Below are 114964 nucleotides of genomic sequence, written 5' to 3'. Positions count from 1 at the left end.
GTGCCCTGCGCCATCGCGGCGGCGGGGAAGGCCACGCTGGCGATCGTCGCGGCCGCGAGAGCGAGCCGTCGGGGGAGCGTCAATTTCATAGCGTTCGCGACGCTATGTCTTGCGACTGACCGGATTCGTGACGATCCGGTGTACTACTGGACGTAGTACTGGCGGTTGCCGACGAAGAGCTCGAGCCCTTTTCGGCGCTCGGCCCGCCGCAGGTACCAGAGGCCGTAGGCGATCGCGAGCGAGGCGCCGAGGCACAGGCCGTAGCCGAACGCGGCGAACACGGCGCTGGATTCCTCGAAGCCGGAGCGCAGGAACGGCGCGAAGCCGCCGACGACGCCGAACGCGACGAACGCCGCCCGCCAACTGGTCTTGCGCGCGACGACGTGGGCGTCGGCGGGCGCCGGCTTCGCGCGCCGCAGCGTCCAGCGGGTCCGCCACACCGACCACGCGGCCACGATCAGCAGCCCGGTCGCGGTGGCGAGCGCGAACACCTCCGCGGCCTCGCCGAGCTCGTCGTCGACGTGCGCGCGCCAGACCATCAGCGGCAGGCCGACCAGCGCCGCGGCCCCGAACATCAGCAGCGTCCAGGTGCGGGATTCACGCGCCGGTATGAGCTCCATACCGGCGCGTTTATACCCGTTACGGGAGGCTCACATAGCGGAGCGTGACCGGCGCGGCCGCCCGCCAGTCGAGGATGTCCGCCTGGGAACTCCCGGCCGGCACGAGGATGTCGACCACGTTCGGGTCACGCGTGTCCGTGTCCCGCGCGTCGTTGGCGTCCGTGTACTCACCCGCGCCGCCGCCGAGCCGGAAGTCGTGGATCCAGCTCATGCCGGTCCCGACCGTCGAGTCCCAGTACGCGCGGGAGTAGACCGGGCGGATGTGGCCGGTGCCCTCGCCGTCACCGCCGTGGCTGGCCATCACCACCGCGTAGCGAGCGGTCGCCGGCAGGTCGCTCTTCGGGACGCTCGCCACGATCTGCCGCGTGGATGGCAGCGCCAGCAGCGTCGCGCTCGCGATCGTGTTGCCGGCCGGGTCCCGGACGCCGAGGTCGTTGAAGCCGTCCGCGGTCAGCACCCAGTCGTAGGGCGCCTCGAGGTTGGCGTTCGTGCCGGGCAGCGCAGGCGTGACACCGGTCGTCACCCCCGTCTTGCCGTAGATGTTGATCCGCTGGATGGCGATCTGGTTGCCGCCCCACGGGTTGCGCAGCTCGCCCGCGATCGTCGTGACGAAGTTGTACGAGCGGCCGTCGTCGTAGACGCCGAAACCGGTGATGTCGTACGCGCCCGGGTTGAACGCGGCGTCCCCCGGATACACGTAGTCGCCCGGGCCGTTGTCGTCGCCCGTCGGGTCGGTGGCGGTGCCGACCGCCGTGCCGAAGTTGGTCGACGTGACGGTCCTCTGGACGGTCGCCGTACCGCCGCTGGACGCCACCGCGACGACCGTGATCTGGTTCACGCCGAGCCCGAGCGGCACGGTCGTGGAGAACGCGCCGCCGGCGATCCGGGTGGTCGTCCCGCCCGCGTTCACGTAGACGAACGGGGCGTTGGTCGTGCCGCTCACCGTCGCGGTCGCCGCGCCGGTGGTGGAGCCGTCGGCCGGCGAGGTGACGCTGAGCGTCGGCGCGGCCGGCAGCGTCCCCTTCGTGTAGCGGTCGGCGACCACGGACGGCGTCGAGACCGGCTTGCCCGCGTCGATCGAGTGCGCGAGCCGCACGTACGCCGCCATCGCCCACGCGAGTGGCGTCGCGCTGCCCGTGCCCTCGCCGAACGTCAGGTTGTAGGCGGGCACGGCGGGCTGGTCCCAGACCTGCTCGGGGATCATCCAGCCGTCGTTGGCGCTCTCGGCCAGCGCGCGCAGGTACTTCGTCGCCGAGCGCCCGGCCAGCAGCTCGTACTCGCCGCGCTCGCCGCTCAGCAGCGGCCACAGTCGCCCGATGCCCGTGCCGTCGTACGGCGCGCCGTCGGCCTTCTCGCCGTAGCCGTCGTGGTTGTAGCGGTAGAAGAGATCGCCGACGCGGATCACGGAGTCGACCTCGGGCAGCGAGCCGACGACGAACGGGTCGCTGAAGCGCTTAGCACCAAGCCGCACCAGGTCGAGGAACCCGGCGTCGACGATCAGCCGCTCGTCCCAAGCGCCCCCGCCGTTGTTGATGTCGAGGATGTGGCCGTCGTTCGGGTTGCCGTTGTCGTCGATGCGCTCGAAGTACCGGCCGTCGCCGTGCGGACCGGTCGTGGTGAACGTCCACGCCTCCACGCGCCGCTGCCATTCGTCGGCCACGCCCTGGTAGAGCGCCGCGCCGTTCGCGTCACCCGCGCTCTTCGCGAGCGAGGCCGCCGCCGTGAGCCCGGCGATCTCCGCCGCGATCGTGGACGGCGAGTACCCGCTCTCCTCCTCCCAGCGCTCCTGCGGCGTCGCGGGCCCGCGCGCGACGATGAAGTCCGCGGCGGGCTTGACGTGGTCGCGGTAGGTCGCCGCGTCCTTCCGTCCCAGCTGCCACGCGAGCACGATCGGGAACGCGACCTCGTCCAGCTGGAGCGAACCCCAGTAGGGCGTGCCGTCGAGCAGCGAGTTCTGCGGGAACGAGCCGTCGGGCTTCTGCTGGACGTCGAACAGGTAGTCGAGCGAGCGGCCCGCGGCGGCGGTGTCGCCGAGCGCGATCTGCGCCGTCGACACCTGGTAGAGGTCGCGCGCCCAGACGAGGTGGTAGCCGCCCACGCCCGCCTCGTCGGCGTTGATCGCCTCACCCCACGGCACGGTCAGCGACGCGATGTTCGCGCCCCGGTACGTCTTGTCCTCGTGGGCCTTGAGCTGCATCGCGGCCACGCGGTATTGCTGGAGCAGGTCACCGCGGCCGACGCTCTTCGGCGGCTTGCGCAACGACTCCAGGTACAGGTGCCAGCCGAGCGCGTAGCCCAGCTTGGTCAGGAAGAACGGCAGCACGAGGCTGCGCTTCGCGGTCCTGACGGCGGCGTCGCCCGTGCTCCCGAACCCGAGGGCCAGCGTGAGCCGCTGCGCCCGCTGGCCGTCGAGCGCCAGCCGCGCGGTCTGCACGACGTTGCCGTCGGGGGCGCTCGGATAGCGCCAGTCCATGACGTGGTCCGCGAGGTCGCTGTAGCCGTCGCTCGTCCCCAGATAGCCGTTGGAGACCGCGCTGAACGGCTCGTCGGCGACCAGCGCGCTCGCGATCTCCCCCTCGCTCGCCACCAGCGCGCCGCGCGACACGGAGCCCGCGTCGTGGCGCCCGGAGTTGTCGATCGACGGGTCGTAGACGGCGTAGACCGCGTACTTGCCGCGGTCGAGCGCCTCGAAGTCGATGTCCACGAGCACCGTCGCCCGCAGCGGATCGGTCACGTAGGTCTTGGTGATCCGGTACCGCCGCTGCTTGTCCGTGTTGACCTGCTTGTAGACGAGCGCCGTGTCGGTCACGAGCTCCACGGCGTGCGTGGTGTCGGTCGACTCGCGATCGGTGAACGTCTTCCCGTCCGACACCACGAGCTCCAGCGCCCGCGAGTCCGCGACGTCCACGCGCGGGTAGTAGACCTCGCTCAGCACGCCGTCCGCCAGCGAGAACCACACCTTCGAGCCGGTCGTGGTCGCCGTGCCGACGCCCTGTTTGGCGCCCGTCGTCCAGTGCGCGGTGGCTCCCGGCGCCCCCGGCGCCGCCTGCGCCCACGCGGGCGCCGTCACCCCCAGCACCAACGCCGAAGACAGCACGGCCACAGCACGTCCACGCATGGGGTCTCCTCCTGACGCCCGACGGCCGGACTCTATCCTCCGCCGCGCTCATGCAGCGTCGCGAAGACCTCAGGAACGTCGCGATCATCGCGCACGTCGACCACGGGAAGACGACGCTCGTCGACGCGATGCTCTGGCAGTCCGGCGCGTTCCGTGAGAACCAGGACGTCAACGACCGCGTCATGGACTCGATGGACCTCGAGCGCGAGAAGGGCATCACCATCCTCGCGAAGAACACGGCCGTCCGCCACAACGGCGTGAAGCTGAACATCATCGACACCCCAGGCCACGCGGACTTCGGCGGCGAAGTGGAACGTGGCTTGACGATGGTGGACGGCGTGCTCCTGCTCGTGGACGCCTCGGAGGGTCCGCTGCCGCAGACGCGGTTCGTGCTGCGCAAGGCACTCGAGAGCCAGCTCCCGGTGATCCTCGTGATCAACAAGATCGACCGGCCAGACGCGCGCACCGCCGAGGTCGTCGACGAGGTCTACGAGCTGTTCATCGACCTCGGCGCGACCGAGGAGCAGATCGACTTCCCGGTCGTCTACACGAACGCCAGGGTCGGCACGGCCACGCTGGACCTCGCGCAGCCCGGCGAGGACCTCCAGCCGCTGCTGAACCTGCTCGAGGCGACGATCCCAGCGCCGTCGTACGACCCGGACATGCCGCTGCAGGCGCACGTCACGAACCTCGACGCGTCGCTGTTCGTCGGCCGGCTCGCGATCTGCCGGGTGCACAACGGCACGATCAAGAAGGGCAAGACGATCGCGTGGTGCAAGGCCGACGGCACGATCACCAACGCGCGCGTCACCGAGCTCTACATCACCGAGAACCTGGACCGCGTGTCCGCCGACGAGGCCGGCCCGGGCGAGATCATCGCCGTCGCGGGCCTGCCCGAGGTGACGATCGGCGAGACGCTCGGCGACCCCGAGAACCCGCTGCCGCTGCCCGTGATCACCGTCGACGAGCCGTCGATCTCCGTCACGATCGGCATCAACCACTCGCCGCTGGCCGGCCAGGACGGCGACAAGCTCACCGCCCGCCAGATCAAGGACCGGCTCGACCAGGAGCTGATCGGCAACGTGTCGATCCGCGTGCTGGACACCGAGCGGCCGGACACCTGGGAGGTCCAGGGCCGCGGCGAGCTGCAGCTCGCGATCCTCGTCGAGATCATGCGCCGCGAGGGCTACGAGCTCACGGTCGGCAAGCCGCAGGTCCTCATCCGCGAGATCGACGGCACGCGCCACGAGCCGGTCGAGCGCCTGACGATCGACGTCCCCGAGGACTACGTCGGCGTGATCACGCAGATGCTCGCGCTGCGCAAGGGCCGCATGGAGCAGATGATCAACCACGGCACGGGCTGGGTCCGCATGGACTACCTGGTCCCCGCCCGCGGGCTGATCGGATTCCGCACCGAGTCCCTCACCGAGACGCGCGGTACCGGCCTCATGCACCACGTGTTCGACCGCTGGGAGCCGTGGGCGGGCGACATGCGCCTGCGCCAGCAGGGCTCGCTCGTCGCCGACCGCAAGGGCAAGACGGCGTCGTTCGCGCTGTTCAACCTGCAGGAGCGCGGGACGATGTTCGTCGAGCCGGGCGAAGAGGTCTACGAGGGCATGATCGTCGGCGAGAACGCGCGCCAGGAGGACCTCGACGTCAACGCCGTCAAGGAGAAGCACCTCACGAACATGCGCTCCTCGACGAGCGACGTGCTGGTGCGGCTGGTGCCCGCGCGCCAGCTCTCGCTCGACCAGGCGCTGGAGTGGGTGCGCGAGGACGAATGCGTCGAAGTGACGCCGCACTCGGTCCGGTTGCGCAAGGTCGCGCTGGGACAAGTGGACCGAGTTCGGGCCGCGCGGCGCCTCAAGAGCTGATCTTCGGCCTACACTCGCGCGGCACACATGCCTACCGGCCCCCCGAAGTTCGAGGAGTTGCTCGAGGCCGCACCCGATGCCTTGGTAGGGACGGATGCGGCCGGCGTCGTCGCGTTCGCGAACGGCCGAGCGAAGGACGTCCTCGGCCGTGATCCGGTCGGCTCGCCGCTCGGCGAGCTGCCGCCCGGGCTCGACGTGGCGCGCACGCCGATGGGCGAGTACGAGCTGGTGGTCATCCGCGGCGCGGACCCGCGAGCGCTGCGCGCGGTGCTCGACAACACCACCGCCGCGATCTTCCTCAAGGACACGGAGGGCCGCTACCTGCTGGTCAACCGCGCCTTCGAGCGGCTGCACGGCAAGCCCGCCGCGCAGCTGATCGGCAAGTACGACCGCGACGTGCTGCCCGGCGAGGTCGCCGACCGCATGCGCGTCGACGACCTGCGCGTGATGTCCTCGCGTGACCCGATCGAGCTGCAGGAAGAGGTCACGCACGGGGAGACGACGCGCACGTTCCTGTCGGTCAAGTTCCCGCTGATCGACGACATCTCGGGCGACCTGTACGGCGTCGGCGGCGTGGCCACGGACATCACGCACCACGTGCGGCTGGAGGCGCGCCTGCGCGAGGCGCAGCGCCTGGAGGCCGTCGGCCAGCTCGCGGGCGGCGTCGCGCACGACTTCAACAACCTGCTGGCGATCGTCGCCAACTACGCGGCGTTCGTGCGCAAGGAGCTGCCGGACGACTCGCGGACCGCGGGCGACGTCGACCAGATCATCGCCGCCTCGCGGCGCGCCTCCGAGCTCACCCGCCGGTTGCTGCTGTTCTCGCGCCGCCAGTCGGGCACGCCGGAGGTGCTGTCGGTGCGGCGGGTGATCGAGTCGCTGGAGCTGCTCCTGCGGCGCACGCTCGGCGAGGACATCGACCTGGTGGTCGACGTCGACGAGCGGCTGTGGGACGTCGAGGCCGACCGCAGCCAGCTCGAGCAGATGCTGATGAGCCTGGCGATGAACTCGCGCGAGGCGATGCCGGACGGCGGGTCGCTGCGGATCGACGCGGTCAACACCGTCATGCGCGACCTCGACGGGCCGTCGCCCCGGGCCGTCCGCGTGACCGTGACCGACACGGGCCGCGGGATGCCGAAGGAGGTCGCCGCGCACGCCTTCGAGCCGTTCTTCACCACCAAGGCCGTGTCCGGCCACGGCGTCGGCCTCGGGCTGGCGACCGTGTACGGGATCGTGACCAAGGCGCGCGGGCGGATCGAGCTGGACTCGACGCCCGGCGAGGGCACGACCGTGACCGTGACGCTCCCGGCGGTGCGCCGCGCGTCCGACGACGACCCGACGCCGAGCGCCCCGCGCGGGCGCGGCGAGACGGTCCTCGTCGTCGAGGACGCCGACGCGGTGCGGGCCTTGACGGGTCGCCTCCTGTACGCCGCGGGCTACCAGGTGGTCTCGGTCGAGAGCGGCGTCGTCGCGCTCGAGCGCCTCGAGGCCGCCGACGTGCTCGTCACCGACGTGGTGATGCCGGGCATGTCCGGCGTCGAGCTGGCGGTCAAGGCGCGCGAGCTGCGCCCCGGCCTGCCCGTGGTGTTCGTCAGCGGCTACACCGGGGACACCACGGTCGCCGCAAACGAGGACCCGGCGACGGCCTTCCTGGCCAAGCCCTTTGACGGCGACGACCTGCTGCGCGAGGTCCGCAGCACGCTCGACGCCGCCAAAAAAGCGCGTCACTCATAGGCGAGGGCCTTCAGCACGTCGATCTTCGAGGCGCGCCGCGCGGGGAGCGTCGCGGCGATCATGCCCGCCAGCGCGGCGATCACCGCGACGGCGATCAGGCTGCCGGCCGGGAACGTGAACGCGAGCCCGTACTCGCCCAGCAGCTGCACGACGACCAGCGCCAGCACGAGCCCGACGGCGATCCCGAGCGTCGCGCCGATCAGCGCCGTGATCACGCTCTCGTGCCGGACCATCCGCCGCACCTGACGGCGGCTGAAGCCGAGTGCCCGCAGCGTGCCGAGCTCGCGCATCCGCTCGAAGGTCGAGAGCACGAGCGTGTTGACGATGCCGAACAGGCTGACGATCACCGCGAGCGCGAGCAGCACCCACAGGATCGCGAGGATCATCCCGATCCAGGCGGTCTGGCCGTCGATGAACTCGGCCTTGGTCTGCGACTGCACGTTCGGGAAGGCGGCGAGCGCGTCCGTGGCGTCGTGGTCGGTGAACGTGAGCCGGTTGCGGACCTGCTCGAACGTCGCGTCGAACGCCTGGTGGGAGATCGTGATCGGGCCGAGGCCGAGCACGTCGAGCACGGGTGACCGCTCGATCCCGGAGACGGTCAGCTCGAGCGTGTTGCCGCTCATCGCGGTGAGGCTGAGCAGGCTGCCGACACGCAGCTGGTGCTCCTTCGCGAAGCCCTCGTCGACGATCGCCCCGTCGGCGGCGATCCCGCCGGCCGTGAAGTCGTAGCGGTAGAAGCGCCCGATCGTCGCGGGGTCGACGCCGTTGACGCCTTCTTGGGAGCCGAACACCAGCGCGCCGTCCTGGCGGATGCTGCTGCTCGTGCCGCCGATCGCGGTCGCCACCTTGGGGTCGATCGGCGACCAGCCGTCGGCGGCGGTGACGACGTTGGTGGCCTGCACGCGACGGTCGAGCGCGCCGCGGCTCTCGTTTTCAAGACCGGTGGCGACGACCGTGACCGCCGTGACGAGCGCCACGCCGATCGTCAGCGCGAGCGCGGTGACCGCGGTGCGGCCCGGGTTGCGCATCGCGTTGCGGCGGGCGAGCGCGCCGGCGGCCCCACCGACCGCCGCCGACGGCCGGCCGACGAGGCTCGCCAGGGCGCGGACGCCGCGGGCGAACAACCCCGGCGTGGCCGCGTGGGTCGCAGCTCTCAGCGCCGCGACGGGCGCGATCCTGGTCGCGCGCCGGGCGGGGATCATCGCGGCGAGCACCGTGGCGAGCGTGCCAACCGCGAGCGAGATGACGATCGTGCGCGTGGCGAGCGTCATCGAGTCCGTGGGGAGCTCCGCGCCGACGGCCGTGAACAGCGCATTGAGCCCTTCGGCGAGGCCGAGCCCCACACCGATCCCGAGGACCGACGCGAGCAGGCCGACCGTCAGCGCCTCGAGCAGCACCGCGGCGCGGACCTGGCGGCGCGTGGCGCCGACCATCCGCAGCAGCCCGAACTCCTTCGTGCGCTGGGCGACGGTGATGCTCAGCGAGTTGAAGATCGTGAACGAGCCGACGAGCACCGCGACCGCCGCGAACGCGAGCAGGATCGTCCGCAGGATGTTCACCAGCGTCTCGAGCGAGTCGAAGGAGAAGCGGTCATCCTCGGCGGCGGTGCGGACCTCCGTGCCCGCACCGGCCGCACCGGCGATGTCGGCGCGGCGGCCCGCCACGAGGATGCGGTCGTAGCCGTCCTTGGCGAACAGCGTCCGTGCTGCTTCCAGGTCGAAGACGGCCGCGCTCGCCTTGCCCAGCGACTTCACGCCGGCGAAGTTCGCGATGCCGGTGAGCGTGAACGTCTGCGCCTCGCCGCGCGCGGCGACCTTGATCCGATCACCGACCGCGTAGTCCTGGTCCTCGGCCGTGGCGCGGTCGATCACGACCTCACCCGGGCCGGTGGCCCAGCGGCCGGTGTCGAGGCGGAACGGCGTGAGCCGCTCGGCGCCCGGCGTCCTCGCGTCGAACCCGACGCCGAAGTACGGGCCCGTGCCGACCGGCTTGCCCTCGGCGCCGATGACCTGCGCGGTGTCGGTGATGTCGCCGACCGCGGTGGTCACGCCGCGCGCGCCGCGCACGCGCTCGAGCGTGCTCGCCGGGATGGTCGGCGCCTGCGCCCGGATGTCCGACGTCTGCGAGCCCTTGAACGTGGTCTTCGTGACCACGACGGCATCCGTGCCGTCGTACGCGGCGTGCGTGAGCGTGTCCGCCGCGCCGGACATCGTGTCCGTGAGGGTGTAGGCCGCGCACACGAAGGCGACGCCGACCACGATGGCGAGCGTGGTCAGGGCGGTGCGGATCGGCCGCGCCACCAGGCCCTTCCAAGTGACGCGGATCATGCCCTTGCCGCTTCGCGCATCGCGTCGAGGATCGCGTCCTCGGTCGGGCCCTGGAGGTCGGCGACGACGCGGCCGTCGGCGAGGAACAGCACGCGGTCGGCGCTCGCCGCCGCGCGGGCGTCGTGCGTGACCATCACCGTCGTCTGGCCGTCCTCGTCCACGGCGGTGCGCAGCAGGTCGAGCACGTCGGCGCCCGCGGCGGAGTCCAGGTTGCCGGTCGGCTCGTCGGCGAACAGCACGGTCGGCGAGCAGATCAGCGCGCGGGCGACGGCGACGCGCTGCTGCTGGCCGCCGGAGAGCTGCGCCGGCTTGTGGTCGCGGCGCTCGGCCAGCCCCATGCGGTCCAGCAGGCGGTCGACGGCGTCCTGCTCGGGCTTGCGGCCCGCGATCGCGAGGGGCAGCGTGATGTTCTCCTCCGCGGAGAGCGTCGGCAGCAGGTTGAAGGACTGGAAGACGAAGCCGATGTGCTTGCGGCGCAGGCGGGTGAGGTCGCGGTCGGACATGCGCGTGATGTCCTCGCCCGCGATGTGGACGGCGCCTGCGTCGGGCGTGTCGAGGCCGGCGAGCAGGTGCATGAGCGTGGACTTGCCGGAGCCCGACGGACCCATCACGGCCGTGAACTGGCCCTTGGGGACCTCGATCGAGACACCGCGCAGCGCGTGGACGGCCGACCCCCCGTCGCCGTAGGTGCGGGTGAGGGCCGTGGCGGAGACGGCGACGTGGTCGGTGTCGGGGAGGTCGAACGGGGCGTAGGCGAGAGCGGTCATGGGGAGGCCTTCCGTGGATTGACCGGAACTCTCTCGGGCCGCGGAGCTCCCGTCGTCGGTCCCCGTGAGGATTGGGACAGTGCGTCGGGATGATTCGATGTCATCCCTAAGGAGGACGCCCACATCGTCCCTGGTTACGAGGACAGGCTCCTGCCCGCACGGAATAATCCGGCCGACCGTGCCCGCTCGTTTCCGTCTCCCAGTGCTGATCGGGCTCGCCGTCGCCGTCGACTTCCAGCTCGAGCTCGCGCTCCTCGTGTCCGACGGCACACCGCATCACGCGCTCGCCGCCGTGCTCCTGCTGGCGATGTCGATCGCGGTCGTGGCCGGGCGCTGGTTCCCGCTCACCGCGCTGCTGACGGTGTTCGGCGGGGTCGCGCTGCTGCCGATGCTCTCGCGCCACTACTACGACGAGATGTTCCTGGCGTTCGCGTCGCCGTTCGTGGTCTCGTTCTGGCTCGGGCTGCGCGCGACCCGCTGGGAGCTGGCGGCCGGCATCCCGCTCGCGACGGTGCTGTCGCTGGTCGCGACGACGCCGTACGACGAGGACGCGGCCTGGTCGAGCGGGCTGTTCACGGCCGTGATCTCGGTCGGCGCGCCCGTGCTCGTGGGCCGGCTGCTGCGCGGCCGCGGGGCGCTCAACCGCGCGCTGCGCGAGAAGGCCTCGCAGCTCGAGCGCCACCGCGAGGACGCCGCCGGCCGTGCCGTCGTCGACGAGCGCGCGCGGATCGCGGGCGAGCTGCACGACGTCGTCGCCCACGCCCTGAGCGCGATGACCGTGCAGGCGACGGGCGCGCGCCGGCTCACGCTGAGCCGCCCGGAGCTCGCGCGCGACGCGTTCGCCGCGATCGAGACCACCGGCCGCGAGGCGCTGGACGAGCTGCGCCGGCTGCTCGGCGTCCTGCGCAGCGAGGACGCGGGCGTGAGCCTCGCACCGCAGCCGTCCCTGCGCCACCTGCGCTCGCTCACCCGCCGCACGACCGCCGCGGGGTTGCCGGTGGTGCTGCGCGTGGACGGCGACGCGGCCGAGCTTCCCGCGGGCCTGGACGTCACCGCGTACCGGGTCATCCAGGAAGCCCTCACGGCCGCCCGCGAGCTCGGCGGCGCCGGCCGCGCCGACGTCCGCGTCACCTACCGGGCCGAGACGCTGGACCTCGAGATCCGGGACGACGGCGCTTCGATCGACGCCCGCCCGCTCGTCGGCGTCCGCGAGCGCGTCCTCCTCCACGGTGGCCGCTTCACCGCTTCCCCCCGCCGCTCCGGCGGCCACACGGTCCGTGCGACCCTCGCCTACGACGGCCGCACGGTCACCACCCGCGACGAGACCGAACATAAAGCCCCAGGGCCTTTAGCTTGCCTTAATGCTCGGCGCCGGCCCGCGTGGCTGCGCCGGCCGCGCAATCTCGACGCGCTCGTGGCCGGGATCGTCGCCGTCGCGGCGGTCGTCGAGGTGCTCGTCTCGCCCGACCGGGAAGGGCCGCTCGTCGCCAACCTCGCCGTCGCGCTGCTGTACGCGTCGATGCTCGTCTGGCGGCGGCGCGCGCCGGTGGCCGCGCTGACCGGGGCGCTGAGCGCCGCGCTGCTGATGGACTTCACGCTGACGCCGATCCTCAACCTGTTCGTGCCGTTCGCGATCGTGCTGATGTGCGTGTACGCGACCGGCGCGCACCGCGACGGGTGGCAGACCTACACCGGGCTCGTGCTCGCGGTGACCGGGCTGCTGGCCGTGCAGGCCGCGATGGGCCCGCGCGTCGGCGCCGACTACTTCTTCGCCGGGCTGATCGGCGCGGTCGCGTGGGGCGCCGGGCGGATCGTCCGCTCGCGCACCCGGCTCACCGCCGAGCTGCACGAGGCCACCGCGCGCCTCGCCGAAGCCGGTGAGGACGCGCGCCAGCAGGCCGCGGTCGACGAGCGCCGGCGGATCGCGCGCGAGATGCACGACGTGGTCGCGCACTCGATCAGCGTCATGGTCGTCCAGGCCGGCGGCGCGCGTCGCATCCTCGCGCGCGACGCCGGCCGGGCCGTCGAGGCCGCGACCCGGATCGAGCGCACCGGCCGGGACGCGCTCGGCGAGATGCGCCACCTGCTCGGCATGCTCTCCGACGCCGGCGAGCGCGGCGCGCTCGCGCCCCAACCGACCCTCGCGGAGATCGGCGAGCTCGTCGCCCGCGCCCGCGCCTCCGGCCTCCCGGCCGTGCTCGACGTCCGCGGCGAACGCCGCGCGCTCCCGGCGGGGTTGGACCTCGCCGCCTACCGCATCGTCCAGGAAGGACTCACCAACGCCATGAAGCACGCACCCGGTGCCGCCACGACCGTCACGGTCTCGTGGGCGCCGCACGACCTCGCGCTGGAGATCCGCAACGCCGCGGCCCAGGACCCGGGCCCGACCGGCGGGCACGGCCTCCTCGGCATGGCCGAGCGCGTGCGCATCTACGGCGGTGAGCTGCAGGCCGGCCCGGGCGACGACGGCGGCTGGCGCGTCAGCGCGCACCTTCCCCTCGACACGGCGCGCGTCGCATGATCCGCCTCCTCATCGCCGACGACCAGGCGCTCGTGCGCGCCGGCTTCCGGATGATCCTCGACGCCGAGGACGACCTCGACGTGATCGGCGAGGCCACCGACGGCCTGGACGCCGTCGAGCAGGCCAAGCGCCTGAAGCCCGACGTCGTCCTGATGGACATCCGCATGCCCGAGCTGGACGGCATCGAGGCCACGCGCCGCCTGCTCTCCCAGGCCGGCGAGCACCCGACCCGCGTGCTCATGCTCACCACGTTCGACCTCAACGAGTACGTCTACGAAGCCCTGCGCGCGGGCGCGTCCGGCTTCCTGCTCAAGGACGTCCCGCCCGAGCAGCTCGCGGCCGGCATCCGCGTCGTCGCCCAGGGCGAGGCGCTGCTCGCGCCGTCCATCACCCGCCGCCTGATCGAGGAGTTCGCGGCCGCCACACCGACGCGGCACACCCCGCCGCCCGGCCTGGACGAGCTGACCGCGCGCGAGCTGGAGGTCTTCCGCTGCGTCGCGCGCGGCCTGTCCAACGCCGAGATCGCCGCCGAGCTCGTCGTCTCCGAGACCACGGTCAAGACGCACGTGGCCCGGCTGCTGATGAAGCTCGGTCTACGCGACCGCGTCCAGGCGGTCGTCCTCGCTTACGAGTCGGGCATCGCGGTCCCCGGTAAGGGCTAGCCACACGATGTCGCCCGCGCTGAGCTCCAGCTGAGCTGCCTCGGTACGCGTGAGCTGCGCGAAGACGGGCTGGCCGTCGCCCAGCTGCAGCTCGACGCGGACCTCGAAGCCGAGGTGGCTCACGCGCGTGACCTGCGCCTCGCGCGCGTCGCCCTCGGGCCGGCTGAGGAGCGAGATGTCGTGCGGGCGCACGAGCGTGTCGTCGACCTGCGCGACCGGGCCGAGGAAGCCCATCACGAACGAGTTCGCGGGCCGGTCGTAGAGCTCGCGCGGCCCGCCGACCTGCTCGATGTGCGCGTTGTCCATGACCGCGATGTTGTCCGCGATCGACAGCGCCTCCTCCTGGTCGTGGGTGACCAGGAGCGTCGTCACGTGGACCTCCTCGTGCAGGCGGCGCAGCCACTCGCGCAGCTCGGCGCGGACCTTCGCGTCCAGGGCGCCGAACGGCTCGTCGAGGAGCAGCACGCGCGGCTCCACGGCCAGCGCCCGCGCGAGCGCCATCCGCTGGCGCTGGCCACCGGACAGCTGCGACGGGTAGCGCTTCGCGAACCCGCCGAGGCCGACGATCTTCAGCAGCTCGTTCACGCGCTCGTCGATCCGCTCCTTCGGCGTCTTGCGGATCTTCAGGCCGAAGCCGACGTTGTCGTGCACGGTCATGTGCTTGAACGCGGCGTAGTGCTGGAAGACGAAGCCGATGCCGCGCTTCTGCGGCACCACGCCCGTGACGTCCTCGCCGTGGATGACCACCGAGCCGGAGTCCGCGAACTCGAGCCCGCCGATGATCCGCAGCAGCGTCGACTTGCCCGAGCCCGACGGCCCCAGGAGCGCGGTGAGCGACCCGTCCGGGACCTCCAGCGACACGTCGTCGAGGGCGGTGAAGTCGCCGAAGCGCTTGGACACGTTGGTGACGGTGATCATGCCTCCCGCCTCCTTTCGAGCAGGGTCATGAGGACGAGGGTCACGAGCGCGAGGCCCATCAGCACCGTGGCCGCCGAGTACGCGCCGAAGGTGTTGTGGTCGTCGATGTAGCGGGCGTGGACGAGCAGGGTCAGCGTCTGCGACTCGCCGGCGACGCCGCCCGCGACGACGGTCAGCGCGCCGAACTCGCCCAGGGAACGGGCGACGGTGAGGACGACGCCGTAGCCCACGCCGACCCGGATCGCCGGGAGCGTGATGCGCCAGAACGTCTGCCAGCGCGAGGCGCCGAGCGTGGACGCGGCCTCCTCCTGCTCGGTGCCGATCTCGCGCAGCACCGGCTCGACCTCGCGCACGACGAACGGCAGCGTGACGAACACGGTCGCGAGCACCATCCCGGGCAGCGAGAAGATGACCGGGAACGCGCCGCCGAGCCAGCCGTCGTTGCCCCAGAACAGGATCAGGGCGACGCCGACGATCACCGGCGAGACCGCGAACGGGAGGTCCACGACGGCCTGCAGCAGGCCCTTGCCGGGGAAGTTGCCGCGGGCCAGCGCGAGCGCCGTCACCAGCCCGAAGACCACGTTCAGCGGCACGACGATCGCGACGATCGTCAGCGACAGCGAGATCGCGGAGATCGCGGCGGGCGTCGTCACCGACTCGAAGAAGGCGACGAAGCCGTCCTCGAACGTGCGGTAGAAGATCATCGCCAGCGGCACGACGACGAGCACGCCGAGGTAGGTGAGCGCGACGGAGCGCAGCGCGATCCGGGTGCTCATCCCACGTCCTTGCGCTTGGTGAACCAGCGGATCGCGAACAGCACCGCGAACGAGATCAGCAGCAGCGCCACGGACACGGCCGCGGCGCTCGCCGGGCGGTCCGTCTCGATCTGCTTGGCGATGTACTGGGAAGCCACCTCGGTGTCGCGCGGGATGCCACCGCCGATCAGCACGACAGAGCCGAACTCGCCGATCGCCCGCGCGAACGCCAGCCCGGCGCCGCCGAGCAGCGCCGGGTACAGCGCGGGCAGGATGATCCGCCGGAACGTCGTCCAGCCGCTCGCGCCGAGCGAGGCCGCGGCCTGCTCGGCCTCGCGGTCGACCTCCATCAGCACGGGCTGCACGGAGCGCACGACGAACGGCAGCGTCACGAACGCCAGCGCCAGGATCACCGCCGGCTTGGTCGCGTACAGGTGGATGCCGACCGGGCTGCGCGGGCCGTAGAGCGAGAGCAGCACGATCGAGGCGACGATCGTCGGCAGCGCGAACGGCAGGTCGATGATCGCGTTGACCAGCGACTTGCCGCGGAAGTCGTCACGGACGAGCACCCACGCGATGAGCGTGCCCGTGACGACGTTGATCAGCGCCACGAGCGCCGAGATCGCCGTCGTGAGCAGCAGCGCGTAGCGGGCGGACGGGGCGCTGATCGCGTCCCAGAACCCACCCAACCCGCCCTCGAGCGACTTCGTCAGCACGGCCGCGAGCGGCAGCAGGACGATGAGGCTCAGCCACAGCGTGGCGACGCCGAGCCCGATCGGGCCGACCCCGCCACCGAGGCTGCGCCGCGTCCGCGCAGGCGGCTTCGGAACCGCGAGCGACGCCATGAGGCCCTAGCTCGTGGCCTCGTCGTAGATCTTCGCCACGGAGCCGGTCTCGGGCTCGAAGAGCTCGTCGTTGACCTTGCCCCAGCCGCCGAGGTCGTCGATCGTCCACAGCTTCTCGGGCTCCGGGAAGTCGGCGGCGTGCTTGGCGGCGACGTCCGGGTCGACCGGGCGGAAGCCGGCCTCGGCCCACTTCTCCTGGCCCTCGGGCGTGTAGAGGAAGTCGACGAAGGCCTGCGCCTTCTCCTTGTTCTTGGACGTGTTGAGGACCGCGACCGGGTTCTCGATCTTGAACGTCACCGGCGGGTTGGTGTGCTCGACCTCTTCGCCGTTGCGCTCGGCGAACAGCGCCTCGTTCTCGTAGGACAGGAGCACGTCGCCGGTGCCCTGCAGGAACGTCTCGGTCGCCTCACGGCCGGACTTGGGCTGCACCTTGATGTGGTCGCCGATGAGCTTGCTCAGGTAGTCCAGGCCGGCCTTCGGGTCCTGCCCGCCGTTCGACTTCTCGGCGTACGGCGCGAGCAGGTTCCACTTCGCGGAGCCGGACGAGAACGGGTTGGGTGTGACGACCTCGACGCCGTCCTTGAGCAGGTCGTCCCAGGTCTTGATGCCCTTGGGGTTGCCCTTGCGCGTCACGATCGTGACCACGGAGCCGAACGGGATGCCCTTGTGCTCGCCCTGGTTCCAGTCCTCGTCGACCTGGCCGGACTTCACGAGCCGGGTCACGTCGGGCTCGACGGAGAAGTTCACGATGTCCGTCGGCAGGCCGGACTCGACCTTGCGCGACTGGTCGCCGGAGGCGCCGTAGGACTGGCTGAACGTGACGCCCTTGCCTTCCGGCGTCTGGTTGAAGGCCGGGATGACGAGGTCGAAGCCCACCTTCGGCACCGCGTAGGCGACCAGCGAGAGCTTGACCTCGGCGCCGCCGCCGTCAGTCGCGGCGGCGTTCGTGGACTCCGAGCTGTTGCTGCTGCCTACCTCATCGCTCGCGCCGCCACAGGCCGACACGACCAAGGCGAGAAAGGTGGCTGCCAGGGCCATGAACTTGGGCGTGTGGGACTTCACGAAGTGCGCTCCTTCGAAATAGCTCGAAGCTGATCGGAGTTCGCACCTTACCGAAAGTCCATGATCCCGATGGGAATTCTTGCACTTTCGAGTTCGCCCCACCGCACGAGGCGCTGGCGGACCGCGTGTCGTCGCTCTCGGAGACCGCCGTCAACGTCACGCGACCCGGCCCGGGCTCGACGTCCACCGGCACGAGCACGGTCTCGCCGGCCCGCGGCGCCACGAGCACGGTGCGCAGCCGCGCCGATGTCGCCCACAGGCGCAGGACGTCCGCACTGTCGCCCGTGTTCGTGACCGGGAACGTGCACGTGGTCGCGTCGCCATCGCGGTGCACGGTCGGCGCGCCGACCCGCACGCCGCGCAGCCGCGCCCCCGTGTCGTCGAGGGAGCGGACCGCCACGGTGTGGTGCAGGACGCCGTCGGCGTCCGTGCGCCGGTCGATGACGTAGAAGTGCAGCCGGTTCGCCGCGTCGACGTACTCGGCCCGCGTGCCTGAGCCGACGCCGGCGTCGAACGCCGCGTCGTCGAGCTGGCGGTCGTCGCCCGCGTTGACCTTGATCGCCGTCCCGTCCGGCCGCACGTAGTCGACCTGGTCGATGTCCCGCGGGTTCGCGTCCACGTACCAGAGCGAGCACCGGAAGCTCCCACACGACGAGCTGCGGTCCTTGGCCTTGGCGATCAGCACGCCGTGCCCAGGAAGGAACGAGTCGGACCCGATCTGCTGGACGACCTCGAGCGTGTAGCGGTCGTAGCCGCCGCCGTCGCACAGCGGGTTCGCGGCGAACGTGCACGGCGCGGACTGGTCGCCACCGTCGCCGTCGAGCGCGACGTCGACGCCGACCGTCTCGCCGTGCGGCGCCACCTCGCGCGCCTTGACGTCCACCACCGCGGGCCCGGCCGTCGCGAGCAGCTCCCGGCTCAAGTGCAGGACATCGCCGGCGTCGAGGAAGCCGAGCGCGGCCTTGTTGTGGATCGCGTGCTGCGCGCCGAGCGACCCGCCCTGGGTCGACGGCACCAGCCAGCGCGTGTGCGGCCCGCCGGGACCGTTGGACGAGCCGCGGCTCATCATGTCCCAGTTGCCACTGGCCGACCGCTGCACGGTCCTGGCGAACGGGTTGTTGTAGTTGTCGTCGAGCCCCAGGTTGTGGGAGAGCTCGTGCGCGTAGCCACCCATCCCGGTCGTCTCGGCGGCGGTCGCCGTGTCGCCGGACGCCGTCGGCCAAATGCTCGCGGCGGACGCCCACGAGGTCCACGGCGCGAAGCGCGTCCGCGCCCAGTTGGCCGTGAGCGCGTCGCGCGGGTGCGGGCCGAACCGGTCGGGGATCGCCTCCGGACCCGTGAAGCGCATCTCGCCGAACTCCCGCCACGTGTCGCTCTCGGCCGCGCCCGCCGCGACGTAGAAGACGTTGTCGAACGCGGCCGCGGCCTGCGTGCCGACGTCCCGCTCCCACGCCGCCCGGGCGTCGGCGCGGAAGTTCGCGTTGCAGGGCGTGAGCGCCGGCGTCGGGCACGAATCGGCGACCGCGGCGTACTGGCGCAGGAAGTACTGGTAGGCGCGGTGCGGCATCCGGTAGGGCCCGAACGGGACCAGCTCGACGCCGTAGCGGCCGTAGGAGTTCTCCATCCAGTAGCGGTGCATCGTCTGGAAGTGGTTGAGCCGCTGCGGGCGGTTGAGGAAGTCCGCGTAGAAGCGCGGGACCTCCGCGCGCGGAACGCTGTGCACCTCGACGGTCGGCGTGCCCCAGAGCGTCGAGCTCTCGGACTGGGAGACGATGAAGTCGCGGTCCGGGAAGTCGGCGAGGACGATCGCGACCTTCCACTGCTTGACCGTCGGGCGGAGCGACGGGTCGGCGTAGTTGGCGCCGGGGATGGGCTTGTAGTCGTCCCAGGTCGCCGCGGAGGCTCCCGGTGCGACCACGAGCACCAGCAACGCGACCACGGCGAGGACCATCCGCACAGTTCGAGCTTAGGACAGTCCGTATAACGGTTTCCGACACCCGGTCCTAATAGATCTAAATACGATCTGAGTTCAGGTGTTTCTATGCTCCGCCGCTCGATGCTCGAGATCAGCGGCTTACGCAAGACCTTCCCCAACGGTGTCGTCGCCCTCGACGGCGTCGATCTCGTCGTGCCGAAGGGCGAGATCGTCGGCGTCGTCGGTCGCAGCGGCACCGGCAAGAGCACGCTGATCCGCTGCGTGAACCGGCTCGAGGAGCCGACCGCCGGCACGATCCACCTCGAGGGCGAGGACATCACCAAGATGCGCGGCGCGCAGCTGCGCGCGGCGCGCCGGCAGATCGGGATGATCTTCCAGCAGTTCAACCTGCTGTCCTCGCGCACCGCCGCCGAGAACGTCGCGCTGCCGTTGGAGATCGCGGGCGTCGGCCGGGCCGAGCGGCGCCGCCGCGCGCTCGAGCTGCTCGACCTCGTCGGGCTCGGCGACCGCGGCGCGTCCTACCCGTCGCAGCTCTCCGGCGGCCAGAAGCAGCGCGTCGGCATCGCCCGCGCCCTCGCCTCCGAGCCCGCACTCCTGCTGTCCGACGAGGCGACCTCTGCCCTCGACGCCGAGACCACGAACTCCGTGCTCGACCTGCTCCGCACGATCAACGCCGAGCTCGGGTTGACCGTCCTGTTGATCACGCACGAGATGGACGTCGTCCGGCGCGCCTGCGACAGCGTGGCGTTGCTCGACGCCGGTCGTGTCGTCGAGCACGGCCCGCTCGGCGAGGTCGTCGGGCGGCCCGACTCGCGGCTGGCCTCCGGGCTGCTGCCTCAGTTCGGGCGCGTCGAGGTCGGCGAACACGAGCACGCGCGCGAGCTCGTCCTGTTCGACGACGCCGACGAGCGGCTCGCGGCCGAGGTGGCCGAGGGCGCCCGGATCGAAGCACGGTCGACGGAGCGCATCGGGGACCGGCGCGTCACTCGCGCCCTGGTCGTCAACCCGAAGGAAGTGACGGTATGAACGACGGCTGGAGCGACTGGGCTCCCCTGCTCTGGACGGCCACGCGCGAGACGCTCGTGATGGTCGGCGTGGCGATGCTCGTGACGATCCCGCTCGGGCTCCTGCTCGGCGTCCTGCTGCTGATCACGAGTCGCGGCGGCATCCTCGAGCAGCCGATCGCGAACAAGGTCCTCGGCGCGATCGTCAACGTCGGGCGTTCGGTCCCGTTCATCATCCTGCTCGTCGCCGTGATCCCGCTCACGCGGGCACTCGTCGGCACCACGATCGGCACCACCGCGGCGATCGTGCCGCTGGCGCTCGCGACGATCCCGTTCTTCGCGCGGATCGTCGAGACGGCGCTCCGGGAAGTGCCGGGCGGCCTTGTCGAGGCCGCATTGGCGTCGGGCGCGCGGCGACGTGAAGTCGTCCAGAAAGTGCTGATCCCCGAGGCGCTCCCCAGCCTCGTGTCCGGGGTCACCATCACCACGATCGGCGTCATCGGCTACTCCGCGATGGCCGGCGCCGTCGGCGGCGGAGGCCTCGGCGACGTGGCCATCCGTTACGGCTACCAGCGCTACGAGACCGAGGTGACGATCGCGACGGTCGTCGTCCTCGTCGTGCTGGTGCAGCTCCTGCAGTGGGCGGGCGACTGGTTCGCCCGCCGCCTCTCTCACGCCTAGCAGCACTCCTCCCCTGAAAGGAAGTCCCGATGCGCCGCATCGCACTTGCCCTGACCGCCGCCGCCCTCGCTGTCGGTGTGGTCGCCTGCGGCGACGACGAGCCCGCCGCGAGCGGAGCCTCGACCGACACGTCCAAGCCCCTCGTCGTCGGCGCCTCCCCCGTCCCGCACGCCGAGATCCTCAACTTCGTCAAGGACAATCTCGCCGAGAAGGCCGGCCTCAAGCTCGAGATCAAGGAGTTCACGGACTACGTCCTGCCGAACACCGCGCTCATCGACGGCCAGCTCGACGCGAACTACTTCCAGACGCCGGCGTACCTCGCCGACCAGGAGAAGGCGCGCAACTTCAAGGCCGTCTCGATCGTCGGCGTGCACATCGAGCCGCTCGGCCTCTACTCGCGTGACATCAAGGACCTGGCGTCGATCCCGAACGGCGCGCAGGTCGCGATCCCGAACGACCCGACGAACGAGGCCCGCGCCCTGCGCCTGCTCGCGGCGAACAAGCTGATCACGCTCAACGACAACGAGAGCACGACGGCGACCATCCGGGACATCATCGACAACCAGAAGGACCTGAAGTTCGCCGAGGTCGAGGCCGCCCAGACGCCGCGCTCGCTCGACGACGCCGACCTCGCGGTCATCAACGGCAACTACGCCATCGAGGCCGACCTCACCCCGAGCGAGGACGCGCTCGTGCTCGAGCAGGCCGAGGGCAACCCGAACGCCAACCTCCTGGTCACGCTGCCGGAGGAGCAGAATGACCCGCGCGTGAAGAAGCTGGCCGAGCTGCTGACCTCGCCCGAGGTGAAGCAGTTCATCGACGAGAACTACAAGGGCGCGGTGCTAGCGGCGTTCTAAGCGAGACACCGCCCGCTCGACGTCGAGCGCCTGCAGGCCCAGCGAGAGCTGGGCCTGCCCGGCCGGCGTCTGCGGGTCGTGCCCGGTGAGGACGCGCACGCGCTCCAGCCGGTTGCCGATCGTGTGGCGGTGCGCGTAGATCGCGTTCGCCGTCGCGTTCATGTTCGCGCCGTGCTCGAAGTAGGCCCGCAGCGTGTCGTGCTGCTCGGGCGCCGGGCCGACCGTGGAGCCGACGAGGCTCCGCAGCTCGCCCGGGTTGGTGGCGCCCGTCGCGATCAGCAGGCGCCAGCTGCCACCGAGCAGCTCCTCACCGCCGCCCAGCTGCAACGCGATCGCGGCGGCCTTGAGCGCCGAGCCGAACGCCGCCGGGTCGGGTTCCTGCGGTGAGACGCCGACCGGCATGGTCGCCCGCAGGCGCTGCGTGAGGCGGTCCGGCGAGCCGGGCGTGAGCGCCTCCACGAAGTCGCCGCGTGCGGCCGCGAGCGCGCCGGGGAGCTCCTGCGCGATCGCGGCCAGCACGCGGTCGGTGTGCCCCGCCGGCGGGCGCGCGACCAACGCGCTCGCGCCGTGGGACAGGTCGGCGCCCAGGCGCTGCGCGCGGGCGAGCACCTCCGGGCCGGAGAGCTGCTCCAGCTCGTCGAAGAGCGCGGCGGCGGCGCGACGCTGCGACACGCGCTGGTCGCGCAACGTGACCGCGGTGAGCGCCGCGAGCGCGGCCAGCTCGAGGATCTCCCGTGCGTCACCGGCGGGCTCAGCGCCCGTGAGGAGCACGGCGCCGAGCGGCTCGTCGCCCGAGCGGACCTCGACCTCGGCGACGATTCCCGGCGGCACCTTCACCGGGCCGCCCCGAAGGCGCTCGGCGACGTAGTGCTCCAGCGCGGGTAACCGCTCGTCGTCGGGCGCGGCGGCCGCGATGTCGGCGGCGGGCAGGACGATCGCGACCGTGCCGTGCAGGTGCTCCGCCGCGAGCGCCGCGACGGGCGCGATGCCGCCGCCCGCGAGCACCGCGTCGATCATGCCGAGGTGGATCCGGCGCAGGGTGGCTACGTCGGCAGTGGGCGTGCGCGCGCGGGTCTCAGCGAGCACGGACAAAGGGACCTCCATTGCATAGGAGGACGGTACCACAAATGCCTTAATCCCGATCGGCTTTGGCATCTCTACCCTGGAAGCGTGAGACGAGCCGCATTCGACCCCACCGCCTTCCGCTGGGACGGCGTCACCGCCCGCGCCTACAAAGACGACCCAGGCAGCGCGCGCGGCATGGCCTGGCAGGGCCTGTCGCGCCACACGCTCGTCCGCTCCGAAGAGGCGGGCGTGAGCTTCGAGGTCCGCTACTTCGAGATCGCCCCGGGCGGCTACTCGAGCCTCGAGAAGCACGAGCACGTCCACGTCGTCTTCTCCGCGCGCGGCGCCGGCCAGGCGCTGATCGGCAACCAGGTGGTGGACCTCAACCACCTCGACCTCGTCGAGACGCCGCCCTGGGCTCCGCACCGCTGGATCAACCCGACCGACGAGCCGTTCGGCTTCATCTGCACCGTCGAGGGTGCCCGCGACCGGCCCCAGCCGCTCTCGGACGAGGAGTGGAACGCGCTCCTCGCCGACCCCCGCACCGCCCCCTTCGCTCACTAACCCGAACCTAAACGAACCTAAAGGGGTCTGACCCCTTTAGCTTTCTTTAGATTGGCGCGGAGGCGTTCCGCCGTGTAGTTTTCGGGACCGAGTCCCATTCTACGTTTAGGAACGCCATGCTCTCTGTTGTCTTGCAGCGGGGACGATGGGTGCTGCTCGCACTCGTCGTCGCCGTGTTGTCGATCCCGTCCGCGGCCCGGGCCCAGGCCGCGCCGCCGCCCAGCAAGGTCCGCCAGGTGCTGACCAAGATCCACACCGACGCCGTGTCGGTCGGGCCCGAGCTCGCGCTCGGGACCAAGGCTGACATCGGGGACGAGCGCGAGAAGGACCTCGACCCTGCGCTGACCGTCTTCAACGTCGAGCAGGCCGCCAAGCGCGCCGTGCCGGAGGACGCCAGGTACGCGTTCCTCGGCGCGCCCGGCGCGGACGTGTGGATCGCGCCGCAGAGCAACCCCGAGGGCGCGCTGCTGTGGCCCGGGTTCAGCACCGAGGACGTGCCGGCGGGCACCTTTGAGCGCGACGAGATCACGCTGTCGGTCGAGAAGCGCTCCGGCCCGGGCACGTTCGACCTGTACTCGGTCGACGGGTTCGGCGCGATCACGCGCCTGCTCACCGACCGCGGCGACGCCCACCGCGCCTGGACGATCAAGGCCCAGCAGCACATCCACGCCAACTGGGCGTTCAGCGCCGCCGGCACGTACATCCTGCGCTTCACCGCGACGGCGAAGCGCGGCGGCGCGCCGATCACCGCCAGCATGGACTACCGGTTCCAGGTCGGCTTCCTGCCGGACCCGGTGCGGACGACCACCACGCACAGCGTCGACAAGACCGAGTCCTCCGTGGGTGACCCCGTCACGTTCTCCGCCCGCGTCGAGCCCGTGGGCGCCACGGGCTGGGTCGAGTTCCGCACGCCGTACGCGCTGCTCGGCTTCGCGCCGGTCGGCCCGACCGGCACCGCGACGTTCACGACGACCGGCCTGGAGCTCGGCACCAGCCGCGTCCGCGCGCGCTTCGTCCCCGAGTGGGGCGACGACTTCACCGCCACCGTCTCCGAGTACGAGGTGTCGACGGTGCGCGAGGCGCCCGCCGGCCCACGGCTGCGGATCGACGGCGGCAAGGCGAGCTACGCGTCCGGCGAGACGCTGGCGCTGACGGCGTCCGGGCTCGAGCCCGCGGACGGCCAGCGCATCCGCTGGCGCTACGCGACCGGCGCAGGCGAGGACGCGGCCATCTACCAGCACCCGAACTTCACCGAGCAGCCCGGGGCGCAGTACACGCAGCTCGTCTCGCGCAAGCTCGACGGCCTCCAGCTCGTCGCCGAGCTCGTCGAGGGCGCCCGCGTGCTCAAGCGCTCCGAGCGCCTCACGGTCCACGTGTCCGGGGAGCCCGTCGGCTCGGGCGTGCCCGTGCGGATCGAGGGCGCCCGCGCGTCGTACGCCGCCGGTGAGTACGCCGATCTGCGTCCCGCCGGCGACCCGCTGCCCGAGGGCCATGCGTACCGGCTCGTCCTGCTGAGCCAGTTCGGCGCGCCGAACGTGATCCCGCGCTCGCGCTTCCTCGCCCAGAGCTACGACGGCCAGGAGGTCGCGTTCCAGCAGCTCGACGCCGAAGGTCGCGTCGTCGGCCAGTCGCCGCCCGTGCTGATCACCGCGATCAGCTACGCGGTCGCGGTGGTGACGAGCAAGCCGGTCTACAAGCCCGGCGACGTCGCGGAGTTCCGGGCCGAGGTCACGCCCAACGACGGCCGCTTCACGCGCTTCACGTGGTTCTACTCCAGCGACACCGAGTTCACCCAGCTCGAAGAGACGTCCGGCGTGCTGCGTCGCACGGTCACCGCGAGCGACGACGGCGCGGCGATCATCGCGCTGCTGCTGAACGACGAGGGCAACGGCTTCGCGATCTCCCAGAACGCGTACATCAACGTCGAGGCGCCGCTCGGCGACCGCGCGTTCATCCTCAAGGAGCTCGCCGGCCACTACCACTCGGGCGAGACGGTCACGCTGGAGACGATCGCCGAGACGCTGCCGGAGAACCCGGCCTACCGGTGGTTCCTCAAGCGCGCCGACCAGACCGAGTTCGCGCAGCTCCCGATCACGGCCGCCAGGCACACGCTGCGCGCGAGCCAGGCGCTCGACGGCGCGCTCGTCCACGCCCAGCTGCTCGACGCCGGCGGCACGGTGCTCGCCACCACGCCCGACCGCACGATCCACGTCTCCGACCACGGCGACCCGCCGAACGAGGTGCTGACGGTCCGCGGCCTGGCGGAGCGCTACGCGCCCGGCGAGACGATCGCGCTCACGGCCGAGCAGGCACCGGAGACACCGCTCGACCACTACGAGTGGTGGGTCCAGCGCAAGGACGCGACCACGCCCACCCAGGTCGCCGGAGCGACCGGCCCGGTGCTGACGCTGTCCGCCGAAGCCAGGCTGGACGGCGCCACGGTCTTCGCGCGCCTGACCCGCGACACCGGCGTGCCCTACATCACCTCCGCGCCGGTGACGCTGCACGTGAGCGGGCAGCGCGTGACGCTCGGTGGCCGCGTGGAGCAGGTGCTCGCGCTGGAGCTGGGCGCCGCGCCCGACCTCGGCGCCTTCGTCCCGGGCACCGCCCGCGACTACGCCGGCACGCTCGACGCCACCGTCACCACCACCGTGCCGGGCACGCAGCTCCTCGTCTCCGACCCGGGCGCGAACCCCGGCCACCTCGTCAACGGCAGCGCTGTGCTGAGCACGCCGCTGCACCTCGGGTCCGCCCCGCTCACGGCCCCGGTGACCGTCCGCACGTTCGCCCGCGGCGTCTCCCTGGAGCCGGTGGCGATCACCTTCAAGCAGGCGATCGCCGCGCGTGAGCCGCTGGAGGTCGGCAGCTACGCGAAGACGCTGACGTTCAGCCTGGTGACGACGACGCCGTAATGACGCTGTACTTGGCCGGCTGCGGATCGTGCAGCCGGCCGAGCAGCGCGTCCGGGAGCTGGTCGAGCGTGATCTGCGGGCCGAGCAGCTCGGCCCACGGGTACTCGTTCCCGGCGAGGACGTCCAGGGCGCGCGCCAGATAGCGCGGCGCGTGGTGGTAGGTCCCCGTGAGGGTGACCTCCTCGTAGTGCACGCGCGCGGTGCCGACCGTGAAGGTCGTGTCCCGCGCGCAGCCGCCGAACAGGTTCACGGTGCCGCCCGGCGCGGCCATCGCGACCGCAAGCTCCCACGCCTCGGGGCGACCCACGGCTTCGATCACGAGGTCGGCGTCGCCGCCGTGCGCGATGTCGTCCGGCCCGCGCGTGGCGACAACGGTCTTGGCCGCGCCGAAGCGCTTCGCCAGCTCCAGCCGCTCCGGGTGAGGATCGAGCACGGTCGGCTTCCCACCGGCACTCGCCACCAGCGCGGAGAGCATCAACCCCAGTGACCCGCCGCCGAGGATCGTCACCCGCTCGGGCACCTCGACGACGTCCAGCGCGTGCACGGCGCATGCGAGCGGCTCGGCGATCGGCGCCAACGCAAGCGGCACGCCGTCGGGGATCCGGTGCAGGTTCTTGCGCACGACCCGCTCGGGCAGCAGCACCTTTTCCGCGAACCCGCCGAGCACGTAGAGCAGGTCCTGGCAGAGCGACTCGCGACCGCGCAGGCACTGGCGGCACTCGCCGCACGGGGCGGAGTTGCCGCTGAAGACGACGTCGCCGACCGCGACGTTCGTCACGCCCTCCCCCACGCTCTCGATCGTGCCCGCGAACTCGTGGCCCAACCGTGCCGGGAACGGCCCCAACGAGGGATGGCCGCGCAGGAGCGACTTGACGTCGGTGTGGCAGGAAGCGGCCGCGCCGATCCGCAACACGGCCTCGCCCGGCCCCGCGACCGGGTCGGGAACCTCCTCGATCCGCAGGTCGCCGGGCGCGTAGACCAGCGCGGCCTTCACGAGGCGGTCACGACCACTTTGATGCCCTCCTTGCTGCGCGCGGCAGCGAGCGCGGCCTCGGTCTCCTCGAGCGGGAACCGGTGCGTGATGAGCTTGTCGGCCGAGATGTGGCCGTCGGCGATCAGCGCGAGCGCGGCGCGCGTGTCCTGCGGCCCGGCGGAGTAGGACGCCTGGATCTCCAGCTCGCGGAAGAACAGGTCGTCGACGCCGAAGTCGCGCCGCTCGCCGGGCCCGCTCGGCGCGAACAGCTGGATGATCCCGCCACGGTCGGCCGACGCGACCGCCAGCTCCCACGCCGCGGCCACGCCGGTCGCGAGCATGATCACCGTGGGCGAGCCGACGGCCTCCACGCTCGGCTCAACACCCTGCGCGCCGAGCGACGTCGCCAGCGCCCGCCGGTCCTCACGCGGCTCGGCCACGGTCACGTCCGCGCCCCGCGCCAGCGCCGCTTCGGCGATCAGCAACCCCATCTGGCCGCCGCCGATCACGAGCAGCCGGGTGTCCGCATCCACCCGCGCGCGGTCGAGCCCACGCACGCAGCACGCGAGCGGCTCGATCAGCGTCGCCGCCTCGTCGCTCACATGATCCGGCAGCACCAGCAGGTCCAACGACGCGTTCAACGCCGGCACGAGGATCAGCTCCGAGAACCCGCCCGGCTCGATCCGCGTCGCCTTGAAGGTGTCGCACAGCGTCTCGTGCCCGCGGCGACAGTACTCGCACTCACCGCACGGCACGTGATGGTGGATGAACACGCGCGTGCCCGGCTGGGGCAGCTCGTCGCCACGTGCGTCGACGACCACGCCCACCGGCTCGTGCCCAAGTACCACGGGCGCCCGCGGGTCCTGGTACCACTGCATCAAGTCGCTGCCGCAGATCCCGCACGCGCGCATGGCGACGAGCACCTCGCCCGGCCCGGGACGCGGCACCTCGCGCTCCTCGATCCGCACGGCGCCCTCGCCGAGGTACACGGCCGCTCTCAAGACAGCGCCCCGGAGATCGCCGGTCCGAACGGCGCGCGCAGCACGCCCGCGTCCGTGATGAGCCCGGTGATGAGCGAAGCGGGCGTGACGTCGAACGCCGGGTTCCACACGCGCGTGGACTCCTCGAGCCCCGCGACGCGGCGCACCTCGCTGCCGTCGCGCTCCTCGATCTCGATCACGGCGCCGTGCGGCGTGGCCGGATCGAGCGTCGAGCGCGGCGCGGCCACGTAGAACGGCACGCCGTGATGGCGCGCGGCGATCGCCAGCGCGTAGGTGCCGATCTTGTTCGCCGTGTCCCCGTTCGCCGCGATCCGGTCCGCGCCGACGATGACGGCGTCGATCTGACCGCCCGCGAGCAGTGCCGGAGCGGCGCCGTCGGGCAGCACCGTGACGGGGATGCCGGCGTCGTCGAGCTCCCAGGCGGTCAGCCGCGCGCCCTGCAGCAGCGGTCGGGTCTCGCACGCGAACACCTCGATCGGCTCGCCCGCCGCGTGCTTGGCGTAGACGACGCCGAGCGCCGTCCCCCAGCCCGCGGTCGCGAGCCGGCCGGTGTTGCACACCGTCAGGATCTTCGCAGCGCCGCCGAGCTCCGCGCGCCCGAACTCGCCGATCGCGTGGCAGGCGGCCACGTCCTCCTCGAGGATCGCGAGCGCCTCGGCCTTCCGGTCCTCCGCGGCGAGCACCCGCTCGACCGCCCAGCGCAGGTTCACGGCCGTCGGCCGCGCCGAGGCGATCCGCTCCGCCGCGGCTGCGTCGTCACCCGCGAGCAGCACGCCCAGCGCGCCCGTGACGCCGATCGCCGGCGCGCCGCGTACGGCGAGCCTCTGGATCGCGTCCACCACCTCATCGACCGAGGTGAGGCGGATGACCCGCTCCTCGGCCGGCAGCAGCGTCTGGTCGATGATCTCGATCGCGTCCCCGGTCCAGCCCACCGCGGTCCGCACAGCCATCATCCTCGGGCCACCTCCTCGCGCGCGATCGCGCGCACTTCTCCGGCCGTGTCCGGCCGATCCAGCAGGAGCCGCTTGACCGTCTCGATCACGGCGCGCCCGGCGACCGCGCGCGGCTCCACGTCCAAGGTCTCGAGGTCCGGCACGTGCGCGAGCCCGACGATCCGGCGCGCGGCCTCCGTGGCCGCGAACGCCGCCGCGTCGCGCTGCGTCTGCGCGAGCCAGCGCTCCAGGTACAGCTCGTTGAACACGCGCGGGTCCACGACCCCCGGCCACAGCGAGCGGAACTCCGCCTCGAACGCGTCCCACAGCTCCTCGAACAGCGTCTCCACCCACGCGCCGTGCTCGGCGCGCCCCAGCACGGCGTCGCGCGCCAGGGTCACGATGAAGTTCGACCACGGCAGCGCGAGGTCGAACGCGACCGGCCCGTAGAACGTGAACTCGGAGTCGAACGCGCGGGTCGAGCCGTCGCGCACCATCACGGACCCGGTGTGCAGGTCGCCGTGGATGAGCGCCTCGGCACGGGTCATGAACGCCCACTTGAGCTCACCGGCGCGCGCCTTGAGCTCGTCCGTCTGCAGCGAAGCGGCCGCGGCGGCCAGCTCGTCCTGGAACCAGTTGCGCTCGGCGCCGCTGAACGGCTCCGTGAGCACGAGGTCCTCGGTGATCTCGCACAGCTCGGGGGAGATCGCGGCGGCGGCGAGCTCCTTCACGGCCTTCGCCTCGATCCCGAACAGCGACGTGTGGAACGCGACCCGCGCGACGTAGCGGCCGATGTCCGCCGCGGCGCCGTCGTGGCGCTCGCCGTCCGTCAGCGCGCCACGCCACACGCGGTGGTCGGTGAGGTCCTCCATCGCGAGGATGTAGCGGGGCTCGTCGAAGCCGTAGAACTCGGGCAGGTACTCGGCCGCGAAGCGCCCGTGGACCTCGTAGGCGCGCGCCTCGGCGACCGCACGCTTGGGCGTGAACGGCCACGACGGGCCGACGAGCCGCACGTACGGCAGCGCCTGCTTGAGCACCAGCCCGCGCCCGCTCGCGTCCTTGCAGACGAAGACCAGGTTCAGGTTGCCGTCGCCGACCTCGGTCACGTCCAGCGTCGACGTGTCCACGCGCGCCGCCAGATCGGCCCGCGAGTCGATGTACGCCGCGACCTTCTCGGGCTCGAGCAGCTCGTACGACTCGGTCAACGGAGCCTCCGGACGCCGAACGTCAGCAGCAGCGCGACCATGAGGACGACCCCCTTGACGAAGTCCTGCGTGTAGTACGGGAAGTTCTTGATCGTCAGCCCGTTGAGCATGATCCCGAGGAACACGGCGCCGATCGTGGTGCCGAGGATGTTCGGGCGGTTGACGGCGAGCACGGCGTAGCCGACGAGCGCCGCCGCGACCGCGTCGAGCAGGAACGGCGAGCCGGCGCCGACGTCGCCCTCGCCGATCCGCGCGGCGAGGATGATCCCGCCGAGCGAGGCCAGCACGCCGGACACGATGTAGGCGATCATCCGCACGCGATCGACGCGGATGCCGGCGAGTCGCGCCGCCTCGAGGTTCCCGCCGACCGCGTACAGCTGGCGGCCCCAGCGCGTCTTCTCGAGCACGACGTACAGCGCGATCGCGCAGACGGCGAACAGGATGATCGGGAACGGGATCTCGCCGAACACGCGCCCACGCCCGATGTAGAGGAAGGCCTCGGTGAAGATGCCGTCGTACTCCTTGCCGTCGAGCACGAGGCCGGACGAGATCGACTGGCCCTGCGACGGCAGCAGCTGCACGCCCTGGAGGACGAACAGCATGCCGAGCGTGGCCAGCAGGTCGGGCACCTTCAGCCGCACGATCAGGGCGCCGTTCAAGGCCCCGATCAGCAGCCCGCCGAGCAGCGCGACCGGCACCACGGCAACGGTCGGCCACGCGAACATCACGAGGCAGATCGCGCACAGCATCACGGTGAAGCCCGCGTTGGCGCCGATCGAGAGGTCGAACCCGCCGACCACCATCGACACCGTCACGCCGAGCCCGATGATCCCGACGATCGAGACGGACTGCAGGATCGACACGATGTTGTTGAACGACCGGAACGACGGCTCGGAGAGCACGAAGAAGAGCGTCACGCCCGCGAACAGCGCGAGCAGGCCGTAGCGCAGGATGTGGCGCTCGATCCCCTGAGAGGCGCCGACCTGGATGGGAGCGGGTTGGTCTGTCGTGCTCATGCGTTCATCGCCAGGGTCAGGCTCTCGCGCGTCGCGTCCTTGGCGAGCACGTCCTGCACGACCGAGCCGTGGGAGAGCACCACGATACGATCGGCCACCTCGAGCACCTCGTCGACGTCGGCGCTCGCGACCACGATGGCGGCGCCGGATGAGAGCTCACGCGCCTTGGCCGCGATGTCCCGCCGGGCGCCGAGGTCGACGCCGCGGAACGGCTCGTCCAGCGCCAGCACGCGCGCCGGCTTGAGCAGCCAGCGCCCCACCACGACTTTCTGCTGGTTGCCGCCCGACAGCGACTCGATCGGCGCCTCGGGGCCGTCGGTCCTGACCCGCAGGTCCTTGATCAGGTCGATCACGCGCGTCCTTTCGCGTCCGATCTGGGTGAAGAAGCGCCGGGCGAGCGCGAGCGTCGCGTTGCCGCGCACGGACCAGCCCGGGATGAGCGCCTGCGCGGCGCGGTCCTCCGGCACGAGGTGCACGCCGTGGCCGATCGCCTCGGCGGGATGCGTCGGGCGGATCGCGGCGCCGTCGAGTGCGATCGTCCCTTCCGGCAGGGGGCGCAGGCCGAACAGCGCGCCGAGCAGCTCGGACTTGCCCGCGCCGATGAGCCCGGTGAGGCCGAGCACCTCGCCCTCACGCAGCTGGAGGTCGAAGGGCGTGCTGTGCTCGAAGAGCCGCGCGCCCTCGATCTCCACGATCGCTTTGCCCGCCACGTGGCCGGACGGACGCGCGATGTCCTCCGCCAGCTCGCCCAGCATCGCGTTGACGACATCCTCGCGCGTGAACGGCTTCGCGAACGTGGCGACGAGCAGGCCGTCGCGCATCACGGCGACCCTGTCCGCCAGCGCGTCGACCTCGCCGAGCCGGTGCGAGACGTAGAGGATCGCGACGCCCTGCTCACGCAGGGAGCGGACGATCGTGAACAGCCGCTCGGCCTCGGTGGCGCTCAGGGCGGACGTCGGCTCGTCGAGGATGAGCAGCCGCGGCTGCTGGGAGAGCGAGCGCGCGACCGCGATCAGCTGGCGCTCGGAGACGCCGAGCCGCGCGACATCGTCGAGCAGCGCGGCGTTCGAGAGATGGAGGCCGAGGCCCTCGGCCACCTCGCGCGCCTTTGGGAGCAGCCGGCGCGGGGACGCCCACGGCCCGTCCTCCCCGGTCGCGAGCCGGTCGAGCACGAGGTTCTCGGCGGTGCTCAGCCCGGGGATCGTCCAATCGGACGCGTGCTGGTGGACCGTCTCGACGCCGGCCTGGCGCGCGTCGAGCGGCGAGTTGAACCGCACGGGCTCGCCGTCGACGAGCACGTCGCCCGAGTCGGGCGCGAGCGCGCCCGACAGGATCTTGTTCAGCGTCGACTTGCCGGCGCCGTTGGCGCCGACCACGGCCAGCACCTCGCCGGCGGCCGGCTCCAGGCTGACGCCTCTCAGCGCCTGCGTGGAGCCGAACGACTTGGCGACGTCTGCGAGCGCGACTCCCACTAGGACTTGGGAATCCAATCGGCCGTGGCCGTGTCCTGCGTGTTGAGGTCCGGCAGCTTCGCGCGCAGGTCCTCGAGCGTCTTGATCGAGTTCTCCTTGAGGAAGTCCTGGGTGATGATCGTCTGCGGGATCAGCACCTCGCGGTCGATCGCGTCGCCGTTGAGCTTGAGGGCCGCGGCGCGCACGGCGACCCGGCCGACGTTCGCCGGGTCGGTGGCGATCGTCGCCACCCACGGGCTGCCCTCCTTGGTCATCACGCCGATGTCCGGCGTAGAGATGTCCCCGCCGTAGACCTTCACGTCGGTCTTGTTGGCCTGCTCGAGCGCGTTCACGACGCCCTTGGCGAACTCGTCGTACGGCGCGAGCACGGCCTTCAGGTCCGGGTTGGCGGTGATGACCGCGTTGGCCTGCTCCTGCGTGTCGTTGGCGGTGGAGTCGGAGACCTTGCCGAACTTGGCGACCTGCTTGATCCCGGAGTTGGCCTTCTTGACCTCCTCCCACCCACGGTTGCGGCGATCGAGCGGCGCGAAGCCGGCGACGTAGGTGTAGGCGACGTCGCCGGACCCGCCGATGCCCTTGACGAGCTCCTCGCCGAGGCGCTTGCCGGCGTCCTCGTCGCTCTGCTGGATCGAGACGACCTCGGGGTTCTCGGTCTCCACGTCGAAGGCGACGACGGGGATGCCGGCTTCGACGGCCTTGTCGATCAGCGGGTTGACCGTGGCGGCGAGGCCGTGGTCGACGATGATCGCGTCCGGCTTCTGATCGATCGCGCGCTGCAGGTCGGTGGCCTGCTGGTCGTTGTTGTTGCGCGCGTCGGAGATCCGCAGGTCCACGTTGAGCGCCTTGGCCTGCTCCTGCGCGCCGAGCAGCCACTGCTGGAAGTAGTCGCCGGACGCGAGCTGGCGCACCAGCGCGATCTTCACGCCCGCCGAGAACTTCTCGGGCAGCTGCGCGGCCTCCTGGGTCGCGGCGGGCGTCGATGTGGCCTCGCCCTCGGAGTCCGACGAAGAGCCGCTCGTGTTGTCGCCACAGCCGGCGAATACGAGCAGCGCGGCGGCAAGCACGGCGAACGATCTGCGCATTACGTCGGGACCTCCGAAACGGGAAAAGAAAAGCGCGAAACCCGATCGGGTTTCGCGCCGGTCAGTCTACCTCAGGGTGTAGTGGTCGACAGCGTCAAGGTCAGCGTCTTGCTGTACCTACCCGTGCGGAGCGCGTCCGTCGCGCCGATTGGCTGCCGGAAGTCGACCTGCACGACCGCACTCGCGACGGGTCCGGTCCAGGCGGCGAGCCGCGTGGGACTCGCGGCCACGTCCGCGAACGCCGCGGCGCCGGCGCGGGCCTTCAAGGCCTGCGGCAGCGCGAGCGTCCCGTTGACCAGGTGCCCCGGAGCGGTCGGCGAGGGGTCGGCGACCGTCAGCGCCGCGTCGGCGGCGCTCGAGGTCACGGTGACGTCCAGCGACGTGTCGTAGTCGCGCGCCACGCCGGGCACGAACGGCGCGAAGCTCGCGGGAGCGCCGGTGGTGATCCCGAGCGTCGCCGGCACCTCGCCGCCCACGTCGCTCGCGGCCGACACCTCGGTCTCGTCGTCGCCCCCGGGATGCGCGGGCACGTAGTCGATCAGCGCGTTGAGGACCGAGGCGAACCGCGGGTAGGACGGGATCTGGAGGTAGCGGTCGTCGGGGCGCTCGGGGTTGTCGACCCAGCTGATCGCCCCCCAGCTGTCAACCCGCGCCGCGCCACCGGCGCCGGTCAGCCGCAGCAGGTCGTCACCGAGCCCGTAGATCGCGTAGTAGATCGCGATCGCGTCCCAGTTCGCGTCGCCGACCGTGCCGTCCGGGAACAGGATCTCGAACGCGGCGCGGACCGGGCTGCTCGCGGGATGCGCCTGGCTGACCGTCTGGCCGACGAACAGCGGGAAGCCGATCTTGGCGTCCGCCCACGTGATCGGCACGGACTTCGGCCAGGCCGTGTTGAACACGTACTTGGTGGCCGGCACGTCGATCAGCTCGTTGGTCCACGCGCGCGACGGCGTCGGGAACTCGCCGGCCATGACGACGAGGTTCTTGACCTTGCGCTCAACCAGCGCGCGGTCCGACGAGAGCAGCGCGGCGAGGTTGGTCAAGCCGCCGAGTGAGACGATCGTGACGCTGTGGTCGGGCTCGCCGGAGAGCAGCCGCCGGTACAGCGCGACCGCGTCCTCCGCGCTGGTGCCGTCCCCCAGCGAGTGCTTGAACCGACGCGCCAAATCGCTCGTGTAAACGTTCGCGAAGATGTTCTGCTCGACGCCGAGGGTCGCGCCGACCGGCACCTTCCCGTTGCCGTACCAGGTGTTGATCGCGTCGATCGCCGGAGCGGCCGAGAGGCTCTTGACGTCGGCGACCGCGCCCAGGTAGCGGACATCCCCCTTGTCCTCCGCGGCGTTCGCGATGGCGAAGGCCGAGACGTCGTCCCACCAGAGGGCGATGTCGGTGTCGATGATGATGCTCGGGACGTCAGCCGAGGCGGTGGAAGGCGCCACGAGCGCGAACGCGGCGACCAGAGCGCAGACCCATGTGCTTCGCATGGAGCGAAACTAACAAATCCCGATCTGTTTTGCGGGTTTAGCGGGTGACCCAGGCTTCGGGGTCGTCCGCGAGCGTCTGGACCGGCGCGGGCAGCGCACCGGCCGCCAGGTCCGCGAGGCTGACGGTCTCGACCACGTCACGCAGGTTCTTGCGCACCGCGATCCACACGCGCTGGAGCGGCTCGGCGGGCCCCTCGTAGCTGACGGACTCCGGCCGCTCCCCGCGCACGGCGGCGAGCGGGCCGTCGACGGCGCGGATGATGTCCGCGACGCTGATCTCCGCGGCCGGCCGGTTCAGGCGGTGCCCACCCTCCGCCCCGCGCTGGCTCTGCACGAGCCCGGCGTGGCGCAGGTCGGAGAGGATGTTCTCGAGGAACCGCTGCGGGATGCCCTGCGCGGTCGCGATCGCCTCGGCGCGCACGAGGGCGCCGTTCGGCTGGGCAGCGGCGAGCTCGGCGGCGGCACGCACCGCGTAGTCAGCTTTGGCGGAGACCTTCACGCCGCCATTGTGACCACAAGCGCGGCGCAAGCGCGAACGGTGAAACGTGTCAGCACGGGGACGTTGACCTCAGACGCTTCTCACTATTTGATCCCCCACGTCGTTCCGGATCGTCTTCTCGCTGTCCAAACCCCCATTAAAGGCAGGTGCGGGATGCGTACGAGCATTGCTCGTCGGTTGGTGCTGGGCTTGATCGTGAGTGGCGCCTTGGCGGCGGCGCCGTCAGCCGCGTCGGCGGCCACGACCTACGCGACGATCCACAGCGAGTGCTGGATTCGCGAGTATCCGCCGGACGCCACGTGCGACCAGGGGTGGATCGGCGCCATCGCCATCGGCCAGACGAACTTCGGCGAGTCGATCGCGCTGTTCGGCGCGAGCTGGAGCCTGCCCACCGGTGCGGAGGTCACCGACGCCACGCTGCGCCTGGACATCGGCGGCAGCCAGACCGTCTACCTCGGCCAGGCGAACAACCTGGACTGGTACACCGACACGTGGTGGACGTGGGACACGAGCAACGTCGACGTGTTCACCGACTTCTCCACGGGTGTCTGGGGGACGGAGGAGGTCGACATCACCGACTACGTCGCCAACCACGCGGGCGGCGGGTTCTTCGGCCTGTTCGCGGACCCGGGCGGCGACTTCTCGTACGTCGAGGACATCGAGATCGAGATCGAATATGACCTCTAGGACGATCCGCTTCCTCTTCGCCACCTTCGCGGTCGCGGCCGCGGTGGGCGTGCTGCCGGCGGCCGCGTCGGCGACAACGACCTACGCGTCCTTCAGCGACGTGTGCCGGGTCCGCGAGTACCCGCCGGAGAGCTGCCTCAACAGCGGTGCGAACCTGTTCGAGGTGGGCTGGACGAACGGCGGCGATTCCCTCAACGTCTTCAACGTCAACTGGTACGTGCCCACGGGCAACGAGGTGTGCGAGGCCACGTTCCGCGTCACCAACCCCTGGGCGATGACCGGAACCGTCGAGGTCGGGGACGCCGGCCCGAACTGGGACGCCTCGCACACGTGGTACACGTACGACGTGTGGTCGGAGGTGACCACCTGGGAGTCCTACAGCCCCGGCTCGGCCGGTGAGGACGAGGTGGACGTCACGGACGAGATCGCCGACCTGGTGGCGAACAACCGGTCCTGGGTCGATCTGACGGTCTTCGGCCCCGGGGCCAGCAACGGCTACCTGTCCGATCCCGAGCTCGAGATCGAGTACGCCCCCAGCTGCTAGCCGTTCCAGCGCGCGATGACGCGGGTCTCGCGCTCGAAGCCCAGCTCGGAGACGGCTGCGGTGTCGAGCGCGAGGCTCGCTCCTCGCTCGGGCGGCAGCTCGATCCAGCGGGCGGCGAGCACGCGCAGGATGTGGCCGTGCGCGAACACGATCACGTCGCCGTCGGCCTCCAGGGCGCGCGCGATCACTCGGTCGACCCGCGCGCCGGCCTCGGCGAGCGTCTCGCCGCCGGGTGAGCCGTCGGCCCACAGCGTCCAGCCCGGGCGGGTCTCGCGGATGGTGTCGGTGGTGAGGCCCTCGTAGTCGCCATAGTCGACCTCGGCCAGGTCGGGCGTGATCTCCGGGGCCTCGAACCCGGCGAGGCGGGCGGTCTCCCGGGCACGCACACGCGGGGAGGCGAGGACGAGCGCGAAGTCGCCGAGCTGCCCGCGCAGACGCGCCGCCGCCTCGCGGCCGCGCTCGGTGAGCGGGATGTCGCTGACGGACGTGTGCTTGCCCGACGCGCTCCACTCGGTCTCGCCGTGACGGACCAGGACGATCTTCATCGCGTGTAGCTCCTTGCCGCGGCGAGGACCGCGTCGACGTGGCGCTTGACCGGGGCCGGCCCGGCTTTGAGCTCGACCACGAACGCCGTCCCATCCTTGATCAGGTGGTTCTGCCAGCCGATCGCGGTGCCGTGGTAGTTGGGCAGTGAGCGCAGCGGCAGGCCGGTGCGGCGCGCGTAGTCGCGCTGGACCTTCGCGTCGACGCCGCGGGCGCGGACGGTGATGCCCATGTGCTGGTGGTAGTAGATGCCGAGCTGCGGGCGGATGCGGCGGACGAGCCGCATCAGCGCCTTCGTCTCCGGCTCCGAGCCCGCCTTGGGCCCGGGGTAGTACGTGCCCTTCGCGCCGGGCGCCCAGCGGTACGGGAAGTTGCGGTTGAGGTCCACGCCGCGGGCGTTCTGACGGGTGCGGTCGGCGCGGCCGTCGGGGTTCGCGGTGCGGACGAGCCAGAACTGGACGCCGTCGACGTTGGTCTTGCGGAGCGCCTGCACGATCGCCTCCCCCGCCGGCTCGTTCCCGTGCACGTCGCCGACCACCAGCACCGTGACCGGCGCCTGCTCGTCGCCGACGCGGGTGGCGCGGATCTCACGACCCTCGGCCGAGTGGCCGATCACGAGCGTGGCGAGCGCAGCGGCGAGCACACCGTTGTTTGTACCGTCTCGGCGTGGAGCGAGTCGTGATCGTGGGCGCCGGCACGTTCGGCGCATCCTTGGCGTGGTGGCTGGCCGAGCGCGGCGACGAGGTCGTGCTCGTCGACCAGTTCGAGCCGGGCGACGTGCGCGCGACGTCCGGCGGCGAGACGCGGCTGATCCGCTGCGCGCACGGCCCGGACGCGGACTACTCGGCGATGGCGCGCCGCGCGCGGACGCTGTGGCTCGAGCTCGAGGCCGAGACCGGCGCGTCGCTGCTGACCGAGTGTGGGATCTCGTGGTTCGCGCATGGCGACGACGGCTGGGAAACGACCTCGGAGGCCACGCTGCGCGGCCTCGGCATCCCGGTCGTGCGCCAGGAGGTGAGCGAGGCCGCCGCGCAGTTCCCGTCCTTCGACGGCGGCGACCTCGCGTGGGTGCTGCACGAGCCCGAGGCCGGTGTTTTGCGGGCGCAGCTCGGCGTGCAGACGCTCGCCGCCGCGGCGGCTGCCCGGGGCGCGCGGGTGGTCCGGGGTGTGGCGCGGCCGGACGGCGATCGAGTGGTCGTCGGGGACGAGGTGCTGGAGGCGGACCGCGTCGTCTGGAGCTGCGGCGGCTGGCTCGCGAAGCTCTTCGCGGGGCTGGTCGAGCTCCGGGTGACGCGCCAGGAGCTGTTCTTCTTCGAAGGTGATCCCGGCTGGAAGCACGCGCCCGGCTGGGTCGACTACGACCGCGCCGTCTACGGCACCGGCGATCTCCACGACCTGGGCGTGAAGGTCGCCTGGGACATGGAGGGCCCGCTCCTGGAACCCGACGCCGACCTGCCGCCGGCCACCGCCGAGACCGAGAGGCTCACGCGCGGGTACGTCGCCGACCGCTTCCCGGCGCTGGCGACGGCCCGGCTCGTCGGCTCGAAGACGTGCCGCTACGAGATCTCGCCGGACTCGCAGTTCATCGCCGCGCCGCACCCGGAGCACCCGTCCGTCTGGATCGTCGGCGGCGGCTCGGGCCACGGCTTCAAGCACGGCCCCGCGATGGCCGAGCGGATCGCGACCGCCTGGGACGGCGGCGAGCCGCTCCCGGCCCGCTTCGGCCTGCACAAGCGCAAACGCGGCACGTCGCTCAGGAGTGCTGGCAGCAACTAGGCGCACATGAGCGCGATGCGCATCGCGCCGGAGCCGCCCGAGCCCTTGGTCGGGCCGAGGCCGGCGTTCGCGCCGTCGCCGCGGGAGACGAGCGTCGTCGTGCCGCTCGCGAGGTCGCGGACGAAGATCCCGCGCGCCGGGTTGCACTTGCTCGGCACGAGGTTCCAGGCGTCCGAGGTGAAGGCGACGCGCGTGCCGTCGGCGGAGATCGACGGGCGGGCGCTCGCGCCCATCGCGGGCACGCCGGCCGAGCTGCGCGAGACGAGCTCGGTCGCGCCCGTCGCCAGGTCGCGCACGTAGACGGCGGTCGACTCCGAACCCGCGCCGCGCGCGGTGAACGCGACGCGACGACCGTTCGCGGACAGGGACGGCTCGGACAGGGCCGCGCCGGGCAGCGCGATGACGGTCTCACCCGCGCCGGTCACCACGATCTTGCCGCCCTGCGTGAACGCGACGACGCGGCCGCCGCGGCTCACGACCGGCTCCCACGCCTCTTGGCCGCTCGAGACCGGGCGGGTCGTCCCGCGCTGCAGGTCGCGCAGGAACACCTGCGACCCGGCGCCGGTGAACACGAGGTAACGGCCGTCCGCCGACAGCGCCGGCTCGTAGATGTCGTTGCCGACGAGTCGCGAGCGGCGTGTGCGCAGGTCCGTCACCCACACCGCGAGGGCGCCGCGCTCGGACTCGGAGGTCTCGTACGCGACCACGCGGCCGTCGCCGGAGATGGTCGGGTTGTAGGCGGAGAACGGGACGCGCAACGTGCTGCGCGAGGCCGGGATGGCGACGTCGCGCCGCGTGTCGTGCACCCACACGGCCATCTGCCCGTAGCGCTTGGCGAAGTTGTAGTTGCCCTCGGCGGACTCGAAGGCGACGAAGCGGCCGTCGGCGCTGACGGCCGGGTTGTAGGCCGAGGCCGGCCCGCGCCCGGGGCGCCGCAGCCGCTCGCCGGTACCGTCCAGCGCGCCCGCGACGACGCCGATCTCGCCCTTGGCCTTGGCGACCGCGAGCTTGGCCTCGTAGGACTCGAACGCGACCCGCTCGCCATTGCCCGCCAGCACCGCGTTGTTGGAGTAGTTGGAGGCGGTGGCGATCGACCCGCGCGGCTGCTTGAGCGGCGGCGGGCCGTTGTAGCGCGTCTGCTGCAGCCAGCGCGGGACCTGCCGGAGCTGGCGGGCGAGCAGCCGGTCCGCCTGCGACGCCGGGATCGCCTGGCCCTTCACGCCGCGCGCGGCCATGGCCCGCAGGGTCTTCTCGGCCGCCGCCTGCGCGTGCGAGCGCGAGAGCCCGTTCAGGCGGCAGATCATCAGCGGCGACAGCTCGCTGCGGCGCAGGTCGCGGAAGCGGGTGGTGCTCGTTCCGAAGATCTCCGGCGCGTTGTCCGGGATCGCGTTCTGGTGCAGCGAGTGGAAGAAGATGTGCTGCGCGAGGTGACCCTGCGTCAGCGTGCTGAGCGCGCGCTTCTCGAGCAGCGCCATCCGCTCCGGCTCACGCAGCTTGCCCTGCCACGGCGCGACCAGCTCCCGCGCCAGCACGTGCGGGTCCGGGTAGCCGTGCAGCGCCGCGAGGCCGGCCACGTTGCGCGTGTCGTCGCGCAGCCAGCGCCAGATCTCCCCGCGCGTGACGCCCATCAACGCGTACAGCCGCGTCTCGTCGTAGGGCAGCCAGTGCTGCATCACCCACGTCTCGTTCGGGAGCCAGTGCGGTGGCGAGCCGGGCGGCGCCTCCGAGTCCAACGACTTCGTCTGCGGCTTCGCGAGCTGCGCCTGGGCGGGCGCGGCGAACGCCAGCAGCACGAGCGCGATCAGACCCGAGCGCAACACGGGTCGGACACTACTCCCCGTGGCCGACGAGGTCACGCGGCCGGATGAGCACCGCCGCGCAGGCCGCGGCGACGAAGGCCACGACCGCGACGATCAGCAGCAGCTCGTCCAGGCCGGACACGAACGAGCCGCCGGCGCGTTGGTGCGCGGCGAGGATCGAGCCGAGCGCGGCGACGCTAGCGGCGATCCCGACCTGCCGCGCCGTGGTGTTGATGCCCGACGCCATGCCCGCGAACCGCGGCTGGACCACGCCGACCGCCGTGGAGGCGAGCGTCGGGTTCACGAGCCCGCTGCCGAGGCCGGCGACGATGAAGCCGGGGAGCAGATGCGTCCAGCCCGACTCGGCGTCCAGCCCGCGCATCAGCAGCAGCCCCGAGCCGACGAGCACCAGCCCGGGCGCGATAAGCAGCCGCGGGTAGCGGTCGGCCAACCGCCCGGCGGGGATCGCGGTGAGCAGCGTCGCGCCGGTGATCAGCATGATCCGCACGCCGGTCTCGAGCGGCGTGTAGCCGAGCTGGTCCTGCAGGTACAGGACCAGGTAGAGCATGATCGCGAACAGCGAGCCGTTCATGCCGAACGCGGCGATCAGCCCGCCGACGAAGGTCGGCTTGCGGAACAGCGTGAGGTCGAGCATCGGGTGCGGCACCGCGCGCTCCACCAGCGGGAACGCCGCGAGCAGCACGGCGCCGACGACCAGGCAGCCGACGACGACCCCGTCCGTCCAGCCGTGGTCGCTCGCGCGGATCAACCCGTAGACGAGGCTCAGCAGACCGGCGGTGAAGACGGCGACGCCCGGGACGTCGACGCGACGCGCGTGTCCCGAGCGCGACTCCTCGACCACGCGCAGCGTGATGACGATCGCGGCGATCCCGACCGGCAGGTTGACCAGAAAGATCCAGTGCCAGCTCAGGCCGGTCGTCAGCACGCCGCCGAGCACCGGCCCGAGCGCGGTGCTGATGCCGGTGACCGCGCCCCAGATGCCGAACGCGGTGCCGCGCTCACGGCCGTGGAACGTCTGGGCGATCAGCGCGAGCGCGGTGGAGAACATGACCGCGCCGCCGATGCCCTGCACGGCGCGGCACAGGATCAGCATCAGCGGCGACTGCGCCAGCCCGCACAGCACCGAGGCGGCGGTGAAGATCGCCAGGCCCGCGACGTAGACGCGGCGCCGGCCGAGCAGGTCCGCCAATGACCCGGCCGTCAGCAGCAGCGCCGCGAGCGACAGCGCGTAGGCGTCGACCACCCACTGCACGTCGGACACCCGAGCGCCGAGGTCGGTGCGGATGTCGGGCAGCGCGACGATCACGATCGTCACGTCCAGCAGCAGCATGAACGTGCCCAGGCAGACGGCCACGAGCGTCCACCACTTGCGTTGAGATCCCAACATGTTGTGTTCCATGGAGCGGAAGATAACAACATGTTGTGAGAACGCAAGGTTGTTACGATCCGGCGCGATGCCGAAGGTGGAGCGGACGTTCGAGGACGCGGGACGGGTCGGCCATCTGCTGTGGGAGACGTCGGCGCGCTCGCAGATGCTGGGCGAGGCCGCGCTCGCCGACACGCCCCTGACCCCGACGACCGCGGGCGTGCTGGACGTGATCGCCGCGAACCCCGGCACGTCGATCGCCGACATCGCCCGGGTCCTCCCCACCAGCCAGCAGGGCATCAGCCGGACCGTCGCGCGACTGCAGGAGCTCGGGTTCCTCGAGCGCGGGCTCGGCGCACGCGGCTACGGCGTCGCCCTGCGCGTCACCGAGGCGGGCGAGGCGGCGCGGCGGGACGCGAACGAGCGTCAGCTCGCGCTCGAGCGGCGCCTGCGCGAGGCGCTCGGCCGCGAGGAGCACGCCCAGCTGGCCGAAGCGCTCGACCGGCTGCGGGTCGTGCTCGAGGACCTCAGCGACTGAGCAGCGCGCCGAGGGCGCGAGCGTCCTCGAACAGCGTGCTCTTGAGCGTCTGGTTGTACATCGCCGCGGCCGGGTGGTAGAGGGGGAACACGCGCGCTTCGATGAGCGTCCCGTGGACCTCGCCGATCTTCGCGGTCGGCGCGAAGTGCTTGAGCGCGTGCCGGCCCAGCGGCACGATCAGCTGCGGCTGGATGAGCTCCAGCTCGCGCTCCAGGAACGGCATCCAGTGCGCGATCTCCGGCGCCTTCGGGTCACGGTTCTTCGGCGGCCGCGCCTTCACCACGTTGGTGATCCAGACGTCGGCGCGCACGAGGCCGGCCTCGGCCAGCAGCTCGTCCAGCAGCTTCCCGGCGCGGCCGATGAACGGCCTTCCCTGCTCGTCCTCGTTCTTTCCCGGCGCCTCACCGACGAACACGACCGACGCCTCCGGGTTCCCGTCACCGGGAACGGTCTGGGTGGCCGTCTCGCACGGCTCGTAGCCGCAACCGGAGTGCGCGACGATCTCGTCGCGCAGCTCGCTGAGTGCCGGCTCAGGCGAACCCGCACGATTCTGGCGTCCGCCGATCACCGCCTGGAACCACCCGGCGACCGGCCATGGACCACCAGTACACCACCGGTCACCGTGCGGCCCCAGCCGGCGCCGGCGACCGCCAGCGATCGCACGTGTTCGCCATCGCCGGCACTAGTCCACCAGACGCCGCTGGACTGCCCATCGGGACAACTCGTGTCGGGAGGACAGCTGCAACTTCCGGAGCACCGCGCTCACGTGCGCCTCGACCGTCTTGGTGGAGATGTTCAGCCGCGCCGCGATCTCCTTGTACAGGTAGCCGCGGGCGATGTGGCGCAGGACCTCGCGCTCGCGCGTCGTGAGCTGCTCGAGCTCTTCGTCGACCTCGACCGGCGCGGCTCCCGCGGCGAACGCGTCGAGCACGAACCCGGCCAGTCGCGGGGAGAACACGGCGTCGCCGTCGGAGATCCGCCGCACGGCGTCCGCCAGCTCCTCACCGCTGATCGTCTTGGTCACGTAGCCGCGCGCGCCGGCGCGGATGATCGCGATCACGTCCTCGGGCGCGTCGGACACGGACAGCGCGAGGAACCGCTGCGCGGGGCGCTTCTCGGCCACCTGGCGCAGCACCTCCAGGCCGCCGCCGCCCGGCATGTGCACGTCGAGCAGGACGACGTCGGGCTCCAGTTCGACGACGCACTTCACCGCGTCCTCGACGGTCGCCGCGTCCCCGATCACGTCCACCAGGCCGTCCAGCTCGGCGCGCACGCCGGCGCGGAACAGCGAGTGGTCGTCGACGATCACGACCGTGGTCATTCGATCACCAGCTCGACCTCGGTGCCGTAGCCGGGCGTCGAGTGCACGGTCGCGTGGCCTCCATGGCGCTCCATGCGACCGACAATAGAGTCACGGACGCCGCGCCGGTCGGTCGGGACCTCCTCGACGTCGAACCCGGGCCCGCGGTCGCGCACGAACACCTCGACGCGCTCCTCGGTCGCCTCGACGTAGAGGGAGATCGGCTCCGGGCCCGCGAACTTCGACGCGTTCACGAGCGCCTCGCGCGCGGCCGCCACGAGCGCCGCGCTGCGATCGTCGAGCGGCCGGTCGCCGACCGTGACGACCTCGATCGGCACATGGTGGTCGCCTTCCACCTCCGCGGCCGCGGCCTCCAGCGCACTCGCGAGCGTCTCTTCGCCCGACGGCCGCGAGTTGTTCAGCCACGCGCGCAGCTCGCGCTCCTGACGGCGGGCGAGCGCGGCGACCTCGCGCGGGTCGTCGGCGCGCTTCTGGACCAGCGCGAGCGTCTGCAGGACGGAGTCGTGCAGGTGCGCGGCGACCTCGGCCCGCTCCTGCGACCGGATGCGTGCCGCGCGTTCGTCGGCCAGGCCACGCACCAGCCGGATCCACCACGGCGCGAGGATGATCGCCACCGCGACGAGGATCACCAGGACCGGGACGACGACGTCGCGCGCCGGCGCCAGCGCGTCATTGGCGTACAGGAAGATCAGCGCACCGCCGACCACGAGCGCCGCGCCCGCGGTCGCCCGGTTGACGGTCTGGCGCGGAAGCCGAGCGCGCTGCGCCACCCGTTCCGGCGCGGTCTGCGACTGGCGCCAGATGAGCGCGCCGCCCGTCGCCGCGATCACGAGCGGCCACAGGAACCGGTCGTTGACGAACCACACGTCCCAGGTGCGCAGCAGGAGCAGCCCGGCGGCGGTCAGGCAGCCCATGCCCGCGGCGACGAGCCACGTGTCCTGCCGCGTGAGCAGCCGTTGGAAGGCGGGCCGCTCGGGGCTGTCGGACGGGATCAGCACCCAGGCGATGGCGTACAGCGGGATCGCCACGCCGCCGAGCGCGACCGCGGCGATGAACCCGATCCGGATCAGGAGCGGATCGATCCCGACGCGGGCGGCGAACCCGGCGCACACGCCGCCGAGGTAGCCGTGCTGCGGGTCCCGCCGCACCGCCAGAGGCGCCGCGCTGCTCACGACAGCCCCGCGGAGATGAGCACGATGCCGATCGCCGCCAGCACCGCGGGCGCCAGGTAGTCGAACCGCAGGTCGATCGACCCGAGCCGGTCCAGGAGGAGCAGGGCGCCCAGCGCGATGGTCGCGAGCCCCGCGACGACGAGCGTGCGATCGACACGGCCACGCCTCATGCGCAGGCGGCGCGGTTCCGGTCGACTTGCAGGTGGCCCACCCCGAGGTCGGCGTTGATGACGAGCTGGCGCGGCTGCTCGCGGATCGAGATGTCCGGGCCTTCGTCCACGCGGTTGGGGATGTCCGCGGCGCCGACGCCGATGTCGCCGTCGATCGACGCGCACGCATCGCTAGGGACGAGCACACGCGCCTCGCCGATCCCGACCTTCACGTTCACCCGCGTCTCGCCGGGCGGCAGCTTCAGGTCGCGCAGGTCGAGCACCATCTCGCCGACGCCGACGCGGTACTCCGGCCGGATCGCGTCGACCGTCTGCGGTGTGAACCGCTTCGTGCCCACGCCGCCCTCGAGGTCGAGGTCGGCGGCGGAGACGACGGCGAGCGGCACGACGAGCACGAGAACAGGAAGGATGAGCCATCGCGGCCCGCCGAGCAGCCCGGCGGTGATCAGACCGAGGCCGGCGACCATCGAGACGACCGCGACCGCGACGCCACCACCGAGCGCGACGACGAACCCGACGGCGACCGCCGCGGCGAACGCGGCCGCCAACGCGATGAGCATCAGCACGACCTTGGCGGCGAGCCGCGCCGGGTCCTTGCGGACCTCCTCGCCGATCGCGCGGTAGCCCGCTACCGCCAGCAAGGTGAAGACGGCGATGGCGAACAGGCCGGGGCCGAGGATGAAGCCGGGCGGCGAGAGCGTCGTGATGCCGGCGACGGCGAGGCCGATGATGACGACCAGCGACGCCGCCCGGGGCTTGTCCTCGATCCAGGCCGACCGGCCGTCGTCATAAGCGAGGAAGGCGGCGAACGCGAGGTAGGCGACGATGCCGATCCCGCCGAACACGACGGACACGCCGAACGCGACCCGGAACAGCATCGGATCCACGCCGAAATAGCGGCCGAGGCCGCCGCCGACGCCCCACACGTGCTTGTCGGTGGTCGAGAGGGTGAGCTTGCGAGCTGGGGCGTCGGGTTCCATGCCGCAGAGACTGTCGGCGCGGCGGTGATCCCGCCATTGGGGATCACCCTAGGGAACCCCGACTCGTTCCCTAGGCCCGAGCCCAACCTAAAGCAACCTAAAGGGGTCAGACCCCTCTACGCGACAACTGTCGCGTTTCAGGCGAGGTGGACGACTTTGGTGCGGGTGACGGCGTCCAGGAGCTCGGGCTCGCCGCCGCCGCGCGGGGTCTGGAACACGGCGTTGACGCTCACCGTGCGGGCCGGAAGGGCGCGCCAGGCGCGCTGGGCGTGGGCGTGCAGCGCGGTCAGGACGGACGCGATGCCCATCCGCTCGCCGCCGATCAGGGCCTCGTCGAAGGAGTCGACGACCCGGACGGAGACGACCGGGCCGCGCGTCTCGCCGCAGATCACCAGCGCGTCGTCGGGGGCGCCCACGAGCACGGTCGGCGGGTAGAAGTAGCCGGGGCCGTAGAGCGGCTCGCCGCCCGCGAGCAGCGTGGCGCCCTCGTAGACGGCGTCCTGGACCTGGCGGTGGACCCACAGCCGCTGGTCGGCGTCGATCAGCGGCCCGAGCTGCGTGCCCGGCGAGAGGCCAGGGCCGATCCGCAGCGTCCGCGCGCGCTCCACCAGGGCTTCGAGGAACGACTCGGCCAGCGCCCGGTGCACGTGCACGCGCTCCACCGACCCGCACGACTGGCCCGCGCCCGCGAACGCGCTCGCCGCGACCTGCTCGGCCGCCCAGTCGGCGTCCACGCCCGCGTCGACGACCACGAGGTGGCTGCCTGCAGCCTCCTCCCCGGGGCGGATCACGAGGTCCACGCCCGGGTGGGTGGCGAGCGGCCGCGCGGCGCGCTCGTCGCCGTGCAGGAGCATCAGCACGTCCCCGAGGTCGAGCAGCTCGACGACGCGCTCGGCGGCCAGCGGCGCCTTCTCGGACGGCTTGAGCACGACCGTGTTCCCCGCCACGAGCGCCGCGGCGAGCGCGCTGCACGACGCGGCGACCGGGTCGCACCACGGCATCAGGATCGCGACGACGCCACGGGGCTCGCGCAGCACCAGGTCGCCGCGCGGGGCGGGCCGGCGGTCGAGTGGGCCGAGCTCGGCGTAGGCCTCGATCGCGGCGATCCCCGCGTGCACCCCGCCGAGCGAGCCGCCGAGCGGCGTGCCGGTCTCGCGCGTCTGCAGCTCCGCGAGCTCCCGCGCGTGCTCGCGCAGCCGGCGCGCGGCGGCCTTGAGCAACGAGCCACGGGCCTCGGCGGCGGTGCGGGCCCACGCGGTGTGCGCGGTGCGTGCGGCCGTGACCGCGTCGTGCGCCTCGGGCGCCCCGCCGGCCGGGACGTGACCGATCTCCTCACCGGTCGCCGGATCGATCACCGCCAGCCCTGGGACGCGGTGGAAGACACCAAGATCGAGCATGCTCATTCCCCTGGGGCCCCGCGTACCCGCGACCCGGCACTCGAACACTTGTCGGGTTCGAGCATTGACGGCCAGTTCCGCCCTTCAAGTTCGTTGTTGAAGTGACGAAGACTCCGAACAGGAGACCACGTGTCATGACCAACGAACGCACACAGGCCTACGGGCGCGTTGTACAGACACTCGCCGAGCTGGGGCCGACAAAGCTCCTGCCGGGCGAGCAGGCTCGCATCCGCGACGCCGCAGACACTCTCATCTTTTCCACGACCCTCGAGGAGGCCCGTGACTCGCTGCGCGACATGGGCGCCCTCGCGGAGCACCTGCTCAAGAGCGGGCGCTGGCTCGAGGAGCGCGTAGACACGCTCATCGCCGACCTCCTCGCCTGCGGGCCGACGGCGGTCCCGGCCGGGGCGCTCGCCGTCTAGGCGCCTGAACTTCGACGTCGCGGCGCGGGCCTTCGGGCCCGCCGCGGCTCATACCATCGCTGCGGTGATCGACGAGCTCATCCGCACGCGCCGTACGCACAAGGCGTACGGTCCCGAACCCGTCCCGCGCGAGACGCTGCTCGAGCTGTTCGAGCTCGCCCGCTGGGCCCCGAACCACCGCGTGACGAACCCGTGGCGGTTCCGCGTGATCGGGCCGAACGCCCTCGACGCGCTCAAGGCGGCGGCGGAGGTACACAAGCCCGGGTCGGCGAGCAAGCTCGACCGCGCGCCCACGCTCGTCGCCGTCAGCGCCAAGCAGACCGGCGACGCCGAGCAGGATCACGAGGACGTGCTCGCGACCGCGGTCGCCGCCTACATCGTGCTGCTCGGCGCGCACGCTCGCGGGCTCGCCGCCTACTGGCGCACGGTGCCCGTCTTGCCGGCGCTCGGGTTGCCGGACGACGAGCTCCCGATCGGCCTGCTCTACCTGGGCACGCCGCGCCAGGAGCAGCGCGTGCCCGAACGCACGCCGGTCGAGGAGATCGCGTTCTTCCTCGACTGATCGCGGGGTAGTACGCGAGCGATGGCCCCGCGCTCGCTCTGGAACGGCACGCTCACGTTCGGGCTCGTCAACGTGCCCGTGAAGGTGTTCACGGCGCAGGAGTCCAAGAGCATCCACTTCCACCAGGTCCATCTGAAGGACGGCGCGCGGATCGAGCACCGCAAGGTGTGCCCGAAGGAGGACAAGGAAGTGCCCAACGACGAGATCGTCAAGGGCTACGAGCTGTCCGACGGCGGCATCGTCGAGCTGAGCAAGGACGAGATCGCGGCCGCCGGCGGGGCGAACGCGAAGCTGATCGACGTCGAGCACTTCGTCCCTGCCGAGGCGATCGATCCGATCTTCTACGACAAGACGTACTACCTCGGCGCGGGTGACGAGGGCGAGGACGCCTACCGCTTGCTGCGGGCGGCGCTGGAGAAGACCGGCAAGGCCGCGATCGGCCGCTGGGTGTTCCACGACCGCGAGCGGCTCGTGGCCGTCAGGCCGCTCGACAAGCTGCTCGCGCTGCACGTGATGAACTTCCACGACGAGGTCGTCGAGCCCGACGACCTGGACCTGCCGAGCCCGCAGAAGAACCCGACCGACCGTGAGCTGCAGATGGCGGGCAAGCTCGTCAAGAGCCTGCAGGCCAAGTTCGTGCCCGGGCAGTACAAGGACTCCTACCGGGAGTCCGTGCTCGCGGTGATCGAGCGCAAGCGCAAGGGCGAGGACATCGAGGTCGAGGCGCCCGAGCCCAAGGAAGAGACGGACGACCTGATGCAGGCGCTGGAGGCGAGCCTCGGCTGATGCCCCGCTCGCTCTGGACCGGATCGCTGTCGTTCGGGCTCGTCAACGTGCCCGTCCAGCTCGTCAGCGCCGTGCGCGACCTCGACCTGCACTTCCGGCAGGTCCACGAGAAGGACGACACGCCGATCGAGACCCGCCGCATGTGCTCGAAGGACGGCAAGGAGGTCGACTACGAGGACATCGGCAACGAGTACGAGGACGTGATCCTCACCGACGACGAGCTGAGCGCCGCCGACCCCGCGCGCACGCGCACGATCGACATCGCGTCCTTCGTGCAGCTCAGCGAGATCGACCCGATCTTCTACGACCATCCGTACTACCTGGTGCCGGCGGGCGAGACCGACGGCACCGTCCGCGCGTACCGGCTGCTCGCCGGCGTCATGGACCAGACCGACCGCGTCGCGCTGGGCCGGTTCGTGCTGCGGACGAAGGAGTACCTGGTCGCCATCCGCGTCCGCGAGCAGGCGCTCACGCTCTCCACGATGCGCTTCGCCGACGAGGTGCGCGACCCGAAGGGCATCCCCGGCGCGGGCGGGCGCACGAAGCCGAAGGAGGTCAAGGAGGCCGTGAAGCTGATCGAGGCGCTGTCGGCCGACTGGGACCCGACCGCCTACGAGGACGAGTACCGCAAGCGGCTGCAGGCGATCGTCCGCAAGAAGCGCAAGGGCGGCGAGATCAAGCTGCCCGAGGCCGACCCCGAGCGCACCCAGCCCGTGCCGGACCTGATGGCCGCGCTGGAGAAGTCGCTCGCCCTACACGGGTAGCGGGTCCGCCACGGGCCGCTCGCCCGAGAGGACCCAGTGGCGGCCGGAGCGCATCAGGCGCCCGTCCTGCGCGAGCCGCGTCAGCGCGCCCGAGACCGACGGCCGGCGCGCGCCCGCGAGGTGGCTGAGCACCTCGTGCGTGAGCGGCAGCTCGAGATGGATGCCGTCCGGGTGGACCTTGCCGTAGCGGTCCGCGAGCTCCCAGAAGAGCATCCACAGGCGGATGTCCAGCTTGGGCTGCTGGGAGATCGCCATCGACGTGACCAGGCGCACGGCGCGCGACATCGCGCGGCCCGCGAGCTCGGCTCCGAGCTGCGGCCAGAGGGCGGCGCGCGTCGTCCAGCGCTGGTCGAGCACGGCGATCCGCGTCGGCGCGACCACCCGCCAGGTCCACTCGGCGTCGACGGTCGTCTCCGCGTCGTACTGCCACGGCCGCAGCAGGTCCCCCGGACCGAGCAGCTCGGCGGCGTGCCGGCCGCCGACGCCCACACGGCGCAGCAGCAGCCCGTCCACGACGAGCATCCCGTAGCCGCCCCTGGCGCGTTCGGTGTTCTCCGCCTCCGGCTCGCGCCACGGGCCCGTGCCGAACCGCAGCATCGTGGCCCCGGTGGCCTGGCGCGCCTGCTGGCGCTGGTCCGCCGGCACGAGCTCCGCCAGCCCGGGATCGACGTCGAGCACGCTCACCTGGTCGCTCACTCTGTCCGGTGATAGCAGGACACCTCGCCACAATGCCGCGGTGCCCAACGCCCGCCTCGGCTACCTGCTGACCGTCCTGTCGGCCACGTGCTCGGCGCTCAATGGCGTCCTGTCGCGGTATCTGCTCGATGACGGGATGTCCGCGACACGGCTCTCGGAGTTCCGCTCGGCGGTCTCTGCCCTACTGCTGATCGGAGCGCTCGCGGCGTTTTCACCCCGTCGTCTGAAGATCGAGCGCAGGGACATCCTGCCGCTGGCCTGGCTCGGGATCGCGGGCATCGCGCTGGTGCACGCGAGCTACTACCTCGCGATCTCGCGGATGGACATCGGGGTGGCGCTCGTGATCCAGTACCTCGCGCCCGCGCTGCTGCTGATCTGGGCGAGCGCCGTGCACCGGATCCACCCGCCGAAGGCGCTCTGGGGCGCGGTCGCGCTGTCGATCGCCGGCTGCGCGCTGGTCGTGGACGCGCCCGCGGGCACCGACAACCTGGACGGGATCGGGGTGCTCGCCGCGCTCGCCGGCGCGGTCACGCTCGCGATCTACCTCACGTCCTCCCAGCAGGCCGGCCGTCGCTACGACGCGTTCACCACGCTCAGCTACGGGTTCGGCTTCGCGACGCTGTTCTGGCTGATCGTGCAGCCGGCCTGGTCGTTCCCGTGGGAGCTGCTGGACTCGAGCCGGAACGTGGCGCTGGCGCTCGGCGTCGCGGTGATCGGCACGCTCGTCCCGTTCCTGCTGCTCGTGTCCGCGCTGCGCCATCTGCCCGCGGCCAACGTCGCCGTCGTGGCCACGCTCGAGCCCGTGCTGGCGTCGATCATGGCCTGGATCTGGCTGGATCAGTCGCTCTCGGTGACGCAGATCCTCGGCGGCGTCGTGGTGCTTGCGGCCGTCACCTGGGTACGGCGAACCCCATGGACGTCCTCGTCGCCGGAGGCCACGGACAAATTGCCCGACGGCTCCTCAGAATCCTCGCCGCCCACGGCCACAACGCCCGTGGCCTGATCCGCAACCCCGACCACGTCGCCGACCTGGAGGCCGACGGCGCGCATCCCGTGCTGTGCGACCTCGAGCACGACGACCTGGTCCCGCACATCGGCGGCGCCAACGCGATCGTGTTCGCCGCCGGCGCCGGGCCCGGGAGCGGGCCGGAGCGCAAGCAGACCGTCGACTACGGCGCGGCCGTCAAGTGCATCGAGGCGGCGCAGGCGACCGGCGTCGACCGCTTCGTCATCGTGTCCTCGATCGGCATCCAGGACGCCGTGCACGCCGGACCGATGCGGGAGTACCTGGAGGCGAAGGGCGCGGCGGACGACGCGCTGCGCACGAGCGGGCTCAGCTGGACGATCGTCAAGCCCGGCGTGCTCACGGACGAGCCCGGCAGCGGCACGGTCGACCTGTCGACCGGCTCGGGGCGGCGCGACCCCGTCAGCCGCGACAACGTCGCGCTCGTCCTCTACCACGTGCTGCTCGCCGACAACGCGATCCGGGCCGAGTTCGAGCTGTTCGACGGACCAACACCCGCGGCGGACGCCGTGCAAGCGCTACTCCCGGGCTCCGGCCCGGTTAACGTGCTGTGACCATGCGTAACACGCTCTTCGCCGGGCTCGTTGCGGCACTGCTCCTCGCCGCTCCCGCTCAGGCCGCCGACGTCAAGAAGGGTCCCGCCGGGGACGCCTTCTACACCCCGCCGGAGGCGATGCCCAAGGGCACGCACGGCACGCCGATCTGGGTTCGCTCCCTCACCGGCAAGGCCAAGCTCACGAGCGCGAAGAGCAACCGCCTGCTGCTCTATCTGGGCCACGACACGACGAACCACGACACGGCCATCTCCGGCACGGTCCACGTCCCGAAGGGCAAGGCGCCGAAGGGCGGCTGGCCGATCGTGACCTGGGCGCACGGGACGATCGGCATCGCCGACGCGTGCGCGCCGTCGAAGATCGGCATGCCCGCGCAGTACGACCAGAAGCTGCTCAACGGCTGGCTGAAGGCGGGCTACGCGGTCGTGCGCACCGACTACGAGGGCCTCGGCACGCCGACGACCCACCCGTACCTGATCGGCGTCTCCGAGGGTCGCGCGGTGCTCGACATGGTCCGCGGCGCGCGCAAGCTGGACCGCACGCTCGGCAAGAAGGTGCTGATCGCCGGCCACTCGCAGGGCGGGCACGCCGCGCTGTGGGCCGGCTCGCTCGCGGGCAAGTGGACGCCGGAGCTGCAGGTGCGCGGCACGCTCGCACTCGCGCCGGCCAGCCACCTCGGCGAGCAGGCCGGACTGCTCAGCGCGCTGTCCAACCCCGGCCCGCTCAGCGGTCTCGCGGCGATGATCGTGCGCGGCATCGACGTCGAGAAGCCGGCGCTGGGCGCTCCGACCCTGCTCTCCGACCGCGCCCGGGCGCTGTTCCCGCAGGTCGACCAGGTCTGCCTCGGCGACCTGACCGAGGCGGCCTCCTTCGGCGGCCTCGCCCCGTCCGAGCTGTTCAAGCCCGGCGCGGACCTCACCGCGGTGGTCGCCGCGCTCAACGCGAACGACCCGGAGACGCTCAAGCTCCGCGCGCCCGTGCAGATCGAGCAGGGCAACGCGGACGGCACCGTCATCCCGCTGTTCACCAACCAGCTCGTGCCCAAGCTCAAGGCCAACGGCGCGGATGTGACCTACAAGACCTACAACGGGCTCGACCACGCGGGCGTGGTCCTCGACAGCAAGTCCGCCAAGGACGCGACGGCGTTCGTGAAGAAGCGGCTGGGCTAGCTAAATGCCGGCGGCCTTGGCGACCGCCTTGATGTAGCCCGCAGCGCTGGCGGGGCGATCTTCCGGCTCCTTCTCGAGGGCCCGGTTGATCGCCTTCGCCGTGGTGGCGTCGATGCCGACCTCGGCGAGATCCGGCGGCGCCTCCTGCAGGTGGGCGAAGAGCACGCGCATCGACGGGCGACCGCCGAACGGCGGCGTGCCGCTCAGGCACTCGTGGATGACGCAGCCGAGCGCGTAGATGTCCGTCGCGGCGCTGACGTCCTCGCCGCGGATCTGCTCCGGCGCCATATAGTCGAGCGAGCCGAGCGCCTGGCCCGGGCGCGTGAGGTTCGACGCCTGCGAGTCCTTGGCCAGGCCGAAATCCGTCACGTACGCGCGGTCGCCGTCGAGCAGGATGTTCGCGGGCTTGATGTCCCGGTGCACGAGGCCGGAGCCGTGCAGCGCGTCGATGCCCTCGGCGGGGCCGGTCAGCAGGCGCACCGTCGTCGCGAGGTCCAGCGGGCCCGAGGACTCGATCCGCTCGTGCAGCGACCCGCCGGGGATCAGCTCCTGGACGAGGTAGGGCAGGCCGCCCGCCTCGCCGGCGTCCAGCACCGGGACCACGTGCGGGTGCGTGATCTTCTGCGCCGCGGCGACCTCACGCTGGAAGCGCCGGACGAAGACCTCGTCCTGGGAGAGCTCGGTGGTCACGACTTTGACCGCGACGGGGGTGCCGCCTTCGGCGACCCCTTCAAAGACGATGCCCATACGGCCGCGCCCGATGGTCCGTGTGATCCGGTAGGGACCGACGGAATCGCCCGGCCTGGGCTCGAGTGCGATCTCAGGCATACGCGCGGCAGACTATCGGCTCGACCAGCAGTCCAGCGTTGTTACCCGCACTTCCGGACAGCCGCCCCTTGCGCCTCACTGGTCAAGCCGGGACACTAGACCTCGATCTCGCTATGGACAAGCCAGAGCTCGGTGACTACAGGATCGAGGGGATCGTCGGGGTGGGGCGCATGGGCGTCGTTTATCTTGCGATCGACCGCATCACGGGACGCGCAGTCGCGTTGAAGGTGCTGCGTGATGACGTCGGCGTCGACCCCGTGTACCGTGCGCGCTTCCGGCGCGAGGCCGAGCTGTTGGCCCAGCTCAACCATCCGCACGTCCTCCCCATCCACGGGATGGGCGAAGTCGACGGCGAGCTCTACATGGCCAGCCGGCTCGTCTCGAGCACGCTGCGCAACCTCATCCTCGCCGGCCCGATCTCCGTGGACGACGCCATGAAGATCCTCACTTCGCTCGCCACCGCCCTGGACGCCGCGCACGCGATCGGGGTCGTCCACCGCGACGTCAAGCCCGCCAATGTGCTGATCGACCCGGGTCCCGAGGTCTACCTGGGCGACTTCGGCCTCGCGCGCGACCATGAGGGCAGCCAGTTGACGCTCCCGGGGCAGGTTCTGGGCACCATCGACTACATGGCTCCGGAGCTCCTGGACGGCGAGCGCGTAGGCGCCGCGACGGACATATACGGACTGGCCTGTCTCGCCTGCGAGACGCTGACCGGTACCGTCCCCTACGTGCGCGACACTGACGCCGCCACCATGTACGCCCATATCGTGGAGCCGCCCCCGAGCGTGTCCGAACGTCGCCCCGAGCTTCCGCGGGCGCTCGACGACGTGCTCGCCGCCGGGATGGCCAAGGACCCCGAAGGGCGGCCGGCGTCCGCGGGCGCGCTGGTCATAGACATGCTGAGCGCGCTGGGCCGACCGGCTCCCGCCTGCCTGGCCGAGGCGGCGTGAGCGGTGAGGGACGTGATCGACTGACCCGACCGGACCAGCAGGCAACAGCCGTCGGGGGCGAGGCGCTCAACGGGCGCTATGAGATCGTGGCACCCATCTCCAGTGGGGCGATGGGCGCGGTTTACCGTGCCATCGACCGGGAGACCGGCACCGACGTCGCGGTCAAGCGCCTGTTGGACGTGCGGCACGCGGCCCGCTTCGAGATCGAGGCGCGGCTGCTCGCGAGCCTGAGCCACCCGCGCGTGGTCAAGGTGCTCGACCACTCCAGCGACGAGCAGGGCCTGTACATCGTCATGGACCTCGTCCACGGCGTGGATCTCGGCGCCGTGCTCAAGCGCAGCGGCAACCCGGGCCTGACGATCGGCGACGCCGTCGAGTACGTCCGCCACGGCTGCGAGGCGCTCTCGTACGTGCACTCCCAGCAGATCGTGCACCGGGACGTGAAGCCGCAGAACATGATCCACGGCGAGGACGGCGTGATCCTCGTGGACTTCGGCGTCGCCCGCGCGCTCGGCAGTGAAGAGGACCAGGGCACGATCGCCGTCGGCACCCCGCGCTACATGGCGCCGGAGGTCTTCGCGGGCGGCACGGTCAGCGCCGCGAGCGACATCTTCAGCCTCGCCGCGACCCTCTGGACCTTGCTGATCGGCGCCCCGCCGCGCTACGGCGACGTCCTCAAGCTCGACAAGCTCGCCCCGGACCTGCCGCCGGAGCTCCAGACCGCCCTCGCCGGCGGCCTCGAGATGCTCCCGGAGCAGCGGATCGCGACCGCCGTGGCGTTCGCCGACGCGATCGGTGTGCCGCTGACCGGCGAGCGTGGCCACTCGCTCGCGCAGTCGCTCGGCCGGCCGACCACGCGCCGCCGCGTCATGGAGGCGATCGTCCGCACCGCGGCCGGCATGTTCGAGGCCGCCGCCTGCTCGATCGCCCTCACCGACCCGTCGAACGGCGAGCTCGTCTACGAGGCGGCGTGGGGCGCGGGCGCGTCCGAGGTCGTCGGCATGCGGCTCCCGCCGGGCGTGGGCATCGCGGGCGCGGTCGTCGCGAGCGGGGACGGCGTGTTCGTGCCCGAGTGCCGCAAGGACCCGCGCTTCGCCCGCCAGGTCGCCGCCGGGACGGGCTACGTGCCGTACACGATGGTCGTCGCGCCGCTCGTGCGCGAGGGCAAGACGATCGGCGTGCTCTCCGTGCTGGACCGCCGCGACGGCGGCCCGTACCTGCGTGAGGACCTCGGCAAGGTGGCGCTGTTCGCCGACCTGGCCGTCGTCGCGCTCGACCTGGACACGTTCCCGCTCTCATCAAGCGGCGGCCGCACGCTGCTCGCCTAACTTAAAGGCCCAGGGCCTTTAGCCGGTCTTTAGCGCTGCTTTATCGACTCGGCGATCGCCTTCGCCGCGTCGAGCCGCTCGCCCTTGGTCGCGTTGACCGTGATCGCGAGGCCGCCCCAGGCGGGGTCGTTGAGCAGCAGGTCGCCGCAGCGGCGCGTCTCGCACTCCGGGATGCCGTAGTTCTCGACGATCGCGAGGTTGGACTCCTTGGCGCTGGACTCCAGCGGCTTCAGGTCGCCGACCTGGAACGTGCCCGGATTCGCGTCCTCCTCGGGCGTGTGGAAGATCCGGATCACGAGGCCGTCGTCGCCGCGGAGCGTGCGCACGAGCAGCTTCCCGCCGCTCTGGCGCTCGACCTTGCTGATCTCGAAGGCGCGCGGCGCGCGGCCCTCCCAGCCCGGCCCGGAGATGCGGCGGAACGGGTCCTGCGTCGGCTCGGCACTGGCCTCCGCGGTGGCGGTCGGCGTCGGCTTGGGCTTCGCCGGATCCTCGTCGTCGCCGCGCAACAGCAGGAACGCGCCGATCAGGAGCAGCAGGAGCAGCAGCGCGAGCAGCAGGAGGATCAGCCACTTCTTCGAGCGCTTGTGCTCGCCGAGGTACTTGCCGCAGTGCGGGCAGATCTCGGTGCCCTTCGTGATCTCGCCGAAGCAGTGCGGGCACTGCTCCAGCTCCGGCGGCAGCTCGGCCGTCGCGACCATGTCGAGCTTCTCGGGCCGGAGCGTGTCGGCGTAGGTCGCCGGCACGTCCATCGTGCCGGCGTAGCGGCGGACGCGCACGTTCAGGGGGTTGTCGCAGTCGATCCAGAGCGTCACCGCATCGACCTGCACGTCGACCTCGGCCACGCCGCCCGGGCGCTTGCGCGGGATGATCTGGTGCTGGACCTCGGTCCGCCCCCAGACCAGGACGACGCGATCCTGCAGGACCAGCGAGGCGCCCGGCTCCCACTTGCCGAGCCACACCTGCAGCGGCACGAACAGCTCGCCCGTGTCGTAGCGGCCGACGTGCGACGCGATGTCGGGCCCGAAGTACTCGATCGCCTCGTCGACGTCCGCCGCGAAGCGCTGATCGGTCACCGCGGCCCGGGTGCGAGCGGCGGCGTCATAGAGGGTCTGGGTCTGGTCCTGGCCGGTCGTCATGGTGCCCGGCCGGGAGCCTATCCGGCCACGCCTGGACGAGCGGTACTTGCTTCCCAATCCCAGCGACGGTTAGCGTTGGACCACATTGAGTCTTGATACGCATTTCGACGCGATCGTCGTCGGCTCCGGATTCGGCGGGTCGGTGACCGCCTACCGGCTGGCCGAGGCGGGCAAGCGCGTCCTGATTCTCGAGCGCGGACGGCCGTACCCGCCGGGCTCGTTCACCCGCAGCCCCTACCGCGCCCGCGAGAGCTTCTGGGACCCGCCGCGCGGCCTGACGGGCATGTACCACTACTGGTCGTTCAAGGGCATCGACGCGCTCGTGTCGTCCGGGCTCGGCGGCGGCTCGCTGATCTACGCGAACGTCTTCATCCGCAAGGACGAGCGCTGGTTCGTGCACGAGGACCTCAACGACGGCGGCTACGAGTACTGGCCCGTCGACCGCGCGTCGCTCGACCCGCACTACGACCGCGTCGAGGAGATGATCGGGCTCCAGCGCTTCCCGGTCGAGCATGAGCCGTACGCGTCCACGCCGAAGACGATCGCCTTCAAGGAGGCGGCGACCGAGCTCGGGCTCGAGCACTTCCACCCGAAGCTCGCCGTCACCTTCGCCAACGAGGGCCGCCCGCCCGTGCCGGGCGAGGCGATCGTGGAGAAGATCCCGAATCTTCACGGCCGTACGCGCACCACCTGTCAGATGACGGGCGAGTGCGACGTCGGGTGCAACTTCGGGTCCAAGAACACCCTGGATTACAACTACCTCACGCACGCCAAGCACCAGGGCGCGGAGATCCGCACGCTCGCGGACGTGCGCCGCTTCGAGCCGCGCGAGGGCGGCGGCTACACGGTCCACTACGCGGACCTGGACGCGGGCGCCCCCGAGGCGCCGCCGACGGTCACGCTCACCTGCGACCACCTGATCCTGTCCGCGGGCACGCTCGGCACGACCAACCTGCTGCTGCGCAACCGGTCCGCCCTCCCCGGCCTGAGCAAGAAGATCGGCTCCCGCTTCTGCGGCAACGGCGATCTGCTGACGCTCATCCTCAACACGAGCAAGGTCACCGACGGCAAGCGCGAGCCGCGGATCGTGGACCCCAGCTACGGCCCGGTCATCACGACGACCGCGCGGATCCCGGGCGCGGAGGACGGCGGCGAGGGCCGCGGCTTCTACCTGCAGGACGCGGGCTACCCACAGCACCTGGCGTGGATCCTGCACATCCTCTCGGCTCCGATCCAGCTGTGGCGCTGGCGCGAGGGCGCGACGCACCTGGTCAAGAACTGGATCAAGGGCTCGCCGGACACCGACGTCACCGCCCACATCGCCGACCTGATGCTGCCGAGCGAGCTGTCGTCCGGCGGCCTGCCGCTGCTCTCGATGGGCCGCGACATCCCGGACGGGCGCATGTACCTCAAGAACGGCCGCCTGGACCTGGACTGGAACCGGAAGGCGTCCGAGGACTACTTCTCGCGAGTTCGCACGGTCTCGCGGGACATGGCGGGCGTGCTCGGCGGACGCTTCGCCGACAACCCGATCTGGTTCCTCAAACGCGTGATCACCGTCCACCCGCTCGGCGGCGCGCCGATGGGGCGCACGCGCGAGGAGGGCGTGGTCGACGCGTATGGCAATGTGTTCGGGCAGCCCGGGCTGCACATCGCCGACGGCTCGGTCATGCCGGGCCCGACGGGACCCAACCCGAGCTTCACGATCGCGGCGTTGGCGGATCGCTTCGCCGACCAGATCATCGATCCCGACCGAAAAGCCGCGGAGGCGGCGGCCAGATGAGCGCAACCGTTCGCTTCACCGAGGAGATGCTCGGCCACGTCACGTTCGGCGAGACCGACTACGCGCGCGGCGCGCAGCCGGATCGCGAGGGGTCGGCCGGCTTCATGTTCCACCTCACGATCGAGGTGGCTGACATCGAGGCCTTCAGCAAGGACCCGCTGCGCCCCGCCGCCGCCCGCGGCTACGTGCACTGCGACGCGCTCGGCGGCCAGCTGCCGGTCGTCGCCGGGTTCTTCAACCTGTTCGTGGACCAGGAGCCGGGCGTCAAGCAGATGCTCTACCGGCTGCACTTCTACGACGGCGTCGGGCACCCGCTGACGATGATCGGCCACAAGGTGGTCGAGAATGACGCGGGCTTCGACCTGTGGAAGGACACGACCACGCTCTTCACCCGCGTGTTGCGCGGGCACGTCGCGGAGGGCGAGGACCAGGGCGCGGAGGTCGTCGGCTCCGGGATCATCATCATTCGCATCCGCGACTTCGCCAAGCAGCTCACGACGTTCCGGTCCTCAGGGCAGGGCGTCGGCGCGCAGCTCGGCGCGCTCGTCAAGTTCGGGGTGATCTTCGTCCAGCAGCTCGCCCAGGTGTACCTACGCAGGGGGTCTAAGAAGCGTGTCGCCGCGCAAGGCTAAGCGGCTCCAGGCCGCGGAAGCGGCCAGGACCAAATCGAGCGGGCGTACGCACGTGCTCGGCGTGCTCGCGGGCGGCGCGGTGATCACCGTGTTCGGCGCGGAGATCGCGCGCGTGTGGAAGCTCGGCACGCTGCCGCGCTCGCGCCAGATCCACTCCGAGGACGAGCGGCGCGCGAAGCCGATCGAGGCCGTGATGATCCTGCGCGAGGGCTACGCGGTCTCCCGGACGCGCGAGAACGCGCTGTTCAACATGCTCGCCTCGTTCACGGTCGCGTTCGGCATCACGCGTGGCATCACGTGGACGATCCGCGAGAAGGGCGGCTTCGGGCCGATCAAGGACGTCGTGGTCGGCGACCGCCACATCCACCACTTCCTGCCGGGCGGCATCCTCGCGCTCGCCGCCGGCGGCGTCGCCATCGGCACCAAGGGCGAGCAGCTGGACAAGTACCTCGCGTTCCCGTTCGGCGTGGGCGTCGCGCTCGTGCTCGACGAGTCCGCGCTGCTGCTCGAGCTCGACGACGTGTACTGGACCGAGGAGGGCGTGCTCAGCGTGCAGATCGCCTTCGCCGCGATCGCGCTGCTGTCCGCCACGGCGTACCTGATCCGGATGCTGCGCAACCCGGAGACGCAGGACTCCGAGTCCGACTGGGAGCTCGCCGCGAAGGCCTGGGACGACCTGCAGATGAGCTCCGGCGGCGTGCCGGGCATCGGCATCTAGCGACGCGAGGGAACGCACATTGACGACCACCGCCACGCGCCCCCGCGGTGCCGCTTCCGCGGGCCCGCTGAAGCCGATGATCCTCACCAAGCTGATGCTCGCCGGGCGGCGTGCGCCGCTGCACACGACGCCCGCCGCGGTCGGCCTGGAGTACGAGGACGTGCGCTTCACCTCCGTCGACGGGCTCGATCTACGGGGCTGGTTCATCCCGAGCGGTTTGTCAGCGCCCGGACCCGTGGTCGTGTTCATCCACGGCTGGTTGTGGAACCGGCTGGGCAACGTCGGCGGGCAGGTGCCGCTCGCCGACAAGGACGTCGAGTTCCTGCCGGCCACCCGGGCGCTGCACGCCGCGGGCTACCACGTGCTGCTGTTCGACCTGCGCAACCACGGTGAGAGCGCGCGCAAGGTACCCGTGACCTACGGGCCCAACGAGGCGCTCGACTACCGCGGCGCGCTCGCCTACCTGCGCTCGCGGGGGGACGTCGACCCCGCCCGGATCGGTGCGCTCGGCTGCTCGATGGGCGCCAACACGGCGCTCTACGGCACGCCGGAGGACCAGCCCGTGAAGGCGATCCTCGCGATCCAGCCCGCGATCGTCCCGCACTTCAACCGCAACTTCGCGCTCGACACGTTCGGGCGGATGGGCCCGGCGATGCTCAAGCCCGTCGACCCGATCTACCGGCTGCTGCGCGCGCCGCTCCTCAAGGACCACGACCCGAGCGTCCCGGCGCGCCGGCTCGGCGCCACGGTCGTCCAGTACGTGCAGGGCACGGGTGACCAGTGGGGCGAGATGGCCGACGTGGAGGCGATGTCCGCGGTCACGCCGAGCTCGCTCGGCGTGATCCACTACGCGTCCGGCGGGCGCTACGAGGGGTACCGCTACGTCAACGAGGAAGTCGCTGACGTAGCGGGGTTCTTCGTGTCGAACCTCTAGCCGTCGGAGGCGTCGACGAGGCGCGGGCCGTAGGACGGCGGCGCGATCAGGAAGGCGACGCCGAAGCCCGCCAGCACGCCCACCATCAGCGCACCCACCCACAGCGTCGGCTCCCAGCCGATGCCCTTGTGGACCGCCAGCGTGGCGTAGTAGGAGATCCACAGCACGGCCGCCGCGATCGGGCCGGCCGTGCGGATCCCGCCCAGCGTCAGGCGTTCCTCGCCCGAGCGGCGCTGGACGAGGTCGATCGCCAGGCCCGTGAGGAAGAGCGGCAGGATCAGCGGCCAGTCGCGGTACTCGGTCATGATGCTCGCGAGCAGCCCGTAGCCCGTGAAGATCAGCGTGAAGGCGCCGAACGGCACGCGCCAGCGGCGCAGGAGCAGCAGCGCCGGGCCGAGCAGGATCAGCGTCGTGATGATCATCGACGCGATGCCGTGGCTGGCGGAGTAGTAGTAGTACGGCCACTGCCCGTCGCCGTAGCCCGTCAGGCCCGCGTTCAGCGACTGCGACTGGTCGTTGAAGTCGTCCAGGAAGCGCGACTTGTCCTGGTAGTCGGCCACGAAGTCGCTCGTCGGCGTGACGTTGGTCATGAACGCCGACAGGTACATCGTGATGAAGCCGGAGACGCCGATGAACAGCGTCGTGCTCAGCAGCACGGGCGCGAAGCCCTTGAAGTCCAGGACGACGTCCTGCTTGGCCCACATCGAGCGGATGCCGGTCGAGGAGACCAGCAGGCCGCCGAAGAACAGCAGCAGGTGGGGCGGTGAGTAGATCGCGTCCACGCCGACCTCGAACCCGTACGCCGAGTGCCAGATGAAGTCGGTCGGGCCGCCCAGGGCGAGCGTGAGCAGGCCGAGGATGGCCACGCCGTAGCCGACCGGGATCGCCTTCAGGTCGGGGATCAGCGACTTGCGGGGGTCCGCGCCGGCCGCGAGCTGGTAGCGCGTGACGAGCAGGCCGACCCAGAGGCCCACCGCCGTCATCCCCGCGTACAGGAACAGGTGGGCGAGCGAGAAGAACGACTCCTGGCCCGTCTCGTTGTTGTGGCCGCGGCCGTCGAAGAACATGGCCGTGATCGGCCAGATCGTCAGCGCGGCCGTGATCAGGTCTTCCTTGTACGTCGTGACGGGTCGCTCACCGCGCGCCGCCGCCGGGGCACTGCGCGCCATCTGGGTCAGGCCTGCTGCCATCAGAGCATCCTCTTGTTCTTTCCGCGCTTGATGCGGGCGACTCGGCGCAACGTCCGGGCCAGGGCCAGCGGGTGCGTTCCCGCCCCCAACGCCATGTTCGTCTTCGCGCCGCCCGCGAGAAGCGCCTTGCCACCCATGTTGAAGATGTCGTTGATCATCTTCTGGTCGCGCTCCAAAAGCCAGTACTCCGTCATCTGACCGTCCTGGAGGTGGAAGACACCCACCGCGTCGCCTTCGATCTCCATGCCCGGTCCCACGACGATCTTGTACTTGACCAGGGCACAGCAATGCGAGTCCGAATGGACAGTGTCGTGCAGCTCACCGATGAACGCGCCCGTGGCCGGGCCGAGCTTGGTGAGGTTCTGATACAGACGTACGACCGCCTCGCGCCCGACGTGATCGCCGGACAGGAAGTGGTTGCCGGGGTAGTGCACGACGCAGTCCGGATGCACGATCGACGCGAACGTCTCCCAGTCGTGCTCCACCATCAGGCAGCGCCAGTAGGTCTCCAGGAACGCGCGCTGCTCGACCTCACGCGTGGGCATGGGCGAGCTCCTCGTCGATGGTGTCGGACTCGAAGTCGGCGTTGGGCAGGCGCCGGTCCAGCCACTTGGGCACCCACCAGTTCCAGTCGCCCATCAGCTCCATCGTCGCCGGCACCAGCACGAGCCGGACGAGCGTGGCGTCGAGGGCGATGGCCACGGCGAGGCCCAGGCCGATCTCCTTGATCTGCGGCACGCCGGTCGTCGCGAAGATCGCGAAGACGACGACCATGATCACCGCGGCGCTCGTGATCACCTTCGCGCTGCCCTGCAGGCCCTCGGCGACCGAGCGGCGGTTGTCGCCCGTCGCGAGGTAGCGCTCACGGATCCGGGACAGCAGGAAGACCTCGTAGTCCATGCTGAGCCCGAAGACGATCGCCAGCAGCAGCGGTGGCGAGACGACGTTGATGTAGCCCCGGGCCTCGTAGCCGGTCCAGTCGAACCAGCCGTACTGGAAGAACATGACGAGCACGCCGTACGCGGCGCCGATCGTCAGCAGGTTCATCAGCACCGCCTTCAGCGGCAGGATCACGCTGCGCAGGACGACCAGCAGCACGAGGTAGCTGCAGATCATCACGAACAGGAAGATCTTCCAGAGGTTCTCGGAGACCAGCGCCGTGAAGTCCACCTGCTGGCCGCTGTAGCCGCCGACGTTGAGCGTGCCGATCGTGCTCGCCCCGGACGCGCGCCCGCCCTCCTCGCGCAGCGTCTTGATCAGCGCGTTGGTCGAGTCGGCCTCCGGGTCCTCGGTCGGCACGACCTTGATCAGCGCGGCCTCGCCGTCCGTGGAGAGGATCGGGCCCTCGACGCGGGTGACGCCGTCCGTGTCCTTGAGCTGCGCGGCGTAGGCGTCGAGCTTGGCCTGCTCGGGGCCGATCGGGCCGCCGGCGTCGACGACGATCTGCAGCGGCGCGCTCTCACCGGCCGGGATCTGGGTCGCGGCGAGCTCGAAGCCGACGCGGGTCTCGTGGCCCTCGGGGAACTGGCGCAGCGCGCCGTTGCCGAAGTCGAGCGAGAGCGCGGGGATCGCGAGCGCGAGCAGGACGGCGGCGGCGAGGATCGCGCTCAGCGCCGAGCGCTTCATCACGGCGGTCGTCCAGCGCTCCCAGAACGTCGGCGTGCCGGGCGGCTTGGCCTTCAGCGGGCGCACGCGGCGGTACAGGCCGCCGGTGAAGCTGACGATCTTGCCGCGGCCCTCGACGCGCGGGCCGGCCCAGCTGATCAGCGCGGGCAGCAGCGTGACGGCGCCGGCGATCGAGATCGCGACCACGGTGATCGCGCCGATCGCGAGCGAGCGCATCGCGGTCGAGTTCAGGAGGAACAGGCCGGCGAGGCTGACGATGACGGTCACGCCGGAGAAGACGACGGTCGCGCCGGAGGTCCGCATCGCGGTGTCCAGCGCGGCGGCGCGGTCCTTGCCGGCGTGCAGCTCCTCGCGATAGCGGCTGAGGACGAACAGGCTGTAGTCGACGGCCACGCCGATGCCGAGCATCGAGGTGATGTTCGTGACGAACACCGACATCGTGATCGCGAGGCTGAGCAGGTAGATGATCGCGCCGGTGACGAGCACGGCGGCGACGGCGAGCCCGGCGGGCAGCAGCGCCGCCAGCACGGTGCCGAAGACGGCGAGCAGCACGATCAGGATCGCGGGGAAGCCGGAGGTCTCAGCCTTCTCGAGGTCCTCCTTCTGGAGCTCCTGCATGCCGGCCCACAGCGCCTGCTGGCCGACGACGTAGCGCTGAACGCCGTCCACGGGCGCGCCGACCTCGAGCTCCTCGCGGTACTCCTTGGCGGCGGCGAGGATGTCGTCGTTGACGCCTTCGGCGATGAGCGGGATGACGACCACCGGCTGCGTCGCCGCGGCCTTGTCAGCCGCCTGGACGGCCTCGGGGGTGATGCCAGAGTGCTCGATGCCCGTCGCGATCTGCGTCACCCAGGAGACCGCGGCCCCCATCTGCTCGGCGGTGCCGCCCTTGCTCTCGAGGACGATGGCCAGCCCGTTCCCCTGCTGCCCTTCGAAGCGGGCGATGTCTTCGTCGACGATCTGCGAGCCGCTGCCCGGGACCTCGAAGCCGCCGCTGGTCAGGTGCTTGGTCTGCTGGCTCGCGAACGGGACGGACGCGACGATCAGCGCGAGCCATCCGAACAGGACGAGTTTTCGGCGCACGCGCACGAACGCCGAGAGTCGATTCATTGCCGTTTGCATCCGTGCCCCTTGTGAGCGATCGAGCGAGAGAGAGGCGCGAGCCTAAAGCGGACCCCTTCGTCCGTAAACTACTGACTGCTCAATGTTTCGATATCGCCCGAGCGATGAGCGTGGCGGCGGCCGGAGCGCCCCTCACAAAGCCGAAAAACGGTCCAAAGTCGGCAGTCGCCGTGAAACCGGGCAGATACAGGCCCGGCCGGGCGACGGACTGCATGTGCTCGTCGAGCGCGGGTGTGGCGAGCGGCGGCAGGTACGGGACGCGGCTCAGGTCGGCCTTGTAGCCCGTCGCGAGCACGATCCGGTCCGGGCGCAGCCGCGTTCCGTCGCTGAGTGCCACGTGTCCGTCCGCGGACATGTGCGCCTCGCCGATGTGGACGTGCGCGTCCACGACCCGCGGGGCGAGCCACGGCTCGAGCGTGAGCCGCCCGACCTCCCAGAAGCGGCGGGCGATCGCCTCACGGCCGGCCTCCGGCAGCCGGCGCCAGTAGCCGGGCGTGTCGAGCGTGGCCTGCACGTGCTGGTCGACGAAGTCCCAGCTCGCCTCGGCGAACCGCGGCGGCGCGTGCCGGTGCACGAGGTCCACGCGTGCGGCGCCGTGCTCGAGGAGGAGCGCGGCGGTCTCGTACGCCGACTGGCGTCCGCCGACGATCAGGTACTCCGCGCCGGACGCGTCGGCGAAGTCCACGTAGTCGACGGTGTGGACCTCGTCCGTCGCCCACTCCGGCCGGTGCTGGAAGTACCCGACGCCGGGCGCGGCGACCACGAAGCGCGCATCGGGGAGCGCGTGCAGCTCCTCCTCGATCACCTCGATCCCGGCCTGCGCCTGGAACCACCGCGCGTAGTCGAGGAACAGCGGGAGCGGGATCGGGTCCGGCGGGTCAGCGCAGAACGCGCGGAACGTCAGCTCGCCCGCGGGGTCCATGTGCCAGTCGGGGCCGCTGCGCAGCAGCATCCCGTCGGGCATGTGGTCGCGCCAGAAGCCCATCGGCTTGCCGTACACGCGCACGGAGAGCCCGCGGTCGCGCAGCGCCTTCGCGGTCGCGAGCCCGTACGGCCCCGCCCCGATGACGGCGACGTCGCTCACGCGCGCAGCAGGATCGCTTCGCCCTGGCCACCGCCGCCGCACAGCGTGGCGACGCCGACGCCTCCCCCGCGCCGGCGCAGCTCGTAGGCGAGCGTGAGCACGAGGCGCAGGCCGGAGCCCGCGAGCGGGTGGCCGATCGCGACCGCGCCGCCGTTGACGTTCACGCGCTCGAGGTCGAGCTCCAGCGCGTCCGCGGAGGCGATGACGACGCCGGCGAAGGCCTCGTTGATCTCCCACAGGTCGACGTCGGCGGGCGTGAGGCCGTGGCGGTCGAGGAGCAGGCGCGAGGCCTCGGCGGGGCGCAGGTGCAGCGTCGAGTCCGGGCCGGCGACGACCGCGCGACCGACGATCTCGGCCAGCGGGTCGCTCGCCCGGTCCGCCGTGGTGATGACCGCGGCCGCCGCCCCGTCGGAGACCTGCGAGGCGTTGCCGGCGGTGATCGTGCCGTCGGCGGTGAACGCGGGCCTGAGCGCCGCGAGCGTCTCGTAGCTGGTCTCGCGCACGCCCTCGTCGTGCGTCAGGCCCGCGATCGGCACGATCTCCTCGGCCAGCCGGTCGCGGCCGGCGAGCGCCCGCGCGTGCGAAGCGGCCGCGAGCCGGTCCTGCGCCTGACGGGTGACCCCGAGCCGCGCGTTCTCCGCGTCGGACATGCCGCCCATGCCTTCGTCGGCGATCGAGCAGTACAGCCCGTCGTGGACCATCACGTCGGTCATCGGTGTGTCGCCCATCTTCGTCCCGGGACGCAGATGGAGGGCGTGCGGCGCGCGCGTCATCGAGTCGAACCCGCCGGCGAGCACCGTGGTCGCCTCCCCCGCGCGGATCATCGCCGCGGCCATCGCCACCGCGCTCATGCTCGCCAGGCACACGTCATTGAGCGTGATCCCGGGCACGGTCCGCCCGACGCCGCCGGCCAGCGCGGCCCGCCGCCCCGGGTTCTGCCCGTTCGCGGCCTGCAGGACGTTGCCGACCGCGATGTAGTCGGGCTCCAGGTCGGTCCGCTCCAGCGCCGCCCGGACGGCGTGCGCACCGAGCTCCACGGCGTCCACCCTCGCCAGCGCGCCATTGAACTTGCCGATCGGCGAGCGTGCTCCGGCAGCGATCACGACTGGCTCCACGCCACGGACAGTAACGTCCAGATCCGTGAGTGACGACCTGTCGACGGAGCTCGTCGCGACGCCGGAGCGGGCGAGCTCGGCCCAGCTCGTCCACGCGCGCCGGCACGGCACGCTGCTCCCGCCCGGCGCCGCCGAAGGCCTGCGCGAGCTGGCGAAGCTGTCCGCCCCCAAGGACGCCGTGCGGTGGCTGCGCGGCAAGAACCCGGAATGGGTCGTCCAGCTGAATCCGTCGGACGAGGTCCGCCGCGGGCTCGCCTCCGGCAAGTACAAGCTCTTCGAGACCAAGGACGGTCGCACGCTGGCCACCGTGCGCGACGCCACGAGCGGTCGCAAGGTCACGGACATCGGCATCAGCGACCTGCCCGACCCGCGCAAGGGCGCGCAGGTGGCGAAGGCGGGCGCCGCCGGCGCCGCCGTCGCCTGGCAGGCGATGGCGATCGCCACCCAGCAGCACTACCTCGTGGAGATCAGCGGCAAGCTCGGCCAGCTCGAAGCCGGGGTCGACGACCTCAGGGAGCGCGAGCTCGCGGACCGGCGGGCCGAGCTCGCGACGATCGTCGATGACCTCGCGCTGGTCGAGCGGCACGTCGCAGCCGGCGAGGAGATGAGCGCCAACGACCGCCAGAGCGCCATGGCCGCGCACGCTCGGGCCAAGAAGATCGCCCTCGAGTCGCTGGACAACGCCACCCGGCTGCTCGATGCCGACGCCGATCCGGCTACCACACAGCCGGACCTTGCCCTGGCTGACCGCGCGGCGGCCGTCGCCGCCCGCTGCGCCGCGACCGTGCTCCGGCTGCCGTACGAGAGCGAGGCCAAACGGCTCACCGCGTTCGTGCACTACGCCGAAGACACCGAAGCGCTGACCGAGGCCGTCACCGACGGCATCCGCCGCCAGCTCTACGACCAAGGCGCCCGGGCACGGGCGGGTCGAAGTGGAGCAGCTCGCACAGCTCGAGAAGCGTGCCGCGCTGTCCTCGCCGGCCGAGCTCGAGTCCGCGACCGTGGTGATCGACGGCGAGCAGGCCTATCTGCTCACCGGCGGACCGAACGGATGACGCGATCCACCCTCGCGAGGGTTGGCAAGCGGCGCTGAACGTGGTTGGGTCGCACGTATGAAGCGCCTGTTGAAACTGACGCAGCTGATGCTCTTCTCCCGCCGCGAGCCGGTTTCGCGTACGCCCGCCGAGGTGGGGCTGGCCTACGAGCCGATCGCGTTCCCGGCCTCCGACGGCGTCGGCATCAAGGGCTGGTTCGTCCCCGCCGAGGGGGAAGGGCCCAAGCCCGCGATCGTGTTCGTGCACGGCTGGATGTGGAACCGGCTCGGCAACGTCGCCGGCAAGGCGCCGCTCGACGACCGCGACGTGGACTTCCTGCCCGCCACGAAGGCGCTGCACGACGCGGGCTACAGCGTCCTGCTCTATGACGTCCGCCGCCACGGCGAGAGCCAGAAGGGCAAGGGCCTCGTGTCGTTCGGGCCGCTGGAGAAGAACGACTTCGTGGGCGCGGTCAACTACCTGCGCACGCGGGCCGACGTCGACGGTGAGCGGATCGGCTCGATCGGCATCTCGATGGGCGGCACGATCGCGCTCTACGGCGCGCCCGAGTGCCAGCCGATCAAGGCCATCCTGGCCGTGCAGCCGGCCAAGGTGACGACGTTCAACAACAACTTCGCGCTGGACCAGTTCGGCGTCTTCGGGCCGTTGATCGTCGCCCCGATCGAGCTGATCTACCGGGCGACCAGGACGCCGCCGCCGAGCGTGCAGGACCCGGGCGAGCCGGCCAAACGGCTGGGCTCCACGATCGTCAAGTACGTCCAGGGCACCGGCGACCGCTGGGGCACGATGGTCGACGTCCTGGGCTTCGCGGAGGGCACGCCGACCCTCGACGGGCCGGTCGTGCACTACCCCTCCAGCGGCCGCTACGACGGCTACCGCTACGTGTCCGCCGAGACGGAGGAGATCGTCGACTTCTTCAAGCGCAACCTCTGATTAGGGCTTGGGCTTGGGCATCTGTGAGCGCAGGAGGGCGTCGAAGCCCGCGTCCGGCAGGACCTTGCGCAGCGTCATGAAGAGCCCGGCCGACGGCGCGACCCGGTAGCGGGCCCGCGGCCGGTCCGACGTGAGCGCCTTCAGGATCGTCTCCCCGACGGCCTCGGCGCTGCACGCCAGCATCCCCAGCGCGCCCGTGGTGTAGCTCGACGTGACCTCGGCCACCTCGTCGTTGAACGTGGTGTAGGGCCCGGCCTCCTGGATCCGGCGCCCGACCGCGGTCTTGCCCAGCGGCGTCTTCACGAAGCCCGGCTCGACGAGCACGGTCCGGACGCCGAACGGGCGCGTCTCATAGCGCAGCGCGTCGCTGATCGCCTCCAGCGCGTGCTTGGTCCCGCAGTAGTAGCCGGTGCCCGGCCAGGTGAACTTGCCGTTCATCGAGCCGACCGTGAGGATCGTCCCCGCGCCGCGCTCGCGCATCTGCGGCAGCACGAGCTGCGTCAGGCGGATCGGGCCGAAGACGTTGGTCTCGAACAGCCCGCGCACGCGGTCCATCGGCACGCTCTCGATCGCGCCGACCTCCTGGATGCCCGCGTTGTTGACGAGCGCGTCGATGCCCTGCGGGATCGCCTCGACCGCCGCGACCATCGACTCCTCGCTCGTGACGTCCAGCGCCAGCGTCTTGCAGCCCTTCGCCTCGAGGTCGGCGATCGACTCGGTCCGGCGCGCGGTGGCGTAGACCTCGAAGTCGTTCGCGGCCAGCACCTCGGCCGTCGCTCGCCCGATGCCCGATGAGCAGCCAGTGATCAGCACGGTCTTGGTCATGCGGTCGAAACCACCTCTTCCGTCGTCTGCTTGGGGGAAGGCTCGGAGGACTCGAAGTCCATGTCCGGCAGGATCCGGTCCAGCCACTGCGGGATCCACCAGTTCTTGTCGCCCATCAACTGCATCGTCGTAGGCACGAGGACCAGCCGCACGATCGTCGCGTCCAGCGCGATCGCCACCGCCAACCCGACCCCGATCTCCTTGACCTGCGGCACGCCCGTGCCGGCGAAGATCGCGAACACGGCGACCATGATCAGCGCCGCCGACGAGATCGTCTTCGCGCTCGCCGCCAGCCCCTGGGACACCGCCTGCTGCGTGTCCCCGGTCGCGTGGTAGCGCTCCTTGATCCGCGAGAGCATGAAGACCTCATAATCCATGCTCAGGCCGAAGACCACCGCCAGTAGGAGCGCCGGCGTGATCGCCTGCACGTAGCCGAGCGACTCGAAGCCGGTCACGGAGTCGAACCAGCCCCACTGGAAGACCATGACCAGCACGCCGTAGGACGCGGCGACCGAGAGCGCGTTCATCAGCACGGCCTTGATCGGCAGCACCACGCTGCGCAGCACGACGAGCAGCACGAGGAAGCTCAGCACCACCACGAACAGCGCGACCTTCCACAGCGAGCCGGAGATGACCGCGGTGTCGTCGAGGTTCTGCGCCGTCGGCCCGCCGACGTGCAGCTCACCGCCGGTCGGCGGCAGCAGGCCGCGGAGGCGTTTCACGAGCAGGACCGTCGCTTCGTTCTCAGGCGAGAGCTGGGGCGTGATCAGGATCAGCGCCTTCGTCCCGTCCTTGGAGAGCACCGGGTCGGCGACCGCTTGCACGTTGGGGAGCTCCTTGAGCTCGTCGACGAACGGCCCAAGCGCCGCCTGGTCCGCGGGCCCGCGGAAGTCCGCGAGCAGCTCGACCTGCCCGAGCGCGCCCGGCCCACCGAGCTGCCCCGCTGCGAGATCGAAGCCGACGCGGGTCTCGAAGTCCTTCGGGAACATCGCGATCGCCGCGGTGTTCTCCTTCATCACCAGCGCGGGCGAGGCGATCGCGAGCATGATCGCGGTCGCGGCGAGCGCGAACGGCAGTGGCCGGCGCATCAGCATCGCCGTCCAGCGCTCCCAGAACCCCGGGCCCGGCTTGGGCGCGCGCTTGCGGCGCAGCTTGCCAATGACCTTCCCCGGCTCGCTCACGCGGTGCCCGAGCGCCGCGATCAGCGCCGGCAGCAGCGTCACCGCGGCCAGGACGGCGATGCCGACGACCACGATCGCGCCGACCGCCATCGAGCGCACGACGGTCGCGTCGATCAGGAACAGGCCGGCGAGCGCGACGATCACGGTCACGCCGCTGAACGCGACCGCCATGCCCGACGTGCGCAGCGCCACCGCGCGCGCGTCGTCGGCCGAGTGCCCTTCCGCGAGCTCCTCCCGGTAGCGGGCGAGGATGAACAGCGAGTAGTCCACCGCCACGCCGATGCCGAGCATCGAGGCCATGTTGGTCACGAAGGTCGACATGCCGTAGACCTGCGAGAGGAAGAAGATGATCGCGCCGGTGACGACCACCGAGGCGACGCCCAGCGCGAGCGGGAGCGCCGCGGCGGCGAGCGAGCCGAAGACGATCAGCAGGATGATCAGCACGATCGGCAGCCCGAAGAGCTCCGCCTGCTCGAGGTCCTCCTTCGAGAGCTCCTGGATGCCCGCCCACAGCGCGCTCTGCCCGACCAGGTGGACCGGGAGGTCGTCGCCCGCCTCGCCCGCGTGCAGGTTCTCGCGCATCACCGTTGCGGCGTCCACGGCCTCGTCGCGGTCGCCCTCGACGACGAGCGGCATGATCACGACCGGCTCGGTCGAGGCGCGCGCGGCCTCGGCGGCCTGCGGCTCCAGGCGCACCGCCTCGACGTCCTTGAACCCGTCGCGCTCGACGCGGTCGACCGCCGCGGCGAGCTTGGCGGCGTCACCGTCGCGGTTGTCGAAGACCACCGCGAGCGACTCGCCCGGCCGCCCGAAGTCTCGCTCCGAGGCCTCGGAGACGAGCTGCGAGCCCGAGCCCTTGCTCTCGAACCCGCCGCCGGTGAGGTTCTCCGTCTGCCGTCCGGCGAACGGTACGGAGACGACGACGATGGCCAGCCAGACGATCAGGACGAGGCGTCGGTGGCGAGCGATGAGGCGCTCGAGCCGGTCCATGGCAGCTTGCATGGGAAGGTTCTAACCGGTCTGAGCGTCCGTGTGTGAATACCTCCCTGACCGTTCGGCCCTTGCATTCGGCTGCCGAGCGCGGATAGAACACGCAGACACTTGACCGAGACACATTCCGTTCCCACTTCAGACGGCACCGAGATTCGTCTGACCCGCCACCAGTTCGGCACCAAGGGCCCGATCGTCATGGCGCCGGGCTACGGCAACGCCGCCAGCGCGTTCGCCATCGACACCGTGCCCAAGAACTGGGTCCAGTACCTGGGCGAGCACGGCTACGACGTCTGGCTGCTGGACTACCGGGCCAGCCCGGAGCTGCCGGCCAGCCGCACGCAGTTCACCGTCGACGACATCGCCACGCGTGACTGGCCCGCGGCGGTGCAGACCGTGCGTGAGCAGACCGGGCAGGACACCGTGCAGGTCTTCGGGCACTGCGTCGGCGGCCTCTCGCTGTTCATGGCGATGGGCTCCGGGATGGAAGGTGTCCGCAGTGCGACCTTCTCCAGCCTCGCCGGCAACCCGATCCCGACGCCCGGCAACCAGGCTCGCGCCTGGGTGCGGATGGCGACGCTGCTCAAGTCGCTCGGGGTCAAGTTCCTCGACGTCGAGTACGACCCGAAGCGCTGGGACGGCAAGGCGATCGAGGCCCTGATGCGGGTCGTGCCGTTCAAGCACATCTACAACACGCCGATCGCGCGCCGGATCTACTTCATCTACGGCGACGTCTACGACTACGAGAACATCAACCGCCCGACGATGGAGACGGCCGTGCCGGGCTTCTTCGGCGGCGGCAACCTGACGTTCTTCGAGCACATCTCGCTGATGATCCGCGCCTCAGAGGCGCGCGACGCGGGCGGCAAGGACGCCTACTGGGCGAACCTCGAGAACTTCAAGGTCCCGATCAACTTCATCACCGGCGAGCACAACAAGATGTTCGTCCCGAAGGGCTTGGAGCGCTCGTATGACACGCTTCGCAAGGCCCACGGCAACAGCCTCTACTCCCACGACGTGATCAAGGACTACGCGCACCTGGATCTGTGGCTGGGCTCGAACGCCGAGCGCGACGTGTGGCCGACCGCCCTTGCCGAGCTGGAGAAGCACAACTAGATGAGCGCCACCGAGGACCAGCCGAAGACCGGCCACGCCGGTCTCGACGACTTCTTCTCCTACCCGTTCGCGCAGGCGATCCAGGACCGGCGCACGCGCCGCGTCGCGCAGGGCACGTCGCTCGAGCACGGCGCGCAGCCGTACACGAGCGCCAACGCGCCGTCGGCGCTGAGGCCGCTGGAGGAAGCGATCCTGATCGCCTCCACGAGCGTCACCGGGGCGGTGATGCACGACGGGCCGACCAAGAAGACGGACGGCTCGCCCGAGCTCGGGACGATGTTCCTCGAGGTCGCCGGCCGCGCGGCGTCGAGCGCCGACAACGCGCAGGCCACGTCGTTCTTCATGACCAACGACGAGGGCGTGTTCCTGATCGAGCGCCCCCGCGGCCAGAAGGCGCTGGACCTCTTCAAGGAGATCCCGCCGCGCTGGGAGGACCGCACGGAGGACGACTGGCTCTCGTTCGCGGCCGCCGTCAAGCGCAAGGTCTACGACGGGCGCTTCTCGATGCCGGACAAGCAGTGGCCGTACTTCCTGGGCTGGAACGGCCAGATGACCAACGCGCCCGGCACGACGCAGTTCCTGCCGGTGGTCGACAACACGCGCCAGTACATCAACGTGCTGCTGATCCTCCTGAGCGAGCCCAAGGGCAAGGCGCCGCTGTTCATCGACGACTGGCAGCCGTTCCGCCCGAAGAACGTCATGGAGTGGGCGGGCTGGGCCGCGGCCAAGCTCGGCCTCGTGGACCCGATCCCGTACCAGCCGATCGGCGGCCTCAAGCAGGCCCGTGGCGGTTACTCGTCGGTCGACGTGCCCGCGCCGCTGGGTTCGATCACGACCGTGCGCACCGACTACGAGGCGCACTTCCTGTTCCAGAACCTGATGCTCACGGCCGAGGCGCTGCGCCTGGGCGCGTGGGTGCACGGCGCGCCGATGATCCCGCACGTCTGGCAGCGCGACCCCGCCAAGGGCATCCTCGGCCTCGGCTTCCGCGAGCACGCCGGCAAGACGTTCGACAGCCGCTTCAAGCGCTGGCCGCCGGTGCCCGCGTCCCAGCCCGCGTACGTCGGCATCGACGGCGTGCTCGAAGGCCTGTGCCCGCCCTACGTCCGCGACATGGACGCGGCCGTGGACCAGGTGCTCGAGGAGAAGTTCGGCGCCGAGGGCACGTACACGAACGCCGACGTGTTCGCCCAGTCCTACAAGGACAAGGCGACCGCCGAGACCTACATGAAGGCGGCGGGCCACCCGCCGGCGGAGGCGATCGAGTACACGAAGGAGATCTGCCGCTACCTGGTGGAGACCTACGGCCGGTTCCCCGCGCACACGGACCCGTTCCACCTGCCCGGCATCTGGCTCCAGTGCTCGCACCTGGAGATCGAGTACTACGAGCAGTACGCGAACCCCCGGCACGTCAAGCGGCAGGCCGAGGGCAAGGAGATCTGGAACCGGTAGGCGATGGGCAACGTCCACGGCCGGATGACCGGCCTGACGCTCTTCACGCCCATCCGGCCGCAGTGGGTGTGGTTCCTGCGCATCGGCCTGCCACTCACCCGGCATCTGCCGTTCATGGCGCGCCACATCCTGCAGTTCAACTTCATCAAGTTCGTCCGCTGGACGATCGTGCCGGGGCTCGACGACGAGCAGCTCAACTACGAGTACCTGTACTTCGAGAGCAACTTCGACGGGCCCTGGCAGCACTACATCGACGCGTTCGCGTACGTGATCCCGCTGGACATCCGCGTCACCTGGGGACGCGGCCCCGGTTTCCCGGCGCCGCCGCCCGCGGAGCCGCTGAAGGCGTGGATCGCGATGAACTCGATGGACGGCGGCACCTACTACTGCGCGCACGCGGACGAGTCGACGCGGATGGTCAACAACGCGCTGGCCGTCAAGGAGCGCTTCGACGCGCTGGACCCATCCCTGCCGCCGGACGAGTTCAAGGCCGCATGGGAGCGGTTCCTGACGGATGCGCAGGCGCATCTCTGATCGCGGCCACCGGGTCGGCAGCGCCTACGCGCTGACCACGTTCGCGCGTGTGCTGGACGGCCGCGAGGACGAGCTCGAGGCCTACCTGGAGGCGCTGCCGATCGGCGCGGACAGCCCGTTCGCGCGCATCGACACGCTGCACATCGCGCGCGTGCAGCTGTTCCGCGCGCTCGTGCACCAGGGCCCGAAGCAGCGCAAGACGGACACGCTCCGGCACACGCACCTGGTGTTCACGAGCACGATTGACGGCGACCTGGAGCCGTACCTGGACCGGCTGTGCGCCGAGGTGCCCGAGTGCGACGAGTGGTGGGGCCTCTGCGCGGGCTATCCGGGGCGCGTGGACCGGCGCGCGTTCCGCGCGTTCGTGCGCTCGATCCAGGCTCCGGCCGGGCTGTTCCGGTCGGCGATGCCGGACGCGAGCGTGGTCGAGGTGCGTGAGGCGCTGGCGGTGCGCGAGCGTGTGATCGACTTCGCGGTCGAGGCGCAGGGGCTGTCCGCGGCGGAGCTGCAGGCGCGGTTCAAGGAGCGGTTCTGAGCATGCTCGGCCGCCCGCCCAACGTGCCCCGGCGTGAGCCGCGCGCCTCGCAGATCGACCTCAGCGACATCCAGGGCAATGTCCTGCGCGGCTACACGCATCCTGCCGCCGCGTACCTGTTCCTGCGGATCGTCGATGTCGACGCGGCCCGCGCGCTGATGCGCCGGATGCTGCCGCAGGTCGCGACCGCGGAGCCGTGGCGCAGCGGCACGCCGGCCACGGTGATGAACGTCGCCTTCACGTTCGCGGGCCTGCGGGTGCTCGGGCTGAGCGAAGCCGTGCTCGCCTCGTTCCCGGACGCGTTCCGCGACGGCATGGCCGCCCGCGCCGACCATCTCGGCGACCGCGGCCCGAGCGCGCCGGACGCGTGGGAGGACGGCCTCGGCAGCGATGCCGCGCACGTCCTGGTGACCGTCTACGCGATCGACTGGGAGCACCTGACCGCGGCGCTGGCGAAGATCATCGGCGAGGACTCAGACCAGAACGCGGTCACGCTCGCGCACCTCCAGCGGGCCGAGGCGCTGCCCGGCGGCCGCGACCACTTCGGCTTCTTCGATGGCATCGCCCAGCCCGCGGTGCGCGGCGCCGGCGTCGAGCCCCGCCCCGGCGACGGCCAGCCCGACGGCGCCGGGGGCTGGCGTGAGCTCGCCACGGGCGAGGTCCTGCTCGGCTACGAGGACGAGGACGGCACGCTGCCGAGAGCGCCGGTCGCCCCGTTCGACCGCAACGGCACGTTCGTCGTCTACCGCAAGCTCGCGATGGACGCCGCCGCGTTCCGCCGCTACACCGCCGCCGAGGGGGAACGCTACCCGGGCGGTGCCCGCAAGCTCGCGGCCAAGATCGTCGGCCGCTGGCCCGACGGCACGCCGCTCGCGCTCTCCCCCGACTCCCCCGACGCCTCGGTCTCCTCCGACCAACACCGGATCAACGACTTCGGCTACGCCGACGACCCCGACGGCCTGAAGTGCCCGCTCGGCGCCCACGTGCGCCGCGCGAACCCGCGCGAGGCGCCCGGCTTCTTCGACGGCCGGCTCACGAACCGCCACCGGATCGTCCGCCGCGGCCGCGCCTACGGCAAGCCGCTGGCGCCGGGCGCCACCGAGGACGACGGCGTGGACCGCGGCCTCGTCTTCGTCTGCTTCCAGGCCGACATCTGGCGCCAGTTCGAGACGATCCAGGCGCTCTGGATCGACGACGGCGACCCGTTCGGGCTCGGCCGCGACAAGGACTTCCTGGTCGGCGAGCCCCACGGCACCGAGGGCAAGATGACCATCCAGGGCCACCCGCCCCACTTCCTCAAGCCGCAGCCGCGCTTCGTCACCCTGCGCGGCGGCGAGTACCTGTTCCAGCCGTCGATGACGGCCCTGCGCACGCTGGCCGAGCGCCCCGCCTGACGCGGCACGGATAGGCTGCGCCGCCGTGGCCAACGACGTCAACCGGCCGCTCGTCGGCCGTGACGCCGAGCTCGAGCGGATCGCCGCGCTGCATGCACGCCGCGCACCCGGCGTGGTCATCGTCGGCCCGGCCGGGGTCGGCAAGTCGCGGCTCGCGCGCGAGGCCGTCGCCGCCGCCGCGGACACGGGCGCGCTGGCGCCGTGGGTCCAGGCCACGCGCAGTGCCGCCACGGTCCCGCTCGCCGCCTGCGCCGGCCTGCTGCCGGCGGACGCCAGGTCCGAGGACCCGGTCGAGCTGATGCGCCTCTGCGCCGAGGCGCTGCGCGAGCGCGCCGACGGACGGCCGATCGTGCTCGGCGTCGACGACGCGCAGCGGCTCGACCCCACCTCGGCCACGCTCGTCCTGCATCTCGTCTCGAGCGGGCTCGTCTTCCTGGTCGCCACCGTGCGCGTCGGGGAGCCGTGCCCGGACGCCGTGCGCGCCCTGATGGACGACGCGGGCGCCGAGCCGCTGGAGCTGCGTGAGCTGAGCGAGCGCGACGCCGCCGCGCTGGTCGAGGCGCTCCTGGACGGTCCGGTCGAGCAGCGCGTGCAGCGGTGGGCGTACGAGCGCACGCGCGGGAACGTGCTCTATCTCCGCGAGCTCGTCACCGGCGCGATCGCCGGCGGCGCGTTCGAGGACGCCGGCGGCCTCTGGCGGCTCACGCGCCAACCGCCGCCGAGCGCCTCGCTGTCGGACCTGATCGGTGACCGCCTCGCCGAGCTCGAGCCCGCCGAGCGGCACGTGATCGAGCTGCTGGCGCTCGGCGAGCCGCTGCGGCGGACCGAGATCGTCACGCTCGCGGGCGCCTCCGCGGCCGACCGCGTGGCCGCGCGCGGGTTCGTCCGGATCGCCGACGCCGACGTGCGCCTCGAGCACCCGCTGTACGGCGACGTCGTGCGCGCGTCGCTCTCCAGCGTGCGCGCGATGGACGCCCGCGTGCGGCTCGCCGCCACCGTCCGCGCCCGGCCCGACCGATCGTCCGCCGACGCCCTGCTCGTCGCGCGCTGGCTGCTCGACGCCGACCAGCCGGTCGCCCCGGCGCTGGCGCTCGAGGCCGCGCAGGCCGCGCTCGAGGCCGGCGACCCCGACCTCTGTGCCCGGCTGGTGCAGGACGTCGACGGCGTCGAGGCCACGCTGCTGCTCGCGCGCGCCCACTCGGTCCGTCAGCGCCACGAGGAGGCCGAGGTGGTGCTCGCCGCGCTCGAGGGGACGATCACCTCGCAGCTGCTGGCCCTCCGTTACCTCCAGCAGCGCGCGGTCGGGCTGCTGTGGGGCCTGCGCCAGGCCGAAGCCGGGGCCGAGCTGCTCCTGCGCGCCCGCGAGTGGTGGCCCGACGACCCGGCCTGGCGCAGCCAGATCGCCCCGCTGCGCGTCCGGCTGGTGGCGGCGACGACCGGTTACCGCGCCGCGATCGAGTCCTCGTCACAGGCGCTCGCGGACCCGAGCCTGGAGGGTGCGGCGCGCCGCCGGATGGAGCTGGTGCACGCGACCAACTGCTTCTACGGCGGTCGCGTGCAGGAGGCGCACGAGCGGATCGGCGCGCTGCGACCGGCGCTCCCGCTGCGCGACGAGATCGACGAGGCGGCGATGATCATGTCCTGCGTGATCGGGCTCGAGTCCGGCTGGGGCCTGGACACGACCGCCAACTTCATGGCGCAGGCGCTCGCCGCGAGCATCCGGGCGGACGAGCACGCCGGCGCGGGGATCGCCGCGGTCGCGCTCGGCGCGATCGCGCTGCTCGCCGGCCGCTACCACGAAGCCGACCGCTGGCTGGCCGAGGCGGTCGTGCACCTCGAGCGCCAGGACCCGTTCGGCTCGCTGGCCTCCGCGCACGCGCTGCGCGTCGGCGTCGGCTTCTTCACCGGCGACGATGAGCGGGTGGAGTCGTCGCTGAGCGCCTGCCGGGCGACGATGAAGCTCGAGCCGCTGGACACCGACCTCGTGTACACCGTGCGCGGCGAGGCGTGGGCCGAGCTGGCCGCCGGTGACGCGGCGGCAGCCCAGGCGCGGCTGCTGGCCGAGGCCGAGCGCACCTCGCTGCCCGTGTACGCCGCGCAGCTGTACTACGAGGCGCTGCGCGCCGGTGCGCCCGCCGCGCGGGTCGTCGAGCCGTTGCGAGCGGTGTGCGCCGAGTGCGACGGCCGCTTCGCCGCCGCCTATCTCGCCCACGCCGAGGCCGCCGACGGCCCCGCGTTGTCCGCCTGCGCCGACGAGCTGGTCGCGATCGGCGCGGCCCGCTACGCCGCCGAGTGCGCCGCGCGCGCGGCCGAGGCCTTCACGGCGACGGGCCGGGAGGACGACGCCCGGCGCGCCGCTGCCCGCGTCGCTCAGCTGCACGACGCCGAGCAGGGCGGGTTCGCGCCGGTGATCCGCGCGAACCCGCCCCGTCGGTGAGGGTCAGTTGTAGGCGAAGCCCACCTTGCGCGCCCAGGACGTGCCGTCCCAGACGTAGTAGCGGGCGCTGTTGCCGACCGCGATGCACTGGTTGTTCGCCGGGCAGGCGATGTCGTTGATGACCAGGCCGGACACCGGCGCGGACTTGACCCAGCTGGTGCCGTTCCAGGCGCCGATGACACCGCTGCGCCAGGCCGCGGCGCAGGTCGTGCCGCCGACGACGCAGTCGGCCGCGTAGCTCACGCTGCCGGCGCCGGAGCTGACCGGCGCGGCGAGCGAGCCCGTCCACTTGACCGTGCTGTCGTTCTGGCCGCCGACGATCAGGCAGGACGTGGTCGAGTTGCAGCTGACGCGGGTGTTGTAGAGGCCCGTGTTCTGCAGCGCCGACCAGGTGGAGCCGTTGAACACCGACAGGCCGTCGAACGCCTGCACCGCGGTGCAGAACGAGGCGCTCAGGCAGTCGATGTCGTAGTAGCTGTCCTCCGGCATGCGGATGGAGCGGCCCCAGCTGCCGTTGGTCAGCTGCCACGAATAGCCGGTGTCGTCGCCGCCGATCTCCTCGTCGCCGTACACCTCGCAGACCGTGGCCGAATAGCAGCTGGAGCCCTGGACGGCCGTGCGCGTGCCGCCGTGCGAGACGGCCGGGCGGTCGACGTCGGTCCAGGCCGTGCCGTTCCACGTGAAGGCGTCGCCGCCCGTGGTCATGACGCAGCGGGTCGCGCTGAAGCAGCTCAGGCTCGTCGGGTTGTAGAACTGCACGTCAGCGGACTTGGTCCACGTCGTGCCGTTGTACAGCCACGTGTTCTGGAAGCCGACGGCCATGCAGCCCGTCGTCGACCAGCAGTCGATCGCCTGCAGGTTCACCGGCGTGCCCGACGGCTCCGGCGTGACGGTGATCGTCAGCTCCTTCGTCGTCTGCGCGTTGGTCGAGTCGGTGACGGTGACCGTGAAGGTCGTGTCGCCGCCGGCGTTGGCGTTGCCCGTGATCGCGCCGGTGGCGGGATCGAGCGTGAGGCCGGTCGGCAGCGCGCCGGTGGTCACGGCCCACGCGTACGGGCCGGCGCCGCCGATCACGTTCAGCGTCGAGCTGAACGGATCGCCCTGCAGCACGGTCGGGAACGTGGGCGTGCTGACGACCATCCCGGGCGGGTGGACCTTCAGCGTGACGGCCTTGGTGGCGCTGTGGCCGGTGGTGTCGGCGACCTTGACCGTGAACGCGGCGTCGCCCTGGGCCGTCGGGCGGCCCGTGAGCTTGCCGGTGGCGGCGTCGAGCGTGACGCCCACGGGGAGCGTGCCGGTCGCGACCGACCACGTGTACGTGCCCTCGCCACCGGTGGCGGCGAGCGTCTGGTCGTAGAGCACGCCCTCCATGCCGTCGGTGAGCGTGGCGGCGGTGTCGATCACGAGCGGCGGCGCGAGCACCGTCAGCTTGAAGTCGCGGCGGGCGACCTTCCCGTCGGCGCCGGTCACCGAGACGGTGATCGGGAACGCCCCGGTCTTGGTCGGGGTGCCGAGCAGCTGGCCGGCGTCGAACGTCAGGCCCTCGGGGAGCGCGCCCGTGAGCTTCCACGTGTACGGCGCGATCGAGCCGGTCGCCGCGAAGGCGACGCGGTAGGTCGAGCCCGACTGCGCGTTCTCGAGCGCGGTCGTGGTCAGCGCGATCGCCGGCGTGCGGATCGTGATCGCGTAGTCCTTGCGCGCGACCTTGCCCTCGCCGTCGACGACGCTGATCTGGAACTTGTCCGTGCCGTACGCGGTCGGCGTGCCGGTGATCGCACCCGTCGTGCGGTTGAGCACCAGGCCCGCGGGGAGCGCGCCGTCGGTCACGTAGTAGCCCGTGCCCTTGCCGCGCGTGAGCTTGACCTGCGCCTTGTAGGCCGTGCCGTTGTCGCCAGCCGGGAACGCCGCGCCGTCGAGCGCGATCGGGGCCTGCGTCTTGGACTGCGCGACCGTCCAGTCCTTGGACCAGATGTCGGGCTTGTTGTAGTCGAAGCCGAACTTCCAGACCTTGAAGCGGAGCCCGCCGCCGGCCTGCAGGCCGCTGGAGAGGCGCCACCACGGGCTCTTGTCCGTGTCGGCCTTGAGCTGCATGAAGATGCCGGCGGTCAGGTACGGGCCGGCGACGTCATAGAAGTCGAACGCGAGCCGCGGGCCGACCGACGCCTTCAGGTTCATCGAGCCGGCGGGCTCGTAGTACTTGGTCTTGAACTCGGCCTTGGCCTCGCCGTACGGGCCGAAGTTGTCACCGTCGTAGGCCAGGCCGAACGACGTGCTCAGCGACTGGTCGACCTCGATCGACGTGCTGGCGGCGATCGACGCCTCGCCGTTGACGAGGAAGTTGAGCTTGGGGACGATCACGACCGGCACCGGGCCGACGGTGAACGACCACGGCGTGAAGCGGTAGTCCTCCGGGAGCAGCTCGAGCTCGAGCTCGCACTTGGCCTCGCCGTAGACCTCGACCTTGAGGCTGGCGGCCTGGTTGAGCTTGACGCCCACGTGCGCGGTGATCGTGCCCGGGTGCAGCCAGCCGCCCCAGGCCACGCCGACCGACGTGCCGGCGTCGAAGGAGACGTCGCCGGTGAGCTTGGCGCCCGCCTTGCTGGAGCACTTGAACGGCTTGTCCGCGCCCTCCTTCTTGGCGTTGAAGGAGCGCAGCCCGTCCGGCAGCTTCTTCAGGGCCGAGCCCTGCTTGAACGCGCCCGGGTCGTTGCTCGGGTCCGCGTTCGCGACGCGGCTGAAGTCCTCCGCGGTCATCTTCAGCTGCGGCTGGGAGATGATCTCGGCCTGCGGGCCGATCGCGGTCAGCGGCGCGGGGTCGGCCTGCGTGATCGCGAGGTCGCCCTGGCGCGTGACCGACTTGACCTCGACGAGCATGCCGCCCGGGGTCTGCGGGCCGACGCCCGCGGTCAGCACGGAGCCGACCTTGATCAGGCCCTGCGGATCCCGCACGGTGACCGTGCGCGTCCCGTTGGGATCACCGCTGACGGCGGTGACCGCCGAAGGCTGCGCGACGAGCGTGCCCGAGTCCACCTGCTGGCGGTAGCGCACACCGACCCACGCGACCGCGTGCTTGCGCACCTTCGCGACGGTCTTGCGGTAGGTCGCGAACGTCGTCAGGTCCGCGCCCTTGATCGGCTCGGCCGTGATCACGTAGCGGCCCGGCTTGACGTTGCGGTAGGTCTTGGTGGCCGACAGCTTGCGCTTGAAGCCGCCGGGCCCGGTGACCGTGACCTTCGGCTTGCTGCCCTTGGGCGCGAACTTGACCGAGACGCGCAGCGACGTCGTCTTCTTCGCCTTGGTCTTCGGCTTCAGGACGACCGTCCGCGACGAATCGGTGGCGGTCGCGCAGTTGACGGGCGAGCAGAGCGGCGCCGCGGCCTTCGCGGCGGCGGCTGGTAACGCGAACGCGAGCAGCGTCGACGCTGCAAGCACGAGGCGGGTGGGGCGCAAGAGGGAACTCCAGAGTCAGAAAAGCAACGGCTCCCTGGGTATTCGTCCGGCTCCCGCGTCCTTTGAACAGACGTTTAACCCCGGTAGGCTCGCGGACATGGCGGCGAGCTTCGCCTCCATCCAGTTCGGCTATGCCGACGCCCACAAGGAAGGCTCGGAAGAGCCGGACCTGCTGATCGACGGCTTCCTCGACGACGCGCGGGTGATGGACAGCGCGCTGCGCGGGTCGCCGTTCCTGTTCCTGGGCTACAAAGGCTGCGGGAAGACGGCGATCGTCGAGCGCGCCAAGCTGCTCGCCGAACGCGACCCGCAGCTGTTCGTCACGGCGGCGACGCTCGAGGAGTTCTCCTACACGGACTTCAAGACGTTCGCGGGCGTCTCCGGCGACTTCCAGTCGCGCTACCCGGCCGCGTGGGCGTGGAGCCTGCTGCTGCTGTTGATCCAGTCCTTCGAGGCGGACGAGAGCGCCCGTCTGGAGGCGCAACGGCCGTACACGAAGGCCGTCACGGGGCTGCGCGAGCTGGACCTGATGCCGGTGCCGCAGCTCAACCAGCTCGTCAGCCGCTCCTCCAAGCGCGGCTTCAAAGCCGGCATCCCGAAGTTCCTCGAGGTCAACGAGGAGCGCGTGTACGAGGGCCAGGACCTCCAGCTCTCGCAGATGGTCGCCGTCCTGCGCGCCGCGGTGAAGAGCTTCCGGACCGACAGCACGCACGTCGTGTTCGTGGACGGGCTCGACGACGTGCTGACCACGCGCGAGCTGCAGTTCCAGGCGATCGCGGCACTGATCACCGAGGTCTCACGCCTCAACGGCGAGCTGCGCGTGGCGGGCTGCCCGGCGAAGTTCGTCGTGCTCTGCCGGACGGACATCTTCGACCGGCTGCCGGGCGCGAACAAGAACAAGATCCGCCAGGACAGCTCGGTCGAGCTCGACTGGTACCACGACCCGCGCGACCCCGCCGGCAGCCGGCTGCACACGCTCGTGAACCTGCGTGCGAGCGTGTCGCTCGGCCGCGAGGTCGACGTCTTCCAGGAGCTCCTCCCTCGCATGGTCGACGGCCGCCCGGCGGTCCGCTACCTGCTCGACCACACGCGCCACACGCCGCGCGACGTGCTGCAGCTAATGCGCGCCATCCAGGGGTTCGTCGAGCACGACGGACCCGTCACGGAGCGCGAGATCCGCAGCGGCCTGCGCACCTACTCGACGCGCTACTTCCTGCCGGAGCTGCGCGACGAGCTGCACGGGTACGCCGAGCCGACCCAGATCGACAGCGTCGTGGCGCTGCTCACCAGCCTCGAACGCGACCGCTTCAGCCTCGACGAGCTCCACGCGCAGCTGGAGCTGCTGGGCTTCCCGCCGATCGACCTGCCGGCGCTCGTGCGCACGCTCTTCGAGTGCGGCGGGCTCGGGATGATCGAGGAGCAGCACTCCGGGGCGCCGCACTACACGTTCAAGTACCGCAACCGCCACGCGATCCCGATCCCGACGCGACGCTGGGTCATCCACATGGGGGCGTTGAAGGCGTTGAACATCGAGCGCCCGCGCCGGCCGACGAGACGCGGCGGGCGCGGGCGCTGAGTTGGGGGCGCGATCACGGACCTCGGAAGTGGGCTGGTGAGCGCGAACCTCCGCCGTCTAGATCACGGGCTAATAAGCAGCGCGGTCCGTGATGTGTGCGTGGAATGGGATGGCCTGGGCATACAGAGCTTCTGACCACCGGCGGGGGCCCGCAGATACGTGGATGTGCGGCACGTCACTCGGGCTGGGTGACCTTGGTCTCGGTCTTGCCGTCCGCCGCGGCCGTGAACTGCGCCTCGGTGTTCGCGAGCATCCACGGCAGGCTCAGCGCGCTCGCGAAGCCCAGCGCGCCCGCCATCTGGTCCTTGAGGTCGAGGTAGATCACGCGGTCCTCCTTGACGGCGTCCAGGCGCTTGAAGACCGGGTTGGCGAGGATGTCCTTCTGGGCGCCGTACATGACGACCACGTCCTGGTCCATGAGCCGGAACTGCTCCTGGCTGAACTGGGCGTAGAACTGGTCGCCGGCGAGCTTGTCGACCTCCTTGGGGGTGGTGAAGCCGATGTCGGAGAGGAAGCGCGAGCGCGTGTCGCCGGTGGCGTAGGCGCCGTAGCCGTCCGGCCCGCCGTAGGCCATGATCGCCGTCTTGCCGGCGAAGTCCGCGTGCTTGGCCTTGAACGCGTCGAGCTGGGCCTGCACGTCGGCGACGACCTCCTTGGCTTTCTCCTCGCGTCCGAGCGCCTGGCCGACGAGCAGCGTCTGCTCGTCCCACGGCATGCCGAAGTTGATGTAGTCGCCGGACTGGGCGACGGTCGGCGCGATCCGGCTGAGCTTGTCGTAGTCGGCCTGCTTGAGGCCGGCGTTGATGCCGATGATCAGGTCCGGGCGCTGGGCGGCGACCGCCTCGAAGTTGATCTGCTGGTCGGTGACGACCTCCGGCTCCGCCCCCTTGAGCGCGGCCTGGGCCCACGGGCGCGTGCGCCACTCGTAGCCGCCGCCGAACTCGCCGACCGCGACCGGCGTGACGCCGAGCGCGAGGATCGCGTCCTGGTCCGTGTAGCCGACGGTCACGACCCGCTTCGGGTCCGCGGGGACCTCGGTCTTGCCGAACTTGTGGGTGACGGTGCTCCTCGGCGCGGACGCGGACCCGGAGGTCGCTTCGTCGCTGCCGCAGCCAACGAGCACAAGGCTCGCCAGTAGGACGGGTATCAGGATGCGCATCTCGTACTCCTTCGCTGGGCGATCGGAAGGCACAACGGGGTGCCGGTCACGGGGTCCTCGACGACGCGGGCCTCGAGCCCGAAGACGTCTCCGATGAAGCGGTCGTCGACGATCTCGCCCGGCGCGCCCGCGGCGTGCACGCGGCCGTCGCGCACGGCGACGAGCTGGTCCGCGTAGCGGCAGGCCTGGTTGATGTCGTGCAGGACCATCACGACGGTGCGACCGCGCTCGGCGACGAGGCCGTCGAGCAGGTCGAGCACGTCGATCTGGTGGGCGAGGTCGAGGTAGGTGGTCGGCTCGTCGAGCAGCAGCAGCTCGGTCTGCTGGGCGAGCGCCATCGCGATCCAGGCACGCTGGCGCTGGCCGCCGGAGAGCTCGTCGAGCGGGCGGGCCCGCAGGTCGGTCGTCGCGGTCGCGGCGAGCGCCTCCTCGACGGCCTGCTCGTCCGTCGGCGACCACTGGCGGAACAGGCCCTGGTGCGGATAGCGGCCGCGCGCGACCAGGTCCTCCACCGTCAGGTTCTCGGGCGCCGTCGGCGACTGCGGGAGCAGGCCGAGCCGCTTCGCGACGGCCTTGGACGACAGCGTGCGGATCTCCTGCCCGTCGAGCAGGACGGACCCGCCGGTCGGCGTGATCAGCCGCGCGAGCGCGCGCAGCAGCGTCGACTTGCCGCAGCCGTTGGCGCCGACGATCGCCGTGATCTGCTCGGGGCGGATCACGAGGTCCAGCCCGGCGACGACGTCCGGGCCGCCGTAGCCGACGCGCAGGTCGCGGGCCTCGAGTGAGCTCATGCGCGGGCCCTCCGGAGGAGCAGCAGGAAGTACGGGGCGGCGATGATCGACGTGAGGATCCCGACCGGGATCTCCGTCGGCGGGGAGAGCGTGCGGCCGATCAGGTCGGCGCTGAGGACGAGCACGGCGCCGCAGCCCGCCGCGGCCAGCATGGAGGTGCTGCGCGTGAGCCGGCGCGCGATGTGCGGCGCGACGAACGCGACGAAGCTGACCATGCCGGCGGCGGAGACCGCGAGGCCCGTGAGCAGGACCGCGGCGCCGAGCAGGAGCAGGCGCGAGCGCTCCACCCCCACGCCGAGGCTGCGCGCGACGTCGTCGCCCAGGCCGAGCACGGCGACCCGGCGCGAGAGCGCGAGGATCACTGGCACCAGCACGCCGACGCCGACCGCGAGCGGCCACACCTGGTCCCAGCTGCGCCCGTTGAGCGACCCGACGAGCCACACGTACGCCGTCTCGACCTCGAAGATCCGGCCGCGCGTGAGCACGTAGGAGATGCCCGCGTTGGCGAACGCGGCGACGCCGATGCCGACGAGCACGAGCCGGAAGCCCTGGACGCCGCCCCGCCACGCGAGCACGTAGAGCAGCGCGCCGGCCGTGAGCGACCCGGCGAGCGCGGCGAGCGGCACGGCCTCGACCTCCGTGAAGACGATCAGCGCGACCGCCGCCAGGGACCCGCCGCTCGCGATCCCGACGACGTCCGGCGAGGCCAGCGGGTTGCGCGTGACGTCCTGGAAGATCGCGCCCGCCACGCCGAGCGCCGCGCCGACGAGCAGGCCGGTGAGCGCGCGCGGCAGGCGCAGATCGAGGACGACGAAGTTCGTGGCCTGGTCGCCCGCGCCGACGAGCGTGTTGACGACGTCGGCGGGCGGGATCGCGAACTCGCCGACCGCGACGCTCGCGACCAGCCCGGCGAGCATGGCGACGAAGAGCGCGGTGGTGACCGCCGCCGAGCGGGCGTGGAAGCGCAGCGACACGCCGCCGGCGCGGACCGTGATGCGCTGGCTCACAGCGCGACCAGCTTCGGACGACGCACGAGCCAGACGAAGAACGGCGCGCCCACGAGCACCGTGACGATCCCGACGCCCATCTCCGCCGGGCGCACGAGCACGCGGCCGACCACGTCCGCGGCCAGCAGCAGCACCGCGCCGAGCAGGACGCTGTAGGGCACGATCCAGCGGTAGTCGGGGCCGGCGAGGATGCGAGCGACGTGCGGCACGGCGAGCCCGACGAACGCGACCGGTCCCGCGGCCGCCACCGCGCCGCCCGCGAGCAGCACGAACCCCAGGCTCACCGCCGCCCGCGTGCGCCCGACGTGCTGGCCGAGCGAGCGCGCCACCTCGTCCCCGAGCGCGAGCGTGTTCAGCGAGTGCCCGGCGGCGAACGCGATCACGAGGCCGGCCGCGATCACCGGCAGCACGGTCAGCGCGACGCTGCCGTCACGGCCGCCGATCGAGCCGACGATCCAGAAGCGGAACTCGTCGAGCGTGCGCGCGTCGAAGACGAGCACCGCACTTGTGAGCGCAATCAGCAGCGCGGCCATCACGCTTCCCGCCAGCGCGAGCGTCACACCTGCTGGGCCCTTGCGGGTCGTCGCGCCGAGCGCGAACACGGCGATGGCGACGATGGCCGCGCCGGCCAACGCGAAGCCGGTGTACGCCGGCGTGGAGCCGACGTTCAGGACCGAGATCGCGAGCACGACCGCGAACGACGCGCCCGCGTTGATCCCGAGGATGCCGGGCTCGGCGAGCGCGTTGCGGGTCGCGCCCTGCATCAGCGCGCCGGCCGCGCCGAGCGCCGCGCCGACGAGCAGCCCGACCTCGGTGCGCGGGACCCGCAGGTCGCGGACGATCGCGTGCGCGTCGCTGCCGTCGTAGGCCGTGAACGCCCGGATCACCTCCGCGAAGGGCACGGACTTCGAGCCGATGGCAAGCGACGCCAGCACGCTGAACGCGAGCACGACGAGCGCACCGAGCAGCCCGGCGACGCGGGCGGGACGTGTGGTCAGGAGGAACGGCAGACCGCGTATTAGGTATCCCTAACGCGCGGCCTGAAACCTCAACCCACTCCGGGCGACGGCGCGTAGGCGCCGAGGAAGTCCGGGCCGATGATCTGCTGCTCGACCGCTGCCTCGCCGATGTAGCAGCGCCATTCGCGCCCGTCGGAGCGCAGCGAGCGACAGCCGCCGTTGACGTGCTTGGTCGCGTCGACGGTCGGCTCCACCGTGCCCTTGAGGTCCTCGACCTCGGCCTTGAAGTCGCCCTTGATCGTGCAGTGGTACTCGACGCCGTCCGTAACCGTGGTGCACTCCGGCGTCGTGCCGGCGAGGAACTTCGTGCCGGCGGGCATCGACCGCGCGACCTCCTCCGTGGTCAGCAGGCTGCCGGCGACGGCCGCGCCGGGGACGAGCAGGGCGATCGCGACCGCGCCCGTGATCGTGCGCCGCCGGCGGCGCTGGTGGGTGCGCAGGTCACGGCCCGTGGCCCGCTCGAGGTCGTCGCCGATGGCGCTGAGGCGGTCGGTCATCGTGTCTCCTTGGAAGCTGCGAGTCGGGTACGCAGGGCGGCCAGGCCGCGGTGCACGCGCACGCGCGCGGCGGCGGGCGTCGTGCCGAGGTTCGCGGCGACCTGCTCGTAGTCGAGGTCGTCCTCGATGCGCAGGCGGATCGCCTCGCGCTGGTTGTCGGGGAGCGCGTCGAGCGCCTCGTCGAGCCCGTCGAGCCACGCCTCCTCGGGCGCGGCCGCGGAGGTCTCGACCCGCATCCCGAGCCGTTCGCGAGCGCTGTGCTCGAGCGCCTGCCGGCGGACGGAGTGCAGCAGCACGTTGCGGGCGATCCCGAACAGCCACGGGCCGGCGGTCCCGCCGCACTCGTCGCGGAAGCGCGCGCGGACGAGCCAGGCCTGCGCGAACGTCTCGGCGGTCAACTCGTGGGCGGCGTCCTCGTCGCCCGAGCGGCGCCGGTGGTAGCTCAGCACCCGCTCGGCGTAACGGTCATAGAGCTCGCGGAACGCACCGGAGTCGGTGCGTGCGGCGGCGATCAGCGCGGCATCACTTCGCATCTCGGGGGTTACATGACGCTACGACGCCTCCGCGTTACCGCGACTCCGACGATCACGATCAGCAACCCCAGCACGCCGCCGAGGTAGAGCGGCCAGGCTCCGTTCTCGTCGCCTTCGGGGGCGCCGTTGCCGGACAGGTCGAGGATCGCGGCCGGGCGCTCGTCGTCGGGGCCCGTGGCCTGGATCCAGCGGACGACCTCGCCGTCGGCGTAGGTCTGCAGCGCCTTGAAGACGATCCGATCGGCCTTGGGGAGCGGGCCGAGTGTGACCTTGAACTCCTGGGCGCGGCCGGGGCCGATCGCCTGCGCGGGCGTGTCCGGCGCGAAGGCGATGTCGCCGCCGCCGCGGTCCGTGCTCGTCCAGCCGGGGTGGGGCGCGACCTTCGCCGGGACGCCCGGCGGCAGGAACAGCTCCAGGCCGGTGGTCGCCGCGTCCGCGCGCTCGTTGGGCACCTTGAACGTCAGCTCGACGGTGTCCCCGGGCCGCGCGACCGTGGGTCGCACCTCGACGTGCGCGGAGGCCGGCGCGGCGAGCACGAGGCTCAGCAGGATGGCCGCGAGCAGCCTCATCGGATCCGCACCGGGACGTCGATCGTCCGCTCGTCGATCTCGGACGTGCGGACGTTGATCCGCAGCGTCCAGTCGCCGGGCTCGGGGATGGTCAAGGCCGTGGCGACGTAGTGCCCGGGCTCGGCCGACCCGAGCTCGACCGGCAGGCTGTCCCCGTCCGGGCCGCGCAGCCGAGCGGTGACCTCCGGCGGGATGGTGAGGCGGCCGGTCGGCGAGACCAGGTAGAGGTCGGCGACGTTCTGGCCCTGCTTGGCGGGTGTGACGCGCACCTGCACCTTGCCGCCGTCGAGGCCGGGGACGGTGACGTCGACGGGGTCGACGTAGGCCACGCGCGCGGGCGCCGCGTTGACGAGCGCGGAGGTGACGCCGAGCACGACGAGCCCGAGCGCCGCCTCGGCAAGGACGGTGCGCCGCAGGTCACCGGCGCGGGCGAGCGCGCGCCGCGTGAGCGCGGCGAAGGCGACGATCACGAGCACGAGCCCGGTCTTGACGAGGAGCAGCCGCCCGAACCCCGTCGCGGGCAGCGCGGCTGGCGTCCCGGACTGACGCCACGCGAGATAGACGCCCGTGACGCCGAGCACGGCGAAGCAGCCGAGCGCGAGCGGCGAGAAGCGCGCGAGGACCGGCCGCGGCGTGTCGCGGGCGAGCAGCGCGACGAGCCCGCCGAGCCACAGCCCCATCGCCAGCAGGTGCAGGCTGGCCGCGGGCACGCCGAGCCAGGGCTGCACGCCGGTCCGCGAGTGGTCGGCGAGCGTCCACGTGAGCGTGAGCCCGACCGCGCACACCGAAGCGGCGGTCACCTGAGGACGCGTGACCAGGACCACGAACCCCGCCGTCAACAGCAGGCGCGCGACCAGCGCCTCGCCGAAGCGCGTCTTGAGCGAGAACCACAGCAGCGACGGGTCGAGCAGCGAGCCGCCCGTCGCGTACGGGCCCTGCAGGAGCAGCAGGACGACCGTCGCTCCCGCCAGCAGCGCCGCCCCGCGCCACACCCAGCGCACGCCGCGGCGCTCGCCCCCGAGGAGCAGAAGCACGGCCGCGCCGCCGATCGCGAGGGCGAAGCCGAGGAAGGCGACGCCGCGTGCGATGCCGTCGGCGACCTTCACCGCCGGGCTCGTCGCGCCCGGCTCGGTCGAGACGACCACCGCGCTCGGCTCGCCGATCGAGAACGAGAACGCGCCGGCGACCGGGTGCGAGTCGGCCGAGGTCACGCGCCAGGTGACCACGTAGGTGCCGTCCTTCAGGCCCGCGGGCAGGCGGAGCACGGCGGTCGCGGCGTCGCCGCCCGCGTGGGTGGCCTTGGGCGTGTCGAGCTCCTCGCCGGTCGCGTCGAGCAGGCGCACGGAGTCCGGGCCGAGGTCGACCGCCTCGCTCCAGCGGATCTGCACCGTGCGCGGGGCGGAGCCGACGACGGCGCGGTCGGACGGGGTCGTGCGGACGATCGTGGCGTGCGCGCCCGCGGCCGGCGCCAGCGCGAGCAACGCGAGCAGCGCCGCGAGGGCGGCGGCCACCAGCCGCGTCGGGGCGAGGCGCGCGCGTGCCGGGTCGGCGCGCGTCATGCGAGCCGCTTGAGCACCGTCCGCAGCACGGCCTCGGCGTGCGCGGGCGCGTCGGAGCGCTCGCCGATGATCTTGCGGTGGGTCACGTCCAGGTAGAGGATCACGTTCGCGCGTTGGACGACGATGTGCGCGGCGTCCTCGTAATAGACGTCGTCGTTCGGGTTGGTGTGCGCGATCTGCTGGAGCACGCCCGTCCAGCCGTCGTCCGTCTCGAGCGGCCGGGCACTCACGGCGTAGGTGCCGAGGATCGGCGACGGCCCGCCGCGCACCTCGTAGCTCGGCGGGCACTTGCTCATGGCCGCGCCGACGGCCTTCATGCCGTCGGTGGCGATCGCGCTCGTGCCGAACAGCAGCGCGCCCTGCGTGACCGATGGCGTGCGGATGTCGGTCTCGTCCACCGGCCCGACGACGAACTCGCTGACGGGCTCGGCCGCCTTGGGCTTGATGATGTTCTCCACGCGCACGGGCGCGTTCGCGCGCTGCATCAGCGGGCAGACCTCGAGCGCCTCGCGCGGGACGTAGTTCGCGTGCGAGTGGTACTCGTCGTCGACCCAGTAGTTCTCCAGGACGGAGGCGGCGTCGCCCGCGTCGCTCGCCTTGTAGTAGGCGGCCTTGACGTCCTTGGCGGTGTAGCTCGACGGCCCGTCGGCGCCGCACCCCACCAACGCCAGGACGCACAGGACGAGAAGCCGCTTCATCCGTCCGACCGCAGCGTGTTCTCGACCACGAACGCGGTGCCGTCCACCCGCAGGACGAGGTTGTTGTCGTACTTGACCGTGTGGTCGGAGGCGAACGCCAGCTCGCCGCCGAGGAGCGTCTCGAAGCTCGGGTCCAGCTGCGTCAGCTCGGTCGCGTTGCGCTCCGGCTCGACCTTCCCGCTCTGGGTCACGGCCTGCGCCAGCGCCCGCACGCCCTCGTAGGCCTGCAGCGCGTCGGACCCGGGCTCGCGCCCGAACTTCGCCTTGAAGCGCGCCGTGAAGTCCGCGGCCTCGGGCAGGTTCTGCGGGCTCGCGGGCGCGATCACGTACGCGCCGTCCGCCGCCGCGCCCGCCGCGGCGATGAACTCCGGGCTCTCCGACGCCGCGCTTGCCACGAACGTGCCGTCGAAGCCGGCGTCCCGAAGCGCCGCCAGCAGCTCGCCCCCGCGTGCGGGCGCGCCGGCCCAGTACACGGTGTCGGGCTTGGCCGCGAGCGTTGCCTTCACGGACACGTCGACGTCCTCGACGACCTGCTCAGACACCGGCTTGGGCACGGGCGCGGAGAGGCCGAGGACCTCCTTGCCCAGCGCCGCCGAGGCGCGGTCGTCGTCGGTCAGCACCGCGAGCTTCTGCGCCCGCGAGTAGGCGAGCCAGTGCACCGCCGCCAGCGCCGACTGGTACGGCGTGCCGTTCGTCAGGTACGCGGTCGGCGTGCGCTTCGCGGACACGACGCCCGGCGCGTTCGCCGACGTGATCAGCAGCGGCACGCCGTCCATCGCGCGCGCCGCGGCCTTCGCCGCGTCCTCGCACACACCACCCACGACACCCGCGGCGACCGCGCGGAGCTTGAGCGCCGCGGCCTCGCCCCCGCCGGCCGTGCAGCCGTCGTCCTCCGCCACGATCTTCACGCGCTGGCCGAGCACGCCGCCGCGCACGTCGAGGTCCGCGGCCGCGAGCTCAGCGCCCTGCCGCACCTCCTGGCCGCGCGCGGTCTCGAGCGGCGCGAGCACGCCGAACGTCACGTTGCCCGGCTTGAACCCGCCGCCCGGCGGGACCGTGCGCGCAGGCGCGGCGGGTGACGAGCCGCCACCGCCGCACCCCACTACAAGCGCCGCGAGGGCGCCGGCCAGGCCGGCGCCCCCGAGGCGGTACATCGACTTCCTCACACGGCTCCTACGGATTCGTCGTCGACAGCGTGAACGTCAGCGTCTTCGAGTAGGAACCGGTCCGCAGCGCGTCGCCCGCGCCGATCGCCTGCTTGAACGTCACGGTGGCCTCGTCGTTGCTCACCGGGCCACTGTAGGTCTTGACGACCCCGAGGCCCTGCAGCGGCTGCGGGAGCGTGAACGCCCCGTTGACCAGGTGGCCGTTGGCGGTGCTGCTCGTGTCGGCCGCGGTCAGCGTCGCGTCGCCGGCGGTCGAGATGACCGTCGCCTTCGTCGTGGCCGTGTACTCCCGAGCGACACCCGGGACGAACGCGCCGAACGAGGCGGGCGTGCCGAGCGTGAGCGCCAGCGTGGCCGACACCGAGCCGCCCGCGCTGCCGGTCGTGTCCGCCCAGTCGCCCATCGTCTGGTTGTCGGCGCACGAGTTCCAGCACGTCTTGGGCTGCGTCGTGCCCTTCGGCGCGCTGAACTTGACGACGTCGATGCCACGCGCGTAGTCGGACACGTAGACGTACTTGCCGTGCCAGATCGCCGACGCGGTGTTGGACGAGATGACGGCAGGGTCCGAGCCGCTGGCGGCGCGCGCCGGGACGCGGAAGTAGCCGACCTGCTCGGGCTTGCGCGGGTCGCTGATGTCGATGAAGCGCGTGCCCTGCTCGTAGTTGCCGAGCGCGACGATGTTGCCCTTGACCGTGAACCAGTGGGCGGAGCAGTCGCCGATCGCGCGGCGCGAGTCGATGAACTCGCCCGGCTTGCCCAGCGTCGTGTAGGACGCGAGCAGCGGCATCAGCGCCGGGGTGGTGGTCGCCCCGGCCGGCAGGTTGTCCTCGACGTCGCGCGTGCCCTTGAGCGAGGCGATGATGAACTTGCCGGCGGTGGCGCAGTTCGTCGTGTTGTTCTCGTTCGTGATCAGCATCACGTCGCCCGCGGCCTGGTCGCCGAGCGCCTGCGGCACGTGGTACGCGTTGTGCATGAACAGGCCGGTGTTGCCGGCCACCGAGCCACCGCCGTACGGCAGCGGGTCGTACGGGGTCGCGTAGCGCATCGCGCCCGTGGCCGTGTCCTTGTGCAGGCCCTCGGTCCACCAGCCGCGCGCGCCGCCGGAGCCGGAGACCCAGGCCACGCCGTCGAAGTCGACGTCGACCGAGTGGGTCGAGCCGGAGGTCGAGCTCGTGCGGCGGACGGCCGCCTCGAACACGTTGGAGTAGGTGAACGGGTGCTCGATGTCGCGGATGTCGGTGACCGCGACCGCGGAGCGCCGCTGCGACACGCCGGAGCCGACCTGCCAGATGAAGCGGCAATCGTTCAGGCACGTGGCGGTGTGGCCGAGCTGCGTGGGCTGGAAGCCGACCAGGACCGGATGCCACGGGTCCTTGAGGTCGACGATCGCGATGCCCTTCTTGCCCGAGTCCTTCGACAGGTAGGCGATCTTGCGCCGGCTGTCGACCGTCATGTTCTCGCCCTCCCAGAACTGGGTGAGCGTCTCGCCCGTCTTCGCGCCGATCTGGGCCGCGGAGATCGAGGCGATGTACTGCGGGTGCTCGGGGTCCTTGAGCGACCACACGCCCAGGCCGGGCGTGCCGTTGGCGACGAGGATGTCGTAGCCGAGGTTCTCGTAGTGCAGGAAGTTCAGCGCCGAGAACGCCGGGCACTTGGTCGGGTTGTACGCCGGGCAGCTGCCATTGACGGCGACCGGGCCGCGGGCGTGGCCGACGAAGGCGACGTTGTCGCTCTTCTCGACGGGCGGCAGCACGGTGTCGTCGGCGAGCGGCGTGCCCTCGGTGGAGGTGCCCTTGTCGACCTTGGCCAGCGACGCGGTCTCGCGCGACGCGTTCGCGGCGGCGGCGGTCGAGTCGGCGGCGGCCTTCGTGGACGCCGCGGTCTTGGCGTCGAAGTTCTGCTGCGCCGTCGCCTGCGCGGCGGACGCGGCGGCGGCGGCCGCGATGTTCTCGGGGGTCGGCGTCTGCGCGGCGGTGGCGGCCGCGGTGGTGGCGGCGGCCTTGGCGGCGTCGAGCGCGACCCCGGCTTCGGCCGCGACGCGCGCGGCCTCCGTGGCCGCGGTGGCGGCGGCGGTGGCTTCGGCTTGCGCGGCGGCGACCGTCTGCGCGGTCACCGGTCCACGTGGTAGCTCGGCCGCCTGGGCGATGCCCGGGGCCGCGATGGCGATGGCGGCTGCGACAACGGCCGCCACGCGAGCGTGAACTCGCATGGTCTCCTTTACCCTCCGAATTTCGCTCCGCGAGTAACCAGACCTTGACCCGTGAAGCGACCCTCCAGCGAATGTCCCAGACCGCGTACGGCCCGTCAATCAGCCAAGCGTTTAGGCCTCTACGCGTTGTGAGGGTTCCGTGAGAGGTGCAGGAGCGTCTCCGTCGCGCAGCGACCACAGCTTGACCTTCGCCTTGCGCCCCCGGACCTCGGCCTCCCCCACCTCGACGATGTCGTCGACCGGCCGCGTCAGCGCCTGCTTGGTGGTGTCGGAGATGTAGAGCTGGTGCGGCGTGCCCTTGGTCATGCCCTCCAGCCGCGCCGCGGTGTTCGTCGTGTCGCCGAGCGCCGTGTACTCCAGTCGGCGCTCGGAGCCCACGTTGCCCGACATCACCGCGCCGGAGTTCAGGCCGATGCCCATCTTGAAGCCGTCGTGCAGCCCCTGCTCGCGCAGCCAGCCGTTGAAGCCGTCCATCCGGCCGAGCATGTCCCGCGCCGCCTCCAGCGCCCGGTCGGCGTGGTCCTCCTGCTTGAGCGGCGCGCCGAACACGGCCATGATCCCGTCGCCCATGTAGGCCACGAGCGTGCCGCCGTGGTCGAGGATCGCCTCGCTCATCTCGGTCAGGTACTTGTTGAGCGACTCGATGACGCGCTCCGGCTCGAGCGTCTCGCTGAAGCTCGTGAAGCCGCGCAGGTCGCTGAACATGACCGTGGCCTCGCCGCGCACGCCACCGAGGCGCACGCCGTCGGCGTCGGCGAGCACCTGGTCCACCACCGCTTCCGGGACGAACCGTGCGAACGCGTCGCGCGCCTGCTCGCGCTCGAAGGCCACGGTCACGCCGTGGATCGCGCCCGTCGCCAGCAGCCCGGCGCCGGCGGCGAGGATCGGGTACACGACGGTGTAGATCGTGCCGTTCTCGAACGCCACCTGGGCGGCGACGACGAAGGCCGCGAGCGCGAGCAGCCCGGCCCCGACCGCAAGTGAGACGCGCAGCCGGAGCGCCGCGAGCGGGGCGAGCGCGCCGAGCACGATCACGAACAGCACGTTGAGCCACGTCGGCGCCGGCCGCAGCGGGAAGCCGTCGAGCACGGTCTGGATCGAGTCGGCCTGGAGCTCGGCGCCCGGCATAAGGGCGTCGCCCGAGGTGGCCGTGCGGTGGAAGTCCTGCAGCGACGTCGCGGTCGAGCCGACGACGACGATCTTCCCACGCACCGCCGAGGCCGGGAAACGGCCTGCCAGGACGTCGCTGAAGCTCAGCTGGCGCACCGTGTCGGTGCCGCCGGGGAAGTTGACCCACGCGCTGTCACCGGGCGGCAGGACCGGCGCGCGGCCCGTGGCGCGCCGGACCGCGGCGAGCGGGAAGGTCTCGAGCCCGTCGAGCGTGTACGCCATCCGCCGCAGGCGCCCGTCGGCGTCGGCCGCGTAGTTCGTACTCCCGGGCGTGGCGCGGCTCTCTTTCAACGCCTCCCCACCACCGAAGATCGACGTGGTCCCGCCGACACCGACCTCCGTGGTCGACAGGACGACGTTGCCCGCCTCCTGCACGGCGAGGTAGAGCTTGTCGTCGGACTCCTCGTTGTCGCTCGGCTCCGTGAACTGGACGTCGTAGGCGATCACCTTGGCGCCCGCCTGCTTGAGCTGGGTGATCGCCTCGGCGTGATGCTTGCGATCGAGCGGCCACTGCTCCTGCAGATCGTTGAACGTCACGTCGTCGAAGCCGACCAGCACGACGTCGGGCGGCGGGCCGGTGGTGCCGCGCACGCTGAAACGCGTGTCCACGGTGCTCAGCTCGAGCCGCTTGAGCACGCCGGTCGCTTCCATCAGCAGCGGAATCGTCACGGTCAGGAACGCGGCGCTCAACAGCAGCAGCGCGCGGAGACGATGGGTGCGACGGTTCCCGCCCCGTGACGGGCTGACGCGGTCCAGGAACCGGTCGACCCACACTGGGCGAGTGCCCTGCACGAGGGCGGCGGTCGCGGCCATCGCGGTGATGCCGGCGGCGCCCGGAGGGACCAGCAGGAGCACGTCGCCGCGGTTGAACGCGATCTGCGCCACGACGGCGTACAGCGCGAGCGCGAGCAGCCCCGCCACCACGCCGAAGAACGGCCCCCAGCGCGCGGCCGTCAGCGGCGCGGCCACCGCCAGCAGGACGATCGCGAGCCAGACGGTCCAGACGGGCGCGTCGCGCAGCGGGAAGCCCGTGAGCGCCGTCGTGATCGTGGCGGCCTGGATCTCCGCCCCAGGCAGCGCCTCGTCGACGGGGGTCGCGTGCACATCGCCGAGTGTGTTGGCGAACGTGTCGGTCACACCGATCACGGCGACCTTCCCGCGCACGGCGGCCGGGTCGAACGCGCCGGCCTCGACCGCGGCCAGGCTGACGTGGTCGAAGGTGTCCTGCGGCCCGGAGAAGTCGACCAGCGCGCCGTCCTCGCCGCCCGGCACCACGATCGGACGGCCGAGCTTGCGGCTCGCCGCCGCGACCATCACCGTCTGCAGCTTGCCGACCTCGGCGGTGATCTTCCGGAACACGCCGTCGTCGTCCGGCTGCATCAGCGAGCTCGCCGGGATCGCCCGGGAGTCGATGAGCTCCTTGCCGCCGCCGAAGATCGCCGTCTTGCCGTTCCCGTCGGTCTCGGTCGTGGCCATCACCACGGGCCGCCCGGCGGCCTTGACCGCCGAGATGAGCGCGCTGTCCGCCTCGGGGTCGTCACTCGCCTCCGTGATCTGCACGTCCATCACGATCACGCCGGCGCCGGCCCGCGACAGCTCCTCGATGGCCTTCGCGTACCGGTCGCGGCCGATCGGCCAGTCGTCGCCCTGGACGGTGCGCTCGTCGATGCCGATGACCACCACGTCGTCGGGTGCGTCCCGGTCGCCCCGTACGTCGAAGCGGGCGTCGTAGCCGGCGCGCTCGACTCCGCCCAGCGCGCCCGTGAGCTGGAAGAAGGCACCCACCACCACGGCGAGCAGCGCCGCCGCCAAGAGCAGCAGGAGCCGCCGCCGCGGGCTGCGCGTGGTCATGCCGAGCCCACCAGCAGCGCGACGAGGAACAGCGAGAGCACGTGGAACGACTGGTCGACGGACTGCGCGACCCCGAAGTTCATGACGTCGGCGCGTTTGACGCGCACGAGGTACAGGCGGACGACCCGCCCGTCGTCGATCAGCAGGTGCGGGAGGAAGATCAGGATGCCGGCGACGATCGCCCACACGGGCTCGAGCTCGGAGCCGATCCAGATCAGCGCCGGCAGGAAGGCCAGCGTGTAGGTGCTGACGTGGGTGAGCAGCGCGCGCCGGGCGACCGGATCGGGGCCCAGGCCGCCGCGTTTGTGCGTCGCCTGCCAGTCCGTCTGGAGGAGGTAGTCACCCACCATGTGGGCGACGAGGAAGGCCGCGAGGACGGAGACCCAGGTCACTAGCGCTTCGCCAGGTACTTCTTCCCGGCCCGGACGAGGACGTTCTTCTTGCGCTTGAAGTCGCGCACCAGCACCGAGCCCTGCTTGACCTGCGTGAGCGTGCCGTCGCAGCGATCGGTCACGAGCCATTTCGTGCCGCGCACGGTCGCCGAGCTGTAGTTGCCCGAGGTGCGGAACGCCCCTTTGCCCTCGCCCCAGAGCTTGCGGGTCTTCTTCTTCTTGGCCGACGCGGTCGCCTTCTTGGCCTTCGCCTTCGGGCACTTGGCCAGCGTCTCGGCGAGCGCGAGGTCGGTGATCGGCTTGGCGCCGGTCGTCTGGCCGATCTTGAAGATGCCGTCGTAGAACCAGGCGAGCTGGGTCTCGGTGCCCTTGCCGGTCGTGGAGACGAGGTTCACGCGGCCCTTCGTGGCGTCGATCGTCGCGCCGACCGGGATCTGCATCGCGCCCTTGAGCTCGACGAACTTCTTCGAGGGCGGGATCTTGATGAAGATGCGGCCCTTGCGGACGCTGACGTTGACGGTCTTGCCGGTGACGGGCGGCGGGAGCTGCTCGATGACCGGCGCGACGGCGCCCGGGTTGCCGTTGCCGTCCAGCGCGGTCGGCGTGACCGTGCCGGGCGGAGCGGGCGCGGCGAGCAGCCAGCGCACGTCGAGGTCGCGCCGCTCGCCGGGCTGCAGGTTGTCGACCGCGAACTCGACGCCGACGCCGTTGTCGGGCGCCGCGGAGTCCACCGTGTTCAGGAGCCCGTTGGCGCCGAAGTTGGCGAAGACGGCCTCGAAGTCACCCTCCTGGAAGGCGCGCCAGGGCGTGACCTCCTGCAGGCCGTAGACCAGGCCGCTCGTCTCGTCGCGGCCGCCGACGAAGCGCGGGGCGGTCGAGGCGATCGCGCCGTTGCCGCTGTCGTTGCTGCCGACGTAGAGGTCGGCGAGCGCGCCGGCGCGCAGCGAGGTCGGCGCGGCGGACACGTTCTCGATCCCGTAGCGGACGTTCACCTGCGGAACGCCGTCGGTGTAGGTGATGACCTCGGTCACGCGCAGGTTCGGGCCGACCGTGTAGGCGCTGGCGATCGACTTGGTCGCGCCCTGGTCGGAGAGCGTCGGCGCGACGACGGCGGTGCGGCCCGGCGTCGTGTCGAAGCCGACCTCGAGCGGGTAGTAGCTCGCGCCCTCCTTGATCTCCAGCCCCGCGTGCGCCGGGTTCTCGTCCGGGTTGTAGAAGAGCCCCGCGGCAACGCCGTCCTGGCGGACCTGGATCGCCCCCAAGCCGTCCGCCATGACGTTCAGTGGGTTGCCATCGATCTGCGCGCTCGCCCCGGAGGGTGCGCACAGCGCAGCGACGCCCGCGAGGGCGGCTGTGACCAAGATCCGAATGCCGCCCTGTGTGACCAAACCAACCCGATCGTCTCCCGCGAAGGCTGCCGCTGTCAAGTCCGTCTGGACGGGTGGACGGGCGGCCCTTCGGGCACTCTGCGCCCCGGTCCTACCCTGCTAGGCCGTGCGCTGCTATGTCGAGCCGAGCCCTGCCGGCGGGTACTTCGTCCGCCTGCGCGGGGAAGCCGCGCCGGTCTCGCGCCACGACACCGAGGAGGAGGCCGAAGCCGCCGCGGCCGCCTACCAGCGCGGCCTCACGCGCGACGACACCGCCGACCTGGTGAGCCTGAGCGACGGCTCCGAGGTCCTCATCCGCACCGTCCAGCCCGCGGACAAGCCGCTCTTCGTCGCGGGTTGGAAGCACCTGTCCGGCGAGTCGGTGCGCCGGCGTTTCCTGCAGCCGCGCCCGGCGCTGAACGTGCACGAGCTGACCTTCTTCACCGAGATCGACCACGTCGACCACGAGGCCGTCGGCGCGCTGGACGGCGTCACCCGCGAGGGCGTGGGCGTCGCGCGCTACGTGCGTGAGCGCGAGCGCCCGCACGTCGCCGAGGCCGCGGTGACGGTCGTGGACGCGTGGCAACGGCGCGGCCTGGGCGGCAAGTTGCTCAAGCAGCTACGGGCGCGGGCCGCCGCGAACGGCATCCGTCGCTTCACCGCTTCGCTGTTCGCCGACAATGACGTGATGCTCAGGCTCTTCCAGCAGCTCGGCGAGGTGACGGTGATCCGCCGCGACGGCGCCGTGATCGAGATCGAGGTGGAGCTGTGAGCAGCGGCTTCGGGCTCGACCATCTGCCCTACGGCGTCGTCGACGGGCACTGCGTCGTCCGCTACGAGGACCACATGCTGGACCTGAGCCGGGTGCCCGGGCTGCCGCCCGTGTTCGACCACGCGTCCCTGAACCAGTTCCTCGCGCTCGGCCGCCCGGTCTGGGAGGACGTGCGCGAGAAGGTCACGCGCGTGCTCGAGGCGGGCACGGTCGAGCTCGACGCGCTCTACGAGCCCGAGCTGCCGGTCGCGGTCGGCGACTACGTGGACTTCTACTCGTCGATCGAGCACGCCACGAACGTGTCGCGCCGGTTCCGCCCCGACGACCCGAACCCGCTGCCGGCCGCGTGGCGGTCGCTGCCGATCGGCTACCACGGCCGCGCCGGGTCGATCGTCGTCAGCGGCACCGAGATCGTCCGCCCGCACGGGCTGCGGCCGAGCTACGGGCCGACGCAGGAGCTCGACTTCGAGCTCGAGCTGGGCTTCGTCACCGGCCCGGGCCGGCAGCTCGGCTCCCCGATCGCGGCGGGTGACGTCCGCGAGCACGTCTTCGGCTTCGTGCTCGTCAACGACTGGAGCGCGCGAGACCTGCAGCGCTTCGAGTACCGCCCCCTGGGACCCTTCCTGGGGAAGTCGTTCGCGACGTCCGTGTCCGCCTGGATCACGCCGCTCGCCGCCTTGGAGCCGTACCTCGTGCCCGCGCGCGAGCAGGAGCCCGAGCCGGACGCGTACCTGCGCACCACCGGCGACTGGGCGCTGGACATCGCGCTCGAGGTCGACCGCAACGGCGAGACGATCACGCACGGCAACGCGCGCCACCTGTACTGGACGTTCCCGCAGCAGCTCGCCCACGCGACCGTCAACGGCGCGACCGTCCGGCCCGGCGACCTGTTTGCCTCCGGCACGATCAGCGGGTCCGAGCCGGGCACGCACGGCTGCCTGCTCGAGTCGGGCGCGCCGTTCCTGGACGACGGCGACACGGTCACGCTCCGCGGCCGCGCCGGCACGATCGAGCTCGGCGCCGTGCGCGGGACGATCGTCAGCGCGCCGTGATCGCCGCGACCGCGCCGGGGAGCGCGATCGGGTCGAACGGCTTCGCGATCACGCCGGCCGCGCCGAGCGCGAGCAGATGGTCGGTCTCTCCCCTCGCTGTGAGGAAGATCACCGGGACGCCGTCGCCGAGCAGCGGCCGCAGCTGCGCGAGCGTGGCCGGGCCGTCCGTGTCGGGCATCATCACGTCCAGGAGGACCACGTCGGGCAGGTCCGCCCGCACCGCCGCGATCGCCTCGCCCGCCGAAGCCGCGGCGGTGACGGTCCAGCCGCCCACGCGCTCCAGCGCCATCGTCGCGATCATCCGGATGTCGGGCTCGTCGTCGACGAGCAGCAGCCGGCCCGCGCTCACTTGAGCGCCTCGACCACCGCGGCGTCGACGTCCTCACCCTCGATGCGGATGACCGGCACGCCCGGGTCGACGTCCTCGAGGCCCGCGCCGGCCACGAGCACGAGCACGAAGCCGTCGGCCTCCGCGAGCGTCTCCGGGTCCGAGAACGTGAGCACCCGGCGCCCGATCCGGCGCGCGGCGCGGGCGAGCTCCTCCCGTCGCGGGGCACGGCGGTCGTAGACGGCGATCGGCGGCTTGGCGAGCGGGAGCGGGAGCGTGATGCGGAACGTCGAGCCCTCGCCGGGCACGCTCTCGGCCCAGATCCGCCCGGCGTGCTGCTCGATGATCGCGCGGGAGATCGGCAGGCCGAGGCCCGTGCCGCCTTTCTCGCGGTGGTCGGAGGCGTCGACCTGGCGGAAGCGCTCGAAGATCGCGTCGAGCTGGTCGAGCGGGATGCCGCGGCCCTGGTCGCGGACCGTGAACAGCGCCTCGCTGCCGTGGGCCTTGACGATCGTCCGCACGGACGAGCCTTCGGGAGAGAACTTGATCGCGTTCCCGATCAGGTTCACGAGCGCCTGGACGATCCGGTCGGGGTCGACGAAGAGCTGCAGGTCGGCCGGGGCCTCCCAGACGAGCTCGATGCCGGCGTCGTCGGCGACGCGCTGGACGACCTGCGCCGTGCTCTGCAGCAGCTCCGGCGGCGTCACCGACCGCACGTTGAGCTCGACGCGGCCGGCCTGCAGCCGCTCGAGGTCCAGCGTCTCGTCGACGAGCCGGGACAGCCGCTCCGTGTTCTGGCGCGCGATCGCGACCATGTCGGCGGCCTCGGCCGGCAGCTCGCCCGCGATCCCCGCCTCGAGCAGCCCGAGCGACCCGCGGATCGAGGTGAGCGGTGTGCGCAGCTCGTGGCCGACGATGGAGACGAGCTCGTCCTTCATGCGCTCGACCTCCTTGCGCTCGGTGATGTCCTCGATCATCCCGATCGAGACGTCCGGCCGGCCCTCGCGGTCGCGCAGCATCGACGCCGTCAGCGCGCCCCAGAACCAGGTGCCGTCCGGGCGCACGTAGCGCTTCTCGCGCCGGTAGCGGTCGATCTCGCCGGTGAAGAGCTCCTTGATGTTGTCGTTGTCGCGGTCGGCGGGGTGCGTCAGGGTCATGATCGGGATACCGCGCAGCTCGGCCGGCGGGATGTTGACCATCGCCGCGAACGCGAGGTTGGCCTCGACCAGGCGGCCCTCGCCGTTGACCATCGTCATGCCGATCGTCGAGTCGTGGAAGACGGCGCGGAACCGCTGCTCGCTCTCCCGCCAGGACGCCAGCGCCTCCGACAGCTCCTTGTGGTTGAGCTCGTCCTCGGCAATCCGGGCGAGGTCTTCCAGCAACCCGACGTCAGCAGCGGAGAACGTTCGCGGGCGCGTGTCGGCGATGCACACGGTGCCGACCCGGAACCCGGTCGCGGTGGCGATCGGGATGCCGGCGTAGGAGCGCAGGAACGGCTCGTCCGTGACGACCCGCATGTGCGCGACCCGCGGGTCGAGCAGCGTGTCCGGGATCAACAGCGGCTCCGGCTTCTCGATCGCCACCGAGCAGAACGAGACGTCGCGGTCATCCTCGCGGCCGTCGAGACCGACGCAGGACTTGAACCACTGGCGATGCTCGTCGACGAGGGTCACCGTCGCGATCGGCGCGTCCAGAGCCGCCGACGCGATGCGGGTCAACCGGTCGAAGCGCGCCTCTGATGGTGTATCGAGAATGTTCAGCGCATGCAAAGCGCTGAGTCGGTCAGACTCCAAAGTTGCTGCGTTCGCCACGTTTGCACGGTACCCGCCTACCATCGATCACGTGCAGGAAACGGAAGAGCTGCAAGCCGTGATCGCGGCCCTGTGGACGGGCGCGCGCCCCCGGTTGCTCGCTCGCGTCGAGGCGCTGGAGGCGGCCGTCGCCGCTGACCTACGCGAGCCGGAGCGCGGCGTGGCGCTGGTTCAGGCGCACACGCTCGTCGGCACGCTGGGCACGTTCGGCCGGCCCGAGGCGTCCGACGCGGCACGCCGCGCCGAGGCCGGCATCGAGGCCGGCGACCGGGCAGCGGTGAGCGCCGCGGTCGAGCGCCTGCGCGCCGAGATCGACGCCGACTAGGGTCGCTTCGCCTGGCGCGAGGCGACGTAGTACTGGCGCACAAACACCACGACGATCAGCCCGAGGCCCAAGTACAGGCCGTAGCGAGAGATCGCTTTCGCGGTGTCCACCGCTTCCTGCCCGATCGCGTAGCCCAGCCCGATGCACAGCGCGATCCACAACCCTGAGCCGATCGCGTCCAGCAGCAGGAACTTCCACAGCTTCATCCGCGTCCAGCCCGCGGCCGCGTAGATCAGCACGTTCGGGACCGGCTGGAAGTAGGCGATGATGATCGCGAGCCAGCCGAACCGCCTCGTCAGCCGCTCCAGCTGCGCCGTGCGCTTCTCCGCCTTCGGGTGGCTGCCGATGAACACGTCGATCGCGCGCCGGCCCCACCGCCGCCCGGCCCACCAGTAGAGCCAGTCGAACATCATCATCCCGGGGATCGAGACCAGCACCACCAGCGGCAGCGACGCCTCGCCGATCCGGATCATCCCGCCGAGCGTGACCATCCCGCTCATCGAGCCCTTGAGCAGCACGAGCACGTACGGATGCGCCAACAGCCCCGGGGTCAGCGGCATCAGCGCCAGCAGATAGAGCCCGCTGAGCACGATCGCGCCCATCAGGAACTTGTCCGTGGGCTGCGCCTTGCCCTCCCACGGGAGTGGCGACGGCTGCGCGTTGCGCGGGACCGCCGCGTCGTCACTCATCTACGCGAGGGTACCTCGCGTTGGTGAACGCGCGGCTAAACGGCGAGCACACCCGCGCCCAAGTGCGAATGAGCCGGGTTCCCCGGACTGTGGAACGCGTTGCGTTCCCTTCGAGCGATTCGCGAGGGCTCGTTCCGCGATGCAAAACGAGCACCGCCGCCTGCCACGCGAGCGTTCACTTTCTCCCCGCATAGGGGGTAAAAGTGAACGCTCGCGTGGCGAGGGGACCCTCCTCACCTGCTCATCCCACATCCGCCGCGACGGGTCAACGGCTCGCCGCGAAGCGCGAGTTGCTTGACGCGGCGCTAGTGGATGTCGGTGGCAGGGTCGCCGGCGTGCTCCGCGAGGTACGGCACGAGGAACGGCCAGCGGATCAGGCCCAGGAGTTGGACGGCGGCGGCGAGGACGCCGACCGTGGTCGTGAGCGCGGTCGCGTCGTAGGCGTCGGACGTGAGCACGACGAGCGGGACCATCAGCAGCGCGGTCATCGCGAACGCCCACCAGGTGAGGACGAGCGCGCGGCCGCCAGCGGTGAACTTGGCGAGGACCTCGTGCGTCGGGTGGTGGAGCACGTCCGGGTAGTCGAACGTGGCCGCCAGGCGGGCGAACGCGACGTTGAAGGCGATCGGCACCGCGACCAGGAAGACGCCGGCGGCGATCATCGCGCGATCTGCAGCCTCAGGACGAGGCCGGTGAGCAGCGTCGCCAGCACCGCGCCGCTGGAGCCGAACACGGCGTAGCCGCGCTCGAGGTCCACGATCACGTTCGACGTCACGAACCAGCCGAGCGCCCAAGCGGCGGAGCTCGTTGCGATCCACGCCGGGCGCGAGCGGCTCTCGAGCAGCGCGGACTGCGCCGCGCCGACCGTCGCGCCGGTGATCAGGCCCGTGACGATCGGACCCGCGCCCAGTGCCGCGGCGAGCGCGCCGCCCGCGCCGGTGGCCGCCGCCGTGTAGGCGATCCAGCGCGTGTCCGTGCGCAGCGCGAGCCACTGGGCGGCCCCGATCGCCGCGCCCGCGACCACGCCCGCCGCCGCACCCGACAACGGCCCGGTGACCGAGCCGACCGTGTTGATCGCGATCAAACCACCCAGCGGGAAGCCGAGGAACGTCGGGAGCCAGCGCTTCAGGGACATGCGAGCCTCGTTCTGTACGGTGTACGTTACGTCCATAACGTACGTCGTACATAAGCGCCTGTCCAGTGCGGCTGACCACACCCTTAACGACGAACGCCGCGGCCTCCCGGGTGGGAGACCGCGGCGCGCGCGAACTTAAACGTCCAGGACGTTTAAGTTCGGAGCTACGGGTTGGTCGTGCTCAGCGTGAACGTGAGCGTCTTGGAGTACGTGCCCGTGCGGAGCGCGTCCGTCGAGCCGATCTCCTGCGTGAACGTGGCGTTGACCTTGTCGTTGCTGACCGGGCCGGTGTACGTCTTGATGACGCCGAGGCCGCCGAGCGGCTTGGGCAGCGCGAACGTGTTGTTGACCAGGTAGCCCGGGGCGGTCGTGCTGTTGTCGGCCACCGTGAGCGTCGCGTCGCCGGCCGTCGAGATGACGGTCGCCTCGGTCGTCGCCGTGTAGGTCTTCGCCACGCCCGGGATGAACGGGGCGAAGGTGCCGGGCGCGCCGAGCGTCAGCGACAGCGTCGCCGCGACGGTCCCGCCGGGCGTGCTCGTGGTGTCGGTGCCGTACGGCAGGCAGCCGCCGTTGGCGTCGTAGAAGCCGGGGCCGGCGAGGCCGGGACCCGTGATCTGCGGCTTGTTGCCGGCGGCGGGCGAGCCGGTGTAGGCCGTGTCCCACCACTGCGTGAAGAAGACGTCGAGCTTGTTCAGGCAGCCCTGCGTCTTGATCGGCATCCACTTCTTGTAGATGTCGATCTGCTGCTTGGCCGTGATCGACGAGCCGCCGAACGTGGTCTGGATCTCCTTCGACGCGTTGTCGAAGTTGGCCTTGCCCATGATCGCCCGCAGCGCGATGTACGCGCGGCCGGAGCGGGTGTACGTCTGCGAGCCGAAGAGGTTCGCGTTCGTCGGCTTCGACGGCGCGACGCTCCAGCTCGCGGTCGTCGAGTTGTAGGTGTTGTTGAAGCGCGTGACCAGCGAGGCCTCGAAGGCCGCGTCACCGGCCGGCGTGCCGAGGCCGCCCGCCGTGGTCGCCGCCGTGCGCGCCGTGTTGTAGCCCTCGGACAGGTCGGCGTAGCCCTCCTTGAAGAAGGTGCGCTCGTAGACGTCCTCGGACACGTTGTCGCCCCACCACTGGTGCATGTTCTCGTGGTGGAAGGTGCCCAGGCTGATCGAGCCGCCCGGGAACGTGATCTTGGTCTGCATCTCCTCCGCGAAGCTCACGGACGGCAGGCCGATGACGACGCCGTTGGTCGAGAACGGGAACGGCCCGTTGAACGGGATCTGGAAGTTCGTGATGCTCTCGTGCTGGCGCATGATCCCGAGGTTGGTCTCTTTGCGGGCGGCCGTGATACCCGTGGCCTGCGCCATGTAGTAGACGGTGCCGCTCGGCGAGACCTGCTCGGTCATCTCGTAGTTGCCGATCGAGTTCTCGACGAGGTAGTTCGCGATCGGCTCGGGCGACTTCCAGTGCCACGTGCGCGAGCCGCCGGGGAAGTTCGTGTCCGCGGCGTTGTCGGTGAAGCCGATCAGGCGGCCGTTGGAGATCGCCGTGCGGCCGGTGCCGGTCGCGGAGTCCCAGTTGGTGGTGCTCCAGAACTCGTAGGTCGGCTTGACCGTCGGGTGGTTGTTGAGCGGCATCCACGCCATCGAGCCGACCGGCTCGGTCGTCATGAAGCCACCGTCGCCGACCGGCGTGTTGTTGCGGAACCAGCCCTCGGTCGCGCCGTCACCGTCGACGTGGACGCCGGGGCGGCCGACGTACTTGACCTTGACCGTGAAGTCCGTGCCGGCCGGGATCGGCGCGGACGGCGTGATCACGAGCTTGGTCGCGGGGCACTGCGCGCCCTGGAGCGCCGCGGACGTGCCCGTCGGGGCGCACGCGGGCGGGTTCGGGTTGGTCGCGCTGACCGGGTTGGAGTTCGACGCGGCGTGCGCGGCCGGATCGGGATCGTCCAGGCCCTTCGGGTTGCCGGGGTAGGTCGGCTGCTTGAAGGTGTACGTCGCCGGGACGCCGTTGATCGTGATCTCCTGGACCGTCAGGTTCGGGCCCGGGACCGTGGTCGACGTGACGCCGTTCGTGCGCTCGAAGTCGAGGCTGAACGACGTGAGGCACTGCGTCGCCTTCTGCTGCAGGTCCACGTACGTGCCGTTGAGGAACAGGTTCGACGGCGCGTCGTAGACGAGGTTGATGTCAGTGTGGAGGCTCTGGTAGCCCGTGTTGCCCGTCTCCGGGTACAGGCGCGAGCCGGCCGGCTGCAGCGAGTAGCCGCCGGCGGAGCACTCGGCGGGCGCCTGCGCGGCGCGCGCCAGCGCGGGCCGGACGGGCGTGCCGCCCTTGATGAGCACCTCGTCCTGCGCGGTCGCGCAGCCGAGCGAGCCGTCGCCCTTGCCGTAGGACGTACAAGCGCCCAGGTAGTAGTTGCCCTTCGCCAGCGTCGACGGCAGCGCCACCTTCACGCTGTAGTCGGCCTTGCCGTGCGCCGCGACCTTGACCGAGGTGCGACCGATGACGGCGGCGTTCGTGCCACGGCGGAAGATCCGCACCGCGACGTCCGCGCTCTTCGCGGCGCCGGTGTCATTGACGACCGTGCCCTTCAGCGTCCCTGCCGTGGCTCCCGCCTTGAGCGAGCTGAGCGATGACACCGAGACTCCCGGCGCAGCCTGCGCCGGTGCCGCGGCGATGCCCAGCGCAACCAAGGCGACGCCTAGGGCGCGCCTGCTTCGACGATCCATGTCTTTCTTGACCCCCTCGAACTGAACCCAGTGAGACGCCCGACCATCCCGGCGCTCGATTAGGGGACGATGAGAAAGGGGGTCTAGGTCAGGTCAAAGTGGCCAAATGTCCGGGGTGCTCCGGACCTCGACGTCGGAGGCGCCGCGCCAGGCCGCCAGCCGCTCCAGCTCGCGCCGGATCGCCTTGGGGAGCCGCGCGCCGCGCGGCACCTTCGGCTCCGCGTGGACGGCGTGGGCGACGAGCACGCCCCGCTTGCGGTCCATCGCCAGATCGGCGCGGCCGACGAGCCGGTCGCCGTCGAGGATCGGGAGCACGAAGTAGCCCCACCGCCGCTTGGGCTTGGGCACGTAGATCTCGAGCCGGTGGTGGAAGCCGAACAGCGCCTCGGTCCGCGCGCGGTCGCACAGCAGGTTGTCGAACGGGCTCAGGAGCACGGTGCGGGGCTTGAAGTCGTCGACGTTCTGGAGCGCCTCGACGTCCTCGCTCAGCACCCACCAGTCCTCCCCCAGCCCGTCGACGGCCAGCGGCTCGATCACGCCGGCGGCGTGCAGCTCGGCGAGGACGATCGGCAGGTCTGGGTAGCGGAAGCGCGTGAAGTGCTTGCGGATGTGCGGTGGGCGCGCGGCGCCGAGGGCGCGGATCGCGTGCACGACCGCGCGGCGTTGGACCTCGAGCGGGTCGAGCTCCTCCCGCGGCGCATCCGGTGGCCAGCAACGCTCCATCAGGTCCCACACGCGCTGGGTGCCGTCGCGGCGCGAGATCCCGGTCTGCCCCGCGACCCACAGCATGTCGAGCATCCGCGCGACCGTGCGGCCGTTCGTCCAGCCCCCCGTGGACTCCCAGCCCACGGTCGCCTTGTCCTCGATCTCGCGCGCCCGCAGTGGCCCTTCCTCGCGCAGCCGCTCGAGGATGTGCGCACGGAACTCGGGCTCGCCGTCCCACCACGTGCGGTGGCCGCGGTACCTGGGCTCGTGCATGGCGAAGCGGTGGATCGGCAGGTCCTCGCTCAGGACGTACGACGCCTCGTGCGCCCAGTACTCGAACAGCGCCCGGTCCTCGTAGGCGAGCTGCTCGAACGCGCGCTCGTCGAACGCGCCGTGGCGGCTGAAGAGCACGAGCAGGTGGTTGCGGGCGACGACCGCGGTCGGGTCCAGCTGCAGGCAGCGCAGCGCGCGGACGGTCTCGAGCAGGTCTTGCGCCGTCGGCTTGCGGCGCGGAGCCGGGCCTTCGAGGCGCTGGTTGCGGATGGCGAGGCGGCGGACGGCCTGCGGTGTGGCGCGGAGCACCGCCTCAACTTTGGCGGAACAGTCGGCTGGAAGCGACGCGCCCGAGCACGATCCCGGCCGCGCACCAGGCGAACGCGATCCACAGCGAGTTCCCGACCGGCGTGCCCATGAGCAGCGCGCGGACGCTGTCGACGATCGGCGTCACGGGCTGATGCTCGGCGATCCAGCTCAGGCCGGCGGGCATGCTGTCCGCAGGCACGAACCCGCTCGACACGTACGGCGCGAACGCGGCGATGAACGTCATCGCGTTGGCGCCCTCGACGGTCTTGGCGAAGAGCCCGAAGGCGGCCGCGACCCAGCTGATCGCGGTCATCAGGCAGAGCAGAAGCGCGGCGGCGGCCAGCCAGCGCAGCGGGTCGACCTCGGGCCGGAAGCCGGCGATCAGCGCGACGCCGATCACGAGGCTGGTCGAGACGACGTTGCGTGCGACGGACGCGGTGACGTGGCCCGTGAGCACGGCGCTGCTGGCGATGGGGAGCGTGCGGAAGCGGTCGATCACGCCCGTGGTCATGTCCAGCGCGACGGCGACCGCGGTGCTCGCCGCGCCGAAGCCGACGCACAGGACGATGATCCCCGGCACCACGTAGTCCACGTAGCGTCCGCCGGCGTCGATCGCGCCGCCGAAGACGTAGACGAACATCAGCAGGATCGCGACGGGGAGCAGGATCGCGGTCAGCAGCGCGTCGACGGAGCGGACGCTGTGGCGCAGGCTGCGGCCGACGAACGTGAGCGACGCGGTCATCGCACCGGCTCCGCGATCTCGCTCGAAGCGCCCGTGAGGGCGAAGAAGACGTCGTCGAGCGACGGGCGGTGGAGCTCGATGCGCTCCGCGTCGGGGTGCTGCTCGAGCGCGCGGCGCACGTCGTCGGGGGCGTTGACCGGGACGCGCTGCGCCGGCTTGTCGGCGAAGTGGATCTCGAGCGTCTCACTCGCGACGCGTGCCTTCAGCTCGGCCGCCGTGCCCTGGGCGATCACGCGGCCGCCGTCGATCACCGCGATCCGCTGCGCCAGCCGGTCCGCCTCCTCGAGGTACTGCGTCGTCAGGAGCACGGTCACGCCTTCGCTCGCGAGCGTCTGGACGGCGTCCCAGACCGCGCGGCGGCTGCGCGGGTCCAGCCCGGTGGTCGGCTCGTCGAGGAACAGCACCTGCGGGCGCACGACGAGGCTCATCGCCAGATCGAGCCGGCGGCGCATCCCGCCGCTATAGGAGTCCACGCGCCGATCGGCGGCGTCGGCGAGGTCGAAGCGGTCGAGCAGCTCGTCCGCGACGCCCGGCTTCACGCCCCGGAGCCGGGCCATCATCCGCAGGTTCTCCGCGCCGGTCAGGATGCCGTCGACCGCCGCCTCCTGCGCCGTGAGGCTGATCGCGGCGCGGACCGCGTTCGGGTCGTTGACGACGTCGTGCCCGGCCACGCGGGCGGTCCCGCCGTCGGGCGCAAGCAGCGTCGTGAGGATGCGCACCGTGGTCGTCTTGCCCGCGCCGTTCGGGCCGAGCAGCGCGAACACCTCGCCCGCGTCGACCTGCAGGTCCAGCCCTTCGAGCACGCGCGTGTCGCCGAAGGCCTTCGTCAGGCCCTCCACCTCAATTGTGTATGCCATACACACGAGTGTACGCCATACACTTTCCATATGGCAAGAGGGCTGAACGTGGATCTCGTCGTCGAGGCGGCGGTGGCGATCGCGGACGCGGAAGGGCTGGCGGCGGTCTCGATGGCGACCGTGGCGAAGCGCTGCGGCTTCACGACGATGTCGCTCTACCGCCATGTGGCGAGCAAGGACGAGCTCGTGTGGCGAATGCTCGACCGCGCGCTCGGGCCGGCGCCCGAGCTCGTGTTCGACGGCTGGCGCGACGGCCTCTCGCAGTGGGCGCACACGTTCATGGCGATGCTGCGCGCGCACCCGTGGGGCGTCGACATCCCGATCAACGGCACGCTGCCCACGCACGCGCAGCTGTCGTGGCTGAACCGCGGGCTCGAGGTGCTCGACGGCACCGGGCTCGAGGACGGCGAGGGCGCCGACCTCGTGCTGCTCGTCAACGGCTACGTGTTCTGGGCGTCGCGGCTGGAGACCTCGCTCGCCGCCGCGCCGCCACAGCCGCTCGTCCCGCCGCAGCACGACCTCTCCGAGTTCCCGTACGTGCAGCGCGCGCTCGCCGCCGGCCAGTTCGAGGACGACATGTCCCCGGACGAGAACTTCCAGTCCGGCCTGGATCGCGTGCTGGACGGGATCGGCGTGCTGATCGCGCGCCGCGGTCCCGTAGGCTGAGACGAGTGCCGAACGTCGTCGTCGTCGGTTCGATCAACGTCGACCTCGTCGTCGTCAGCGAGCGCCTGCCCGCGGCCGGCGAGACCGTGGCGGGTGGGACCTTCGCCTCGTACGGCGGCGGCAAGAGCGCCAACCAGGCCGTCGCTGCCGCGCGGCTGGGCGCTTCGGTGCGCTTCGTCGGCGCCGTCGGCCGGGACGCGATGGGCGACGAGGCCGAGGCCGCCCTGCGCGCGGAGGGCATCGACGTGTCGGGCCTGGCCCGCGTGGACGCGCCGACCGGGGTCGCGCTGATCGTGGTCGACGCGGCGGGCGAGAACCAGATCGCGGTCGCCTCGGGTGCGAACGCGGCGCTCGACGCCGACGCCATCACGGCGAGGCTGGACGACCTCCTCGCGGCGGGCGGCGAGGGCCGCGCCGGCGAAGCCTCCCCGCCCCGCCCCGCGGACACGCCGGCCGCCGCCGCAGGCACGCCGCCCCACCGCGCGGACT

104 protein-coding genes (1 of these 104 cut by a window edge) are annotated in these 114964 nt (G+C 71.5%); 40 read left to right on the top strand and 64 right to left on the bottom strand.

Annotated elements, in window-relative coordinates; translation table 11 throughout:
* The 3 genes in view from OJ997_RS09595 to OJ997_RS09585 are tightly spaced (at most 54 nt apart) and all read right to left on the bottom strand, a layout consistent with a single transcriptional unit that may run on beyond the window.
* Positions 1-89: the beginning of a LamG-like jellyroll fold domain-containing protein gene (locus tag OJ997_RS09595; RefSeq protein ID WP_270024864.1), read on the bottom strand. Its footprint begins 2203 nt before the window's first position; 89 of the gene's 2292 nt are visible here — the first part of the coding sequence; its start codon is at positions 87-89; the stop codon falls past the left edge of the window.
* 54 nt (positions 90-143) lie between these two features.
* On the bottom strand, positions 144-620 hold the full coding sequence (locus tag OJ997_RS09590; protein WP_270024863.1) for a hypothetical protein: 477 nt from the start codon (positions 618-620) through the stop codon (positions 144-146).
* Between the two features lie 19 nt (positions 621-639).
* Positions 640-3738, bottom strand: a complete 3099-nt coding sequence (locus OJ997_RS09585) for a glucan 1,4-alpha-glucosidase (protein ID WP_270024862.1) — start codon at positions 3736-3738, stop codon at positions 640-642.
* Between the two features lie 50 nt (positions 3739-3788).
* Between OJ997_RS09585 and typA the strand changes: the two genes are divergently transcribed.
* Both typA and OJ997_RS09575 read left to right on the top strand, forming a co-directional pair.
* Positions 3789-5612 (top strand): translational GTPase TypA, encoded by a 1824-nt coding sequence (gene typA / locus OJ997_RS09580; protein ID WP_270024861.1) that lies wholly within the window; start codon positions 3789-3791, stop codon positions 5610-5612.
* Between the two features lie 27 nt (positions 5613-5639).
* Entirely contained in the window at positions 5640-7346 is a 1707-nt protein-coding gene (locus tag OJ997_RS09575) for a PAS domain-containing protein (RefSeq protein ID WP_270024860.1), read from the top strand.
* Here the strand turns inward: OJ997_RS09575 and OJ997_RS09570 are convergent.
* Positions 7337-9673, bottom strand: coding sequence for an FtsX-like permease family protein (locus OJ997_RS09570; RefSeq protein WP_270024859.1), 2337 nt, complete (start codon positions 9671-9673; stop codon positions 7337-7339). The two genes, OJ997_RS09575 and OJ997_RS09570, sit on opposite strands and share 10 nt — an antisense overlap.
* Positions 9670-10440 (bottom strand): ABC transporter ATP-binding protein, encoded by a 771-nt coding sequence (locus tag OJ997_RS09565; RefSeq protein ID WP_270024858.1) that lies wholly within the window; start codon positions 10438-10440, stop codon positions 9670-9672. Before OJ997_RS09565 ends, OJ997_RS09570 begins: the two co-directional genes overlap by 4 nt.
* A gap of 202 nt (positions 10441-10642) precedes the next feature.
* Between OJ997_RS09565 and OJ997_RS09560 the strand changes: the two genes are divergently transcribed.
* Positions 10643-12961 carry a sensor histidine kinase gene (locus tag OJ997_RS09560; protein ID WP_270024857.1) on the top strand — a complete coding sequence of 773 codons (2319 nt, stop codon included), beginning with the start codon at positions 10643-10645 and terminating at the stop codon, positions 12959-12961.
* Entirely contained in the window at positions 12958-13623 is a 666-nt protein-coding gene (locus OJ997_RS09555; RefSeq protein ID WP_270024856.1) for a response regulator, read from the top strand. The genes OJ997_RS09560 and OJ997_RS09555 overlap by 4 nt, the downstream gene beginning before the upstream one ends.
* On the opposite strand, the gene OJ997_RS09550 is transcribed toward OJ997_RS09555, so the two are convergent.
* Genes OJ997_RS09550 through OJ997_RS09530 form a run of 5 tightly spaced genes read right to left on the bottom strand, consistent with a single transcriptional unit; the run spans position 13555 to position 19154 of the window.
* Positions 13555-14541 carry a sulfate/molybdate ABC transporter ATP-binding protein gene (locus tag OJ997_RS09550; protein ID WP_270024854.1) on the bottom strand — a complete coding sequence of 329 codons (987 nt, stop codon included), beginning with the start codon at positions 14539-14541 and terminating at the stop codon, positions 13555-13557. The genes OJ997_RS09555 and OJ997_RS09550 overlap by 69 nt on opposite strands.
* Positions 14538-15317: a sulfate ABC transporter permease gene (locus tag OJ997_RS09545; RefSeq protein WP_270024853.1), complete on the bottom strand. Its 780-nt coding sequence runs from the start codon at positions 15315-15317 to the stop codon at positions 14538-14540. The genes OJ997_RS09550 and OJ997_RS09545 overlap by 4 nt, the downstream gene beginning before the upstream one ends.
* Entirely contained in the window at positions 15314-16141 is an 828-nt protein-coding gene (cysT, locus tag OJ997_RS09540) for a sulfate ABC transporter permease subunit CysT (protein ID WP_270024852.1), read from the bottom strand. The genes OJ997_RS09545 and cysT overlap by 4 nt, the downstream gene beginning before the upstream one ends.
* 6 nt (positions 16142-16147) lie before the next feature.
* Positions 16148-17179 (bottom strand): sulfate ABC transporter substrate-binding protein, encoded by a 1032-nt coding sequence (locus OJ997_RS09535; RefSeq protein ID WP_270024851.1) that lies wholly within the window; start codon positions 17177-17179, stop codon positions 16148-16150.
* On the bottom strand, positions 17118-19154 hold the full coding sequence (locus OJ997_RS09530; protein WP_372517884.1) for an immune inhibitor A domain-containing protein: 2037 nt from the start codon (positions 19152-19154) through the stop codon (positions 17118-17120). Before OJ997_RS09530 ends, OJ997_RS09535 begins: the two co-directional genes overlap by 62 nt.
* A gap of 105 nt (positions 19155-19259) precedes the next feature.
* On the opposite strand from OJ997_RS09530, the gene OJ997_RS09525 reads away from it, so the two are divergent.
* Genes OJ997_RS09525 through OJ997_RS09515 form a run of 3 tightly spaced genes read left to right on the top strand, consistent with a single transcriptional unit; the run spans position 19260 to position 21681 of the window.
* The gene (locus OJ997_RS09525) at positions 19260-20165 is read left to right on the top strand and encodes a methionine ABC transporter ATP-binding protein (protein ID WP_270024849.1); all 906 of its coding nucleotides are present in this window, start codon (positions 19260-19262) and stop codon (positions 20163-20165) included.
* On the top strand, positions 20162-20824 hold the full coding sequence (locus OJ997_RS09520) for a methionine ABC transporter permease (protein WP_270024848.1): 663 nt from the start codon (positions 20162-20164) through the stop codon (positions 20822-20824). Before OJ997_RS09525 ends, OJ997_RS09520 begins: the two co-directional genes overlap by 4 nt.
* 29 nt (positions 20825-20853) lie before the next feature.
* Positions 20854-21681 (top strand): MetQ/NlpA family ABC transporter substrate-binding protein, encoded by an 828-nt coding sequence (locus OJ997_RS09515; protein WP_270024847.1) that lies wholly within the window; start codon positions 20854-20856, stop codon positions 21679-21681.
* Here the strand turns inward: OJ997_RS09515 and OJ997_RS09510 are convergent.
* Positions 21667-22785, bottom strand: a complete 1119-nt coding sequence (locus tag OJ997_RS09510; RefSeq protein ID WP_270024846.1) for a PucR family transcriptional regulator — start codon at positions 22783-22785, stop codon at positions 21667-21669. The genes OJ997_RS09515 and OJ997_RS09510 overlap by 15 nt on opposite strands.
* Positions 22786-22851: 66 nt before the next feature.
* Between OJ997_RS09510 and OJ997_RS09505 the strand changes: the two genes are divergently transcribed.
* The gene (locus OJ997_RS09505) at positions 22852-23310 is read left to right on the top strand and encodes a cupin domain-containing protein (protein WP_270024845.1); all 459 of its coding nucleotides are present in this window, start codon (positions 22852-22854) and stop codon (positions 23308-23310) included.
* Between the two features lie 116 nt (positions 23311-23426).
* Entirely contained in the window at positions 23427-26222 is a 2796-nt protein-coding gene (locus OJ997_RS09500; RefSeq protein WP_270024844.1) for a choice-of-anchor M domain-containing protein, read from the top strand.
* Here the strand turns inward: OJ997_RS09500 and OJ997_RS09495 are convergent.
* The 9 genes from OJ997_RS09495 to OJ997_RS09455 all read right to left on the bottom strand — a co-directional run bounded on the left by OJ997_RS09495 (position 26197) and on the right by OJ997_RS09455 (position 35886).
* Positions 26197-27216: a zinc-dependent alcohol dehydrogenase gene (locus OJ997_RS09495; RefSeq protein ID WP_270024843.1), complete on the bottom strand. Its 1020-nt coding sequence runs from the start codon at positions 27214-27216 to the stop codon at positions 26197-26199. The genes OJ997_RS09500 and OJ997_RS09495 overlap by 26 nt on opposite strands.
* Positions 27213-28196 carry an alcohol dehydrogenase catalytic domain-containing protein gene (locus OJ997_RS09490; protein WP_270024842.1) on the bottom strand — a complete coding sequence of 328 codons (984 nt, stop codon included), beginning with the start codon at positions 28194-28196 and terminating at the stop codon, positions 27213-27215. The genes OJ997_RS09495 and OJ997_RS09490 overlap by 4 nt, the downstream gene beginning before the upstream one ends.
* Positions 28193-29140, bottom strand: a complete 948-nt coding sequence (mtnA, locus tag OJ997_RS09485) for an S-methyl-5-thioribose-1-phosphate isomerase (protein ID WP_270024841.1) — start codon at positions 29138-29140, stop codon at positions 28193-28195. Before mtnA ends, OJ997_RS09490 begins: the two co-directional genes overlap by 4 nt.
* A 5-nt stretch (positions 29141-29145) precedes the next feature.
* Complete coding sequence (mtnK, locus tag OJ997_RS09480; RefSeq protein ID WP_270024840.1) at positions 29146-30333, bottom strand: S-methyl-5-thioribose kinase; 1188 nt, start codon at positions 30331-30333, stop codon at positions 29146-29148.
* Positions 30330-31349, bottom strand: a complete 1020-nt coding sequence (locus tag OJ997_RS09475; RefSeq protein WP_270024839.1) for an ABC transporter permease — start codon at positions 31347-31349, stop codon at positions 30330-30332. Before OJ997_RS09475 ends, mtnK begins: the two co-directional genes overlap by 4 nt.
* The gene (locus OJ997_RS09470) at positions 31346-32821 is read right to left on the bottom strand and encodes a sugar ABC transporter ATP-binding protein (protein ID WP_270024838.1); all 1476 of its coding nucleotides are present in this window, start codon (positions 32819-32821) and stop codon (positions 31346-31348) included. Before OJ997_RS09470 ends, OJ997_RS09475 begins: the two co-directional genes overlap by 4 nt.
* Complete coding sequence (locus OJ997_RS09465; protein WP_270024837.1) at positions 32821-33903, bottom strand: sugar ABC transporter substrate-binding protein; 1083 nt, start codon at positions 33901-33903, stop codon at positions 32821-32823. The genes OJ997_RS09470 and OJ997_RS09465 overlap by 1 nt, the downstream gene beginning before the upstream one ends.
* Before the next feature lie 71 nt (positions 33904-33974).
* Positions 33975-35387: a nucleoside hydrolase gene (locus OJ997_RS09460; protein ID WP_270024836.1), complete on the bottom strand. Its 1413-nt coding sequence runs from the start codon at positions 35385-35387 to the stop codon at positions 33975-33977.
* Positions 35388-35424: 37 nt separating this feature from the next.
* Complete coding sequence (locus OJ997_RS09455; protein ID WP_270024835.1) at positions 35425-35886, bottom strand: RrF2 family transcriptional regulator; 462 nt, start codon at positions 35884-35886, stop codon at positions 35425-35427.
* A gap of 180 nt (positions 35887-36066) precedes the next feature.
* On the opposite strand from OJ997_RS09455, the gene OJ997_RS09450 reads away from it, so the two are divergent.
* Both OJ997_RS09450 and OJ997_RS09445 read left to right on the top strand, forming a co-directional pair.
* Positions 36067-36573 (top strand): hypothetical protein, encoded by a 507-nt coding sequence (locus OJ997_RS09450; protein ID WP_270024834.1) that lies wholly within the window; start codon positions 36067-36069, stop codon positions 36571-36573.
* The gene (locus OJ997_RS09445) at positions 36563-37117 is read left to right on the top strand and encodes a hypothetical protein (protein ID WP_270024833.1); all 555 of its coding nucleotides are present in this window, start codon (positions 36563-36565) and stop codon (positions 37115-37117) included. The genes OJ997_RS09450 and OJ997_RS09445 overlap by 11 nt, the downstream gene beginning before the upstream one ends.
* Here OJ997_RS09445 and OJ997_RS09440 read toward each other — a convergent pair.
* Together OJ997_RS09440 and OJ997_RS09435 are read right to left on the bottom strand one after the other, a co-directional pair.
* Positions 37114-37662 (bottom strand): histidine phosphatase family protein, encoded by a 549-nt coding sequence (locus OJ997_RS09440; RefSeq protein WP_270024832.1) that lies wholly within the window; start codon positions 37660-37662, stop codon positions 37114-37116. The genes OJ997_RS09445 and OJ997_RS09440 overlap by 4 nt on opposite strands.
* Complete coding sequence (locus OJ997_RS09435) at positions 37659-38303, bottom strand: DUF2817 domain-containing protein (protein WP_270024831.1); 645 nt, start codon at positions 38301-38303, stop codon at positions 37659-37661. Before OJ997_RS09435 ends, OJ997_RS09440 begins: the two co-directional genes overlap by 4 nt.
* A gap of 23 nt (positions 38304-38326) precedes the next feature.
* Here OJ997_RS09435 and OJ997_RS09430 point away from each other — a divergent pair, with 23 nt between their 5' ends.
* Positions 38327-39436 (top strand): FAD-dependent oxidoreductase, encoded by a 1110-nt coding sequence (locus OJ997_RS09430; protein WP_270024830.1) that lies wholly within the window; start codon positions 38327-38329, stop codon positions 39434-39436.
* On the opposite strand, the gene OJ997_RS09425 is transcribed toward OJ997_RS09430, so the two are convergent.
* Both OJ997_RS09425 and OJ997_RS09420 read right to left on the bottom strand, forming a co-directional pair.
* Positions 39433-41256, bottom strand: a complete 1824-nt coding sequence (locus tag OJ997_RS09425) for a TolB family protein (RefSeq protein WP_270024829.1) — start codon at positions 41254-41256, stop codon at positions 39433-39435. The genes OJ997_RS09430 and OJ997_RS09425 overlap by 4 nt on opposite strands.
* Positions 41257-41266: 10 nt before the next feature.
* Positions 41267-42643: an MFS transporter gene (locus tag OJ997_RS09420; RefSeq protein WP_270024828.1), complete on the bottom strand. Its 1377-nt coding sequence runs from the start codon at positions 42641-42643 to the stop codon at positions 41267-41269.
* Positions 42644-42710: 67 nt separating this feature from the next.
* On the opposite strand from OJ997_RS09420, the gene OJ997_RS09415 reads away from it, so the two are divergent.
* Positions 42711-43160 (top strand): MarR family winged helix-turn-helix transcriptional regulator, encoded by a 450-nt coding sequence (locus OJ997_RS09415; RefSeq protein ID WP_270024827.1) that lies wholly within the window; start codon positions 42711-42713, stop codon positions 43158-43160.
* On the opposite strand, the gene OJ997_RS09410 is transcribed toward OJ997_RS09415, so the two are convergent.
* The 6 genes from OJ997_RS09410 to OJ997_RS09385 all read right to left on the bottom strand — a co-directional run bounded on the left by OJ997_RS09410 (position 43150) and on the right by OJ997_RS09385 (position 48200).
* Entirely contained in the window at positions 43150-43728 is a 579-nt protein-coding gene (locus OJ997_RS09410) for a uracil-DNA glycosylase (RefSeq protein WP_270024826.1), read from the bottom strand. The genes OJ997_RS09415 and OJ997_RS09410 overlap by 11 nt on opposite strands.
* Before the next feature lie 114 nt (positions 43729-43842).
* Positions 43843-44481: a response regulator gene (locus OJ997_RS09405; protein ID WP_270024825.1), complete on the bottom strand. Its 639-nt coding sequence runs from the start codon at positions 44479-44481 to the stop codon at positions 43843-43845.
* Complete coding sequence (locus OJ997_RS09400; RefSeq protein WP_270024824.1) at positions 44478-45629, bottom strand: ATP-binding protein; 1152 nt, start codon at positions 45627-45629, stop codon at positions 44478-44480. The genes OJ997_RS09405 and OJ997_RS09400 overlap by 4 nt, the downstream gene beginning before the upstream one ends.
* 20 nt (positions 45630-45649) lie before the next feature.
* Positions 45650-45823 (bottom strand): LiaI-LiaF-like domain-containing protein, encoded by a 174-nt coding sequence (locus tag OJ997_RS09395; protein ID WP_270024823.1) that lies wholly within the window; start codon positions 45821-45823, stop codon positions 45650-45652.
* Positions 45820-46803, bottom strand: a complete 984-nt coding sequence (locus OJ997_RS09390; RefSeq protein WP_270024822.1) for a PspC domain-containing protein — start codon at positions 46801-46803, stop codon at positions 45820-45822. Before OJ997_RS09390 ends, OJ997_RS09395 begins: the two co-directional genes overlap by 4 nt.
* A 137-nt stretch (positions 46804-46940) precedes the next feature.
* On the bottom strand, positions 46941-48200 hold the full coding sequence (locus OJ997_RS09385; RefSeq protein WP_270024821.1) for an aldehyde dehydrogenase family protein: 1260 nt from the start codon (positions 48198-48200) through the stop codon (positions 46941-46943).
* 134 nt (positions 48201-48334) lie between these two features.
* Between OJ997_RS09385 and OJ997_RS09380 the strand changes: the two genes are divergently transcribed.
* The 4 genes from OJ997_RS09380 (at position 48335) to ku (OJ997_RS09365) (ending at position 50734) form a co-directional block, all read left to right on the top strand.
* The gene (locus OJ997_RS09380; RefSeq protein ID WP_270024820.1) at positions 48335-48622 is read left to right on the top strand and encodes a hypothetical protein; all 288 of its coding nucleotides are present in this window, start codon (positions 48335-48337) and stop codon (positions 48620-48622) included.
* Between the two features lie 64 nt (positions 48623-48686).
* Positions 48687-49184, top strand: coding sequence for a nitroreductase family protein (locus OJ997_RS09375; RefSeq protein WP_270024819.1), 498 nt, complete (start codon positions 48687-48689; stop codon positions 49182-49184).
* A gap of 21 nt (positions 49185-49205) precedes the next feature.
* Entirely contained in the window at positions 49206-49970 is a 765-nt protein-coding gene (ku, locus tag OJ997_RS09370; RefSeq protein WP_270024818.1) for a non-homologous end joining protein Ku, read from the top strand.
* Positions 49970-50734, top strand: coding sequence for a non-homologous end joining protein Ku (ku, locus tag OJ997_RS09365; protein WP_270024817.1), 765 nt, complete (start codon positions 49970-49972; stop codon positions 50732-50734). Before ku (OJ997_RS09370) ends, ku (OJ997_RS09365) begins: the two co-directional genes overlap by 1 nt.
* Here ku (OJ997_RS09365) and OJ997_RS37485 read toward each other — a convergent pair.
* Positions 50723-51430: a helix-turn-helix domain-containing protein gene (locus OJ997_RS37485; protein WP_270024816.1), complete on the bottom strand. Its 708-nt coding sequence runs from the start codon at positions 51428-51430 to the stop codon at positions 50723-50725. The genes ku (OJ997_RS09365) and OJ997_RS37485 overlap by 12 nt on opposite strands.
* 40 nt (positions 51431-51470) lie before the next feature.
* Between OJ997_RS37485 and OJ997_RS09355 the strand changes: the two genes are divergently transcribed.
* Genes OJ997_RS09355 through OJ997_RS09345 form a run of 3 tightly spaced genes read left to right on the top strand, consistent with a single transcriptional unit; the run spans position 51471 to position 54177 of the window.
* On the top strand, positions 51471-52433 hold the full coding sequence (locus OJ997_RS09355) for an EamA family transporter (protein ID WP_270024815.1): 963 nt from the start codon (positions 51471-51473) through the stop codon (positions 52431-52433).
* Entirely contained in the window at positions 52343-53008 is a 666-nt protein-coding gene (locus tag OJ997_RS09350) for an SDR family oxidoreductase (protein ID WP_270024814.1), read from the top strand. The genes OJ997_RS09355 and OJ997_RS09350 overlap by 91 nt, the downstream gene beginning before the upstream one ends.
* 2 nt (positions 53009-53010) lie before the next feature.
* Entirely contained in the window at positions 53011-54177 is a 1167-nt protein-coding gene (locus OJ997_RS09345; protein ID WP_270024813.1) for an alpha/beta hydrolase, read from the top strand.
* On the opposite strand, the gene OJ997_RS09340 is transcribed toward OJ997_RS09345, so the two are convergent.
* Positions 54178-55005 carry a serine/threonine-protein kinase gene (locus tag OJ997_RS09340; RefSeq protein ID WP_270024812.1) on the bottom strand — a complete coding sequence of 276 codons (828 nt, stop codon included), beginning with the start codon at positions 55003-55005 and terminating at the stop codon, positions 54178-54180. It lies immediately after the preceding gene.
* A 113-nt stretch (positions 55006-55118) separates the two neighbouring features.
* On the opposite strand from OJ997_RS09340, the gene OJ997_RS09335 reads away from it, so the two are divergent.
* Entirely contained in the window at positions 55119-55958 is an 840-nt protein-coding gene (locus OJ997_RS09335; protein WP_270024811.1) for a serine/threonine-protein kinase, read from the top strand.
* On the top strand, positions 55955-57286 hold the full coding sequence (locus OJ997_RS09330) for a protein kinase domain-containing protein (RefSeq protein ID WP_308213569.1): 1332 nt from the start codon (positions 55955-55957) through the stop codon (positions 57284-57286). The genes OJ997_RS09335 and OJ997_RS09330 overlap by 4 nt, the downstream gene beginning before the upstream one ends.
* 29 nt (positions 57287-57315) lie before the next feature.
* On the opposite strand, the gene OJ997_RS09325 is transcribed toward OJ997_RS09330, so the two are convergent.
* Positions 57316-58422 (bottom strand): hypothetical protein, encoded by a 1107-nt coding sequence (locus OJ997_RS09325; protein WP_270024808.1) that lies wholly within the window; start codon positions 58420-58422, stop codon positions 57316-57318.
* Between the two features lie 85 nt (positions 58423-58507).
* Here OJ997_RS09325 and OJ997_RS09320 point away from each other — a divergent pair, with 85 nt between their 5' ends.
* From OJ997_RS09320 to OJ997_RS09305, 4 genes are read left to right on the top strand one after another with little or no spacing between them, the layout of a single operon-like run.
* Positions 58508-60205 carry a GMC oxidoreductase gene (locus tag OJ997_RS09320; protein WP_270024807.1) on the top strand — a complete coding sequence of 566 codons (1698 nt, stop codon included), beginning with the start codon at positions 58508-58510 and terminating at the stop codon, positions 60203-60205.
* Entirely contained in the window at positions 60202-60837 is a 636-nt protein-coding gene (locus tag OJ997_RS09315) for a hypothetical protein (RefSeq protein ID WP_270024806.1), read from the top strand. The genes OJ997_RS09320 and OJ997_RS09315 overlap by 4 nt, the downstream gene beginning before the upstream one ends.
* Positions 60818-61555 (top strand): hypothetical protein, encoded by a 738-nt coding sequence (locus OJ997_RS09310; RefSeq protein WP_270024805.1) that lies wholly within the window; start codon positions 60818-60820, stop codon positions 61553-61555. The genes OJ997_RS09315 and OJ997_RS09310 overlap by 20 nt, the downstream gene beginning before the upstream one ends.
* Before the next feature lie 19 nt (positions 61556-61574).
* Entirely contained in the window at positions 61575-62489 is a 915-nt protein-coding gene (locus OJ997_RS09305) for an alpha/beta hydrolase (RefSeq protein WP_270024804.1), read from the top strand.
* Here the strand turns inward: OJ997_RS09305 and OJ997_RS09300 are convergent.
* From OJ997_RS09300 to OJ997_RS09280, 5 genes are all read right to left on the bottom strand, one after another.
* Positions 62486-63679, bottom strand: coding sequence for a hypothetical protein (locus tag OJ997_RS09300; RefSeq protein WP_270024803.1), 1194 nt, complete (start codon positions 63677-63679; stop codon positions 62486-62488). The genes OJ997_RS09305 and OJ997_RS09300 overlap by 4 nt on opposite strands.
* Positions 63679-64224, bottom strand: a complete 546-nt coding sequence (locus OJ997_RS09295) for a nuclear transport factor 2 family protein (RefSeq protein ID WP_270024802.1) — start codon at positions 64222-64224, stop codon at positions 63679-63681. The genes OJ997_RS09300 and OJ997_RS09295 overlap by 1 nt, the downstream gene beginning before the upstream one ends.
* Positions 64211-66415, bottom strand: coding sequence for an MMPL family transporter (locus OJ997_RS09290; RefSeq protein WP_270024801.1), 2205 nt, complete (start codon positions 66413-66415; stop codon positions 64211-64213). The genes OJ997_RS09295 and OJ997_RS09290 overlap by 14 nt, the downstream gene beginning before the upstream one ends.
* A gap of 91 nt (positions 66416-66506) precedes the next feature.
* A complete protein-coding gene (locus OJ997_RS09285; RefSeq protein ID WP_270024800.1) occupies positions 66507-67511 on the bottom strand; it encodes an NAD(P)-binding protein in 1005 nt (334 codons plus the stop codon).
* The gene (locus OJ997_RS09280) at positions 67508-68626 is read right to left on the bottom strand and encodes an acetyl-CoA C-acyltransferase (RefSeq protein ID WP_270024799.1); all 1119 of its coding nucleotides are present in this window, start codon (positions 68624-68626) and stop codon (positions 67508-67510) included. Before OJ997_RS09280 ends, OJ997_RS09285 begins: the two co-directional genes overlap by 4 nt.
* 25 nt (positions 68627-68651) lie before the next feature.
* Between OJ997_RS09280 and OJ997_RS09275 the strand changes: the two genes are divergently transcribed.
* Together OJ997_RS09275 and OJ997_RS09270 are read left to right on the top strand one after the other, a co-directional pair.
* Entirely contained in the window at positions 68652-69719 is a 1068-nt protein-coding gene (locus OJ997_RS09275) for a hypothetical protein (RefSeq protein ID WP_270024798.1), read from the top strand.
* 31 nt (positions 69720-69750) lie between these two features.
* Positions 69751-70614, top strand: coding sequence for an alpha/beta hydrolase (locus OJ997_RS09270; RefSeq protein WP_270024797.1), 864 nt, complete (start codon positions 69751-69753; stop codon positions 70612-70614).
* On the opposite strand, the gene OJ997_RS09265 is transcribed toward OJ997_RS09270, so the two are convergent.
* Entirely contained in the window at positions 70615-71439 is an 825-nt protein-coding gene (locus OJ997_RS09265) for an SDR family NAD(P)-dependent oxidoreductase (protein WP_270024796.1), read from the bottom strand. It lies immediately after the preceding gene.
* Complete coding sequence (locus OJ997_RS09260; RefSeq protein ID WP_270024795.1) at positions 71436-73622, bottom strand: MMPL family transporter; 2187 nt, start codon at positions 73620-73622, stop codon at positions 71436-71438. The genes OJ997_RS09265 and OJ997_RS09260 overlap by 4 nt, the downstream gene beginning before the upstream one ends.
* 99 nt (positions 73623-73721) lie before the next feature.
* Here OJ997_RS09260 and OJ997_RS09255 point away from each other — a divergent pair, with 99 nt between their 5' ends.
* From OJ997_RS09255 to OJ997_RS09230, 6 genes are read left to right on the top strand one after another with little or no spacing between them, the layout of a single operon-like run.
* The gene (locus OJ997_RS09255; RefSeq protein ID WP_270024794.1) at positions 73722-74726 is read left to right on the top strand and encodes an alpha/beta hydrolase; all 1005 of its coding nucleotides are present in this window, start codon (positions 73722-73724) and stop codon (positions 74724-74726) included.
* A complete protein-coding gene (locus tag OJ997_RS09250) occupies positions 74727-76178 on the top strand; it encodes a hypothetical protein (protein ID WP_270024793.1) in 1452 nt (483 codons plus the stop codon).
* 3 nt (positions 76179-76181) lie between these two features.
* Entirely contained in the window at positions 76182-76712 is a 531-nt protein-coding gene (locus OJ997_RS09245) for a hypothetical protein (RefSeq protein WP_270024792.1), read from the top strand.
* The gene (locus OJ997_RS09240) at positions 76693-77247 is read left to right on the top strand and encodes a hypothetical protein (RefSeq protein WP_270024791.1); all 555 of its coding nucleotides are present in this window, start codon (positions 76693-76695) and stop codon (positions 77245-77247) included. The genes OJ997_RS09245 and OJ997_RS09240 overlap by 20 nt, the downstream gene beginning before the upstream one ends.
* 2 nt (positions 77248-77249) lie before the next feature.
* Complete coding sequence (locus tag OJ997_RS09235) at positions 77250-78641, top strand: Dyp-type peroxidase (RefSeq protein ID WP_270024790.1); 1392 nt, start codon at positions 77250-77252, stop codon at positions 78639-78641.
* Between the two features lie 25 nt (positions 78642-78666).
* Complete coding sequence (locus OJ997_RS09230; RefSeq protein ID WP_270024789.1) at positions 78667-81078, top strand: AAA family ATPase; 2412 nt, start codon at positions 78667-78669, stop codon at positions 81076-81078.
* Positions 81079-81081: 3 nt separating this feature from the next.
* On the opposite strand, the gene OJ997_RS09225 is transcribed toward OJ997_RS09230, so the two are convergent.
* Positions 81082-84528: an Ig domain-containing protein gene (locus tag OJ997_RS09225; RefSeq protein WP_270024788.1), complete on the bottom strand. Its 3447-nt coding sequence runs from the start codon at positions 84526-84528 to the stop codon at positions 81082-81084.
* Between the two features lie 97 nt (positions 84529-84625).
* On the opposite strand from OJ997_RS09225, the gene OJ997_RS09220 reads away from it, so the two are divergent.
* Positions 84626-86104 carry a P-loop ATPase, Sll1717 family gene (locus OJ997_RS09220; protein ID WP_270024787.1) on the top strand — a complete coding sequence of 493 codons (1479 nt, stop codon included), beginning with the start codon at positions 84626-84628 and terminating at the stop codon, positions 86102-86104.
* A 175-nt stretch (positions 86105-86279) separates the two neighbouring features.
* Here OJ997_RS09220 and OJ997_RS09215 read toward each other — a convergent pair whose 3' ends face one another.
* The 14 genes from OJ997_RS09215 to OJ997_RS09150 all read right to left on the bottom strand — a co-directional run bounded on the left by OJ997_RS09215 (position 86280) and on the right by OJ997_RS09150 (position 101998).
* Positions 86280-87263 carry an iron-siderophore ABC transporter substrate-binding protein gene (locus OJ997_RS09215; RefSeq protein WP_270024786.1) on the bottom strand — a complete coding sequence of 328 codons (984 nt, stop codon included), beginning with the start codon at positions 87261-87263 and terminating at the stop codon, positions 86280-86282.
* Complete coding sequence (locus OJ997_RS09210; RefSeq protein WP_270024785.1) at positions 87251-88054, bottom strand: ABC transporter ATP-binding protein; 804 nt, start codon at positions 88052-88054, stop codon at positions 87251-87253. The genes OJ997_RS09215 and OJ997_RS09210 overlap by 13 nt, the downstream gene beginning before the upstream one ends.
* A complete protein-coding gene (locus OJ997_RS09205; protein WP_270024784.1) occupies positions 88051-89061 on the bottom strand; it encodes a FecCD family ABC transporter permease in 1011 nt (336 codons plus the stop codon). Before OJ997_RS09205 ends, OJ997_RS09210 begins: the two co-directional genes overlap by 4 nt.
* Positions 89058-90011: a FecCD family ABC transporter permease gene (locus OJ997_RS09200; RefSeq protein ID WP_270024783.1), complete on the bottom strand. Its 954-nt coding sequence runs from the start codon at positions 90009-90011 to the stop codon at positions 89058-89060. The genes OJ997_RS09205 and OJ997_RS09200 overlap by 4 nt, the downstream gene beginning before the upstream one ends.
* A gap of 98 nt (positions 90012-90109) precedes the next feature.
* Positions 90110-90577, bottom strand: coding sequence for a hypothetical protein (locus tag OJ997_RS09195; RefSeq protein ID WP_270024782.1), 468 nt, complete (start codon positions 90575-90577; stop codon positions 90110-90112).
* Positions 90574-91110, bottom strand: coding sequence for an RNA polymerase sigma factor (locus OJ997_RS09190; RefSeq protein WP_270024781.1), 537 nt, complete (start codon positions 91108-91110; stop codon positions 90574-90576). The genes OJ997_RS09195 and OJ997_RS09190 overlap by 4 nt, the downstream gene beginning before the upstream one ends.
* A gap of 8 nt (positions 91111-91118) precedes the next feature.
* Positions 91119-91679, bottom strand: coding sequence for a DUF1775 domain-containing protein (locus OJ997_RS09185; RefSeq protein ID WP_270024780.1), 561 nt, complete (start codon positions 91677-91679; stop codon positions 91119-91121).
* A complete protein-coding gene (locus tag OJ997_RS09180) occupies positions 91676-93238 on the bottom strand; it encodes a copper resistance CopC/CopD family protein (RefSeq protein WP_270024779.1) in 1563 nt (520 codons plus the stop codon). The genes OJ997_RS09185 and OJ997_RS09180 overlap by 4 nt, the downstream gene beginning before the upstream one ends.
* Positions 93235-93936, bottom strand: a complete 702-nt coding sequence (locus OJ997_RS09175) for a hypothetical protein (protein WP_270024778.1) — start codon at positions 93934-93936, stop codon at positions 93235-93237. Before OJ997_RS09175 ends, OJ997_RS09180 begins: the two co-directional genes overlap by 4 nt.
* A complete protein-coding gene (locus OJ997_RS09170) occupies positions 93933-95090 on the bottom strand; it encodes an ABC transporter substrate-binding protein (protein WP_270024777.1) in 1158 nt (385 codons plus the stop codon). The genes OJ997_RS09175 and OJ997_RS09170 overlap by 4 nt, the downstream gene beginning before the upstream one ends.
* Before the next feature lie 19 nt (positions 95091-95109).
* Entirely contained in the window at positions 95110-97311 is a 2202-nt protein-coding gene (locus OJ997_RS09165; RefSeq protein WP_270024775.1) for an LVIVD repeat-containing protein, read from the bottom strand.
* A gap of 111 nt (positions 97312-97422) precedes the next feature.
* Entirely contained in the window at positions 97423-100332 is a 2910-nt protein-coding gene (locus OJ997_RS09160) for a CHASE2 domain-containing protein (protein WP_270024774.1), read from the bottom strand.
* Positions 100329-100724: a DUF3307 domain-containing protein gene (locus tag OJ997_RS09155; RefSeq protein WP_270024773.1), complete on the bottom strand. Its 396-nt coding sequence runs from the start codon at positions 100722-100724 to the stop codon at positions 100329-100331. The genes OJ997_RS09160 and OJ997_RS09155 overlap by 4 nt, the downstream gene beginning before the upstream one ends.
* Positions 100724-101998: a hypothetical protein gene (locus tag OJ997_RS09150; RefSeq protein WP_270024771.1), complete on the bottom strand. Its 1275-nt coding sequence runs from the start codon at positions 101996-101998 to the stop codon at positions 100724-100726. Before OJ997_RS09150 ends, OJ997_RS09155 begins: the two co-directional genes overlap by 1 nt.
* 220 nt (positions 101999-102218) lie before the next feature.
* Between OJ997_RS09150 and OJ997_RS37480 the strand changes: the two genes are divergently transcribed.
* Together OJ997_RS37480 and OJ997_RS09140 are read left to right on the top strand one after the other, a co-directional pair.
* On the top strand, positions 102219-102863 hold the full coding sequence (locus OJ997_RS37480; protein WP_270024770.1) for a GNAT family N-acetyltransferase: 645 nt from the start codon (positions 102219-102221) through the stop codon (positions 102861-102863).
* Positions 102860-103915 carry a fumarylacetoacetate hydrolase family protein gene (locus OJ997_RS09140; RefSeq protein ID WP_270024769.1) on the top strand — a complete coding sequence of 352 codons (1056 nt, stop codon included), beginning with the start codon at positions 102860-102862 and terminating at the stop codon, positions 103913-103915. Before OJ997_RS37480 ends, OJ997_RS09140 begins: the two co-directional genes overlap by 4 nt.
* Here the strand turns inward: OJ997_RS09140 and OJ997_RS09135 are convergent.
* Together OJ997_RS09135 and OJ997_RS09130 are read right to left on the bottom strand one after the other, a co-directional pair.
* Entirely contained in the window at positions 103902-104264 is a 363-nt protein-coding gene (locus OJ997_RS09135; protein ID WP_270024768.1) for a response regulator, read from the bottom strand. The genes OJ997_RS09140 and OJ997_RS09135 overlap by 14 nt on opposite strands.
* Positions 104261-106078, bottom strand: a complete 1818-nt coding sequence (locus tag OJ997_RS09130; protein WP_270024767.1) for a GAF domain-containing sensor histidine kinase — start codon at positions 106076-106078, stop codon at positions 104261-104263. Before OJ997_RS09130 ends, OJ997_RS09135 begins: the two co-directional genes overlap by 4 nt.
* Positions 106079-106085: 7 nt before the next feature.
* Here OJ997_RS09130 and OJ997_RS09125 point away from each other — a divergent pair, with 7 nt between their 5' ends.
* Positions 106086-106379: an Hpt domain-containing protein gene (locus tag OJ997_RS09125; protein WP_270024766.1), complete on the top strand. Its 294-nt coding sequence runs from the start codon at positions 106086-106088 to the stop codon at positions 106377-106379.
* Here OJ997_RS09125 and OJ997_RS09120 read toward each other — a convergent pair.
* The 7 genes from OJ997_RS09120 to OJ997_RS09090 form a co-directional block, all read right to left on the bottom strand.
* Entirely contained in the window at positions 106376-107068 is a 693-nt protein-coding gene (locus tag OJ997_RS09120) for a DedA family protein (RefSeq protein WP_270024765.1), read from the bottom strand. The two genes, OJ997_RS09125 and OJ997_RS09120, sit on opposite strands and share 4 nt — an antisense overlap.
* Before the next feature lie 305 nt (positions 107069-107373).
* Positions 107374-107730, bottom strand: coding sequence for a DUF4386 family protein (locus OJ997_RS09115; RefSeq protein WP_270024764.1), 357 nt, complete (start codon positions 107728-107730; stop codon positions 107374-107376).
* Positions 107727-108203, bottom strand: a complete 477-nt coding sequence (locus OJ997_RS09110) for a hypothetical protein (RefSeq protein ID WP_270024763.1) — start codon at positions 108201-108203, stop codon at positions 107727-107729. Before OJ997_RS09110 ends, OJ997_RS09115 begins: the two co-directional genes overlap by 4 nt.
* Before the next feature lie 164 nt (positions 108204-108367).
* Positions 108368-110833 carry a M1 family aminopeptidase gene (locus OJ997_RS37475; protein ID WP_270024762.1) on the bottom strand — a complete coding sequence of 822 codons (2466 nt, stop codon included), beginning with the start codon at positions 110831-110833 and terminating at the stop codon, positions 108368-108370.
* A gap of 183 nt (positions 110834-111016) precedes the next feature.
* Complete coding sequence (locus OJ997_RS09100) at positions 111017-112210, bottom strand: winged helix-turn-helix domain-containing protein (RefSeq protein WP_270024761.1); 1194 nt, start codon at positions 112208-112210, stop codon at positions 111017-111019.
* Between the two features lie 4 nt (positions 112211-112214).
* Positions 112215-112952 carry an ABC transporter permease gene (locus OJ997_RS09095; protein WP_270024760.1) on the bottom strand — a complete coding sequence of 246 codons (738 nt, stop codon included), beginning with the start codon at positions 112950-112952 and terminating at the stop codon, positions 112215-112217.
* Positions 112949-113809: an ATP-binding cassette domain-containing protein gene (locus OJ997_RS09090; RefSeq protein WP_270024759.1), complete on the bottom strand. Its 861-nt coding sequence runs from the start codon at positions 113807-113809 to the stop codon at positions 112949-112951. The genes OJ997_RS09095 and OJ997_RS09090 overlap by 4 nt, the downstream gene beginning before the upstream one ends.
* Positions 113810-113839: 30 nt before the next feature.
* On the opposite strand from OJ997_RS09090, the gene OJ997_RS09085 reads away from it, so the two are divergent.
* Both OJ997_RS09085 and OJ997_RS09080 read left to right on the top strand, forming a co-directional pair.
* On the top strand, positions 113840-114475 hold the full coding sequence (locus OJ997_RS09085) for a TetR/AcrR family transcriptional regulator (protein WP_270024758.1): 636 nt from the start codon (positions 113840-113842) through the stop codon (positions 114473-114475).
* Between the two features lie 5 nt (positions 114476-114480).
* A partial coding sequence (locus OJ997_RS09080) for a PfkB family carbohydrate kinase (RefSeq protein ID WP_270024757.1) occupies positions 114481-114964 on the top strand: 484 nt, incomplete at its 3' end.

The sequence above is a fragment of the Solirubrobacter phytolaccae genome (assembly GCF_027587195.1).
Lineage (GTDB): Bacteria > Actinomycetota > Thermoleophilia > Solirubrobacterales > Solirubrobacteraceae > Solirubrobacter > Solirubrobacter phytolaccae.
Note: the sequence above shows the minus strand (reverse complement) of the source record. Positions and strands in the feature narration are given on the sequence as shown.

Coding starts and splice junctions, on each gene's coding strand:
- OJ997_RS09590 (WP_270024863.1), bottom strand. CDS start 620: ATGGAGCTCATACCGGCGCGTGAATCCCGCACCTGGACGCTGCTGATG.
- OJ997_RS09585 (WP_270024862.1), bottom strand. CDS start 3,738: ATGCGTGGACGTGCTGTGGCCGTGCTGTCTTCGGCGTTGGTGCTGGGG.
- typA (WP_270024861.1), top strand. CDS start 3,789: ATGCAGCGTCGCGAAGACCTCAGGAACGTCGCGATCATCGCGCACGTC.
- OJ997_RS09575 (WP_270024860.1), top strand. CDS start 5,640: ATGCCTACCGGCCCCCCGAAGTTCGAGGAGTTGCTCGAGGCCGCACCC.
- OJ997_RS09570 (WP_270024859.1), bottom strand. CDS start 9,673: ATGATCCGCGTCACTTGGAAGGGCCTGGTGGCGCGGCCGATCCGCACC.
- OJ997_RS09565 (WP_270024858.1), bottom strand. CDS start 10,440: ATGACCGCTCTCGCCTACGCCCCGTTCGACCTCCCCGACACCGACCAC.
- OJ997_RS09555 (WP_270024856.1), top strand. CDS start 12,958: ATGATCCGCCTCCTCATCGCCGACGACCAGGCGCTCGTGCGCGCCGGC.
- OJ997_RS09550 (WP_270024854.1), bottom strand. CDS start 14,541: ATGATCACCGTCACCAACGTGTCCAAGCGCTTCGGCGACTTCACCGCC.
- OJ997_RS09545 (WP_270024853.1), bottom strand. CDS start 15,317: ATGAGCACCCGGATCGCGCTGCGCTCCGTCGCGCTCACCTACCTCGGC.
- cysT (WP_270024852.1), bottom strand. CDS start 16,141: ATGGCGTCGCTCGCGGTTCCGAAGCCGCCTGCGCGGACGCGGCGCAGC.
- OJ997_RS09535 (WP_270024851.1), bottom strand. CDS start 17,179: ATGGCCCTGGCAGCCACCTTTCTCGCCTTGGTCGTGTCGGCCTGTGGC.
- OJ997_RS09530 (WP_372517884.1), bottom strand. CDS start 19,154: ATGGTCCTCGCCGTGGTCGCGTTGCTGGTGCTCGTGGTCGCACCGGGA.
- OJ997_RS09525 (WP_270024849.1), top strand. CDS start 19,260: ATGCTCGAGATCAGCGGCTTACGCAAGACCTTCCCCAACGGTGTCGTC.
- OJ997_RS09520 (WP_270024848.1), top strand. CDS start 20,162: ATGAACGACGGCTGGAGCGACTGGGCTCCCCTGCTCTGGACGGCCACG.
- OJ997_RS09515 (WP_270024847.1), top strand. CDS start 20,854: ATGCGCCGCATCGCACTTGCCCTGACCGCCGCCGCCCTCGCTGTCGGT.
- OJ997_RS09510 (WP_270024846.1), bottom strand. CDS start 22,785: ATGGAGGTCCCTTTGTCCGTGCTCGCTGAGACCCGCGCGCGCACGCCC.
- OJ997_RS09500 (WP_270024844.1), top strand. CDS start 23,427: ATGCTCTCTGTTGTCTTGCAGCGGGGACGATGGGTGCTGCTCGCACTC.
- OJ997_RS09475 (WP_270024839.1), bottom strand. CDS start 31,349: ATGAGCACGACAGACCAACCCGCTCCCATCCAGGTCGGCGCCTCTCAG.
- OJ997_RS09465 (WP_270024837.1), bottom strand. CDS start 33,903: ATGCGCAGATCGTTCGCCGTGCTTGCCGCCGCGCTGCTCGTATTCGCC.
- OJ997_RS09460 (WP_270024836.1), bottom strand. CDS start 35,387: ATGCGAAGCACATGGGTCTGCGCTCTGGTCGCCGCGTTCGCGCTCGTG.
- OJ997_RS09445 (WP_270024833.1), top strand. CDS start 36,563: ATGACCTCTAGGACGATCCGCTTCCTCTTCGCCACCTTCGCGGTCGCG.
- OJ997_RS09440 (WP_270024832.1), bottom strand. CDS start 37,662: ATGAAGATCGTCCTGGTCCGTCACGGCGAGACCGAGTGGAGCGCGTCG.
- OJ997_RS09420 (WP_270024828.1), bottom strand. CDS start 42,643: ATGTTGGGATCTCAACGCAAGTGGTGGACGCTCGTGGCCGTCTGCCTG.
- OJ997_RS09415 (WP_270024827.1), top strand. CDS start 42,711: ATGCCGAAGGTGGAGCGGACGTTCGAGGACGCGGGACGGGTCGGCCAT.
- OJ997_RS09405 (WP_270024825.1), bottom strand. CDS start 44,481: ATGACCACGGTCGTGATCGTCGACGACCACTCGCTGTTCCGCGCCGGC.
- OJ997_RS09395 (WP_270024823.1), bottom strand. CDS start 45,823: ATGAGGCGTGGCCGTGTCGATCGCACGCTCGTCGTCGCGGGGCTCGCG.
- OJ997_RS09390 (WP_270024822.1), bottom strand. CDS start 46,803: ATGGAACCCGACGCCCCAGCTCGCAAGCTCACCCTCTCGACCACCGAC.
- OJ997_RS09385 (WP_270024821.1), bottom strand. CDS start 48,200: ATGCTCGATCTTGGTGTCTTCCACCGCGTCCCAGGGCTGGCGGTGATC.
- OJ997_RS09380 (WP_270024820.1), top strand. CDS start 48,335: ATGACCAACGAACGCACACAGGCCTACGGGCGCGTTGTACAGACACTC.
- ku (WP_270024818.1), top strand. CDS start 49,206: ATGGCCCCGCGCTCGCTCTGGAACGGCACGCTCACGTTCGGGCTCGTC.
- ku (WP_270024817.1), top strand. CDS start 49,970: ATGCCCCGCTCGCTCTGGACCGGATCGCTGTCGTTCGGGCTCGTCAAC.
- OJ997_RS09350 (WP_270024814.1), top strand. CDS start 52,343: ATGGACGTCCTCGTCGCCGGAGGCCACGGACAAATTGCCCGACGGCTC.
- OJ997_RS09345 (WP_270024813.1), top strand. CDS start 53,011: ATGCGTAACACGCTCTTCGCCGGGCTCGTTGCGGCACTGCTCCTCGCC.
- OJ997_RS09340 (WP_270024812.1), bottom strand. CDS start 55,005: ATGCCTGAGATCGCACTCGAGCCCAGGCCGGGCGATTCCGTCGGTCCC.
- OJ997_RS09335 (WP_270024811.1), top strand. CDS start 55,119: ATGGACAAGCCAGAGCTCGGTGACTACAGGATCGAGGGGATCGTCGGG.
- OJ997_RS09325 (WP_270024808.1), bottom strand. CDS start 58,422: ATGACGACCGGCCAGGACCAGACCCAGACCCTCTATGACGCCGCCGCT.
- OJ997_RS09315 (WP_270024806.1), top strand. CDS start 60,202: ATGAGCGCAACCGTTCGCTTCACCGAGGAGATGCTCGGCCACGTCACG.
- OJ997_RS09300 (WP_270024803.1), bottom strand. CDS start 63,679: ATGGCAGCAGGCCTGACCCAGATGGCGCGCAGTGCCCCGGCGGCGGCG.
- OJ997_RS09295 (WP_270024802.1), bottom strand. CDS start 64,224: ATGCCCACGCGTGAGGTCGAGCAGCGCGCGTTCCTGGAGACCTACTGG.
- OJ997_RS09290 (WP_270024801.1), bottom strand. CDS start 66,415: ATGAATCGACTCTCGGCGTTCGTGCGCGTGCGCCGAAAACTCGTCCTG.
- OJ997_RS09265 (WP_270024796.1), bottom strand. CDS start 71,439: ATGACCAAGACCGTGCTGATCACTGGCTGCTCATCGGGCATCGGGCGA.
- OJ997_RS09260 (WP_270024795.1), bottom strand. CDS start 73,622: ATGCAAGCTGCCATGGACCGGCTCGAGCGCCTCATCGCTCGCCACCGA.
- OJ997_RS09250 (WP_270024793.1), top strand. CDS start 74,727: ATGAGCGCCACCGAGGACCAGCCGAAGACCGGCCACGCCGGTCTCGAC.
- OJ997_RS09245 (WP_270024792.1), top strand. CDS start 76,182: ATGGGCAACGTCCACGGCCGGATGACCGGCCTGACGCTCTTCACGCCC.
- OJ997_RS09240 (WP_270024791.1), top strand. CDS start 76,693: ATGCGCAGGCGCATCTCTGATCGCGGCCACCGGGTCGGCAGCGCCTAC.
- OJ997_RS09235 (WP_270024790.1), top strand. CDS start 77,250: ATGCTCGGCCGCCCGCCCAACGTGCCCCGGCGTGAGCCGCGCGCCTCG.
- OJ997_RS09220 (WP_270024787.1), top strand. CDS start 84,626: ATGGCGGCGAGCTTCGCCTCCATCCAGTTCGGCTATGCCGACGCCCAC.
- OJ997_RS09215 (WP_270024786.1), bottom strand. CDS start 87,263: ATGCGCATCCTGATACCCGTCCTACTGGCGAGCCTTGTGCTCGTTGGC.
- OJ997_RS09210 (WP_270024785.1), bottom strand. CDS start 88,054: ATGAGCTCACTCGAGGCCCGCGACCTGCGCGTCGGCTACGGCGGCCCG.
- OJ997_RS09195 (WP_270024782.1), bottom strand. CDS start 90,577: ATGACCGACCGCCTCAGCGCCATCGGCGACGACCTCGAGCGGGCCACG.
- OJ997_RS09190 (WP_270024781.1), bottom strand. CDS start 91,110: ATGCGAAGTGATGCCGCGCTGATCGCCGCCGCACGCACCGACTCCGGT.
- OJ997_RS09185 (WP_270024780.1), bottom strand. CDS start 91,679: ATGAGGCTGCTCGCGGCCATCCTGCTGAGCCTCGTGCTCGCCGCGCCG.
- OJ997_RS09180 (WP_270024779.1), bottom strand. CDS start 93,238: ATGACGCGCGCCGACCCGGCACGCGCGCGCCTCGCCCCGACGCGGCTG.
- OJ997_RS09175 (WP_270024778.1), bottom strand. CDS start 93,936: ATGAAGCGGCTTCTCGTCCTGTGCGTCCTGGCGTTGGTGGGGTGCGGC.
- OJ997_RS09170 (WP_270024777.1), bottom strand. CDS start 95,090: ATGTACCGCCTCGGGGGCGCCGGCCTGGCCGGCGCCCTCGCGGCGCTT.
- OJ997_RS09165 (WP_270024775.1), bottom strand. CDS start 97,311: ATGCGAGTTCACGCTCGCGTGGCGGCCGTTGTCGCAGCCGCCATCGCC.
- OJ997_RS09160 (WP_270024774.1), bottom strand. CDS start 100,332: ATGACCACGCGCAGCCCGCGGCGGCGGCTCCTGCTGCTCTTGGCGGCG.
- OJ997_RS09150 (WP_270024771.1), bottom strand. CDS start 101,998: ATGGCGGACGGCTTGGGGGCGATCCAGGTCCGCCAGGACGGCGTTGCC.
- OJ997_RS09130 (WP_270024767.1), bottom strand. CDS start 106,078: ATGGTAGGCGGGTACCGTGCAAACGTGGCGAACGCAGCAACTTTGGAG.
- OJ997_RS09120 (WP_270024765.1), bottom strand. CDS start 107,068: ATGAGTGACGACGCGGCGGTCCCGCGCAACGCGCAGCCGTCGCCACTC.
- OJ997_RS09115 (WP_270024764.1), bottom strand. CDS start 107,730: ATGATCGCCGCCGGCGTCTTCCTGGTCGCGGTGCCGATCGCCTTCAAC.
- OJ997_RS09110 (WP_270024763.1), bottom strand. CDS start 108,203: ATGTCCCTGAAGCGCTGGCTCCCGACGTTCCTCGGCTTCCCGCTGGGT.
- OJ997_RS09095 (WP_270024760.1), bottom strand. CDS start 112,952: ATGACCGCGTCGCTCACGTTCGTCGGCCGCAGCCTGCGCCACAGCGTC.
- OJ997_RS09090 (WP_270024759.1), bottom strand. CDS start 113,809: ATGGCATACACAATTGAGGTGGAGGGCCTGACGAAGGCCTTCGGCGAC.
- OJ997_RS09085 (WP_270024758.1), top strand. CDS start 113,840: ATGGCAAGAGGGCTGAACGTGGATCTCGTCGTCGAGGCGGCGGTGGCG.